The following is a 115,343-nucleotide window of genomic DNA, read 5'->3' as shown; positions in this document are numbered from 1 at the left end:
ATTGAACTACAAGAACTTTGATTTCAGTGCCTTTTTATTCTGGAATAAAGGAGGCCAGATCTTTAACTTAAGCCGTTTCAATGTTGATTTTAATACATTTATGTTCAACAGAAGTGAGCGTATGCTTTACGAATCATGGACTCCTGAATTAGGAAACAATGCAAAGTTACCTAAACTTAATGTTCTTGATTCCTATTCAAACAGTAACGTTACTGATTACTACCTGGAATCAGCTACCTACTTACGTTTGAAAACACTTCAACTGGGCTACACTATCCCAACGAACGTAATCAGCAAAGCGGGATTGGATAAGGTACGTGTATATGTTCAGGCACAAAATCTGTTTACTGCCAAAGGCACAAACACAACGGTATTAGATCCGGATGCTTCATTAAATGGGGGTGACACTTCAATGGGGGTAATCAATAATACTTTACCTACTCCTAAGCAAATACTATTTGGCATCAGCGTTGGGTTTTAATAATTAAGAAATAATATTTAACAACATAAATATGAAAAAGATTCATTCAGTAATATTTACATTGATTGTATGTGTTACGTTGTTTTCCTGTAAGGATGACTTCATAGAACAGCTTCCCATCGGTTCCTTTCCGCAGAGCATAATAACTACACCTGATGGGATTAAAAAGGCCTTAACAGGTGCTTACTCTTCTTTAAACGGCTCTGCAAATTTAGCAACCGGTCCAGGACAGTTCCTTTTTGGAAGTATCCGTGGTGGTGAAGCAAATAGAGGATCAGGTAATGGTGTTCAACCTCAAATGTCAGAAATTCAAAAATTCTCAGTAAATTCCAGTAACAGCTCGGTACTCTTATTCTTCACCCATTTTGGAGATGCCATTGCTCGTACTAATATGGTATTAAAAAACCTTCCATTGGTTGAGGGAATAACAGACGGGGATAAAATTGAGATCGAAGCAGAAGCCCGCTTCTTGCGTGCACATTATCACTTTATGCTAAAGCGTGTATTTAAAAATATTCCATGGTTAGATGAAGCAAGCATTGACGACCCTCGTGTTCCAAATACAGATGAGTCAGGCAATTTTATTGACGTTTGGCCAAATATTGCTGCTGATTTTAAATTCGCTGCTGAAAATCTTCCTCCAACACAACCAATTGCAGGAAGGCCTAATAAATGGGCTGCAAAAGCTTATTATGGCAAAATTTTATTATACATGGGTAATGAAGGTGATGATGCCAATTATACATTAGCTAAAACACAATTTGATGATGTAATTTCAAACGGCGTAACCTATAAAGGCGAAAAATATGCACTTGCTCCAAATTACCACGATAACTTTAATAGCCAAAAAGAAAATGGACCAGAGTCTGTATTCGCCGTTCAACACGAAGTAAATGATGGAAGTGAAAATAACCGGGCTAATGCAAGTCAGGACCTTTTATATATAGGCTCTCAATCACCAAGCGGACCTGCATTAGGAAGAGGATACGCCTACTTCAATCCATCACAATGGTTTGTTAATCATTTTCGCGTAGATGCCAATGGCCTTCCTATCTTTGATGATGAAGCTCGGAATGCATCATTTATTAAAAATGACGATGGAATCGAATCATCTGCTGCTTTTACTCCTGATGCTGGATTAATAGATCCAAGACTCGACTGGAGTGTTGGCCGTCGTGGTATTCCTTTTCTTGATTATGGAATTATGCCAGGCAAAGCCTGGGTTCGTGACCAAGCTTACGCGGGTCCATATGTTAGTAAAAAATTCTTTACACTTAAATCGAGAGATGGTATCGATACGGCTCCGGGAAGACCCGAAAACAATTTAAATATCGCCATTATCCGCTTTGCAGATGTTCTTTTAATGGCAGCCGAAGTAGATGCACGTCTAGGAAATACTGAACAGGCCAGGATATACGTAAACCAAATTCGTAACCGCATGGCTACAAACACAGCGAATCCTGAGAATTGGGTTCTAAATACTGATGGTACACCAGCCGCTAACTATAAAATAGCTCTATATCCTGTGGGATCACCACAATTTGCTAGTCTGGCAAAAGCGTTAGAAGCTATTTTCTTCGAACGTACTTTAGAACTTGGATTGGAAGGTCATCGTGCATACGATGCAATACGTTTCGGAGCTGAGGACGGCACAACTGACGAAAGGGAATTCAATGGTTACCTTACTTATGAATCAACTCTAAGAGGGTTCGTATCAGGGGCAGTTTACTCTCGCGACCCCGATGCAATTATACCTCTTTCACAAAAAGCAATTGAGAATAGTTTCAAAGATGGCAAACTAACATTAACACAAAGCCCTGGTTATTAAATATTTTCATTTTAGTGATAAGTTAGTAAAATATAAATACTAACTTATCATTAATAACCAATGAATAAATCACTTTCTAATTTCAATAACATTAATAACCAATGAAAATAAAACGTATTTACCCCTTTAAATTACTGCAGCAATTCTTACCTCTTATATTACTCATTGCCATCTCCTGCAATTCTCAACCAAGTGTTCAGGATTTTTCTGTATCTCCGGTAATCTCTCCGGAGGATGCTATAGAAAAAATGGAGGTTGAGAATGGTTTCAAAGTTGAACTGGTTGCATCCGAACCTTTATTAGATGCTCCGATAACTATGACTTTTGATGACAAAGGAAGAATTTGGGTGGTAGAAATGGAAAGCTTTATGTTGGACACAGCTGGTACCGGAGAAGATCAACCTACCGGAAAAGTATCTATTCTGGAAGATAAAGATGGTGATGGGCTGTATGAAGACAAAAAAGTATTTCTAGATTCTCTTGTATTACCACGTGCGATATCTTTATTTTCAGATGGAATTCTTGTTGCGGAACCGCCCTATCTATGGTTCGTACCAAACAACAACGACCAAGCCGGCGAAAAAATACTAGTAGATGCAGAATATGCAATAGGAGGAAATGCAGAGCATCAACCCAATACGCTATTGCGTGGACTTGACAATTGGATTTACAATGCAAAATCAGATAAACGCTATAAAAGAAAAGGCAATGAATGGATTGTTGAAAAAACACATTTCCGTGGTCAATGGGGAATTGCACAAGATAACTTTGGTCGTTTATATTATAATCACAATTCTGCAAACGTACTTGGAGAGTACTTTACTCCTGGTTTCGGGTCAGACAATGGCAATCAACGTAAGGTAGCTGGTTTTAATGAAGCCATCGTTCCAAACAACAGAGTATACCCTTTAAGACCTACTCCCGGAGTTAATCGTGGTTACATGGATGGTATATTAGACAGCAACAAACGGCTGGTTAACTTTACAGCAGCCTCGGCCTTAACAATTTACAGAGGTGATCTATTTGGAAAAGATTATATTTTCAATGCTTTTGTTCCAGAACCTGCTGCCAATCTTATTAAAAGAAATATTCTTAAAGAGGATGGGAACAAAGTTGAAGGAGAGCAAGCCTATGAAAACAAAGAATTCCTTAGAAGTGTGGATGAACGCTTCCGTCCTGTATTCCTTTCAAATGGTCCTGATGGCGCTTTATATGTTGTAGATATGTATCGCGGTATCATCCAGCACAAAACATATTTAACCCCCTACTTAAAAGGAGAAATAGAATCGAGAGATTTAGAACAACCTACTCAAGTTGGTCGTATCTATAGAATAGTTCCTGAGGATGGAAAAAGAGAACTTACAGTTTTCCCTCAAGATGCTCAAGGTCTTGTAAAACTCTTCAATAGTCCTAATGGATGGGTTCGGGATAAAGCACAGCAAATCCTTATTGACAGGAACATGACCGATGCTATTCCTGAACTTAGAAACTTTCTTAAAGACACAAGTAACCCACTCCCTCTTATTCACTCTTTGTGGACATTAGAAGGTTTAGGTGTTTTAACTACTGAAGATGTAACTGCACTGTTCAACCAGTCTGATTTCCATATCAAAATGCAAGCTTTTAGTGCCATGGCTAACATATTAAATAAGGATAACTATACTGATTTCGTTCCTTATCTAGAACAGATGATTGATCAGAAAGATGTGTCAATCGCACCTTATATAGCATTTGCAACTGAGAAAATAGAGCCTTTTAATGAATCACTATCCGGCCAATTATTAAACAAATTAGTGCAAGCTTTCCCGAACGATAAGTTAGTCGCTGACGCTGTAGTAAGCGGTCTTTATAACAAAGAAGCAGCTTTCTTAAAACAAGTAGAATCAAATGGCTTGGATACCAGTACGGCGATTAACAAAAGCTTAAATCAAACACTCAAAGATATTCTAAGAGCAAAAGATGATATAAACACGAAAGCTGCTGCTGAGAAATACCCTGACGGTGCAATGATGTTCTATTCAACATGTGCTACTTGTCATGGCAGAGACGGATATGGAATTGAGTCTCTTGCTCCGCCATTAAACAAATCTGATTGGGTGTTAGGAGAAAAAGACAAAGTAATTGCCACCGTTTTATTTGGATTGAGTGGGCCGATAGTAATCAATGGAGAAACGACACGCTTTGCAGGTGACATGCCCGGCATCGGTCAAAGTTCCGAATTTACAGATAAAAGCATTGCTCAAATAATAAGTTTCGTTCGAAATGCCTGGAGTAACAGTGCATCGAGTGTGAGTGAAGAAGATGTTGCTAAAATTCGTGAAAAATTTAAAGGCAGAGAAGGTTCATTCACTTTACAGGAAATGGATGCCATATGGAAAAGACCCTAGGTTCTAACCATTAATACAAGAACAGAAAAATATAAAACGAATGTCTTATCTAACAAAAACAGCTGTTGTACTTTCCATGCTCATCGCCTCTGGTTGTGCGGGCACTCAAAGCACAACTAAAGATTCAATGAAAGAAGTCAGATTAATTACCCTTGAACCAGGGCATTTCCATGCTGCTCTGGTTCAAAAATCAATGTATGCCGATGTAGATTCAACAGTTCATGTATATGCTCCTGAGGGAAATGAACTACAAAGTCACATGAACTTGATCAATCAATACAATACAGATTCAACAAAGCCAACTAACTGGAACGAAGTTGTTTATATCGGCCCTGATTTTTTTCAGAAAATGCTGGATGAAAAGGCCGGGAATGTAGTTGTATTAGCCGGGAACAATCTAAAAAAGACAAGTTATATAGACGAGTCTATTAATGCAGGATTCAATGTTTTGGCTGATAAGCCGATGGCTATTGATATAACTGGTTTTGAAGTATTAAAAAATACTTTTAAAACAGCTGCTGATAAGGATTTGCTTCTGTATGATATCATGACCGAGCGCAATGAAATAACTTCTATGCTTCAGAAAGAATTTTCTCTGATACCAGAAGTTTTTGGGACTTTAGAGAAAGGAACACCTGAAAATCCAGGAATAACAGAAGAAAGCACACATTTCTTTTACAAACAAGTATCAGGGAATGTACTGACACGACCTTCTTGGTTTTTCGATGTAAAGCAACAAGGTGAAGGAATTGTGGATGTAGGAACTCACCTGGTAGATTTAGTTCAATGGGTCGGTTTCCCTGAGCAGATAATTGATTACACAAAAGATATTCAATTAACTTCTGCAAAAAGATGGAGTACAGATCTGACCTTAAATCAATTCAATGCCATTACTAAGCTAAACGGGTTTCCGGATTTCCTTCAAAATAATATCGTACAAGATAGTTTGCTACAAGTGTATGCCAACGGGGAGATTAATTATAAATTAAAGGATGTAAATGCCAAAGTTGTTATAAAGTGGCTCTTCCAAGCACCTGAAGGTACAGGAGACACGCATTACTCTATTATGAGAGGTACAAAAGCGAACCTTATTATTCGCCAAGGCGCGGAGGAACAGTTTAAACCTGAATTATACATTGAACCTGTTAATGGAAAAGATAATGCATACACAGAGGCACTATCTTCTAAATTAAAAGAAGTTCAGTCAAAATACCCGGGGGTAGAATTACTAGAAACAGATAAAGGCTGGCAAGTGTCTATCCCCGCATCGTATAAAGTTGGCCATGAGGCACATTTCGGACAAGTAATGGAGCACTTCCTGGATTATATGAAAAATGGAAATATGCCTGAATGGGAAATTCCCAATATGATTGCTAAATATTACACGACTACAGCAGCACTTGAACTTGCAAAGAAAGAATAAACTTTTCTTTGTTTTGATTTTAACTTAACAACAATTAACCAAACAACAATAACCAGTGATTGAACAGAGGTTGAATAGTGGTATTACCACTGCTTGACCACTGTTCAACTCTTAATTGGCTACTGTTACACTGTTTGAGTAAAAGCATCTAGAACCTTCATCACCTCCATGCCTTCTGCAGCACTACAAGGATTCGAGCGCTTACCCTGAAAATATTCAACAACCGCCTGAATCATTGGCTCTTGGACGTGTGCAAGTTTTTCGAAAGAAAGGAGTTGCTTTCCCTCGCTGTTGATTAATTCAATCGGATCGTTACTAAACACAGAAAAAGTTATTTTGCCTTCTGATCCGATAATTTCACATCGATCGTTATTTTCTGATGCATTGAATAACCAGCTTCCATTAAACAAAACATCATTCTGAAACAATATCTGTCCGGTTACCACATCATCCGCCGGATATAATTGAGCTTGGTTAAAGGATATGCCATTAACCCGAGCTACGTTGCCAAAGAGATAATACATCAAATCTATTTGATGGGGTGCTATATCATGAAATAAGCCTCCGCCGGATATAGCTGGATCTAAACGCCATTGAGTTTTGGGTTTAGATAGAGCTTCTTTTGTTAAAGGTCGTCTCCAATATTGCAATGAAACCAATCTGGGAATTCCGATAGCATTTTCGTTTAAAAGGGCTTTGATCTTCTTAAAATATGGTTGCTCTCTGCGGTAATGAGCTACGGTAAGTTTACCTTCATAATATTTTACTGCTTTTACCATATGGTGGGCATGAATGCTGCTTAAAGTCATTGGTTTTTCAACGTACACCATCTTTCCCGCTTTCAGTGCACGCAGAGCATAGTCTTCATGCGAATCCGGAGGGGTGGCAATATAAATAGCATTCACTTCAGGGTCATCTATAAGTTCTTGTGCGTTGGTATACCATTTAACAATATGATGCCTTTCAGCATAATCTTTTACTTTTTCTTCATCCCTGCGCATCACAGCAATCAGCTTAGACCCTTTTACCTTTTGAAAGGCAGGCCCACTTTTTACTTCCGTAACATCTCCGGCACCAATCATCCCCCAGTGAATATCTTGCATATGATTCGGTTTAATTCGTTAAATTCAAATTTAATAAAAACATGAACCGATGTTGATCATTTCATAGGAAAGATGAAATAAAATTGAAGAATTTCGTATCTTGAGATATGAGCAATACCCTACCATCAAAATTAATGCAACGTTTAAAAGATGAATTTCTCTTTGAAGAAAAGTCTTATTTTGAAGGGCAATCAAATACTGCCCTGATAATCATCGATATCCAAAATGATTTCTTACCAGGAGGCTCTTTGGCAGTTCCAGATGGGGATGAAATCATTCCCATTATCAACAAACTTCAGAAACACTTTGATTTAATAGTTATTACACAGGATTGGCATCCGGTAAATCATAAAAGCTTTGCTTCATCCCATAAAAACAAAGAGCCATATGAAATAATTAAATTAAATGGCAGCGATCAAGTCCTTTGGCCAACCCATTGTGTGCAGAATTCAGAGGGTGCTTCAATTTCAGCCAGCTTGGAAACAAAAAGAGCCAGCTTAATTATACGGAAAGGAATGAATCCGGAAATTGATAGCTATAGTGGTTTCTTTGATAATGAGAAACGGAACTCGACAGGGTTAATGGGCTATTTGACTGAGAAAAACGTAAATAAGGTATCCATCTGTGGATTGGCAGGCGATTTCTGTGTTTACTACACCGCGATGGATGCACTGGATCTAGGATTTGATGTAGAAATTCTTGTAGACGCAACAAAGCCTATTAATGTGGATGAATTCAAAATCAAATTAGAAACCTTCAAAGAAAAAGGAGGAAAGGTAGTGGAGAGTAAAATGCTTTAAAAAAGAAAGGCTTCAGCCGGGGAGACTGAAGACCTTTACTAACCAATTATAAACCTAAATTATGAAAGAACAAATATAGTGTACTTTATACACTATATGCAAATTTTTTTTGTAATAATATTGTAATAATCATTAATCGAATTTATAAGTATTACAAGAACGCTTGCTTCAAATGTTACACAATAGATAAACGCTCCTTTTTACAAAATATTTTGTGTTCATTCATTTTATATTCCAGGTTAAATATCTTTTGAAACTATTCGACACCAAGAGAGTCAGTAAACATAGAACTGATGCGGCCTCCTGGTGTTTCAATCACATAGTTTAGCTTCAAAGGCTTTTGTCCGGCTCCTACAAAAGGCATTTCAAAAGTACCTCTATAAAGTGTCCCATTATTATCAGCCTTATGTCCATCTATAGTATAATAAACCGTGCTATTTGCAACGAATGGTGTTATAGTTACTGTTTTGCGTCCTGATACATTATTTACGCCAACTTCGACCTTCGCTTCCGGAATTCGATAATTAATATCGCTTTGTTCAAGGTCTACTAACCTTTTAGGCAAGCGCTGTGTTGTAAATTCATCATAATTCTGTCTTACACTGCCTGTCCATGCTACTTCAGAAAGTGCGAGCATACGTGGAAACAGCATATATTCTAACTTATTATTGGTCGGTATATACTCTGTCCATAAATTTGCCTGTACCCCTAATATGTGTTTTTGCTCTTCTTGGGTTAAAGTAGCAGGTCTTGGGTTATAGCTATAAACCTTATCCAAAGACACAAATCCGCCAATTGATAAAGGCTCGGAGGCAGCATCTTTAGATTGAAGGTAATCTATATATAAGTAGCTATTAGGAGTCATAATAACATCATGTCCTGACTGCGCCGCTGCTATACCACCTTTTTCTCCTCGCCAGCTCATCACTACAGCATCTTGTGCAAGTCCGCCACCTTCTAAAATTTCATCCCATCCTATAAGTCGCCGACCATGCTTCTTTAGAAACTCTCCAACCCGATTCGTAAAATAGCTCTGCAATTCATGCTCATCCTTTATTTTGTTTTTCTTAATGAAATTCTGGGCTATAGACGATTCTTTCCATTCATCTTTTGGAGCTTCATCTCCTCCTATATGAATATACTCACTTGGGAAAATATCCATTACTTCTGTTAACACATCTTCTATAAACTTGAAAGTTGCCTCATGAGGTCCAAAAATAGTTGGCATAACACCCCAATAGCCTAAAACATGATAAGGGCCTGTCGCATTTCCTAATTCAGGATATGCTGTTAATACGGCTGTACTATGGCCAGGAACTTCGATTTCCGGAATAACTGTAATTTTTCTATCAGCAGCATACTTTACAAACTCACGTGCTTCCTCTTGTGTATAATATCCTCCGTGTTTCTCTCCATCGTATACAAAAGGTTTAAAATCGGAATACCTTCCAATGATTGTAGAGTCTCTCCATGCTGATATTTCAGTAAGTTTTGGATACTTTTTAATTTCCAGTCTCCAACCCTGATCATCTGTAAGATGCCAATGAAGTCGGTTAAATTTAAAGTATGCCATTTGATCCACTATCTTCTTTAGTTGATCGAGGGTGAAAAAGTGCCTTGACACATCTAGCATCACTCCCCGATAACCAAACTCTGGTTTATCCGTAATGGCAACTCCAGGAACTGCTAGCTGTCCATCTACATTTTCAATAAGCTGAAGTAGGGTTTGCAATCCATAAAATATTCCCGCGTTTCCTCCCTTAATTACAATTTGATCCTGATTAACATCAAGTGCATATTCTTCTTGATTTGCAGGTGTTGTTTCTTCCAATATTATAGCATTCTTTGCAACATCGAACGGACTTACAGCTAATCGTATTTTATAACGATCCCAGACCAGATCATTGAACAAGGACACCATCTTACGAGTATCTTCACTTTTTACAACAATCTGCGTTTGGTTACTTAATTTAAAAGTAAGATCTTTAGCTTGTATAGAGACTGGCTTAGGGATAATGGAAAAGGATTCTGCCCGTTGTGCAAAACTAGAAGTAGCCCCTCCTACTATCAGCAAAAGAGCCATGAAGGACTTTAGCGTTTTTTTTAATTTCATAGCGTTTATATATAAGGTTCTTATTAAAATGATGATTAGAATGCAATCATTCTTCACGAATGATTAACGATTATAGAGTTTATAATTTCAAAAAACAAGGAACAAAGAAACACAATCGATTGCATAAAATTCGATATTTAATTTCGTTTATTCATCTTTAATTTCTTCATTTTTAATCGCTAACGATAAATAATACGCAGTATTCCAACGACATATTTTGAAAATACCGAGTTAAGACCGACAGAATAAAGGAATAGCTTAAATAATTAAGTAGTTTTGCTTTGAGAAATCCCTATATATTAAAGTATGATCAATATATTTAGAAGGTTCAACCCGCTCAATTTCCTGTATTTGATCCCTTTAGCCTTGCTATTATGTATAGGTGCATTTATTAATTTTCCGGAAAACTTACGACCCATATTTTTTGAACCTGCAATCTCCAATTTAACTGGAAATCTTATAGAAGAAATGGTAACACCAACAATAAGCGTTCTTGTTACTGTGATTTTAACCGTCATCCAGGGCCTCCTCCTTAATTTTATTGTAAATAAATATAACCTATTGGGCAAACCCAACTACCTGACAGCGTTGTTATATATTACGTTAGCAAGTATGCTAACACCTTTTCTTACTCTATCATCTACTCTAATCTGTAACTTCCTATTAATATGGATGTTGGATAAATTTTTATTCATTTATCGTCGGGCCGAAATTAAGGCGGTTATGTTCGACCTTGGGCTAATTGTGGCTGTAGGAACTTTGTTCTATTTCCCATTTATTGCTATGTTTCCGTTATTGTGGATTAATCTCATCTTGCTTCGTCCTTTTAATTGGAGAGAGTGGATGGCGGGTGTTCTTGGTTTCATAACGGTATACTTTATTTTATTTATTACCTATTTATGGCTAGACAAACTATTTCTTTTTAAAGGGATCTGGCTGCCCTTGATTCATCCTTTCCCTACCTCATTGAATATCGACATATATGATTATCTGGTACTTATAGCTCCCGCTTTAATACTTATACTATTCGTTATTTCTATTCGGCAAAACTTTTTCAAGAGTGTAATACATATACGGAAGGCATTTCAACTACTTTTTTTCTTGCTGATTCTAGGATTACTCTCATTTTACTTAAACTCAAATTTCGAAGATTATCATTTTCTTCTTTGCATTCCTTCCCTAACAATTTACATGGCTTATTACTTTACACATGCCAGAATACGCTGGTTATACGAAGGTGCATTTGCTTTATTAATTTTGGCTATTCTGTATTTCCAATGGTTTTAGGAAACTCTTTAACCTTTTTTAACAAAAATAGCATGCAAAGCATTTAAAATTTGAATAGATTTGCATGATAATACAGTTAATTTCTACTTTTTAAAATTACTGTATAAAAAACAATTGGCTGAAAAGGCCCTAATTAAGTCTATCAAAAATGAAATTTGGAGTTGTTGTTTTCCCTGGATCAAATTGTGATGAAGATATAATATATACATTACAGCATATTATGGGTCAGGATGTAGTTCGTCTTTGGCATAAAGATAAAGATTTGCAAGGAGCAGAATTTATTGTTTTACCAGGAGGTTTCTCTTTCGGTGATTACCTTCGTTCGGGAGCTATTGCTAAATTCTCACCAATTATGCAGGAAATTATTGCCTTCGCAAATAAAGGTGGAAATGTGTTGGGAATATGCAATGGCTTTCAAATACTAACAGAAGCCGGCTTACTTCCGGGAGCATTATTACAAAACAAGAATCAAAAATTTATTTGTGCTAATACTTATATTAAAGCAGAGACAAATAACTCATTGATAACATCACAAATAGAATTAAATAAAGCATTAAAGATTCCTATTGCTCATGGCGAAGGAAATTATTTTGCTGATTCAGATACATTAAAAAAGCTGGATGATAATGATCAAGTCTTGTTTCGTTATTGTGACTCAAGTGGAAGCGCCACTGCTGAAAGCAATCTGAATGGCTCGATAAATAACATTGCCGGTGTTTCTAATAAAAACAGAAACGTTTTCGGCCTGATGCCTCATCCAGAAAGAGCATCAGATAGTCTCTTGGCAAATGATGATGGTTTAATCATTTTTGAATCTATTTTATCAACAGTTTACTAATTTTCTTCAGAATAACCGCCTGAATGATTTACGATAAAAAATACATGATTAAATCAAAAATATCCATTTGCATATTCGCTTGTCTTACTTTACTCTTTACTGTTTCAGGGGCTTTAGCACAATCAAATACTAGTTCACCTTATTCAAAATACGGGCTGGGCGAATTACGAGGCGAACATCTTCCTCAGTTAAGAGCATTAGGCGGAATCTCAACAGGTATACGTGGCTTAGGTTCTTATTTTAATATTAACTCAAGTAACCCAGCTTCCTATTCAGGCATTCGCCTAATGACTATCGATGTCGGTGTATATGGGAATCTATCTTTTCAGGAACGTGATAATATTAAACAAAACACTTCTGATTTCTCTCTTGGATATTTAAGCTTTGCAGTTCCTGTAACTCCAAAATCTGCATTTAGTTTCGGACTTCTTCCCTATTCAGATTTAGGTTATCGTTATTCGAATCAATCGACATTAAATAATATTGAAGTCAATAATGTCTATGCGGGTGAAGGTGGTATCTCCAAAGCATATTTTGGATATGGCATTCAACTAGGAAAGAAATTTAGTATCGGTGCGAATGCAGGATATCTTTTTGGCAAACTGGATAATAGCCAGGAAGTGCAGTTTCCAATAAATACCGGTGCTTTAAACTCTAAAATCGAGAACAGCAGGGTTATAAATGGATTCTCATTTGACTATGGGCTCCAATATTCTACAGCTATTGGAGATGATTATGGACTTGTTATAGGCTACGCTGGAAATGCTGGAAAATCAATCAGGTCTAAAGAAACAGAAGTTGCTATTCGTACATTTGGAAATGCTTCAGCTACAGAAGAAAATATAGCATTAGACACCATTCTTCTAAGCCAAAATTACCCAAAGGATGTTATTATGCCAATGGAACATAAACTAGGTTTTAGTTTAAATAAACGGAATAAATGGTTAGTGGGAGCTGACTTCCATTATGGAAAGTGGTCGGACTTCAAAGAAGGAGACCTAAGCTCTAACCTAGAAGATAGCTATGGTGTTGCGATTGGTGCAAATATTACTCCAGACTACACTTCAAATAAATATATTAATCTGGTAGATTACCGTTTTGGATTTCGCTATGACAAGACAAATGTAAAAGTCAATGATCAGAATATCAACGATATGGCGATAACGCTCGGACTAGGTTTACCACTTGCTTCTAATCGTCAAACTACATTCTACAAGATTAATTTCTCTGCTGAATTAGGCCAACGAGGTTCTTTGGAAAACAGTTTAGTTAAAGAAAAATATGTAACCTTCCGATTAGGGTTTACTTTAAATGATCGTTGGTTTCAACGCTATCAATACGATTAGCAGTACTCATGAATGCTAATATAATACATAGAGTAAATTTACTTAGCATCACTAAAAGAGTTGTATTTTTCATTTTTATACTCTTATTCACTGCGTGTGAAAACGATTTAAAGGAAGTTGAACGTGTTTCCAATCAGAAGACGGAAGATCCTATCGATATTTCATATGGAGTTAAAGTTATCTACAGTGACTCGGCCATTGTGAAGGCACAGCTAACCACACCGAAAATGCTTCACTTCAACACTGATGATCCATACTATGAATTTCCTGAAGGGGGTTTATTAATTATGTATGATTCAACTCGTACAGAAACACAGCGTGTAAAATCAGATTATGCCATTCAGCGAGTTAATACCGGCATTACTGAGTTACGAAAAAATGTAGTTGCAACACGAGCTGACGGAATGACTTTAAAATCGGAAGAATTGATTTGGGATGAAAATGAAAAACGCTTTTATTCAAATTTACCTGTAACCATCATTATAAACAACCAAACTTCATATGGAACTTCGTTTTGGGCTAAGGAAGACTTCTCTTATTTTGAAATAACCTCTCAAACCGGAAACTTTGAATTTAATGGGCCGAAAAGGTTTTAGATAGTCGTTTAAGAGACAGCTATTTCAATGCTATCTTTTTAATTTTATCTTTTTTAATTTTTACTTTTAATTGTATCTTGCGCCCTCATTTGTAAAGAAAGAGTAATAAAACAATTGTAATTTAACGAAAAATAATATAAGATTATTATGGGAATAATGACTTTTTTGCGAAATCGTCTGGGATTATTGGTAGTATGGACAATCGGTATCGCACTTGCCGCATTTTTATTAGGTGAAATTATTCCACAGTTATTGGGAACCATGAATGCCAATCAGAATGAAGTTGGTGTAATCAATGGTGAGAAACTCGATTATGCAACCTTCAATGCTGAAGTAGAAGCTGGGTTGAATAATATGCGTCAACAAATGGGCGGAACGCTAAACGACCAAATGAATGCCTACGTTGTTGAGAATGTATGGAATCAGCATTTATCACAAGTTATCTTAGAAGAGGAAATAGATCGCATTGGATTAAGTGTTGGTTCAAGTGAATTAAATGATATGGTGTCAGGACAGAACCCTTCACCACAAATTATCCAATCATTTACTAATCCTCAAACCGGAGAATTTGATCGAAATCAATTAAGTATATTTCTAACCAATATAAGAAATGAACCTCCCAGCAGCATCCAGAAACAACAGTGGGAAGGCTTTCTGAGAAACATACGACAAGAGCGTTTACAACAGAAGTACAATCAATTAATACAAAACAGTGTATATGTAACCTCTCTGGAAGCAAATGAGGATTTTATTCAACGTAATAAGATTGCTAATTTCAGCTATGTCTTATTAGATTATTCTTCAATAAATAATACTGATATTAAACTTACCGAAGAGGATTACAAGGCTTATTACGACGATCATAAAGCTGCCTTTTTCAATCCAGTTGAAACTCGTAGTATTGAGTATGTAGTATTTGATGCCGAGCCGAGTGCTAGTGACACTTTAGCAGTACATAATAAAGCAATTGAACTTGCACAACAGTTAGCTACTGCAGAAAATGATTCATTATTTGCCTCCATTAACTCCGATACTAAATACCCAATAGCATATTATAAAAAGGGTGATCTATCACCAAATTTAGATTCAGCTTTATTCAATGGCTCTACAGGTTCTGTAGTAGGTCCATTCTTTTCTAACGGCACTTATGAACTGGCAAAGATATTAGACAGTCGTATGAGTCCGGATTCAGTAACTGCAAGTCATATTTTATTAAATCCTGCAGCAGAAGGTGGCAATGAACAAGCAAACGCAAAAGCTGATTCTATAAAAACATTAATCCAGAAAGGTGCCAACTTTGCTACACTTGCAGCAGAGTTCAGTACAGATGGTTCTAGAAATGATGGAGGAAAACTTGGCACATTCCCTCGGGGAGCAATGATACCAGCTTTTGAAAATGCAGTATTTAATGGTAAACCTGGAGATTTAATTGTGCTTACTACCCAATTTGGTGTTCATATTATAAAAATAGACGATCAAATCGGTTCTTCCAGAGTTGTTAAGGCTGCGATTATTGACAAGAGCATTCAAAGCAGTAAGGAAACCTTAAATGCAGCTTATAACAAAGCATCAAGCTTTTTTGGTAAAGTGACTAAAGATAATTTTAAAGAACTTGCTCAAACGGAAGGCTATGAAACACAGGTTGGTGCTCAAATTGCCCCTATGCAAAGCTCTATTCAAAATTTAATGAATCCTCGTGAATTAATTAGATGGATATACCAAGCTAAAGTGGGAGATGTAACTGATAAAGTTTATGAATTAGAAAATAAATATGTCGTTGCACGCTTAACTCAGATTCGAGAAAAAGGAATTCTTCCTTTTGAAACAGTAAAACAAGACATTGAACCAGCGGTAATTAATCAAGTTAAGGCAAATCAATTAATGAAGAAAGCTGATGAAGCATTAAATGAATCTTCAACCATTGAACAAGTTGCTCAGAAACTTGCGAGAACTCCGGTTGAAGTTCAAAATACAGTATTTGCCAACCCAATTCTTGCAGGTATTGGACAAGAGAATAGAGTTGTTGGTACAGTGTTTGGTTTACAGCCATCTACCATATCTAAAAGCATTGAGGGTAAACAAGGTGTTTATATAGTTTCAGTACGTGATTTTGTAAACCCTAATCAACCACTAAATCTCATATCAATTAAACAACAGAATCTTAACTCAATTAAACAAAGAGTTCCTGGAGCTGTTCTACAGGTCTTACACGATCGAGCAGAAATCACTGACAATCGGGTTCGATTCTATTAGATTAAAAATACTTAACTTTGCATCCGGATAAATGATAGATTTATCCGGATTTTTTTTGAAAGAAGTGAAAGGAAAGGACATGGATAATCAGGATACAATCATTAATAAAGTCGCGTTAAGCGGTTTAATCACCTTCGATTTAGCTACCCTAGCTCCACAGGGAGATCGTATATTATTCGACATAAAGGATCAACTCTTTCATGGTTTGATTCTTCGGGAAAAGGATTTCAGAGAATTTATAAAGACGAATGACTGGTCACAGTATCAAGATAAGAATATTGCAATCACCTGCTCTGCAGATGCAATTATTCCCACTTGGGCATATATGCTTCTAGCAAATAAATTAGAACCTTATGCTCGGGAAATCATTTTTGGAGACTTGGATGTACTAGAAACTTTCTTATATGAGAAGTCGTTAGAACAACTTGATATGAGTCAATTTGAAGGAGAAAGGATTATGGTAAAGGGATGTGGAGATATCAGGGTTCCCGAATCTGCTTTTATTACTTTTACCAGAAAACTGAGTAAGGTTGCCAAAAGTATTATGTATGGAGAAGCCTGTTCTTCGGTTCCCATTTTTAAACGAAAGACATAATGGGCATATTTTTTGCAACAAGCTTAAATATGAAGAAAAGCCTATCATTTTTACTCGTATTATTTTTCTCACTTGGTGCCTACGCACAAGACCTTCCTCATTTAAAAGAATCTGTTTTCAAACCCGGGGAAGTTTTGAAATATAAATTAAAATATGGTTTTATATCTGCAGCAGAAGGAACATTAAAAGTAGAATCAACTGATCTTAAGTTTAATCAAAAACCGACGATCCATCTTTCAGCCCAAGGTAAAACATCAAGTGCATTTAGCATTTTTTATAATGTGCTGAATCGTTACGATTCTTATATTGATCAAAAAACCTTTCTTCCTTATTTCTATACTGAAAGCATCAAGGAGGGCAAATATAGGAGAAATGATAAAGTAAGATTTGACCAAAGCAATAGAACTATTACAGGTAACAAAGGTACTTTTACCGGTAGCAATCAAACATTTGATCTACTATCCGCCTATTACTTTGCTAGAAACCTTGACCTTTCTAAGATGTCTATTGGCGAATCTTTTAAGTTAACTTATTTTCTAAATGATGAAGTTGCAACCTTAGGAATAACCTATTTGGGTAAAGAACGTATTAAAACATCTATTGGTACCTTTAATTGCCTTAAATTTAGTCCGGAGATTAAACCTGGAAGAATATTTAGAAAGGATAGTAAACTTTACCTTTGGGTAACTGATGATGGTAACCGTATTCCCGTAAAAGCAGAGGTAGAAATTCTTATTGGTTCAGTTACATTAGAACTTGTAGACGCATCTGGGTTGAAATATCCCCTAAATAAAAAATAGAATCATGATTGAGGTTGAGGGAGTTCTCGTAAGTGAAGAACTAATCAAAGAAGAATTTGTCTGCAATCTGTCTGCCTGTAAAGGAGCATGTTGTATTGAAGGCGACTCAGGTGCCCCATTGGAAGAGCACGAATTAGATATCCTAAAAGGCATCTATAGTAAGATAAAGCCTTATATGACTGCTAAAGGGATTCAGGCAGTTGAAGAACAAGGAACCCACGTAATTGATGAGGATGGAGATTTAACAACACCATGCGTTGATAAAAACAAAGAATGTGCTTATGTTACTTGGGAAAATAGTATTACCAAATGTGCCATAGAAAAAGCATATGAGGAAGGTGTTACTGACTGGCAGAAACCTATTTCTTGCCATCTTTATCCTATTCGTATTACTTCATATCCTGAATTCGACGTCTTGAATTATGATCGTTGGCATATCTGCCACGCTGCATGCTCTTTTGGTAAACAACTTAATGTACCAGTTTACAGCTTCTTGAAAACACCTCTCATTCGAAAATATGGAGAAGAATGGTATAAGGCTCTTGAGGAGTCAGTTAAATCAGGTGTTTTCTCTTAATTAACCTCGGTTGAATCAACTTTAGACTCCAAAGAAGTTGCTGGAATTTTTTTCGTTCTAAAATTAAATATCTTTCTAAAGAACTCGCCAAAAGTATCAAACTCTTGTCTATACACTAAACCCAAAGCACTAACGTATTCATCTTCGGGATTTAGAAAGTTTCTATTATTCAAGCGATTTGAGGCCCTAAGTAATAAATTTCCACTTTTTCGGAGCAGATAAAGTGCTTCTACATCACTGGCTACATCCTTTCCAAATACATTAAAATCATTTAATTGACCTCGTCTATCTGTTACGCCTCCAGTTAGGACCAACCTATCATTCAATAATCTAATGGATGCACTAGCCTCATTAAATGAACGAATATTGAAATCCACAAAATTAAGATTTAATGATTGTGAGATAATATTATTTAATTGATTGAATGCTAACTCAGTACCAGCACTAAACACCGTGGTGTTTAATTCACGTGTCAAATCGGTTCCTGTACCAGGAGCAAAACTCCGCCTTACAATTAGACTTAATGCCTGTTGATTAACATTATTAGCATCGCTTAAATAGCTCTGAAGCTCATCTTTTACGTATGAATCTGTTGGGAAATCTATACCAAAGGAAATATCCGGATGTAATAAATTTCCGTTCAATATCATTTCAGCCTGTGCTAATACACGTTGATCAGTACCATTTCTACCAGCTGCAATATAAAGAGGTCGTACACTTGTTCTTACCTGATAAATCGCAGTTAAATTTATTAGAGCTTCGGTAGGGTTTCCTGTCCATCTAATGGATCCTCCTTGATTAATTTCAAATATCTTATTAATAAAATCCTGTGCAGTAAACTCAAACTCTCCTTCTTGGATTGCATAATCACCAAACATCTCAAAATCACCCAGACTCGTTATATTCATAGATAAGAGCCCTTCACCCCTACCAGATAGTTTACCTAAATCAGTAAATATATTTATTTCAGCATCCGGGTCAACCGTAAGATCCATTGTCATTGTTAGGCCTTGAAAATAGTTTTTCCTGGGAACACCAAGTGACGAATCCTTCACTATGAAAGTTATAAAGTCCCTGTCTGTTATTGTTCCGGCGGCATTTAATGGAATATTAATCACGGTGCCTGAATTAGTTTGTGCATCAATTCTTATATTCATATTATTAGTTGGTCCCTGGAAGGAGAAACTTCCTGTTCCATAAGCCAATCCATAATACAAAGGATTATCCTTTGCAGTTGTATTTAAGACCATAAAGTTCTCAGCCGAAATTTCTATCTGAATCGTCGGATTTAGAGGTGTACTCATATCAACAGTCCCATTCGCAACTGCCTTATGATTATCCTTATCTACAATGGCTAGATTATTGATTACGATCTTACTGTTTTCTACTTGAACTTTATCATTTATAACGTAAGGGGTTTTAAGGTAATTAACCACCATTCCGGCATTTTTAAAGCTTGCTGTGCCATTTATTGACGGATTAAAAGGTGTTCCGACCACAGCTAGCTCTGCTGTAACTGATCCTGATAGGTCAGAAACCAGATTTCTTAAAAATGGGGTGAACAAGACTAGCTGGCTATCACTTAACTTCACTTTGAGGTCAAGCGAATTGTCCTCCTGAATAGCATTATAGGTGCCTTCGACAAATAATGACTGTATTCCTTCATTATTAATTTCAGCTTCTAAATTCACCAATTTACTACTCCGATCATAATCTGCGTTCAATACCAAATCTCCTATCATCACCTTATTATATTCGATTCTTTGAGCATTAATATCGCTCTGAATAAACGGATTCTTTAATAAAGATCTAATTTCAATATCTCCTTCCATTAACCCCTCTAGTTCAATTCCTACTGTCTTAGAAAGAGGATTTAATGTTTTGAGAGAGAAGTTTTGCAAGTTAATGGTTAATACTTCTTCAGTACTATCTGAGACCAATCCATCTATCCTTACCACTTGATTTCCCTGCGACAACTCCAGGCCATCTATCCGTGCCTTTCCATCTTCAAAATCAAACCGAACCTGATCTTGTATCCTCCACTCTTCATGATTTATAATCACATCAGATGGCAGTAAACTTAGACGAGGGGAAACATTATTACTGAACTCAATCAATCCATTTAAATCTAATTGGTTTGTCGCATCCGGATCTGACAGCTTAATATTAAAATTCAGACTATCATTACGAAGAACATTGGCGAAGTTGACATTGTTAATATATAGGCTATCAGTAATATCAATTCGATCAGAGGTTACAAATAAATTCAAATATTCATCATTTGTAGTTTGGTCAAAAATCAAGTTATTAACTTTGATATCCTTATATGTAATTAGAGGGATAAAGCCATTAAGAGAAGCTGTCTCATTTTCTGATGAAAATTGTCCGTTAACTATTACCTCTTCTGGTATAGTGACATCTGATGCAAAAACCAAAGCGAATGGAGAAAAATCCTTTAGCTTCATCTCCATATCAAACTCTTGAGCCCCACCCTCTATTATTTTTGTCTCCCAAGAAGGAATATAATGCTTTGCTACCGATTTAAAATAAGAAGGGAAGGTATTCAAATCAAATTCACCCTTTATGGTAACATCTAGGACATTTGACTGAATAGCCAAAACACGTTCCTTTCCACTCCCTTCAGCAAGTAATAAAAGTGAATCTACCTTTGCTGTTTGCTCTGATTTTTCAATGAGTAAATCGGAAATGGATAACTCTCCAATCATATCATTCAGACTCTTGCCAACAAAATTGCTATTAATAGTACCTGATAATACTAAACTATCTTGCGATAAATTTAAATTATTCAAATCCATTTTATCAACCTTTGCTGTAAAACCAAATTCAGGCAAATCATTATCTAAACTTAACTTACCACTGAAGTCAGCTGCCAGGTTCTCATCATCTACATTAATATTTCCAGCAAAAATCTGATTCTCAATAGCGCCATCAATTAGCATATCTTTATACCTATAATCCTTATAATCAATATATTGAATATTAGCCTCAATATTTTCATACAAATTCTCCAAAGAAAACCCTTCACCCTTGGCATTCGCTCTTAAAGCCACATATCCAAATTGTTCATTCTGTATTAAATCTCCGAGATTAAATTTATTAATTAATACTTCACCGCTATATTTCCCATCACCTTTCAATTTAAGATTGACATCAGCAATGATATCTCCAAGTTTCGTCTTAAAGATTCCTTTCGTTATAAAGTCATTATAAAAACCTGTAATCTGTCCTTGATAACTGAGCGTACCAAAGCGATCAAACAATACGGGTAATGCAAATAACTCCTTGCCACTTAAATCAGATACTAACGTTTCTAGATCTTTCCGATTAGTTATTAATTGAGAGAGATCCATATCAAAAAAAGTCTGCTCAATATTTGGCAGTCCTTTGATGGATACCTCTCCCTGCAACCATGTTTGCTTCCCGGTACGGATTTGCATTTCTTTTGCCTGGAGATTATCAACTTTACCTGAAAAATTTCCATTAATCAATACATCGAAATTGGTAACATTGACCTGGGGTGCGAATAAAGATATATCCTTAGATGTTATTCTGGAATCTCTTAGATTACCAGTTATAGAAACCTGATGAATAAAATCAGAAAAAGCAGCGAAATTAGCATATTCTAATAAAACATAGTCTCGTATATAGCTGGAATTCATTTCAAGATCTAATTGCGAGAACTCCATCCGATTAGAATCGATCGTTGCGGTAGTATTTAGTTTCTTAACAAAGACACCGCTCTTCTCTTTAAAAGTCAAATCTTGAACAGAAGCCCTAACAATATGATTTACATAATCAATATCATCAAACTTACCATTGAGGGAGTATACATGAAGATCTCCGAAATTTATCCCGTTAACCCCATGTTTAGAAGAGTAATTCTTATAGTAGAGTTCAATGTTCTTCAACGTAGCACTTGATAGAATTAAGTCTAATTTCTTAGATGGTTTTTCCTTTCTATCTGGTGAGAAATATTGCTGAATAAATGTAAAATTAGTGGTTGAATCAAGTTGTTTCTTAATTGAAATCTTTCCATCACTAATACTAATGTTATCAATTATCAATTCTGAGTTCCATATAGAGCTTAAATCTAGATCTGCTTGAAGTTCTCCAAAAAACAAAAGCGTATCCTTCTCCTGATCTTCTATATAAAAATTCTTGATTTGAATAGCATTAAAAGGTTTGAAATAAAGAGATTCTAATTTAATGGTGGTCTGAAGTTCATGGGAGAGATACTGTGAAGCCTTTTGAGTAACATAATTCTGTACAGACCTTAATTGAAGCGAAAGTGTTAAACTAACAAGTAATATTACTAAACCAAGTAATACACATAATGCTATTTTTACAACTTTTTTGATATTTTTGTATTTTCTAAAGAAACAAACTAAAAGCATTGGCAACCATACTTGGTATAGAATCAACCTGCGATGAAACATCGGCATCTATCTGCATAGACGGCATTATCCATTCAAATGTAATTGCGAATCAGACTGTTCACGAAAAATATGGAGGTGTTGTACCTGAACTAGCATCAAGGGCACATCAACAAAATATTATTCCAACAGTAGATCAATCTATTATAAACGCAAAAATACACAAAAATGACATAGATGCGGTAGCTTTTTCACGTGGACCCGGATTATTGGGATCCTTATTAGTAGGAACTTCTTTTGCAAAAGCATTTGCTTTAGCAAAGAACATTCCTCTTATTGAGATTAACCACATGCAAGCTCATATTTTAGCTCATTTCATTGAAGATCCTAAGCCTACATTCCCCTTTCTCTGTCTTACAGTATCAGGAGGACATACTCAAATAGTGAAGGTAAATGATTATTTCAGCATGCAGTTATTAGGACAAACTCTAGATGATGCAGCAGGAGAAGCCTTTGATAAAACCGCCAAGATATTAGGTCTTCCTTATCCGGGCGGACCTCTTATAGATCGCTACGCTAAAACAGGAGATCCTAATAAGTATTCATTTCCAGAACCAAAGATTCCAGATTTAAACTTCAGTTTCAGCGGATTAAAAACATCGATACTTTATTTCATACAAAAAAACTTAAAGGAGAATCCGTTATTTATTCAAGATAACTTAGCAGATATTTGCGCCTCTATACAAAGCAGAATTGTAAGTATCCTACTTAACAAATTGGAGGAAGCAGCACATAATACCGGCATTAATAATATCGCCATCGCAGGGGGGGTATCTGCCAATTCGGGGTTAAGAACGAGCTTGGAAAGTTTAGGGATAAAGAATTCATGGAATATATTTATTCCAAAGTTTGAATACTGCACTGATAATGCAGCAATGGTAAGCATCGCAGGATATTATAAATACTTAGAAAAGGATTTTATTACACAAGATATAACACCTTTAACACGTTGGGCACTGGATTAACTTTTTTATACCAAGATTAATAACGACTTTTGACATTTTAATATAATAAAAATGGATACACCCAGTCTCTTTTTCCTGATTGTTTTTGCCGTACCAATGGTGGTTCTTCTTTTCTGGATAATTAGAAAAGATAAAAAGAACCGGAAATGGGGTTATATTGTATTAACTGCCATAGTTATTGCCGCTTTATATGTTGCATTTTTTAAAGCCCCATCTTACCACGATATTTTCCCTAATATTTAGGTAGCTTATACCGTTTTAACAAAACGTTCATCATAATTTTCAATATCAATGATGTATTGGTTTCGAACTAAAAAATCGAAAAGTGGCCTCGCTTGCTCAGATACTGGCATATTGTGCGTTGTAACAATTATATTTTCCTTCTTATTAAGGTAAGGATAAGCATAAAGCTTAACATTCTTACTGAACATTCCACTTACATAAGCCAACAATTCATCTGTATAGTTCTCGCCATACAGTTTTGAATTAAAGATATTTTTAAGATTTGAAATATTACTTGAAATACCAACATTCTTTGGTTTAAATTGAGCTAGAAATTTAGCGAGGATATTATTTCTGGAAAAGTCAGATACAATAATATAGTTACCCGTTGCACACAAACTTTCAGCTCTTTCTGCAAAAGATCTTAAATCCTCATTACTTAACTCAGGATGATCTTCTAAAGCATTGGACATTAAAACTTCAATCATTACAACCAGGTTAGAATCATCTATCTTGCAATTACGCTTAAACTCATCTACCGCAAGATTAAATAAATCAAAATTCGGATTAGACTTTTGACGATATTTGGTTCTTAATATCATAACATCTTTTCTATACAAGAAATCCTTGGCTTGGAGAGCCTCTCCGTTTGGCGCAAAAATAGCCGCACTTGAAAAATCTTTTGCTACGAGATAAAGATTAATCAACCGTTCATTAACATTTTTAAAAGCCGGACCTTTTACACGAACTAAATCAATTTCAACTGAACCTGAAGTCAAATTGTCAACCAAGGATTCAATCATCGTCTGAATATCGTGAATATAATAATGAGATGCATATACCAAATTTACTCCCAAAATGCCCAACACAGTTTGTTGAAGACCTGCATCGCTATCTAACAAGCGAACATGAAATATAATGTCATTTGCATCTCCACCAGGTTCAACCTGAAAACGAAGACCTATCCAGCCGTGTGGATCATTGGACTTACTAAAATTCAAAGTAGTTACCGTATTGGCAAAAGCAAAAAGATGACGATTAGCATATTTGGGACCTACCAGCCTCTCAGTTAATAACCTATATTCATGATCCAGCATTTTCTCAAGCCTTGACTGACTAACATATCTTTTCGATTCTTCTACACCATAAATAGAATCGCTGAAGGCCATGTCATAAGCCGACATTGATTTGGCTATGGTTCCAGAAGCAGCTCCTGCAGTAAAAAAGTTGCGTGCGACTTCCTGTCCCGCACCAATTTCTGCGAATGTTCCATAAATCTCTCCATTTAGATTGATCGCTAAAGCTTTCCGCTTAGTTTCTAAGATTTCTCTTGCCATAGTATAAAATTAACGAATCGAATAGATGCCATTAAGAAAGCATTCCTAATTTTCGAAGTGCATAGAACAAAGCTGCAGAATGCAATGCCTGTCCAAACTTATTTTCAAATAATAATTCTTTTAACTCCTCGGGTGAAACCAATACTAATTGGATTTCTTCTTGCAAGTCGAGTTGCTGGTTTTGAAACTTAACTCCCCCCTTCGCTAAATAAGTTGTGGTTATATTATTACTCGTTGCTGGATTAGGGAACAACTCACAAATCTCGTCAAACGAATCAAAGCTATATCCAGTTTCTTCTAATAATTCTCGTTTAACTGCTTCCAATTTATTTTCTCCATCATCAATCACACCTCCAGGTATCTCTAAAACCGTAGAAGACGACCCATGTCGATACTGTCTTACTAATATAAATTGATTATCGGCTGTTAGAGCCACAGCATTTACCCAGTTGGGGTATTCCAACACATAATACTCTGGCACCACATAACCGGATGGCATTTGACAAACATCTTTTCTCAAGACTGCCCAAGGGGCTTTAACTAAATACGTGGAATCTAATATTTTCCAAGATAAATCGCTCATATATTTTTTATACAACGTTCTAAGCTATCGCTCCAGTGTGGAATAGCTATGCCAAAAGTTTGTTTAATTTTTGTTTTATCCATTATGGAGTAAGCCGGTCGAGTAGCTTTGGTCGGATATTGAAACGTATGTATTGGTTTCAATTGAATATTAATATTTGCGTACTTAAATATTGAATGAGCAAAATCATACCACGATGCTGTGCCCTCATTGCTATAATGATATAGCCCATAAGTGGGTTTATCCAGCTGGGCGATTTCAACAATAACGTTTGCTAGATCCATCGCATAGGTTGGTGTACCGACTTGATCGAATACGATTCCTATTTCATTCCTTTCTAAGCCTAAACGCAGCATTGTTTTCAGAAAATTATTGCCAAATTCAGAATATAACCAGCTCGTCCGAATAATAACATGGTTATCTAATGTTGATATAATTGCTTCTTCTCCTAATAATTTTGTCTTTCCATAGGTATTAATAGGATTAGGGAAATCCTCTTCTGTTAAAGGAGTTGCACTTTTACCATCAAAAACAAAGTCGGTTGAAATATGAATTAAGTCTGCATCATATTTCACACAAAGCTGCGCAATTAACTTCGGAGCTTGGGAGTTTATTGCTGCTGCCTTCAAAGGCTCATCCTCGGCCATATCAACTGCTGTATAAGCCGCACAATTGATCACAATTTCTGGCCTATAATTATCAAACACTTCATGCAAATGTCCCTCTTCTAAAATATTTGCTTCTTGAGAGTTAAGATACTTAATATCTAAACCTACGCTCTGAACATTTTGTATACATTGAGCTAATTGCCCGGTTCCGCCCAAAACAATTACCTTTTTCATAGTAAACTACTTTCATTAAAATGTGACAAATCCAAATCCTTTTTTGCTACAACTCTATCTTTTTCATTGATAATCCATTCTATATTCAACTTTGGATCTGCATAATAGACACCTCGTTCGGATACTTTATTATAGAAATTATCACACTTATAAAAGAATTCAGCCGTTTCACTTAGAACTGCGAAGCCATGATAAAAACCTCTCGGTATAAATAGTTGTAATTTATTCCCTGCACTTAGTCGTACAGAGTATGATTCTCCAAAACTTGAGCTACCCTTGCGTGCATCAACAATCACATCTAAAACCTCACCTTGTAGAACTCTTACTAATTTCGCTTGTGCAAATTCAGCAGCTTGCGCATGCAATCCTCTAATTACCCCATAAGAAGAATAAGATTGATTATCCTGAACAAAGCTTGTAGAAATACCTGTTGCATCTCTAAATTTCTGATCGTTGAAACTCTCGAAGAAATAGCCGCGTTCATCTTCTATAACAAATGGCCTTAAGAGAAAACAATCCTTAAAAGGTCGTTCAATAATTTCCATAAATCCTATTTAGATCTTTCTTTTAACTTTTTAATCAATAAAACTGTTTCCTTAGCTTCCTTAACATCATGAACACGCAATATCTTTGCACCATTCAACATTAACACTGAATTCAATACCGTTGTTCCATTTAAGGCATCTTGCGCGGTTAATCCTAACGTATTATATATCATTGACTTTCTAGAAACTGCTCCCAATAAAGGTAATCCAAAGACACCGAACTCTGAAAAGCGATTGATGACTTCAAAATTTTGTTCAAGTGTTTTTGCAAATCCAGGGCCTGGATCCAAGATAATATCCTTTACGCCAAAAAAACGCAACTTATTAATTCTATCAGCAAAATATGCACAGATATCAGATATGAGATCCTCATATTCAGTAAAGCTTTGCATACTCTTTGGTGTACCGCGCATATGCATTAATATATAAGGAACCTGTAATTTACCAATGGTTTCAAACATATTATTGTCCAAGCCACCACCAGAAATATCATTAATTATATGAGCTCCATGCTGAACTGCTATTTCTGCTACCTTCGATCGAAAGGTATCTATTGAAATGACACACCCAGAGTGTTGCTTTTTCAATAAATCAATGAAAGGAACCAAGCGGTTTATCTCTTCTTCCTCACTTATATGTGCAGCATTAGGTCTTGATGAATACGCTCCGATATCCAATATATCGGCACCTTCTTGTAAGAGCTTTTCTGCGTGTAGAAGAGCTCTATCGACTTGAGAATACCTTCCTCCATCAAAAAATGAATCAGGTGTAATATTAATAACTCCCATAACCAGTGGGTCAGCTAGATTCAGTAGCTTATGGCCCACATTTATAGTGGAGACTTCTGGACTAAACACAATAATAAAATTCAATATGTGTTCGCTAAATTAAGTATATTCCGGTAATTTTGTGAAGAAAGTGCCAAATGCTTCAAAAATATTATTGGATCAAGACTAAATATGAGAGATACTACTGCAGAATATAACCAAGCAATAAAACAATGTAAAGAATTGTTTTTAAAGAAAGCGAAAGATTATGGTACAGCCTGGCGTATTTTAAGACTATCTTCTATAACAGACCAATTATTTATTAAGGCACAAAGAATCCGTACATTAGAAGTAACAGGAGTCGCAAAAGTTGATGAAGGTATTCCTTCTGAATTTATTGCGATCGTTAATTATTGCGTCATTGCTCTTTTACAAATAGAATTAGGCGAAGGCAATAATGAAGAAATTAACCTGAAGCAATTGGAAGAAAGCTATGATAAAAAAGTCAGTGAGGCTTATAACCTGATGATGGCGAAGAACCATGATTACGGAGAAGCTTGGCGAGATATGAGGATTAGCTCTTTGACTGATCTAATTTTAATGAAAATATTAAGAGTAAAACAAATAGAAGATAATAAAGGAGAAACTTTAGCATCAGAAGGTACATATGCTAATTATCAAGACATGTTGAATTATGCCGTTTTTGCTCTCATTAGATTGCAACCAACTTCTCAAAGTTAAAAACAATGAAATCTACTTCTAAAAAAAGCTTCTATATAATATGGGGGATTCGTTTAATTGTATCCATACTATTCATTTTCTCCGGTCTTATAAAGGCGAATGACCCTATCGGATTCAGTTACAAATTAGTTGAATACTTCGACGTCTTTAAACTTAATTTCTTAAATGATTATTCAGTAGCTATAGCAATAGCCATATGTAGTCTAGAAATAATTCTAGGAGCCTTATTACTCTTTGGCTTTTGGAGTAAGAAGACAATTTGGGGGCTTCTGTTACTTATCATTTTCTTTACATTTTTAACTTTCTACTCAGCCTTTTTTGAGGTTGTTACATCTTGTGGATGCTTCGGAGATGCAATTCCATTAACTCCATGGCAATCTTTTACAAAAGATTGTATTTTATTAATTCTAATTGCCATCCTATTCTATTATAAAGAGCAGATTAAGCCCCTTATTAAAGATTTTTATACCCAATCTATTCTAACCACTTGTGTAATCGTCGTTTCTATCGGATTTGGAGTTTATACTTATAATTTTTTACCTATAATTGATTTTCTTCCCTATAAATCAGGAAACAATCTACCTTCATTAATGACAATCCCGGAGGGTGAATCAATCGATGAGTATGAAACTATATATGTCCTAAAAAACAAAGAGACCAATGAAACAAAGAAAGTTGGTGACAAGGAATATTTACAAGCTGAAATATGGAAAGATCAATCTTGGGAAATTGTTGGTGATCCAGAGACCAGGTTAATCAAAAAGGGTTATCAAGTACCAATCAGTGATCTTATCATTAGTGATATTAATGGAGTGGACCATACAAATGAGATCATTGAAAACCCTGAATATAATTTAATTATTGTAGCCTATGATATCAATAGTGCAAATCAAGATGGTTTAAAAAAGCTGAATAACCTTGCTCAATCTGCAGCCGAAGAGTATCGGATTCGTACCGTTATATTAACAGCCAGCACTATGCAAGCAGTAGAAAAAGCTACCAATGGTCTTGACCTATTTTCAGAAATCTTCTTTGTAGATGCAATTCCTCTAAAGAGTATGGTTCGTTCGAATCCTGGGTTAATGTTGTTAAAGAATGGCACAGTCATTAAAAAATGGCATTTTCATATTCTCCCATCAATACAGAAATTGGCAGATAAATACCTCATTGAAAATTGATCCCCATGTCACATACAGATAACAAATTAATTTGGGAATTAAATCGTCCTGTTTTTCTTATAGGATTTATGGGCTCTGGAAAAACAACAGTGGGGAAAAAGCTATCGAAAGCAAGTAAACTGAAGTTTATAGATTTAGATAAACAAATTGTGGAAAAATCTGGCATGAAGATATCCGATTATTTCTCACTTCATGGAGAAGACTCTTTTAGAACTCTTGAAACTAATATCTTGAAATCAATTCCACTAGATCAAGGAATAATTGTGTCAACCGGAGGTGGAAGTCCATGTTTCAATGATAATATGGAGTGGATGAATGAGAAAGGTATGACCGTTTATTTAGAGCTTTCTCCCAAGGCATTACTAAAACGTCTTTCTGGAAAAGAAATACAAAACAGACCATTACTCCAAGGTAAAAGTGAAGATGAAATACTAGATTTTATAATTATGAAATTAGCAGAGCGGGAGGGTTTCTATAAAGAGGCACAGTTAACTATAGATGCTCACAGCATTAGCCCCAAGCAGGTATTAGATTTAATCATTACAAAATTACAATCGAAGTAATAACTTCTTTACCGGCTCTATCATTCAACTTTTCAAGAATCTGACTTTTCATCATAATCAACTCATTTTTAATAACAGAAGATTCTATTCTTATAAACAGCTTCTTATCTGCAATGTAAATCTGTGTAGTTCGACTTGCAATTGCATTTCCCATGAGTTCAGGCCAAGCAGCAATAAGAGAGGTTTCATCGAATTTCTTTCGTAATCGATAAACATCAAGCATTTGCTCTATAGCTTCTTTCAACGTTTTATCATTATTTCTTTTAATCATAAGACATCAATGTTTCACTAACTGTTCCCATTGCAACATCAAAAGTACGTAAATCACAAGAAATGTTTTTAAAGACATCTCTGATTTTATCTAAGTTAGTATGAGTAATAAATATCTGACCAAAATCATCTTGAGACACCATTTCCATAAGTCGTTTGATTCGTTTATCATCTAACTTATCAAAGATATCATCTAACAGCAATAAGGGCTTGTAGCTCTTTTTCTCTGTTAGGTAATCATACTGCGCTAATTTTAATGCTATCAAAAAAGACTTCTGCTGACCCTGCGATCCAAACTTTTTCAAAGGCATATCATTAACTGTAAAGATCAAATCATCTTTATGTATCCCTGAAGTAGTACGCTCTAAAGCCTGATCTCTTTCAGCAGATTGTTCAAGCAAATTAAGAAAGGTATTCTTGTTCAATTGCGATTCATAAGAAAGTGTGACCGGTTCAGCATTGTCAGTTAAAAACGAATAGTGTTTATTAAACAGTTTCGTAAAAGACTCCATAAAAAGCTTACGCTGAATATATATTTGATTACCTGGCTCAACTAATTGCGCGTCATAAACTGATAGCAGATCTGAATCAAAAGATCTATGTTTAAATTGCTTTAATAAGCCATTTCTGTTTTGCAAAACACGGTTATAACTTATTAATAAATCTAAATAATGGCTGTCCGTTTGAGAAATTACATTATCCATGAATCTTCTCCTTTCCTCACTACCCTCTGTAATTATGATGGAATCATTCGGGGATATCATTACTAAGGGGAACAGCCCTATGTGATCTGCCAAGCGCGAATACTCTTTTTTATTCCGCTTAAATTTCTTTTTTTGATTTCTCTTTAAACTGCAGGAAACTATATCCTCTTCCTCATTTCTCTGAAAGATCCCTTGCAGCATAAAGAAGTCGTTACCATGCTTTATTTGTTGAGAGTCTATCGGGTTAAAGTAACTTTTACATAACGATAAATAATGAATCGCATCTAATAAGTTAGTCTTTCCAGCACCATTGTCACCAGAAAACGCATTTACTTCAGGAGAAAAATCAATTACGAACTCAGCATAGTTTTTAAAATTAAGAGCAGAAAGGTGTTTAATCCACATAAGAAACAAAGATAGTTTTTTTAATTAGTGAAATAATATATTCTATTTTGTGTACTTTTAAACATTTAATATTCAATATTTCTATTACAATAACATTAAAATCATCACTTTAGCACATAAACTTATACAACTTCCTTGTTTGTATGCAGTAAAAATGTATTTTTGCAATCCGAATTTATTTTAAGAAATGTCAACAAAACAAAAAAATAAAAATTTAACAGCTTCAACGATCAACCATGGTGGAGAAAGAAGCTTCATTAAGGAAAATGAAAAAAGTCTAGGTTTTATTGCTCTAGGTATTGTGGTATTAGTTTTACTATACTTCGGCTACCAAAAACTTTACTTAGCCCCTCGTGCTGAAAAGGCTAGCAATGAGATTTTTAAAGCTGAAAGTTACGCACAGATAGACTCTTTGCAAAAACTTGCTATCAATGGCGATGGCTCCTACCCTGGCTTTGAGCAAATAGCAGAAGAGTATTCAAATACTCCTTCAGCAAATATAGCGAACGCTTATCTTGGTGGTCTTTATTTACGTCAGGGACAATTTCAAGATGCCATAAACGCACTTGAAAATTACACTTCAACCGGAAGCCCTATCTTAGATCCGTTAGTAATCGGTTTACTAGGTGATGCTTACTCTGAGTCACAAGATTATAAGCAAGCCGCTGCACAATACAAAAAAGCTGCAGATATAAAATCAAATAATTTCACATCTCCCTTATTTCTAAAAAAGTTAGGGTTAGTGAGTGAAGCACAGAATGACTTTAAAGGAGCACTAGATGCTTATAATAAAATAAAAAAGGAGTATCCTCAAAGCCAAGAAGCTGCTATGGTGGATGCATACATTGCGCGCGCTGAAGCACACTTGTAATCTATAAAAATGGCGACTCATCTTAAAAGCCTTTCTGATTTCACACATTTAAGAACCTATTCTGCTGAAGCATTCACATTTGGAATTGTTGTTGCACAATGGAATGCTGTAATTACTGGTTCACTTTACGATGGAGCCTATCAACTCTTATTAGAAAAAGGAGCTAAACCAGATAATATCAAGACAATTCAGGTACCTGGAAGTTTTGAACTTACTTCTGGAGCAGATATGCTATTACAAGACAAATCCATTGATGCCGTTATTTGTTTAGGATGTGTAATACAAGGGGAAACCCGTCATTTTGATTTCATATGCAATGCAGTTGCGAATGGGGTTACCAATGTCTCATTAAAACACAATAAACCCGTGATTTTCGGCGTTCTAACAACAGACAATCAACAACAAGCCGAAGATCGTGCTGGTGGAAAGCATGGGAATAAAGGTGAAGAAGCTGCAATCACTGCCATTCAAATGGCAAAGATATCCTCTGATTTAATTAAATAATCTAACATTCCTTTTGTTAAAATTTACTCTATCTTTGATTAGATATAAGATTTCAGTTGTCTAGAAAATTAGATATCATGTCCAACAAAAGAATATCAATATTCCTAGTTTTCCTTCTTCTTTTCAATTTTCTCTCTTTCAAATCTCATGGCCAAAATCAGTCTACGGTAATAAATAAATTATTAGAAGGGATAGGAGGCGAAAAATCGTTAAAGGAGGCTCATTATATAATGTTTAGTTGTATCAATGAAGATCACACGGATATCCAGGAAGAGCATACTTATATATACGATAGGAGTACAAAAAACTGTAGATTCGAAGGAAAAACCAAGGAAGGAGACTCTCTAACAGTATTATTCAATACACAAAATAGCCTAGGGAAATTATATATAAATAATGAGAAAAAACAGAATCCCGAATTATTAAAAAGCATTATTCAACTTTTCAATGAAGATTCCTATCTGTTACTTACACCTATGCAACTAGCAAATAACAGACTTAATCTCACTATCCAGGCACCTGTTATTATTGATTTGAAAAAATATTTTATCTTAGAAGTAAATTCAGCTAATGGTCAAAATGAATCTGCAAAATTATATATCGATTCTCAAACAGGAATAATCCGTAAATGGGAAACCTTCAATAAAGATCAAGAGAAAATACATGAGTTCGTAACTTCAAGAATCAAAGACATTGGTGGAGGGCTAACCTTAGCTACGCAATTCACGGATAAAATTAGCGGTACAGTTTTTAAATATCCAATTGTTGCCGCCTTATTAAATATTGAAACTTCCAAATTTCAAAATCTATAAATATGAACTGGATACCATTAGACTCTATCAGTCAATTAGAGGACATTAAAAAACAATCTGAACCTGTGTTGATTTTTAAACACAGTACACGCTGTCCTGTGAGCAGCATGGCAAAAAGAAATCTAGAATTAGAAGCAATTTTATTGCCTGAAAATGTACAAACTTACTTTCTTGATCTGATAAAATTTCGTGACATCTCTAATCAGATTGCAGAGATATGGAAAATAAAGCACGAGTCTCCGCAAGCTTTATTAATATATAATAAGGAATGTATTTACAATAGTTCACACAATGAAATAAGTATAGCAGATATTGTTGTAAAAATTAAAGAGCTGGCTCACTAAGAATACCTTTCCTTTATAACTTTTTCTAAAGCGAACATTTCGTCCCTATATTTTGCAGCCTCTAAGAAATCCATTGATTTCGCTGCTTTCTGCATCTGTTTCTGAGCATTATCAAACGCTTTTTGCAACTGCGTTTGATCCATATACTGAATTACCGGATCAGCAGCCAAGCTCGCATCATCTGGCCCTGCATAAGCTTTTGCTACACCACCTTTAAAGTCGGCTACCGATGTCTGGCCGATGATTTCCTCGCGCGACTTCCCGACTGTTCGTGGAATAATGCCATGTAACTCATTATAGGCGATCTGTTTTTCACGACGACGATCTGTTTCTTCAATAGTAATCTGCATACTTTTCGTTATTTTATCAGCATACATAATTACCCTTCCGTTTTCATTCCTTGCGGCACGGCCAATCGTCTGAATCAACGATCGCTCAGAGCGTAGAAATCCTTCTTTATCAGCATCTAGAATCGCAACCAATGTAACCTCGGGCAAATCCAACCCCTCTCTCAACAAGTTAATTCCTACCAAAACATCAAATTCACCTAAGCGCAACCCTCGAAGGATTTCAACTCTCTCAAAAGTTTTTATCTCCGAATGTATATAGCGTACTTTTACACCTAAACGGGCCATATATTTAGTCAACTCTTCAGACATACGTTTTGTCAATGTTGTAACTAAAATTCTTCCGCCCTCCTTAACAGTCTTATCGATTTCATCTAATAAATCATCTACTTGATTAACGATTGGACGAATCTCAATTTGCGGATCAAGTAAGCCTGTTGGACGAATAACCTGCTCTACCACAACACCTTCAGTTTGTTGCAGCTCATAATCACCGGGGGTGGCACTTACATAAATGGTTTGAGGAGCCAAAGCTTCGAATTCAGGAAAATTTAGAGGTCGGTTATCTAATGCAGCAGGTAAACGAAATCCATATTCGACAAGGGATAACTTTCTTGATCGGTCTCCTCCATACATCGCCCGAATCTGAGGAACAGTTACATGACTCTCATCAATCACCATTAAATAATCATCTGGAAAATAATCCAGTAAACAGAAAGGTCGCATTCCTGGTTGTCTTCCATCAAAGAATCTAGAATAATTCTCTATTCCACTACAATATCCAAGCTCTCGCATCATCTCCAGATCGTAATTTACACGTTCCTCCAAACGTTTTGCTTCGAGCATTCTTCCATCACCAATAAGTTGCTCTTTACGTAAGACTAACTCTTCTTGAATATTCCAAATTGACTCTGTGAATCGTTCCCGTGGAGTAACAAATAAATTTGCAGGAAATAAAGCAAGATCAGTCATCTTCTCTAAAGTTTTTCCGCTATCTGGGTCAATTACAGCCAACTCTTCAATCTCATCTCCAAAGAAAGAAATACGATAAGCTTCATCCATATAAGCAGGATACACATCCACAATATCTCCCTTCACTCTAAATGTCCCACGTTTAAACTCTAAGGTTGTCCTTGTATATAATATTTCAACAAGTCTATGGAGAAAAGAATTTCTGGAAATAACTGTTCCAACAGCAAATCGAAAGACCATACGAGAGAAATCTTCTGGATTTCCCATACCGTAAATACACGAAACCGAAGAAACAACAATAAGATCACGCCTTCCGGACATTAACGAAGAAGTTGTCTTTAGCCGCAATTTTTCAATCTCATCGTTTATTGCAAGATCCTTTTCTATATATGTATTTGAGGTAGCAATATATGCCTCCGGTTGATAATAATCATAATAAGAAACAAAGTAATTAACAGAATTTTCAGGAAAGAACTGTTTAAACTCCCCGTAAAGTTGAGCAGCAAGCGTTTTATTATGGCTTAAAATAAGGGTAGGTTTCTGTGCCTGCTGAATTACATTTGCAATGGTAAAAGTTTTACCTGATCCTGTAACTCCTAACAAATTTTGATAATGATCGCCATTATTTACACCTTCAACTAATTGTCTGATAGCTTCAGGCTGATCACCTGTAGGTTGATATTCTGAAGTGATTTTGAATTCCATGTATGATCAAAACTTAAAGGAGAATAAATTGTTTTTACAAATTTAAAGATAATATAGTCAGCAATTAACCTATTTTTGCTATATGATCCATATCCTAACTGATACTAATAGTATTGCAAATCACTTTCTTGCAGAACTAAGGAATGTTGACATCCAAAATGATCAAATGCGCTTTCGAAGGAATCTGGAAAGAATAGGTGAAATATTTGCTTATGAAATCAGTAAAACTCTTTCTTATGAAAACAAGAAGGTCGTCACCCCATTAGGAGAGGCTCAAACCCAACTATTAATAGACCCCCCCATATTAGCAACTATTTTAAGAGCAGGATTACCATTGCACCAAGGTCTATTAAACATTTTTGATCAATCGAGCTGTGCTTTTATAGCTGCTTATCGTAAGACTAAAAAAAGCGGAGAATTCGAAATATATAAAGAGTATCAAGCTACGCCTGACCTTAATGGTCATACAGTTATTGTTTCAGATGTAATGTTGGCAACCGGTAAAAGTATGGTTCTTATATGTAAAGAATTACTTGCTGAATATAAAATTAAACATCTCCATATTGTTTCAGCAATTGCAAGTGAAGAAGGCTTAGAACATACTAAAGCTTTCCTACCGAATGCATCCTTCTGGATAGGGGCTGTTGATGCTGAATTAACTAGTAAAGCTTATATCGTTCCGGGATTAGGAGATGCGGGAGATCTTGCTTATGGAAGCAAAGGTACGAAATGATGGATTTAGCAACTTTCAAATCAAAAAAGCATCTATTCTTCGATCTTGATCATACTTTATGGGACTTTGATAAAAATGCTGAAGAAACACTTACTGAACTCTTTGAGATTTACGATTTTCGTAAATTAGGCATCGCCTCTTGTGATAACTTTATAGCAACCTATACAACAAACAACCACAAACTGTGGGCTCAGTATCATATAGGGGAGATTACAAAAGATAATCTGAGAGCTGCAAGATTCGTTAATACCTTTAAAGATCTCGGTATAGACCCCTCTTTATTCCCTTTACAATTCGAAGAGGATTATCTAACGTTATGTCCACAGAAAACAAATCTTTTTCCTCATGCAATTGAAGTATTAGAATATTTACAAAAAAGATATGTACTGCATTTAATTTCAAATGGGTTTAAAAATGCTTCTGAAACTAAAGTTACAAATACAGGAATAGGCAAGTACTTTTCCCAAATCATTATCTCCGAGAATATAGGTATACATAAACCTCATCCAGAGATTTTTAACTATGCACTTAAAGGTGCCTTAGCAGAAAAGAATGAAAGTATAATGATTGGCGACAGTATAGAGGCCGATATACGTGGAGCACAAAACTTCGGAATTGACGCAATTTTCTTTAATCCTAATAATATTAATAGGCCTAAAGATATTAAGTATCAAATCATCGAATTAAAAGAATTAATGGAGATATTCTAACTGTTAAAACTGGTTACTTGCTAATAAAACCAATGTACAGGCATTCGTTGCCTCGATACCATTCTCTTCAGCCAATTTGTACAACTCCGGATTTTCGGCACCTGGATTAAATATTAACCGTTTAGGTTTAGTCTTCAGGATATAATCGTAATATTCTTTTTGAATTTGCGATCCGATATAAAGTGTAATCGTGTGTATATCATTGTAAATCTTATCGGCTTTCTCTATTGTTTTTCCTGCCGCCTCACCTTTCTTAACTCCAATATTAACGATTTTATGCCCTGTATAAACTAATCTTGTGGCAGCCTTATTCGCATAACGATCTATGTTCGGCGTGGCACCTATTATCATGGTCTTTTTCATTGTTCTTTTCTTTTTCTTAGTAACACATAATATATCCTATAGTTTTGTAATTGCTTTTGCACAATTAATCCCATCAATAGCGGCAGAAACAATTCCGCCTGCATAACCAGCGCCCTCTGCACATGGGTAAAGCCCTTTTACTTGTGGGTGCTGAAGACTTTTTGAATCTCTTACTATTCGAATCGGTGAAGAAGTCCTCGACTCAACTCCTACCAAAATCGCTTCATTCGTAAAATATCCTTTCATCTTCTTGCCAAATCTAGGTAACGCCTGTTTCAAAGAATTGCCTATAAAATGAGGCAGAACATCATTTAGATCCACAGAGCGCGTTCCTGGTTTATAGGAATTTACAGGCAGATTAGTAGAAACTTTCCCTTCTACAAAGTCAATCATACGTTGAGCTGGAGCAATTTGGTTACCTCCCCCCAAAATAAATGCTTTTCTCTCTATTGATTGTTGAAACTCTAATAATGCAAGGGAATTACTCATTGAATTCGCGATATCGGATAAATTAACTTGAACCACAGTACCTGAATTAGCGAAAGGGTTATTACGTTTAGATGGCGACCAACCATTTACAACTATCTCACCTTCTGAAGTAGCACAAGGAGCTATTACTCCTCCCGGGCACATACAAAAAGAAAATACTCCTCTCTCATCGATTTGTTCCACCAAACTATAGTAAGCAGGAGGCAAATACTCACCTCTTACATCACAATGATACTGCACCTTATCAATTAATTTTTGAGGATGCTCAATACGAACGCCTAAAGCAAATGGTTTGGCCTCGAGCATCCAATTCTTGCGATAAAACAACTCATATATATCTCGGGCCGAATGACCCGTTGCTACAATAACAGAGTCTGCAAGAACGGTTTCTCCAGATTCAAATTTAAGTCCCCTAACCTCTCCAAATTGAGTCTCAATATCAACCACCTTCTTCTCAAAATGAATTTCACCTCCAGCAGAAATAATTGTATTACGAATGTCCTCTATAATATGAGGTAGTTTGTTAGTGCCTATATGTGGCCGCGCATCAATTAGTATATCCGGTGATGCCCCATGATATACAAAAAGCTCTAATACTTTTTGAACATCTCCACGCTTATTCGAACGCGTATATAATTTTCCATCTGAGTATGTACCTGCGCCCCCCTCCCCAAAGCAATAGTTAGATTCCCCATTCACAATCCCCATCTTATTTAAAGCCGCTAAATCACGACGTCTATTTTTCACATCTTTACCACGTTCAAATATGATAGGCTTCAATCCCTCTTCTATACATTGTAACGCAGCAAATAACCCAGCAGGCCCAGATCCAATGATCAAAACAGGTCTTGCACCTGACACATTTTCAGGATTAAATCCAAAAACAGGAGCAGATAATTCTTCATCAATATATACAATCAATTGTATTCTAAAAACGACTTTTCTTCCGCGCGCATCAATGGATCTCTTATTAACCTTAACCGCTTTAATGCGTTGAATTGAGACACTTAGCTTTTTCGAAGCTTGCTCTATAAGGTGGTTTTCATCAAAAATATTTTCTGGAATAACGGCTAATTCAATTACTTTTTGCATATTGTATGACCGAATTTTTCCTTCGGAAGAAACAAAGGTATAACTTTTGCATATTAAAAGTTAAATAGTATAAATCGACTAAAAAACTAATCCTTTAAAAAAGAAACAATGAGAAAATTATTAGTTGGATTAATTGGCTTTCTTGCCATAACATCATTAAGCTCCTGCGGTTATAACACAATGGTTCAACTTGACGAAAATGTGAAAGCGAAATGGGCACAAGTCGAAAACGCCTACCAAAGAAGAGCAGATTTAATACCAAATCTGGTTAATACAGTTAAAGGTGCCGCAAATTTTGAACAAGAAACTTTAACCCAAGTAGTTGAAGCACGAGCCAAAGCAACCTCTATCAATGTTGATGCAAATAACCTTACACCTGAAAATATTGCACAGTTCCAACAAGCACAAGGAGCTTTATCTCAATCCTTGGGTCGCTTATTAGCAACTGTAGAAGCTTATCCTGATATTAAGGCAAATCAAAACTTCCTTCAATTACAGGCTCAATTAGAAGGAACAGAGAATAGGATATCTGTAGAAAGACGTGCATTTATTGAAGCAACCCAACAATACAACTCTGAAATCCGTCAATTTCCAAATAATCTAATGGCGGGAATATTTGGTTTCAAGCAAAAAGGATCTTTTACAGCAGAAGCAGGTGCTAATGAGGCGCCGGATGTTCAATTTTAAAGAATGAAACTTTTTAATAATCAACAAGAGGAAAAAATCATGCATGCCATTAACATGGCCGAAAACCGAACTTCGGGCGAGATTAGGGTATGCATAGAGAAGAAATGTCCTCATGAAGCAATAGCACAGGCAGTCAGGCGATTTAGTGAGTTAGACATGCACAAAACAGCTCTCAAGAACGGTGTTCTAATCTATCTCGCTATAGAGGATCATAAGTTTGCTATTATCGGAGATGAAGGAATTAATAAAAAAGTTCCTGAAAATTTCTGGGAAGAAACAAAAAACATAATGGCTGACTTGTTCAAAAAGGAACAATTTGCGGAAGGCTTAATTGCTGGTATACATCGGGCCGGCAAGCAACTCAAAACTTTTTTCCCCCGTTCCGACGATGATATAAATGAATTACCAAACGAAGTTGTTTACTTCTAATTTTGAAGATTCCCGCTTTTACTAAGCTACTCATGAAAGTATTAAAATTCTTTAGCATTCTATTTTTAAATTTTCTTTTAATCAACTTTAGCTATGCGGATGATTTCCCCGAACGCTCTAATCGATTAGTGAATGACTATACAAATACTTTAAGTGCTGATCAAATTCAACAACTCGAAAGCAAGTTAGTAGCATTTGACGACTCCACAACCATTCAAATTGCAATTGTACTTATTCAATCTTTACAAGATTATGAAGTAGCAGATTATGCAGTTCGTTTAGCTCAAAAATGGGGAATAGGAGGAAAGGAAAACAATAGTGGTATTTTACTTTTGGCATCATTGGGTGACAGAAAAGTAACTATACAGACAGGTTATGGAGTAGAGGGTGCGGTACCAGATGCTATAGCATTCCAAATTATAAATAATGAAATAAAACCGGCATTTGCGCGTCAAGACTATTTTACTGGTTTAAATGATGCAACTAATGCTTTAATTTCCTATACAAAAGGTGAGTATAAAGCTAAACCCAAAGAAAGCAATAAGGGATTAAACGCAGGAACGATTATTTTTGTTGTGATCTTTTTTATAATCATAAGTATTATCTCTAAAGGAGGTAATAATGGCAGAGGTGGCGGTAAGGTTATAGGAAGTAGAGGAAGTTCCGACTTGCTATGGTGGACTCTTTTAGGAGGCTTAGGAAATCGCGGTGGCGGATTCGGCGGCGGCAGAGGAGGTGGATTTGGCGGTGGTGGTGGATTCGGCGGCGGCGGCGGTTTTGGTGGATTCGGTGGCGGCGGGTTCGGTGGTGGTGGAGCTAGTGGAGGCTGGTAATTAAATAATAGATGTTAAAGAGAGATTCCTTAGCTGCTCAAATGCAGCAATTAAGTCAGGTTTTAGCAAAAGTAAAGCGCCTGATTATTGAAGATGCGGAAGAAGAAGCAAAGAAAGTTAGCTATGCTATTTTCAAAGACTATTATCAGCTGAACGATGAAGACCTTATAACACTTTCAGAGAATCAATTTCTACAAAAGATAAAAAGCAAAAATCTCAAACCAGAGGAATTAAATATGCTTAGCTACTTTATCGATGAATATGCCGGGCTCCAGGACGAATTTGCATTACAGGTACATTTTTATAAAAGGTACCTGCTTTTAGTAAATTTATTAGAAAATGAGCATCACTTCGTATCCTTAGACCATATCTCTCGACGAGCAATTTTACAAGAACAAATAAGCAATCTATAATCAGCTTCTGATATCTCCTATAACAAATGGCATTTTGGCAATAAGCTGGGTAGCCGAAACAGAATACCTGCCCGAGTCAATCAATGAATCACCAGCTTTGCCATGTAAATAACATGACAATATACAAGCTTCTTTTGGTGTATATCCTTGGGCCAAAAAAGAAACAATAATTCCTGTAAGAACATCTCCCATTCCACCAGAAGCCATTCCAGGATTTCCAGTTGGGTTGATCATAACCCTACCATCTTCTAAAACAATAAAGGTATACCTGTTTTTTAAAACAATAATAACCTGATATTTTTTGGCCTGTTCAATAGCTAATAATAATCGAGACCACCAAGAGCTCGATTCTCCAAAGAGTCTATCAAACTCTTTCATATGCGGCGTTAAAATAGTCCCTTTCGGTAATCTACCTAACAATGATCGATTATGTGACAAGTAATTCAATCCGTCTGCATCTATTACCATGGGCACTTTTGTCTCATTAATAATCTGCTCTATTAAAAACGTATTATTTCCTAAACCAGGCCCAATTGCAATAGCAGAAAAGGAATCCCTATGTTCAACTTTCCAAGCCTCTTTAATATTCAGATACATAGCTTCAGGCAAACGTGTATGCAGTGCAACGCGATCTTCTTCCGGAATGCAAACACTCGTTAAACCAGCCCCGGAGTATATACAAGCTTCTGCAGAAAGTAAAGCTGCTCCACTTTTCCCTGCGCTACCTGCATAAATCAATGCGTGGCCATAAGTTCCTTTATGGCTGAAATTCTCACGAGGCCGATAAATCCCTGTAATATCTGAACTCTGAAGCAAGTAGTAATCCGAAGGACATGATTCGATAAACTCTTCACGCAACCCAATATCAACAACATGAAAAGTCTGTAGAAAAGCGGCAGACTCGGGAAAGAAAAAATTTAATCTTGGTCTTTGGAAACTGATTACATCTTTCACTATCAAAACACTTTCATTTGTAGGTAACTCACCATCGGATGGAAATCCTGTTGGACAGTCGACTGCAATCAAATGTTTGCCAGTTTTATTAATCATCCTAACCAATCTCAACAAGTCATTGTTAAGCGGCCTATTAATACCTGATCCCAAAATCGCATCAATAATAACATCTTCCGATATATTTTCTAAATCTTCACCATCCCAATAGCTAAACTCAATAGGTGTCTCTTCCAAACGCACAAGGTTATGTAGAAAATCAGCAGATTCTTTCCCACCCGTCCGAATGATCATTACTCGAATATTAGAATAACCACTACACTGCAATAATCGTGCAATCGCTAAGCCATCCCCCCCGTTATTACCCGTTCCACATAGGACCAAAATCGATTGATACTTTTCAGGTATTAACCCAGAAAACACTTTTAAAAAAGCAGAAGCAGCCCTTTCCATTAAACCGACAGAAGAAAGGTTCTTCGCTTTCAAACAATCAGCATCAGCCTCTCGCATTTGTGCAACCGTTATCAATTTACGCATTCCTGAAATTAAGAAAAAACCACCAATCTTTTTACAAATACTCAATTATGATGGTCGGCTTATTTTTTATACTTTTGGAATATATGATGAACCAAGCATTATAGTTTTCATATATAAATATTTATTAGAAAATAGATTATGTCAAATGTTAAAGAAACGGATCTAATTGGTATTGGAAAGAAGTATCAACTAGAAACGAGTTATGGCGATAATGTAGTGATTGTAATCCATGATGATGGAAGACGCGAACTTTACAATTATGACGAAACTGAGAATGAATCACGATGCGTCCTCACATTGAATGATGAAGAGTCACGTCAAGTCGCAGGAATTATCGGAGGATTATCATATAAGCCCAAAGCTCTAGAAACCATTGAAGTAGCATTAGACGACTTAATAATTGAATGGTATAAAGTTCCTGAAGAATCCAAAGCCATATCAAAATCAATTGGAGAGCTTGAAGTACGAAAGATGACAGGAGCTTCTATCATTGCTGCTATCACTCAAGACGAAACAATAATAAATCCGGGTCCTGATTTTAAAATATCTTCAGGAGTTACCCTCATTGTAGCTGGAAAACGGAATCACATAAAACTATTAAAGCAGATACTCCTTGATCAATAACCGTTAATCCTAAAGAACAAAATGAATACCTTAATACTAGAAATTGGAATTGCTGTTTGTTTGGTAGCCGCAGTTGGTTTAATATCAAATAAATTACGTGTATCCGTAATTCCTTTTTTTATTCTTATAGGTATGGTACTAGGTGAGCATGCTCCCGATCTTGGCATCATCGATCTTCAATTCAAAGAAAGCATGCCCTTTCTAGATTTTATGGGCAGACTTGGAGTATTATTTCTACTATTCTACCTTGGATTAGAATTCTCTGTCGGTCGTTTAATTAAATCAGGAAAGTCCATAGTTACAGGGGGAACTATCTATGTCTGTATCAACTTTATAACTGGCCTATTAGTAGGTTGGATGATGGGTATGCCATTTGCCGAAATTATGGTTATTTGTGGTATAATGACAAGCTCTTCTACTGTAATTGTAGCTAAAGTGTTAACCGATTTACGTAGAACAGCAAATCCTGAAACAGAAATCATCATGGGCATGATTATGTTTGATGATCTGTTCATTGCTATGCATATTTCTTTCTTATCGGGTCTTGTCTTAAGTGGAGGTGGTTCAGTATGGAGTGTAATAGGCACCTGCTTATTAGCTCTCGGCTTTATTCTTCTATTCCTGGTTCTCGGCAGAAAAATGGTTCCTGCCATCGACAAGTTACTCCAGGTAAAATCATCAGAAATATTTATACTTATTATTTTCGCACTTCTATTTATTACAGCAGGATTTTCTGAAACTATTCATGTGGCCGAAGCTATAGGTGCCCTAATGGCAGGACTTGTGTTAGCAGATTCGAAATACATTAAACGAATCGAGCATATGGTTCTCCCATACAAAGACTTCTTTGGAGCAATGTTTTTCTTTAGTTTCGGATTATCAATCGATCCCATGAGTTTAGGTGGAGCTGTCATGTGGGCATCTATTGCGGCTGCATTAACTATACTCGGCAACTTAGCATCAGGCTATTTTGCCACAAGAATCTCTTCCATGAAGAAGCATGCTATATTTGATATAGGGTTTACCTTATCCGCAAGGGGAGAGTTTTCAATAATAATGGCAAACATCGGTAAAGCAGGCGGATTAAATCCAATAATTCAATCCTTTGTAGTAGTATATGTACTGATATTAAGTATAGTAGCACCTTTATTAACAAAAGAATCAAGGAACTTCTGGAAACTCACTTTTGGAAGAAATGAAAAGGATAAAGGAAAACCAATATCCTTTCCTAAAAGATTAGACGATCTGGAAAAAAGGCTTGATTAATATCCTTTACATAAATCCAAGTTCAAGTCGCGCTTCATCACTCATAAAGCTCTTTTCCCAAGGTGGGTCAAAGCTTAATTCCACTAATGCATTCTTAACTCCTTCTACCGACTCAATTTTTTCTTGAACTTCATTAATAATCGAGTCAACAACCGGGCAATTTGGGGCTGTTAAAGTCATAATAACCTTAGCAGTTCCATCTTCTTTGGTGATTATCTCATAAACTAATCCCAATTCAATAATATTTACAGGAATTTCTGGATCAAACACAGTCTCCAATACTCCCTTAATTTGGTCTGCCACACCTAATTTATCCAATATAACGATTTCCATTTCTGTATTTTTATGTTAACAACAACTTAAGATACCACTTTATTACTGAAATTTAACTCTGTTTCAATAAACTTAGCTGTTCGGCTTATCTTATTCTGAGCTAAATCTTCGGGTGTACCTGAAAAAACAAGCTCTCCACCACCCCTACCACCCTCAGGTCCCATGTCAATTACCCAATCAGATACTTTAATGACTTCCATATTATGTTCAATTACCAAAACAGTATTACCACGCTGAACCAATCGATTCAAAACCCCCAATAATACATTCACATCTTCAAAATGTAAACCAGTTGTAGGCTCATCTAAAATATAAAAAGTTTTACCGGTATCCTTTTTAGACAGTTCAGTCGCAAGCTTCACACGCTGCGCCTCTCCACCCGACAATGTAACCGATGATTGTCCTAATGTTAAATAACCTAAGCCCACGTCGTTCAATGTTTTAATCTTACGATAGATTGAAGGAATTGGCTCAAAAAAAGCTACAGCCTCCTCAATACGCATATCTAAAACATCGCTAATAGACTTCCCTCGATAGCGCACTTCCAGTGTCTCACGATTATAGCGCTTCCCTTGACAGGTTTCGCAAGGCACCTGAACATCTGGAAGAAAGTTCATCTCTATAACTTTCATACCACCACCCTTACAGGTCTCACAACGCCCTCCTTTTACATTAAAAGAAAAACGACCAGGTTTATACCCACGAATTTTTGCTTCAGGTAGCTGAACAAACAAGTTTCTAATATCAGAGAATACACCCGTGTAGGTAGAAGGATTTGAACGAGGTGTTCTTCCTATAGGCGATTGATCTATCTCTATTACTTTATCAATATTCTCTAAACCAGTAATCTTCTTATAAGGTAAAGGAGTTTTTTTAGCCCTAAAAAAATGATGATTCAAGATAGGATACAATGTCTCTGTTATCAAACTTGATTTGCCACTACCCGATACACCTGTAACTGAAATAAAGCAACCTAAAGGAAAATCTACATTAACATCCTTCAGGTTATGCCCACTTGCCCCTTCTATACGCAAAGCTAGTCCATTACTTTGCCTTCTTGTTGGTGGAAGTAGGATCTCTTTTTCCTGATTCAAGTATGCCGCTGTTAAAGTATGGCTCTTCAAAATTTCTTCAGGTGTTCCCTGAGCAACAACATCTCCACCCTGTAAACCCGCCGCAGGTCCCATATCAATAACATAATCTGCAGCCAGAATCATATCTTTATCATGTTCTACCACCAAAACTGAATTTCCGATATCTCGCAAATTCTTTAAAGCATCGATCAACCTTTCATTATCACGCTGGTGCAATCCAATGCTCGGCTCATCCAATATATAAAGAACATTGACGAGTTGCGATCCAATTTGAGTAGCCAAACGGATACGTTGAGCCTCTCCACCAGAAAGCGTTTTTGCAGAACGATTCAAGCTTAAATAATTCAGGCCGACATCTAAAAGGAAACCTAGGCGTGAACGGATCTCTTTAAGAATTTCAGTAGCAATAATATTCTGACGGTCGCTTAATCTACTTTCTAAATTATCAAACCACGCAACCAATGTCGAAATGTCCAGATCAGCTAACTCCGAAATATTCTTATGATCAATCTTGAAATGTAAAGCCTCTTTCTTTAGTCTTGCTCCCTCACAAACCGTACAGGTCTTTAAAGATCTAAAGCTTTCTATATCACCATTTCCAGATTTCTGTTCGTACTGTTCTTCAAGTTGTTTAAAAAGACCCTCATATACGATTTGATAGGTCTTAACATTCCATTTATTATAAGAAACAGGAACACTTATAATATCGGGTGCACCATCAAAAATTAAGCTGAGGTGCTCCTCAGATAAATCTTTAATAGGGGTTGTCAGTGAAAAACCGTATTTCTTGGCCAAAGCTTTTAGCTGCTGGAATGTCCAATTATCCTTATACTCACCTAAAGGAGCTAGGCCTCCGCGCATAATGCTTAATTTCGCATCAGGGATAACACTTTCGCGATCAATTTGAAATACATAGCCTAAACCATCACAATTCTCACAAGCACCATAAGGCGAATTAAAGGAAAAAGTATTGGGTTGAGGCTCATCATAAGAAATACCGGACTCGGGATCCATTAAAAATCGACTAAAGAAGAACTCTTGATTAGCAGCATTACTAATCTTAATAACTCCCTTCGCCAACTTCATTGCTTGCTGAACAGAACTCTGCAATCTGTTTCTATCTTTTTCACTAATGATTAGTCGATCAATTACGACTTCAATATCATGCGTCTTATACCTATCAACTTGCATTTTCGGACTAAGATCCGCAAGTTCACCATCAATTCGAACCTTTACAAAGCCCTGCTTTCTTATTTGTTCAAACAATTCCCGATAATGACCCTTCCTGCCTTTTACTACTGGAGCAAGGACATTCACAGGTTCATTATTAAATTTCGACAATATGCGATCAATAATCTGGTTTTCAGAAAGACGCTCCATCTTTTGACCAGATACATAAGAGAATGCCTCTCCTGTACGGGCGTATAGAAGCCTTAAGAAATCATAGACTTCCGTAATTGTACCTACGGTAGAACGAGGGTTCTTATTGGTAGTTTTCTGCTCAATCGCGATTACCGGACTTAAACCTGATATTTTATCCACATCCGGCCGCTCCAAACCACCAAGAAACTGGCGACTATAAGCACTAAAAGTTTCTAAATATCTACGCTGTCCTTCTGCGTAAATCGTATCAAAAGCTAACGAAGATTTACCGCTCCCACTTAATCCAGTTATTACAACTAACTTATTTCGTGGAAAACTAACGTCAATATTCTTTAGATTATGAACCCGGGCTCCAAAAACCTCAACTTCATTCTGTTCTACTAAATCCGGAATAGTATTTTTATTCATGTAGGAATCTCCATGCAAAAGGGTCTTAATCGTATCCCATTTATGCAAAAATACAGATAATATTATGAAAAAATCTGAAGAAATGGTAAGGATTCTAAGCTTAGAAAATTAATTAGGGCATCAATTTTACAAGCGATTATTAAGTTCCCATTGATAAGATATATTCTCTGTAAGCATACCCTTTCCACTTGCAGGCAAATAACCATATATATCTGGGTTTTCTATAATCTCCTTCATGGAAATCAATCGATATACATAAGCAGAGGTTTCAGCATTTAAAGACAATAAGTAATAATTGTCCTTCCCTTGATTTCTCATCGATTTCAACAATCCTCCCTCTCCCATGTTATAGGCAGCGGCAACCAATGTCCAATTTCCAAAGATATCATGCAGAGCATTCAAATATTTAGCAGCAGCTTCAGTAGATTTCAATATATCTTGGCGCTCATCTACTTTTGAATTTACTTTAAGACCAAAAGCTCGAGCAGTTCCAGGCATAAATTGCCAATATCCCGATGCTCCCCGATGCGAAGTGCCAGAACGAAGTCCGCTTTCTACTAAAGGCATGTATTTGAAATCTTCAGGAATTCCGTGTTTCTTTAAAATCGGCACTATTTTCGGAAACCATTCTTTTGCTGTACGATGTAGCTTATGGGTTTGAAGATTACGATATGAAAACTTATTAAGATTTCTTTTCATCCTTCTGTCAACCGATTTAATACCTGCCGGTATCTCTTCGTTTGCAAAGTTTAGGGAAGAATAATATTTTTCTTTCTTTTCTACTTCAAGAGCTAAACGGTGCCTTTCAACAATCTTATCATCGTCTATCAGACTCCGTGTTTCCGCTTCACTTTTTACAGGAGTACTGTAAATAAACAACTTTGAACCTAGTAAAACTACTACTGCCAAAGCGCAAGTTAACAGGTGTTTTTTAATCATATTTGCCTCTCCTTTTGGTACTAGGAAAATGTGGGTGGCAAATGTACAAACTATATTGTTAACTACCAAATAGTTACGTAAAAAGCCTCTTTAAACCTCCCTATTGGCAATATTTTCAGATCAATATCCATCTTTCTAAAAAAAGATGTCTAATTGTAATTATTTAAAAAAATGATCTACCTTTGCAGATTCAAAATAAGGGTAAAATATATGCCATTCAATAATAAAAGGAACAGCCGTGACGGCAAATCCAACCATGGAGGTAAGCCCTCTTTCGGCAAAAAAGCAGAAGGAAGCACAAACCGAGACAACCGTTTCGATGATAGAAAACCTCACTCAAAACGTCCTGAACAAGCATCAGGGACTAGCTTTGATGCTAAGAAATCAGACGACAACAGGCAGAGACCCTATAAAAAAAACACAACATCTTCTACATCTAGATTCTCTAAAACCCAAGATCGACCCTTTAAAAAGGATGAAAATTTTAAAAGAGATGAAAAACCTTTCAAAAAGTCGATTGATAAAAAAGAAGATCGATTAAGAAAAGACAATCTTTATAAAAAAGAGAACCATTTTAAAAAAGAAGACAAACCATTCAGAAGGTCTGGTGAGTTTAAAAAGACCGAACGCCCAAGAAAAGACACACCTTTCAAAAAAGACGATAGTTTTAAAAGAGAGGATAAGCCATTCCGGAAATCTGGTGATTTTAAAAAAGGTGATCGCCCTCGTAGAGAGACTCCTTACCAAAAAGAAGAAAACCCTAAAGAGTCAAAATCACGTTCTTTTGGAGAACCTGAACTAATCCGCTTAAATAGATACATTGCCAATGCTGGTATTTGCTCAAGAAGAAAAGCAGATGAGCTAATCGAGGCTGGAGTAGTTAGTATCAATGGTGAAGTAGTAACATCCTTAGGTACTCGGGTAAATCCTGCTACTGACGAGGTTAAATATAATGGAGAGCGCCTAAAGCGCGAGAAAATGGTTTATATACTTTTAAATAAGCCAAAGGATTATATTACAACTACTGACGATCCTCAAGAACGTCGAACAGTTATGCATTTAGTTGAGAAAGCCACACGCGAACGAATTTATCCTGTAGGAAGACTTGACCGCAATACTACCGGACTATTATTAATGACTAATGATGGAGAATTGGCAGAAAAACTTTCTCATCCAAGAAATAGTATAACAAAGATCTACCAAGTTGAATTAAACAAAAACCTAAGTCAAGGTGATTTCAATAAAATTGAATACGGAATAGAATTAGAAGATGGTTTAATTAAGCCAGATGACGTTAGCTATGTTCAAGGAGCAAGCAAAAAGGAAGTTGGTATACAAATACACAGTGGAAAGAACCGTATAGTTAGACGGATATTCGAACATCTAGGTTATGACGTTATTAAACTGGATCGGGTAATCTATGCAAATCTTAATAAAAAAGATTTACCTCGTGGCCGCTGGAGACATCTGGAAGAAAAGGAAGTTATTCAGTTAAAACACTTTATTAAATAACTATATAAACTGTATTAAATAATGTAGAAGGCTCCGATATGGAGCCTTCTACATTTAAATATTAGTCAGATGAGCTAAATCTTCTCTTTTAACAACTCATTGATAGTAGCTTCAAATTTATTTGTGTAATCCACATACATCTGACCCGTAGCCGGACCTGTAAACCCTGAGTGAATCGTGCGAACTTTCCCCCTCCTATCAATTACTATTGTTGTAGGAAAAGCATTGAAATTTTCGAGTGCCGGAATACTTTTTAATACATCCTTATTGGTATATCCTGTTAATAAAACAGGATAGGTAATATTAAAACGGTCTATAAGATTTACAACTGCCTTCCTGGCCCGCTCAGGTTCAGCATAGCGTTCATATGCCAAACCTATAATTTCAACACCTTCATCTTTATATTTCTTATAAAAAGGACTTAAATAAGCTGTCTCATCCATACAATTTGGACACCATGATCCTAAAAATTGAACAACAACAACCTTATTCTTATAACGTTCATCCTTCAAAGAAACCATCTTCCCTTCTGTATCTTTAAAATTAAAGTTAATGGAACTGGAATCAGCTTTTAATCTGGTAAGTTGATAAGCATCAGCTAGCATTGCATTTTCGTCTCGTCTTGCCTCCCAGTCTCTATGATTGCTAGGTCCAGAATACATATCCCCAATAATGCCACCTTCTGAAATGGTAGCAACAAAAAGACTTGGACTCGATCCATCATAAGCTGATAAAGAAAGAATATCGCCGTCAATCTCACCTTGCAAGAAACGATAATCCCCATAATCAGTTAAAAATGTTCCACTTACATTATTACCGTCCTGAACAAATTCTCCTATAGCAGACGTAGTATCAGTACCGTTATCCTTTCTAAAAAGCACAGACCATTTATCACTAATATTTTCCTTTGCGGCTCTTGGATTCTTAATAAAGCGCCATGTTACATTTGGTTTGGCCTCGAAAGCCATATGTTGTACCTTATCAGGAAAATTACGAGTCCAGATACCAGTTAAGCCATCTCCAGTTAACTGAGCACGGATTTCTGTTTCATACAAAGGTGTCTTAATTATAACAGAGTCACCCACCAAACTAACCTCGCTGATATTCAATCGCTCTTTTGCATTCAAAAATGCAATCTGTTTAGTTCCTGCAGAATCATATATTTCAAAGTTAAAAGGAATCTCAATAGCAGAGTCGGTCTTAAACACTCCGCGCCATATCCCATTTTCCAGTTCAATCTTTGCAGGAGTACAAGCAACCAAATAGGTCAAACTGAAAATAAAGAAGGAATACAAGATCTTTTTCATACCATATTTTTTTTAAAGATACCTATTTCAATATTTCTCTGGCAATTACAAGCCGCTGAATTTCAGAAGTTCCCTCATAAATTTGTGTAACTTTTGCGTCACGCATTAATCGTTCAACATGATACTCTTTCACATATCCATAACCACCATGAATCTGAACAGCCTCTATTGTGGTTTTCATGGCAACTTCTGAAGCTTTTAACTTAGCCATTGATGCATATTTTGCATAAGGCAATTCTTGATCCTTCAACCAAGCAGCTTTCATAACTAACAAACGTGCTGCTTCAATATCAGTTGCCATATCTGCTAATTTAAAGCTGATAGCTTGCAATTCTGCAATTGGTTTACCAAAAGCCTTTCGCTCTTGCGCATAATTCAAAGCAAGCTCAAAGGCTCCTGATGCAATTCCAAGAGCCTGTGCAGCAATACCTATACGTCCTCCATCCAATGTTTGCATTGCAAACTTAAACCCAAAACCATCCTCACCAATACGATTTTGCTTTGGAACTTTCACATCATTAAAAAGAAGAGAATGTGTATCTGACCCACGAATACCCATCTTATTCTCTTTGGGTCCAACACTAAAACCTTCCATACCTTTTTCCAGGATAAGAACATTAATACCTCTACTTCCTTTTTCAGGATGAGTTTGAGCAATTACTAAATATACAGAAGCAGTATCCCCATTGGTAATCCAGTTCTTTGTTCCATTTAGCAAATAATAATCTCCTTTATCTTCTGCAATGGTTCTTTGCGAAGTTGCATCCGAACCCGCTTCAGGTTCAGAGAGACAAAAAGCGCCGATCATTTCACCTGCAGCAAGTGGCTTTAAATACTTTTCTTTCTGGTCTTCAGAACCATATTTCTCCAAACCAAAACAAACCAATGAGTTGTTTACTGAAACGACTACAGAGGCTGAAGCGTCTATTTTAGAAAATTCCTCCATGGCGAGAACGTAGGAAATAGAATCCAAGCCTGAACCATTGTATTTTGGATCAACCATCATACCTAAGAAACCCAGTTCTCCCAGTTTTCTTATTTGCTCGGCAGGAAATATTTGATTTTCATCACGTTCAATAACACCAGGCTTCAATTCGGTTTGAGCAAAATCACGAGCCGCGTCGCGAATCATTTTTTGCTCTTCACTTATTTCAAAAATCATAAGGTTGAAATTTCTTCATTATATAATTACTATGCAGGCATAGAAGTAGAATAGAAAAACTTATGATTAAGATACTAAATAGAATCTATTTTATCAATCGGTTATTAGAATCTGGAAACACAAGCAAGGGGTTATAGCTCTTTCCTTCTTCTATAGACATATAAGCATAAGAAATAATAATGATCACATCTCCTACCTGAGCCAAACGGGCTGCTGCACCATTTAAACAAACAATACCAGACCCTCGTTCACCTTTAATCACATAAGTTTCAAAACGTGCTCCATTGTTATTGTTTACAATCTGCACCTTTTCATTCGCTATAATATTGGCAGCGTCAATTAAATCTTCATCAATTGTAATACTCCCCACATAATTCAACTCCGCCTGCGTAACGCGCGCACGATGAATCTTTGATTTCATTACCTCAATAATCATGGTACAAATTTACTAAAATTAAAGAATATCATGGTAATACTTTAATTCTCAACATGGATTATCATATTATCAATCAGCCTTACACCATCTATCCAAACAGCAATCAATGCAATGACCGTCTCATTTGTTGCATTATCAGTCAAGGATTCCAAACTATTTAAATCACAAATCTCCACATACTCAAGCTTTAAATCAGGAACACTCTCCAGCATCTCAATAACCTTTATTTTACACCTTTCAAAATTCCCATGCTCAATATGTTGCTGAAAATAAATCAAGCCTTTATAAATAATCAAAGCTTGGGCACGTCCTTTTTCTGTTAAACGAACATTTCTTGAACTCATTGCCAAGCCATCGGTTTCACGGACAGTAGGACATAGTTTTAACTCAATTGGAATTTCCAACAATCGAGTCATTTTTTCAATTACCAAATATTGCTGATAATCCTTTTGACCAAAACAAGCAACATCCGGCTTTACAATATCAAAAAGCTTACTCACGATTTGAGTCACACCTTGAAAATGACCCGGTCTAAATGCACCTTCCAATATAGAATCTAATTCTCCTAATTCGATATACCATTCCTCATTTTCACCATACATCTCACTAACTTCCGGCATAAACAACAAGTCGCATCCAGCTTGCTTCAAATTATCTATATCTCTTTCTATCGGTCGAGGGTATTTCTCTAGATCTTCTGCATTGTTAAACTGTGTCGGATTTACAAAAATACTGCATAAACGCACATCGCAATATTCTTTAATGTACTCTAATAAAGTCAAATGCCCTACATGCAGCGCTCCCATCGTAGGTATTAGACCAATACGCTTTCCCTCTTTTCGAAGATGGAGGAGATGATTTTGTAAGTCTCTTTTTTTATAAAATATAAGCACTGCTAACTCATTAAAAAATACCGCCAAAAGTGGTAAATTCAATTGGTAATACAAAGCCTTTTTTGTAATTCATTGATAAGTTGGCAGATAATGCTTATCTTTGCACAACCAAGTCGAGTCAATATTCTACTAAAGAAACAAACACATATAAAATTATTGGAGATGGCAAAAACAAAGATATTGTTTATTACACATGAAATGTCTCCATTCCTTGAATTAAGCAAAATTTCAGAAATTGCACGTCAACTGCCTCAGGCAATGCAAGAAAAAGGATTTGAAATCCGAATTCTTATGCCAAGATTTGGCACAATTAACGAGCGTAGAAATAGGCTTCATGAAGTTATTCGCTTATCAGGAATGAACATTGTGGTTAATAACAATGACAATCCGTTGATTATCAAAGTGGCTTCTATACCAGCAGCTCGCATGCAAGTTTACTTCTTAGACAACGATGAATACTTTAACAGAAAATACATATTCAACGATAAAGGAGGTAAGTTTTATGCTGATAATGACGAACGAGCAATTTTCTTCTGCAAGGGAGCACTAGAAACTGTTAAGAAATTAGGTTGGTCACCAGATGTGGTTCACTGCCATGGATGGATGAGTTCACTGATCCCAGCTTACCTTAAAACTTCTTATAAGGACGATCCGACTTACAAAGACTCAAAAGTCATTTATTCACTATACAATGACTCTTTTAAAGAAAACCTTGGAAGCGATTTTGCTAAAAAAGCATTAACATCTTCTATGAAGGAAACGGATGTTTCACTTTATCAAGATGCAACTCATCTAAGTCTTTATCAAGGGGCTATCAACTATTCTGATGCACTTATATTAGCTGAGCAAAACATTCACGAGGATTTGTTAAAAATTGTTAAAAACGTAGAAATTCCTGTTATCGACGCCCAAAATGATACGGATTTCGAAAATTATTGCAACCTTTACGAACAATTTGCGAGTGAAGAACTCGAAACTGTATAATTGTCGTTCAGCTTTCAATATTAACATATGAAATATTATTTCCGAGACTTATTAACCTTGTTGATAAGTCTCTTTATTTTAAGTGGTTGTGAAAACCCATCAAAAGTAGGCTTAGACGTTAATCCAGATGATCAAATACAGGGAGCTCTAATTGATGATCTACCTATTTCTGCTGTTACAGTTAAAGAAAGCAGTACCTCTACAAAAGGCTCCTATCAGCATCCTCTAGGTTATTTAAAAGATCCTACTATCGGCGAAAGCAGTGCTAGCATTCAACTGGCCTTAAACGAAGTTGCTGCGAGTGATTCTCGTATACCTGCCAATGCAATCATTGATTCAGCTATTATGGTATTTGATTACGGGGTAGACTTTTTCGGGGACTCCTTAAATTCAACTACAACAGTCGAAGTAAAACAACTAAGTGCTCCTTTTGACTTTAATAAAGATTACCCAAGCGATGAAGCATGGGCAGTTGAAGCAGAGATATTCGGAAGCAAAACACTTAATAAATTTGCATATCGAGATAGTATTCGAATCCATACGATAATTAGTTCGAAAGATACTGTCATCAAAGTTGGCCCTCAATTACGCATACCATTGGATGCTAACAAAATTAAAAAACTGTTTGATGGAAATCTTGATTCAGCGACCTTTGCCAACAACACATTTTTTCAGAATCGGATAAAAGGCTTCCAGGTGAGTATTAATAAATCAGCACAAACCGGAATTGGCGGGATTGTCCATTTAGCAATCAATAGCAATCAAAACGGGCTTATGGTTTATTACAAATTACCTGGTTCTACAGACCAGAAAATCAAATCCTATTCCGTGAGTGCCCAAAATGCTGTTTCTTCTCTTTCTAACGAATATTCTACCGCAGTCACAGATCAGCTAGCTAATCCTGAGGGAAACTTTGAGACCGTTTATGTACAATCTCCGGCAGGTCTACGAACTAAACTATCTCTACCAACACTTTCTTCTTTAAAAGATCAAAATCTGATCATTAACAAAGCAGAATTAATAATCTATACCGATACAGATGCTACGGGGACAGCTTTCACTAAACAAGCACCTAGACTAACGCTATATCGGGAAGATATTGCGGGTCAACGTGTACCTTTGCCAGATGGGGATACTCGTACAGTTACCCTTTCTACAGGAGAGACACGTAACGTCCGCGATCCAAGAAGCTTTGGATTAGCTTTTGGTGGAGTGTATGATAAAGACAAAAAAAGTTACACGTTTATACTTACATCCTATATCCAGGATATCCTAAAAAGTAAAATCAACAATAGTACCTTTTATGTTGCCCCGGCATCAAATGTTGAGAAAACCATAGTCCCTTATGAACTCAATGTTTATTCAGGCTATCGAGCAATATTGGGTGGGAATAGTAACGAGGCCCATAAAATGAAACTGAATATCTATTACACAAAGGCGAAATAGATATTCATAAAACACATTCCATTTTTTTCAAAAAATCACATTAGAAGTCGGAGTTTTTTCCGACTTTTGTTTTTTTCATAACTAAAATATATGTGTGGTATTGTCGGTTACATCGGTCAGAAACAAGCTTGGCCAATCATAATAAAAGGATTAAAACGATTAGAATATAGAGGATATGACAGTGCCGGTATTGCACTTGTTAAACCAGATCAAATAAACACCTTTAAAAAGGCTGGAAAAGTATCCGTTCTAGAAACCTATGCAGCTGATAAAGATTTAAGCGGAACCGTTGGTATTGGTCACACAAGATGGGCTACGCATGGAGAACCATCTGACCGGAATGCACACCCCCATTCTTCTGGCAACAATCGATTAGCCATCGTTCATAACGGGATTATTGAGAATTATGCAATTCTAAAGGAAACTTTGATCAGCAACGGGCACGTTTTTGAAAGCGATACCGACACAGAAGTTCTTATCCACCTTATTGAAGATCTCCAGGTACAAGAACAATGTGATCTCACAGAAGCTGTTCGTTTAGCCTTAACGAAAGTAATTGGAGCCTATGCAATCGTGGTTGTAGATAAAGAACAACCTGATCAACTCGTAGCAGCTCGCAAGGGCAGTCCGTTAGTAATCGGCGTTGGTGAAGGTGAATACATTATTGGTTCAGATGCTTCCCCAATTATTGAGTACACACAAAACATCATTTATCTTAAGGATCTTGAAATTGCTACCATTACATGCAGTGGAATTGAAATTCGAACAGTACAAAATGAAATACAAACTCCTTCAATCCATAAATTAGAATTAAAGCTTGAAATGCTCGAAAAAGGTGGCTACGAACATTTCATGCTAAAAGAAATTCATGAACAAGCTATTACTGTACGCGATTGTATGCGTGGCAGAATTTATCCGAATGAAGGAAAAATACAATTAGGCGGGCTAAAAGATTTCGATGAAAAATTAAAAACCGCCAATCGCATTATCATCATCGCCTGTGGCACATCATGGCATGCAGGTCTGGTTGGTGAATATTTAATAGAAGAATACGCACGTATTCCTGTTGAGGTAGAATATGCCTCAGAATTCAGATATCGAAACCCTATCATTTCAGAGAATGATATCGTTATGGCTATCTCCCAGTCAGGAGAAACAGCCGACACATTAGCAGCATTAGAAATAGCCAAAGAACGTGGAGCAACCATTTTCGGAATTTGCAACGTAGCAGGCTCCTCAATAACCCGGTTCACAGACGCAGGAGTTTATACTCATGCAGGGCCTGAAATAGGTGTAGCTTCTACTAAAGCCTTTACCGCGCAGGTTACAGTTTTAACTTTAATTGCTTTCTACATTGCTCAATTAAAAGAAAAAATAAAGCCTTCTGCTCTTCAGGTTTTATTAACCGAGCTAGATAGCATTCCGGATTTAATCAAAGAATGTTTAGAAACAGAAGAAGCAACTAAATACATAGCCGAAGATATTAAAGATATAAGCAACAGTCTATATTTAGGTCGTGGAATCGGCTTTCCTATAGCCTTGGAAGGAGCTTTAAAACTCAAAGAAATATCATATATCCATGCAGAAGGATATCCGGCAGCCGAAATGAAACATGGTCCCATAGCCTTAATCGACGAAGGATTCCCGGTTGTAGTTATCGCTACAAAAAGCAGTTCATACGAAAAGGTTGTAAGTAATATTCAAGAGGTAAAGGCACGTAAAGGAAAAGTAATTGCCATTGTAACCAAAGGCGATGTTGACGTTCGTGAAAGTGCTGATTACGTAATTGAAATTCCAGATGCAAACGATGCTTTTCTTCCTTTGTTAGCTACCATACCTTTACAATTACTTGCTTATCATGTTGCTCTTTTACGAGGCTGTAACGTTGATCAACCACGCAACCTGGCAAAGTCGGTTACTGTTGAATAGCAAGAATCATGCTCATCAGTGCAATATTCTTGTTTCCTAAGATTCAATTATATATGTTTGATGCAATAAGTAAAAAACATGAAGATTAAAGTAGGATTCGGGTTTGATGTACACCAGTTAAAAGAAAATCATCCATTCATCATAGGAGGTGTTCAACTCGAACATCATTCAGGAGCATTCGGTCATTCCGACGCAGATGTTCTTGTTCATGCCATATGTGATGCTATTCTAGGCGCGGCGAATCTAGAGGATATCGGATATCACTTTCCAAATACAGATCCAAAATGGAAAGATATCCGCAGTACAATACTGTTAGAACACTGTGTAAATTTGTTAAAAGAAAAGGGATGGGGAATTGGGAACATCGATGCAATGCTTTGTATAGAAGCTCCTAAAATAAAACCTTACATTTCAGAGATGAAGAACAACATAAGTTTGGCTACAGGTCTTAGCACAGATGATATCTCAATTAAAGCAACGACAAATGAGACAATGGGATTTATTGGCCGAGAAGAGGGTTTGGTTGCTTACGCCGTTTGCTTAATTACAAAGTAATATCTACTTTTCCTTTATAGGCTCAGCAAAATCGCTGCAAGCATTACAAGTCTTACATGCCCCACCTTTCTTCGAAGGTTTAATATTTAGATAAACCGTCCGGATAAGGTACAATACTGCTATTCCAAACAGAGCTAATACGAGTATCAATTGGATGTCCATATTACAAACTTAGTGAATCAAAAGCATGCATTTGTCAGATTCATATAAAAAAAATAAAGGTACATCATAAAAAAAACAAGACCGCTAACAAATTTTTCCAATCCTAATAACTATCTTTGCGAAAAATTTCGAGTATCCTATTACCGATAAAATGCAGAAAATCAGAAATATAGCAATCATTGCCCACGTTGACCACGGAAAAACTACCCTTGTTGACAAAATCCTACACTCTACACATCTTTTTCGTGACAACGAACAAAGCGGTGTTTTAATTCTTGACAACAATGACCTTGAACGTGAACGAGGAATTACTATTGTTTCGAAAAACGTTTCTATTCAGTACAAAGACGTTAAGATCAATATCATTGATACTCCTGGTCACGCCGACTTTGGAGGAGAAGTTGAGCGTGTTTTAAAAATGGCAGATGGAGTAATCCTTCTCGTAGATGCTTTTGAAGGACCAATGCCTCAAACTCGTTTTGTAACTCAAAAAGCACTTGCACTAGGCCTAAAACCTATTGTTGTTGTAAATAAAGTTGATAAAGAGAACTGTCGTCCCGAAGAAGTTTATGAAGCAGTGTGGGAATTATTCTTCAGTTTAGATGCCAACGACGAACAATTAAACTTCCCGGTATTATACGGTTCATCCAAACAAGGATGGATGTCAACAGATTGGCAAAAACCAACCGAAGATTTCGTCCCTCTATTAGACGCAATTTTAGAATTCATCCCAGCCGCTCCAATAAACGAAGGTACTCTTCAAATGCAAATCACATCATTAGATTACTCATCTTTTGTTGGCCGTATTGCAGTTGGACGTGTTGCTAGAGGGGTTATAAAAGAGAACCAACCTGTTTCATTAATGAAGCGTGATGGAAAAATCATCAAATCCCGAGTTAAAGAACTTCACACATTTGTAGGTTTAGGAAAACTAAAAGTATCCGAAGTAAAAGCCGGTGATATTTGTGCAGTAGTAGGAATTGACGGTTTCGATATTGGCGATACCATTGCCGACTTTGAAAATCCAGAACAATTGGAGGTAATTCACATCGATGAGCCGACAATGAACATGCTATTCACCATCAACAACTCTCCTTTCTTTGGAAAGGAAGGTAAATTTGTAACATCGCGCCATTTGCACGATCGTTTATACAAAGAAATGGAAAAGAACCTGGCCTTAAAAGTTGTCCCAACAGACTCAGCTGATGCGTTCTTAGTATATGGTCGTGGTATTCTGCATCTTTCAGTTTTAATTGAAACCATGCGACGTGAAGGCTATGAGCTTCAAGTTGGCCAACCACAAGTAATTATCAAAGAAATTGATGGTAAGAAGTGTGAGCCTATTGAAGTATTAACTGTAGACGTTCCTGCAGAAGTTGCCGGTAAGGTTATCGAGTTAGTTACCCAACGTAAAGGAGAACTTCTTGTAATGGAAACCAAAGGAACCTTACAACATTTAGAATTTGAAATCCCTGCACGTGGAATCATTGGTTTACGTAATAACGTTTTAACCGCTACAGCAGGAGAAGCAGTAATGGCTCACCGTTTTAAAGATTACGAACCTTGGAAGGGAGTTATTCCAGGAAGATTAAGCGGTGTATTGATTTCAATGGAAAAAGGCACGACAACAGCTTACGCTATTGATAAATTACAAGATCGTGGTCGCTTCTTTATCGATCCAGGTGTTGATATTTATGAAGGTCAAATTGTTGGAGAACATATCCGTGATAATGATTTAACAATCAATATCACCAAAGGAAAACAATTAACCAACATGCGTGCTTCCGGAACAGACGATAATACCCGCATTGCTCCTGCTATTAAATTCTCATTAGAAGAATCAATGGAGTATATACAAGGTGACGAATATATTGAGGTTACACCAAAAAGTATCCGTATGCGTAAAATACATCTTCGCGAGGCAGACCGTAAAGTAAACTCTAAGAAGTACCAATAACAAGTTTTTTTTATATAAAAGCAAAGGCTGGATCAATGATCCAGCCTTTGCTTTTATATACCTTAATCTATTAAAATTTAAGTGGAACCTTAAGTCCCGGCTTACTTGTTATAAGAAGTATAGCCCACGTTAAGAACGCATTGATAACAATTAACTCGAAGCTCATTCCATAACCCACTGTACTCTCCAATAATAGCTTCAAACCATAAAGCAAAACAGGTGATAAAATACAGATGTATGGCACCAATGAATCTCTTACTGCCCGATTGGTAAACATTCCAAACACAAAAAGCCCCAGCAAAGGCCCATATGTATATCCTGCTGCAGTAAAAATTGCCGTTACAACAGAATCATCATTAATTACCCTAAATCCCAGAATCACCAATAGCATCAAGATCGAAAAACCTACGTGAACAGAAGTCCTTTGTCTAACCAGTTTTGGATCATTGGGGTTCTCCTTCTTATGAAAATTCAAAAAGTCAACACAGAACGATGTCGTTAGAGCCGTTAATGCAGAATCTGTTGTTGCAAATGTTGCAGCCGTAAGACCCATCATAAAAATGATACCCGGTAAAATAGGCAAGTAATTTAATGCGATTTCAGGAAATAGATGATCCGGAGTAGGCAGCGCTGCAACATCGATATTATTTTGAGCAGCATATAAATAAAGCATGGCACCAACCGACAAGAAAAATATATTAATAACCACAAAAACGAGTGTGAAAGAGAGCATATTCTTCTGTGCTTCACCAATCGTCTTCATACTGATATTCTTTTGCATCATATCCTGATCCAAGCCAAACATCGCTAAGGTTACAAACACTCCTCCCAGAAAAAGTTTAAAGAAATTCTTCGTATCCCCCATGAAGTTATCCCAGAAAAAGATCTTCGAATACGTACTTTCCTTTATAGCGTCAAAAGTTTCCACGAAGTTCATATTCAAACTTTGTGCAATAAAATAAATAGAAAGAACTACTGAAAACAACAAGAAAAATGTTTGCAAAAGGTCTGTTATAATAATCGTCTTCAATCCCCCCTTATGTGTATATATCCAAATCAATGTCAAACAAATTATTATAGTCACCGCAAAAGGCACATTCCATGCATCAAAAATAAAACGTTGAAGAATAATTGCCACTAAATACAAACGAAACGCAGAACCAATCGTTCTCGATATCAAGAAAATCATGGCACCGCTCTTATAGCTCATATGACCAAATCGTTGCTCCAAATACGTATAAATAGAGACAAGGTTCATCCGATAGTAAAGCGGCAATAAAACAAAAGCAACAATTACATAGCCAACAGCATTACCCAAAACAAATTGAAAATAGCTAAAACTACCTCCTCCTACAGCACCCGGAACTGAAATGAATGTTACTCCCGAGAGTGCTGTCCCAATCATCCCAAAGGCAACGATATACCATTTCGAATTTTTATTAGCAGAGAAAAAAGCAGAATTATCCGACTTCTTACGGGAGGTAAGATGTGCTACACCCACAAGAACGGTAAAATAAACGATCAGGAAGCTTAATAGTATAATTGGGGTCATACTTTAGAATTAATTATTTATAATTGGCAATAGCTGCACGGACACTCCCATACTTATTAAGTAAATCCGCAGCCACCTCATCGGTAGCGCCCGTTTCCTCTACAATCATTCTCACCCCTCTTGCCACTAACTTATTATTACTTAGCTGCATATCTACCATTTTGTTTCCCTTCACCCTTCCCAACTGAATCATGGTAGCGGTTGTTATCATATTCAATACCATCTTTTGTGCCGTTCCAGCCTTCATTCTGGTTGAACCGGTAACAAATTCCGGACCCACCACAATCTCTACCGCATAATCAACTTCAGCAGCTACTGGCGATCCAACATTACAGACAATACAACCAGTAGCCAAGCCCGCATTTTTAGCAGACCTTAATGCTCCAATCACATAAGGTGTTGTTCCGGAAGCAGCAATCCCTACCAATACATCCTTTTCATTAATAGAATACTCCAATAAGTCCTTCCATCCCTGTTCTGTATCATCTTCTGCAAACTCTACCGCTTTGCGGATTGCAGTATCACCACCGGCAATAAGACCAATTACCCAATCGAAGGGCACGCCAAAGGTTGGAGGACACTCAGAGGCATCTAAAATGCCTAAGCGGCCACTTGTACCTGCCCCAATGTAAAACAACCTACCCCCTTTCTTCATCCTGTCCACAATCACCGTCGTTAATGCTTCAATTTGAGAAATACTTCTTTGTACAGCCAGTGCCACAGTTTGATCCTCATTATTAATATTAACAAGAAGCTCCTGCACACTCATGTGTTCCAGTCCAGTATAATTTGATTCCTTTTCAGTCGTTAATTTCATTAATTAATTATTAAAGAAGTAAATTATTCAAAATCCGGATAAAGCAAGTATTTTTTCCGCATTATTTTATAGGCTGCTAAGTCTTCTTTCCAGGAATCCCGGATTTGCTTCTCGGTCATCCCGGCAATAATTTGCTTCCGTAACATATCAGTCCCTGCAAGCTTATCGAAGAAATCAGGCCTTGCGAAAAACTTATCCTTCATCTTAGATTTCTTATAAAAATCGATTAAATACTTCAATGTAAACTTTTCAGAAGCCGCTTCCACACCTCTCAAATCCAAACCATAGCACAGCTCTCCCTGCTGTTCCACATGCGCAGCCATCCCGGGTCTTACGCCCGGCGTAAAAGTAAAATCACCAAATACAGGGTTTGGATATCCTACTACCTGAAAAGGCCAATCCGTTCCTCTCCCTACACTAATATCAGTCCCTTCAAACAAACATAAAGACATATATAAACGTACTGAAGTATAATTAGGCAAACTCGGTGATGGTACTACCGGTAATTCATATTTCATAGTATGATCATAGTTCTTAACAGGAATAACCGTCAAATCACACTGAATACCATTCTCCAACCAACCCTCACCATTAATCATTTTTGCTAACTCTCCAACAGTTAAACCGTGAATCATTGCAACTTTATGATAGCTTACATTAGATTTAAACTTATCATCTTTTCTCACAGGTCCATCCACCTGATCACCATTCGGGTTCGGTCTATCCAACACAATAACCTTCTTTCCATTATCAGCACATAGCTGCATAATCTGATGCATAGAAACTACATAGGTATAAAAACGTGCACCCACATCTTGCAGATCAAAAATCATAACATCGATCGAATTGACAATCGAATCTGCTTTCTTATTCGTACCATAAAGCGAATGAAGCGTCAATCCTGTTTTTGCGTCCACATCATTACTCACACTTTCACCTCGCTCAATATCACCTCTAAAACCATGTTCCGGAGCAAACGCAAACCTAAGATCCACTTGGTTTTTCAATAATACATCCACCAAATGTTCATCTCCTGCTACCGATGTTTGATTTCCCATCAAACCCACTTTCTTACCTTTCAACAATGGAAGATATTCTTCAAGCCGATTTGCGCCCGGGATAATGATAGAATCAGAAACCATAGCTGGTACAGTCGTCAACATTGAAAAAACGAAAGAGATAGTAATCGATAAAACTGAAAGCATAATCAGAAAATAAGATAAGAAACAATTTCTTAAGCTAAGATATATTTTCTAAGCGACTTTTCTGGAATTGTCCTTTTAATTTAAGATTAATACAGGCTTAATATTAAGACAAACTTAAAGGCCTAGTTTTGTCTTAATTGAGCGGGTTGCTTAACATTAGTAATCATCAAATTGGAATCGTATTCAGACCAGCAGCTTTGGCGTTTATTGAAGAGCGGAGATAAGCAGGCTTTCGAGATTGTCTACCGTCGTTACGTACGCAGTCTCTATCGAGAAATTAGTAAACGTATTGATAGTCCGGATATAGCCGAAGACCTAACGCAGGATATCTTTCTGACACTTTGGGAAAAACGAGAATCCTATCAACCTAAAGGAGAAATTTTCCCATATCTGTATGGAATGACGATGAATCGCGTTCTAAACCATTATCGAAAAAATAAAATTCAACCTAAGTTTGTTGAGATATGGGAAAATTTATCCGATGAAATGTCTGATGCATCAGAACTGTCCGCTGCATTTCGACAGACCCAATCTGAAGAAATGGAAACACTGGTAGTCAATACAATTTCTTCCTTACCAGCGAGAATGTTGGAGGTTTACCAACTTCGCTATGAAAAAGAACTGTCGATTATAGAAATAGCAAAAACCTTATCTACATCTCCTAATACGGTTCACAACCAATTAAAAACCATCCGTAAACGTGTCTCAGAAGCCTTAAAGAACACCAGTTATATTCTATACCTGAGTTTTCTTATTCTATATTAACATTAAGCCAATGTTAACAAGATTACTAAATCATTAAATCGAGTTTTCGCAATAGCCGAAACTCCATTTTCTGTTCCTATATCAATAGCAGGCCGTTGAAAAAATTGCCGTATATGCTTATTAAATTATTATAGGTGAAAGAAAACATCCATCATTTATTAGAAAAATATAGTCGCAACGCCTGTACTAAAGAGGAGCTACACATCATTGAAGCTTGGTTTATTGAAACCGGAACGGAGAACGAAGGTGCCTTTTTAAGTGATGAACGCGTCGAGAGCATATTGAATAAACTGAAGAGTTCGCCTCAGTTTTCCGAGAAGTATATATCGGATGAAGCCACTCAAAAAAGAATCGTAACAATTAAATTCAGGAGACTGGCAAATCTACTATCCATTGCCGCTACTTTATTGATTTTTTGCGGTATCACATTCTATTTAATGAAAGAGAATACCTATCCAAAGGATGTGATTATGACTGATATCGCTCCGGGAGGAAATCAGGCTTATTTAACTCTTTCGGATGGAACGAAGATCGCTTTATCGGATACTACAAGTGGCAGGATTGCCGAACAACAGGGAGTTCAGATTACTAATGAAGGAACAGGCACATTAGTCTATTCAATGAATTTTAATGCAACAGACCCGAACACCCTATCTTTCCCGAGCAATGCTTACGACTATAATACCATAGAGACTCCACGAGGTGGTCAATATCAAATTATCTTACCAGATGGTTCTACAGCTTGGTTAAACGCTTCTTCTTCAATAACCTTTCCAGTGCAATTTTCATCATCCGAAAGAAAAGTAAAGGTGACTGGCGAGGTGTATTTTGATATCGCAACCCAGTATCAAAATACAGATCAAAAGAAGCGAACTCCCTTTCTGGTTGAAACCAGCAAGCAAACAATTGAAGTTCTGGGTACACAGTTCAATGTTAATGACTATCAGAACGATCAAATGGAGGTTACATTGGTAACCGGCCGAGTTAAACTAGTCTCCAAAGGCACAAATAAAGATGTATTCCTCTCTCCAGGCCAGCAAGCGCACGTTCGCAATCAGATCAATGTAATTCAGGCCGATATGGAAGAAGCACTTGCATGGAAAAACGGAGACTTCATTTTTAAAAATGAAAAATTAGAAACTATTCTAGAACAAGTGTCTCGTTGGTATGATATCGACATCAACTGTCCAGCACACTTGGCGTCATTGAAATTTAGTGGCATGGTATCGCGAAAGCGACCTTTATCTAGCATTCTAGCCATGCTTGAATCAACTGGTACAATAAAAGCAATTAGAGAAGGAAGGAGGTCCATTGTAATAGAATAACCAATTTAATTATCCCAGAACGATTAACTTAATAAAAAAACGGGGAGCGCTACTAACACCTCCCGCAGATTATAAGTTCATTCATTCCCTCATTTGAAAAAATAGAATAAAGAATTTACATCAACAAAAATATGAAATTTCAACCATTCATTCGTGTTATAAAAGCCACGATGATAATGCTTACCTGCTTTATAATGCAGGCATATGCAACATATGGTCAACGACTGACTATAAAAAAAGAGAACAGCAGTATTTCTGATGTTTTACGAGAAATTAGAAATCAAAGCGGATATGATTTCTTTTACGATGCGAATATTTTCAATAATGCTAAAAAGGTAAATATCGACGTTGAGGATGCCGATATCAAAGAAGTACTAGACAAATCTTTCGATAACAACTATACTTATACAATAGAAAATAAGATTGTCACCATCAGAAGAAACACTTCATCCAATGCCAATACTCCAACAAAAAAAGTACAACAAAACGGGCGTATTATTGGAAAGGTAACCAGTAGCTCTGCAATAGCTCTTGCAGGTGCAACTATTGAAGTTCCTGAACTGAACCGGAAAGTCATGACCGATGCTCAAGGTAATTTTACACTCGAAGTTCCTGCCGGCACTTATTCATTAAGAGCAACTTACTTAGGTCATGAAAATTTTGAAAAATCAGCAATCACAGTAGCAAACGGGTCAACCATAACGATAAATGCAGTGCTGATTGAGAGTAGTAATGCAATGCAAGAAGTAGTTGTAACAGCATTAGGTATTACTCGAGAAGAAAAAGAAATTGGTTATGCTCAACAAACAATTAATGCCGAACAATTATCAACTGCAGCTTCTACAAACTGGTCAGAAGGTTTAAAAGGCAAGGTTGCCGGTTTAAATATCATCAATGGCAATACAGGCCCCATTAACTCTCAAGCAATTCAATTGCGAGGTACAACCTCCTTGAGTGCCGGTGGCAATAACGCGTTAATCGTAATCGATGGTGTTCCGATGAATCAGGAAACAACTGCTTATGGTAATAACGTTGGTGCAGCTTATGGTACAGAAGCTCCGGTAGATTATGGAAATGCAATCTCTGAACTGAGACAAGATGACATTGAAAGTGTAAGTGTATTAAAAGGACCTTCCGCAGCGGCTCTTTATGGTTCCCGAGCTGCAAATGGTGCGGTCATTATCACTACAAAATCAGGCAAAAAGAACCAGAAACTGGGGATTGGCTTTAATTCAACAGCATTATTTGATCATATCATCAATTGGCCAAATTACCAATACGAATATGGTGGTGGGCGATTAAATGCCTTGGACGCAAATGGAGATCCTTATTATTCTTGGGGAGATTCAGAAGATGGGCCTCATACCAACACCCCAGCCGCTTGGGGTCCTAAATTCGAAGGCCAGCAGTTTTATCAATACGATCCTGCAACTCAAACTATGGGAACTGAACGTACAACATGGAAACCTTACAAAAATAACATGAAGGATTTTTACCGTACAGGTATGACCTTGGAAAACTCATTAACACTGCAAGGTGGTGACGATAAAGGGTCCATGCGTTTAAACCTGTCTCGTACTGATAATGAATACATTGCTCCAAACACAGGCTATAAACGTAACTCAGTTTCATTCAACGGAAGCTACGATATTACAAACCGTATCAAGTTATCATCTACAGTAAATTTCAATAATAGAACCAGCGACAATCTTCCCGGATTTGGTATGAGTAATGGTTCATTAGGTTATTTCATGATGTTTCTTTTACCAAACGTAGACATAAATTGGTATAAACCAATTTGGGAAAATGGCAAAGAAAACGTGAGTCAATCAAATCCTTTCTCCGCTTGGTCAAGTAACCCTTATTTCCTGATGTATGTTGATACAAACCCATTAAACAGTAATCAACTTGTAGGAAACGTTCGTGCAGATATCAAACTAACTAATAAGTTAGATTTGCTGGGTCGCGTATCGTATAACTCTCTTTCCCAATTACGTGAAACTCAACGTGGTTATTCAAGCAAAAAACATGCTCGCGGATATTATGGAAGACAAGATGTATCAAGTCAGGAAATTAACGCCGACTTCCTTTTAACTTATAAAGACCGAATTTCAGACGATTTCGATTATACAGTAGTTGGGGGTGCAAGTAAAATGACCTACGACCATCGCAATGTGATGTCATCCATCGACGCCTTAATCGTTCCCGGTGTATATACCCTGGCCAATGGAGTGAACAATCCACTTGTTAAAACTAATGACGCTAGAAAACATATCAATAGTCTTTATGGAATGTTTACACTGGGGTGGAGAAACAGTATTTACCTGGATATTACCGGGCGTAATGATTGGTCGAGCACCTTACCTAAAAATAACAATTCATATTTCTATCCTTCTGTTAGCTCCAGCTTTATCTTATCAGAGCTGATTAATTTACCAGAACCGATCAGCTTTTTGAAATACAGACTTTCTTATGCGAAAGTAGGTAGTGATGCAAATCCATATCAAACTTCAAAGTATTATTCTCAAAGTGGCTTTCCAAGTTCAGCGATTATGCCTTCATCGATGTTTAACGCAGATTTAAAACCAGAGGTAACATCAAGCTGGGAAACTGGCTTTGATCTTCGCTTACTGGACAATCGTTTGAGTTTAGATGCTACTTACTATATGTCAAGTACAGAAAACCAGATCCTTTCTTTACCGAATGATATTGTTACCGGATACAGCAGCCGAATTATTAACGCCGGAGAAGTTCAAAACAAGGGAGTAGAACTCGTTTTAAACGCTAAACCGATTCTTACTCCTGATTTTGACTGGAATGTGATGGTAAACTGGTCGACAAACGAAAACGAGATTATGGAATTAAACGATAATCTTGAAAAACAAACCTTATCATCAGTTTGGCAAGCATCATTGATCGGTACCGTGGGTGGACGTACCACAGATCTTTGGGGACCAAAGTTTCTCCGCGACGATGCTGGTAATCAGGTTTTCGAAAATGGTATTCCTGTAAGAACAAGCACCGCAGAATACATCGGAAACATTGCTCCCGATTGGAAAGCCGGTCTAACAAACACCTTTCGATATAAAGATTTTCGTTTAAGCTTCACCTTAGATGGACAGTATGGTGGTCTGATTTATTCAGGCACCTATAACCGTTCTTCCTGGGACGGATTTACAACAAATACCATTCCGGGTCGTGAAGAAGGATTTATCATAGGCGATGGAGTAATGAGAAATGCAGATGGTTCTTATTCACCGAATACTGTAAAAGCAGCAACAAACTCTTACTGGAGTCAATATCACCAAATCGCTGAAGCCGGTGTATTTGATGCTAGTTTTATTAAAGTTCGCGACGTATCGGTAACCTATAATCTACCGAAAAGATTTGCTAAATCTATCTATGCTAATAACTTATCCTTAACGGCATTCGGACGAAACCTTGCCGTTTTCGATAAATTCCCATTCTGGGATCCAGAAGGTGGTACCATGAATGGTACTGTTTTCGTACCAGGTCTGGAAATGGCTCCGATGCCGTATACAGCCACTTATGGTCTTACTTTAAAAGCTGACTTTTAATCTTATTTAGAATGAAAAAGATAAAAATATTTATAACGGCATGCTTGTTTTTAAGTTTCTCAAGCTGTACCGATAATTTCGAAGACATCAATACAAACCCAAACCTGATCGACCAGATCAGTCCCGGCACCTTATTAAATGAGGTAATTTATAACATGGCATCCAATAACTTGACAAACCACTATAATGTGAATGCACAGTTAATGCAAGTTCAGCTTTCTTATCCTCAATATTATGCTGGCATCCAACGTTATGAAATTTTGGAAACAACTGGTAACTCGCAATGGAATGCCGGATATAAGTGGGTTAAAAACCTACGCGAAATGCTTAAAACAGCCGAGGCAGAACAGGCAGCTAACTATACTGCAATTGGACTTACCTTAAACGCATGGATTTATTCAAATCTTACAGATACTTTTGGAGATATCCCTTTCTCCGAAGCATCGCAGGCAGAAGACGGTATCTTGCAACCAAAATATGATACCCAAGAGGATATCTATACGCAGATCTTAAAGGATTTAGCAACGGCAAATTCTCTTTATGATCATACACAGACCATGAACTATGGTACCGATATCCTCTTTGCGAATGATACCAGAAAATGGCAAAAATTCACCAATTCACTTCGCTTAAGATTATTACTACGTACATCAGATGTTCGCTCCACTTCATATTCAGAAATGAAAGCGATTCTTCAGGACCCAGTTGCCAATCCAATCATTAGCCAAGCTGGTGATGCTGCTATATTATTAATAACAGGTGTTACCCCAAACATCTCTCCTTGGTCTCGTGCCCTGGATTTTAGCAACCAACATGCTGTAGGAGAATTCTTTATGGGTGTATTGAATGACCTTGAAGATCCTCGTCGTCCTTTTATTGCAGGCCAGGCAGTTAAAAATACTGTACCAATTGGCTACAAAGGCATTCCAAGTGGTTATGACGAAACCAACTTTGATTATTCACCATCTTATATGAATAACCAGCAGGTGGTAGCACCTATGATTATCCCAATTTTAACCTTAGCAGAAGTTGAGTTTATTCAGGCAGAACTAGCCCAAAAAGGACATTGGAGCGATGCAGAAGGTCACTTTAAATCAGGAATACGTGCTGCAACTGAACTTTGGACAAAACAATCACTTCCCGATAGCTATTTCAATAACCCATTAGCTAATTATGATGGCACATTGGAGAGAATTATCCTACATAAGTATTTAGCAACATACTTCACAGATAACCAACAATGGTCAGATTATCGTCGTACCGGATTTCCAGAACTTCCAAGAACAAGCAGTATGCTGAACGATGCAGTTTTACCTTCACGTCTTTTATATCCGGATGTACAGAAAATATACAATCCTTCGAATTATGAGGCAGCTGCCCAAAAAATGGGTGGCGACGAAATAAATTCAAAAGTATGGTGGGATATTAATTAAACAGAAATGAAATCTAAAAAAACAATACTCGCTTATATAGCTTGCTTTTTCTTCATTTTCTTATTTCAATCAGCAAAACCGATTCCAGCAAGTTTCCGTGTAGCTGCATATAACATTCGCTACAACGCACAAATGGATGTTGAAAGTGGCAATGCCTGGGATACACGCAAGGCACCTTTGGCAAGACTAATCAGACAACATGCATTTGATATTGTAGGTACACAAGAAGGAGATGCAGGTCAAATAAATGACCTAAAAGAACTTCTTCCAGCCTTTGACGTTGTTGCTCATCCTTATGGAGGTACTGGAGATTCGCATAATGCAGCGATCTTATACAAAAGAAATCAGTTTACACTACTCGATTCTGGTGTATTCTGGTTAAGCGAGACACCGGAAATTCCAAGTATTGGTTGGGATGCCACTGATCGCCGAATCTGTAACTGGGGAAAGTTTAAAGAGAAACACTCCGGCAAGGAATTCTTTTTCTTCAATGTTCATTTCTATTGGCGTAAACAGATTGCGAAACAAGAATCAGGACCGCTAATCGCTAAAAAGATTAAAGAAATTGCAGGTGATACACCGACAATCATAACGGGCGACTTTAACTCAACTCCTCAAACTTCTCAGATTGCTGCTATAAAAGAAGTTTTAAACGATGCTTATGAAGTAACGAAAACTGAAAGACAAGGAGTAGAAGGAACCGGTTTTCCGGGAGGTGTGTTTCAAGGCAAACCAGGCGGTCGCATTGACTATGTATTCGTAAGTCCCCAAATTCAGGTTTACGATTATAAAGTGTTGTCAGATATCTATAATGACAATCGTTATCCTTCAGATCATTTACCGGTGACAAGTTTCATCGAGTTCTAATCTTTTCAAGGCATAACATTTAAAAACAAAGCCAATCCTGATAGCAGGATTGGCTTTGTTTTGTTATTTCTTCGAACCTTTCTTTTCCTTCAACCATCTGTAAAACCATTTAGAAGGTCTTTCATCAGCCGAGTCACCAATCAAATAACCGTAAGGCTTAAATTCATCCGTATGATCAAAAAGTATTTTGGCCATACTCAATAAAGGGACAAATAGAACCATTCCGGCAATCCCCCAAATATAGCCTCCACAGATTATTATAAGAATAGTAGCTAATGCACTCAGATTGACTTCTCCACCCATAAAAAAGGGTGTTACAAAGTAATTATCGATTCCTTGAATGATGCTGAAAGTGATTATAATCCAAAATACAGGTTCAAAGCTATCCTTAGTTACCAAAGCCATAATTACCGGAAATACCCCAGCCAATATCGGCCCTACATAAGGTATAATATTAACCACTGCAGCTACTGCGGCCAACAGCAATGCATTTTGCACTCCAATCACTAACAATACTATAAAGTATAAGATAAAAAGGATCACGATTGAGATCATTCTCCCAAATAAATACTGTTGTGAAACATTGGTAATCCTATTCAAGATTTCATGCTTCTCACCCTTTTCCTTTCCCTTTATAATCTGCATAAAGAATGAGCGATACCTTTCCTTATCAAATAGTAAAAGGAAAGTAACCACAAGCATTATAATTGTCTGTACTACTAAACCTGACACACCTTTTAAGAATGCACTAAGGTAAGAAGCCGATAATTCTCCCAGATTCTTAACTTGGTTTTGCAGATATTCCTTTTGTGAACTAATCGGATAATTAAATTTCATTTCAATATAGTCGTGAAATTGCAGAATTAGCTCATTAGCACGCTCCTCAATTCTTGGTAGCTCTTCACGTATATTTGTAACTTGTCCAACCAAAATTAATGCTGTAAGACCAATAATTGTCAATAAAATAATCAGGCAAACGATCGTTGAGAATACCCTTTTGAAACCTTTCTTATCAAGGTAATCTACCAAAGGAGACAGCAGCATAGAAAGTAAGGCAGCAAACGTAATTGGAATTAAGATAGGCCGGCCATATATTAACACAACAACCAACAGTATCCAAAACAGCAGAAATTGATTGATCTTTATATATGAGTTTTTCATAAAGAGTTATCTCAATTTTAACTTTTCAACAGCAGGTATAGCGAGATTGTTTTATAAGCCTGGCTTTTCATAAAAATGTAATAACAAAAAAAGAGGATGACACCAACGCCATCCTCTTTCAACTACTAGAAATATTTAAATTCTATAAATCAATATTAACGAGTACCACCCGCCCACCATACTGGCTCAGTGTATACATATTGGCCATCTCCATACGCTGCTTGAATTGCAGGATTGGTTGTAGTATCATCATTACCATAAGGTAAACGTAATGGGAATTTACCAGGGTTATCCAACTCTATAAAGTTCTCACCCAGGGCCATCATACGACGAATATCATTATAAGTCTCTGTCGATTCACCCGATGCACCAAAGAAAGCTATGTACTTTTGATTCATAATCTCTTTCAAAGGATTTGCGACGAACAATGGTTTAACATCCACGTCAAAATAAGTTGCAGCTTCTTCTGGTGTTACAGCGTCTGCAGTTTCTTCTAAACCACCATAACCACCAGGTGTTGGAGCAGTTAAGCCCGCTACCACATTTACTTCAGTATTTGCAATACCAGCAACTACAGCAGCTTTCAAAACAGGTTCAATCGCTGCAGCCCCACTACCCAATCTGGCCATTGCTTCGGCTTTCAAGAATAATAATTCATGGTAGCTTAACAATAAAGTAGGTGCAGTTTGTGAAAATACAAAAATTGAAGTATTGTAATAATATTGTACTTGTTCGTTCTCGCCGTTTGGAGCCATAAGTTCGTATGCCGCCTCAGAAGCTGGATTGTCAACTTGTACCCAATCAGCATCAACGAATACACGACGTAATCGTGGATCATTACGTTCAATTAATTTATCCGCCATACTACGGCTCGCTGCTAAACCATCACGACTCCATTGAAAATCAAATAAAGGATTCAAATTACTCTCATCGTAGATTGAAAATGCAGCTTGTTCTGATGCAGATGCAAATGATTTATCTACGTTATCAATAACAGCTTGCATATCAGCGTTCATATTTGTCGAACGATTCATCAAACGCATGGTATACCTTGCCTTTAAACCATAAGCAAATTTTAACCATTTACTAGCGTTCCCATTATATAGTAAATCATAAGCACCGGGACCTCCAGATGAATGACTATCCGTTTTTTGAAGATCTGTGATAGCATTATCAAGATAAGTCATGATATCACCATAGATTGCTTCCTGAGCATCGATCTTGGGAGTCAAACTTACCTTATAATCACCAGCTTCAGTCCATGGTGTATCACCATATAAGTCGGTAAGCAATGCCAAATTATAAGCAGCTAAGACTTCTGCCATTCCTTTTGTAACATCATTACCCTCTTGGGAACCACCTACAGAACATTTCTCAATGATAACCTTCGCATTCTTAAGAGTAGAATACAAAGAACCCCAAGTGTTGTTAAAAGTAGAAGCCGATGAAGGTTCACTTTGTCTCATTTCTGCATAATACAGCTGATTATGCGTTCCCACTTCTTGTTCAACATAGGCAGATGTATAAGTATTAATATCCCCTCCAGCATTCTGAAAAGCCGTACTTGTAATTACATCTGCTAATATGAACTTTGCCTGCGCATCGGTAGAATGGTTGTTATCTTTATTAATATCATCCATTATATCTTTAGAGCAGCTCGCTAGGACTAGTGGCATTGCGACTAGTACCCATGCATATTTTTTGATACTTGATATAAATTTCATTTTCAATGTCTTTTAGAATTTCAAATTTAACCCCAAACCGTAGCTAGAAGTTCCTGGCAAAGAAAAGCGCTCGAATGCTCCTCCCATATTAGTATTAGCTTGAGAAGCTTCGGGGTCTAAACCTTTCATCTCAGACCATAGCAATAAATTCCGAGCAAATAAATTAAGGTTTAATGTAACACCCTTTTTATCATAAACTGGGTAACCTAATGACACTTCTCTTAACTTAACAAACGAGTTGTCATAAATCATAGATTCAGAAATCGTATTTAAAACTGAGTAATAGTCTTGAGCATCCTCTCCTGGAATCATGATATCATTTTTTGCATAAGTAGGATTGCCCTCAGAATCTGTACCAGAAACTTTAACAGCATCTAAAGGAAATAAAAATGATGTTCCTGCCTCACGTGTATTAGCAGAGATTTGACTAACACCATAGAAATCCAATAGACCTAATGTACCACTGTACATTTGACCTCCTTGTTTCCAATCCAGAACTGCAGATATTCTGAACTTCTGAATCTCTAAAGAGGTATTAAATCCTAATTGAAAATCAGGAGATACGCGACCTATAACCTTCTCTTCACCAGATTGCGGATAACCGCTTTCATCTACAACAATTTGCCCTGCCTCATTTCTAGCATAGCTTATACCATAGATAGTAGGGAATTTTTCACCGATACTTGCTCTAACTTGTGGCTCAACGAATCCACCTAAGAAAATACTATTTACACCAGTAGCTAACTCATCAACATAGTTGTCGACCTTTGAAAAGTTAAATGCAAAGTTCCATCTCAGATTATCTCTGTTGATTGGTCTGAAACCTAGTGTTACTTCATGAGAGTTGGTATGAATAGACCCTCCGTTAGTTACGAAAGACTCAGAACCAGTAGAACCTGCTAAGGGCACCTCGAATATTTGGTCTTTCACATTTTGACGAGAAAATGTGTAATTCAAAGTTGCCAAACCATCAAGAAATGTTAAATCTGTTCCAAATTCATATGATCTTGTATTCTGTGGTTTTAAATTTGGATCATAAACAATATCGTAAGGAGTATAAGCAACTACACTACCGATTGGATATTGAATAGGGGTACCACTAGAGAAACCACCACCATATACCGGAGTTGAGTAATATGAATCATAATATTCACCGGCCTGACCAACTTCAGCATACGAAACTCGAATCTTACCAAAACTTAATGCACTGTCTTTCAAATCACCTAGTTCTGTGAACACCCATCCTAAAGATGCTGATGGGTAATAAAATGAGCGGTTATCTCTCGGCATGGTTGAAACAATATCGTTACGCCCTGTTAAATTTAAATATAACATACTCTTATATGCTAATGACAAATTAGCAAAAGTACCAACAGTGCGTTTCTTCAAACGTTCTTCAGATGCATTATATACAGACGCATTATCAATATGATTCCAGCCAGAGAAGTTAAAGTTAGACCCCTTAGCATAGTTATATTCACTATTTCTATCTACAAATTCATTACCAATTAAAGCATCAAACACCAAGTCATCATTGATATCCCAAGTATAGGTACCAGTTAATAAAGAGTTAAATTCATTTACAGTATAAGTTTGATTTGTAATCTCCCCTAATCCATTGGAATGTCCGTAACCAAATAAATCTACATAACCTGTTGTATAAGAATCAGCTCCTAATTGATATTTGATATTTATCTTCTGATTATCTGTGCCTAAATCACTGCTATACTGCACAAATCCATTTCCAAAAAAACGTTGGTTTCTTTCGTTAAACTTATTGTTTTTAATACCCCAGTAAGCTCCGTCAAAACCACCAGTTCCACGATAGGTATTTTGAGTATAGGGGTCACCTTCTATAAAAGGAGGAATCCCAGCTAAATCATAACTTGGTGGAGCTCCATATACAGTTGCAACAACACCATCATTAGCAGAAGATTGTTTTCTTATTTTAGAATTCACATAGTTTGCAAAGAAACCGGTAGACCAATGATCACTTAATTTCGCTTGACCCGATAATTTTACATTATAGCGATTTAATCCGGTTGAAGGAACAATACCGCTTGAATTTGTATTACCAAGACTAAATGCATAACTACCTTTTTCAAAACCTTGAACTACGTTAATGGAGTTACTAAAAGTAGAACCTGTTTGGAAAAACTCTTCAGCATTATGATAAACTTGAGGTGTAGTCCAAGGATCTAAGCCAGCTTTAGCTCTAGGTACTGAATAGTATTTCCCCTGAGATGAACTATTACCTTGAGAATAGGTATTATCTACATTACCACCATAAGTTGGATCATTAGGTAGTTCAGTAAGAAGAGGGCCCCAAGATGTAGATGCAGAAGGATTAAATCTTCCACCAGTTCCCTGTGCATATTTTGTTTGAAAATCTGGTAATACAGCGATTTCATCAAAAGATGCAGTAGAGTTAAATGTAATCACGGGTTTACCAATAGGTGCATTCTTCCCGCTCTTAGTTGTAATGATAATTACACCATTAGTAGCTCTCATACCATATAAAGCAGAAGCAGCCTGACCTTTTAAGATATTGATACTTTCAATATCATTAGGATCTAAATCCACACCTCTATTTGCAAAGTCAGTTCCGGTTACTGATTGACCAGTACTCATATCGATTGCAGAATTAATTGGCATCCCATCTACAACGTACAATGGAGTATTATCTCCTGTAAATGAACGCGATCCTCTGATTGTAATCTTTGATGACGCACCTGGCATACCAGAAGATGGTGCAATAGAAACACCCGAAACTTTACCCTGCATTGCTCCTGCTAAATCAGTGCTTGCACCATTTGACAATGCTTCAGCATCTAGATTTTGAGTTGCGTAACCTAATGCTCTTTTTTCCTTAGTAATACCTAAAGCCGTTACCACAACTTCTCCTAATTGAGTAGCATCTGAAGCCAAACTTACATTAACTGTGGTTTGATTTCCAATTGTAACGCTTTGTGCTACAAAGCCAATAAATGAAAAATTAATAGTAGTCGCTGTAGCTGGTACAGTTAAACTGTAACGCCCATTAACATCTGTTTGTGTTCCTACAGTGGTTCCGGGTACTTGTACTGTTACCCCAGGAAGAGATGAACCATCCTCCTGTGAAATTACAGTACCGCTTACAATCCGTTGTGCGAATGCTGATCCTATCAGCATTATTCCCACCATGAAGAAAGCTAGTAGTTTTTGTTTCATGTGTTTTTGTTTTTGTTAGAAATTTTACTCGATTTTTATTGTCTTCGATAGACAATAAGTCTTCAGGACTAAGAATTTGAGGTCGTCCCAATGCCCTAATTATATATTAAAATGTAGATTTTCTCACCTATATACCGTCCTCCTTTCATCTTTAGTAAAAAGAAATTGTCCAAAGATAAGTATACTATCTCTAAAAGCCCGCAAAGGTATTACTATTATTTAATAATAAAATTATATAAGACACTTTCTTAAATACCTCAAAAACAAGGATTTTATATTCAACGTCTAACAAAAACAAGGATATATTGTTTTACCCAATTAAAAAATTATCGTAAAATAAAAATGACACACCGTTCGGGTGTGCCATTTTTCTGTTGATTTTACTTATTATGTTGAAATATTTCTTCTAGTATTGCAATATTTCTAGTAAAGAAACTTCTTATTAATTACTATTGAGCTGGTGCTGTAACCGATGGAGCTTCTTCCGCTGGTGCTTGTGCTTCTGGGGCAGTTTGATCCATTGGAGTAGCTTGTTCAGCTGGTGCAGCTTCTACTGTGCTAGCTGCTTCACCTGCCTCATTCAAATTCACTACACGGTTCTCATCACCTTTTTGTAAGGAGATCTCATAGGTTGTAACCCCTCCAGCTTGAATTGAATAAGCTTCTTTAACAGTCCATTCAGAATAATCATCACCTGCTAAAGCTGTTTTCACTGCATCAGGTAAGTCTTGTGCGTCTACTGGAGTTTTATCTTGCAGATTTATTACAATCGCCGAAGCTACTGGAGTTTTAATTGTTTCTGCATTTACGGTTGTCATTCCGGCGAAAGCCAATACTGCGGCTGATAACATGATCTTTTTCATTTTTATACTTTTAAAATTTATTGTTCTGTTAATTGCTAAAGTATATGGAAAGACCATGCCAACTGCTTATAATTAGCTTTAAAGCAACAAGAAACCCATATTTTGAAAAAATTCCCTTAATAAATGGGTATTCAGTTCCACAATCTGAGGTAAAACTTACTTCGAAATTATTCACACACCACTAACTTACAATGCTTATAACTGATTTTACTCAAACAGGCACCAAACAGGGGTCAAACAGGGACCAAACAGGGGCAAAATTCGCATATTACCCCTGCTTGGTCCCCGTCTGGTTCTTGTTTAACCTATGTTAAACACATATTTTAATTATAAAAGGTAAGGAGATATTACTTTAGGGATATTTGCAGTTAAAACAAAAGGAGGTTATTTCTCAACAACCTCCTTTTCAGATACTAAAACAAACTATACTTAATAAAGATTTTTTAAGTGAATCTTCCTAACACGGTTACTGTGTTAAATGAAAAATCTATGCCACAAAAAATCATACCGCATATAAACCCACTAGATTCACTATTTGATTAAAAAGAGTATTTTTCCAGATCAATTGATGTGTACAATTTCCCCGTTTTGTCGCTTCAAACCACAATTCAAAATCAGTACCTTTGTAAAATGAATATAGCAACCGTAAACAAAAGGTGGCCCGAACTCCAATTAAAAATAGTGGAGGATTTCGACGTGGATACACCAGATATACAAAGTTTCCTGTTTCTAATTGGTATTCAGGAACTAGGACAGGGACCCAAAAAGTTCAGTAAGCGTGAAAAAGAGGAACTTATGCATATTGCTAACTGCAAACTTTTTAGTGCAATGGGATTCTATGAATTAGAAGGACTGGACCAAGATGGCTGGCCTCATTGGAAATTAACAAAAACGATTCCCAACTATACAATCTTAGAGCAGGAAATGATTATGAAATCGTTAATCATCAATTACTTTGATGAAATGGAACTTGATAACATATAATATGCTAAAAAGAATAAGTATCTTATTAATTCTAAGCCTGCTATCTATCTCATCTTGGGCTGCAAAACCAAGAAATGAGTACGTACGCATCCGTACAGATTATGGCGTATCCATCGTTAAACTATACAATGAAACACCTCTCCATCGCGATAATTTTGTAAAGCTGGTTAAAGAAGGTTTTTATAATGGTCTGCTGTTTCATCGGGTTATTAAAGACTTTATGGTTCAAGGTGGAGATCCAGATTCTAGGGATGCTGCAAAAGGAGTTGAATTAGGCGAGGGGGACTTAGACTATACCATTCCGGCAGAGTTTCGAGATAGTTTGTTCCATAAAAAAGGAGCGCTGGCAGCAGCTCGAGATGAAAATCCGGACAAAGCATCTAGCGCAGCGCAGTTCTATATTGTAGAAGGTAAAACATTTACAGATGGTGCTTTAGATAGTTTAGAAACTCTGCGTATGGACGGAAGAAAAATACCTAAATACCAACGAGAAGTTTATAAAACTATCGGAGGTGTTCCTTACCTCGATCAAAAGTATACCGTTTTTGGAGAAGTTATAGAAGGAATGGATATGTTTGACAAACTGGAGGATGTGCCTACCGACTCATTAGACAGGCCTCTTGCAGACCAGAAGATGGAAATCACAGTATTAAGACGAGGAGAAGTACGCCGTTTGGAAAAAGCGCTGGCAAAAGCAAAATCATCATGAAGATAGTTACCTATAATGTAAATGGAATTCGCGCAGCTATGCGAAAAGACTGGTTGTCTTGGGTAAAAGCAACTGATGCGGATATCATTTGTTTACAAGAAATTAAAGCATCTCCAGACCAATTAATGGATTTGCTTTTGATCGAGCAACTGGGTTATGAACATTATTGGTATCCAGCAGAGAAAAAGGGTTATAGCGGAACAGCTATTCTCACTAAAAAGAGCCCGAAACATGTTGAATATGGCTGTGGGGAAAGTGATTACGATAAAGAAGGCAGGATAATCAGAGCTGACTTTGATGAATTCTCTGTCATTAGTGCTTATTTCCCATCAGGCTCAAGCGGTGATTTACGCCAAGAATTTAAGTATCGATTTTTAGATGATTTCCAACAATATAGCAATAAGCTATTAACAGATATTCCAAACCTGATTGTTTCCGGAGACTATAATATCTGCCACCGAGCAATTGATATTCACAATCCAAAATCGAATGCAAAATCTTCAGGTTTCTTACCAGAAGAACGTGAATGGATGGAAGGTTTTATTGCTTCAGGTTATGTAGATTCCTTTCGCTTTCTAAATCCAGACCCTCATCATTATACATGGTGGAGTTACCGAGCTAATGCAAGAGCTAAGAATTTAGGCTGGCGAATTGATTATAATATGGTAAGTAAACAATTAAGTGATAAGATTAAACGTTCGGTAATTTTAAAAGATGCCTTGCACTCAGATCATTGTCCGGTACTTCTAGAAATGGCATTTTAATTCATTCGGAAAGGAGCAACCAAATCAAAGCGCGGGATGTTGACATCGAATATAATTCCGTCTATTTCACGAAGCATTTGGTAGCTCCCTTCCATATAACCCATTTCACTTTTTAAATTACATCCTGATACATAATCATACTGTTCGCCTGGTTGAATAACAGGTTGAAGACCCACTACCCCTTCACCATCAATTTCGCGCTTAGTTCCACTAGAGTCATAGATTAACCAGTGTCTGCGTAATAATTGTATGCTGTGAGGACCTAGATTTTCGATTGTAATGTGATAAGCAAACATGAAATGATCGTTCCCCGGATTTGAGTATTCCGATTGGTAAACTGTTTCTACAGTAACTTTAACGCCATCCGTAATCTGTGTAATCATTCATTGCAATTTTCACCAAGTTAATAAATGGCTTCCAAATTAGCAAAATTAGATTCGATCTCACTCAATACCTCTTCAATATCAGAAAGCTGATCAAGCTTAACTAGCTTCATACGGTACTCTTTAAAATGAGGAATTCCTTTAAAGTAATTGGCATAATGACGGCGCATTTCAAATATACCTGTTTTTGGACCTTTCCATTCAATGGATTTTTGGAGATGTATACGACAGGTTTCAACCCGCTCACGAATAGTTGGTTCTGCTAAGCGTTCGCCTGTATTAAAGAAATGCTTAATCTCACGAAATATCCATGGATAACCGATGGATGCACGTCCAATCATAATACCATCCACCTCATATTCCATTCGCCAGGCTGCAGCTTTTTCTATACTATCAATATCGCCATTACCAAAAATAGGTATTTTGATACGTGGATTGCGTTTAATATCGCGAATCATAGACCAATCGGCCTGTCCTTTATACATCTGTGCACGGGTACGACCATGAATACTTAATGCCTGAATACCAATATCTTGTAAACGTTCTGCAACTTCATCTACATTTTTAGTATGATCATCCCAGCCTAAACGGGTTTTAACAGTTACGGGCAAATGGGTTGATTCGATCACAGCTTTGGTCATTGCAACCATTTTATTAATGTCTTGCAAGAGGCTGGCACCTGCTCCGCGACAAGCTACTTGCTTTACCGGACAACCATAATTGATATCGATTAAATCGGGGCTGGCCAGACTGGCAATCGCGGTAGCTTCTCGCATAGTTTCGATTTCGCTTCCAAAGATCTGAATACCGATAGGACGCTCATATTCAAAGATATCTAACTTCTGACGACTCTTGGCAGCATCACGAATAAGTCCTTCAGAAGAGATAAATTCTGTATACATCATATCCACACCGTTTTGCTTGCAAACAAAACGAAAAGGAGGATCGCTTACATCTTCCATTGGAGCTAACAGCAATGGAAACTCTCCTAAATCTATATTTCCAATCTTAACAGACATTCCCTATCTTGACCAAGTTTTTTTATAATATCCAAAACAATGTCGCAAATTTACGAAAAATCAAAAGGCTTTACATACAAATATCCTGAAAATCACCCGATAGTATCTTTAATCTATCTATTGATGCTTATTGTTGCGTCCTCTTTGGTATTTACACTTCTTGCTTTTTTAATTGGATTTGGACTATATGGACCTGGATTATTAGGAAACCTGTCGAGCTTGATGACAGGCGACACGACTATGGGGTTAAAATTTCTTAAGCTATTTCAAACACTATCTAGCATCGGAACATTCGTTTTACCGGCTCTGCTTTTAAAATATATTGAGAGAAACCGAACACACTATTTAAATTTTTCGGCTCCTAATCCGAAACGGCTAATGATTATAGCTCTTCTGATTATGTTGGTATCCAGTCCTTTTCTTGAGCTTACTTCCCTCATAAACCAACAAATGCAATTACCGGACTTCCTATCAGATATGGAAAGCTGGATGAAAGCTAAAGAGATGGAGATGGCACAACTAACCGAGAAGCTTTTATATACTAGTACCATATCCGGCTTACTATTTAATCTGTTTATGATAGCTGTCCTTCCTGCCATAGGTGAGGAATTGGTATTTAGAGGTTGTTTGCAGCCTATATTTCACCGATGGACTAATAATATCCATGCAGGCATTTGGATTTCAGCCATTCTTTTTAGTGCCATCCATATTCAGTTTTATGGCTTTATACCACGCATGTTAATGGGGGCTGTATTTGGTTACATGCTTTATTGGGGCAAAAGTATCTGGCTTCCTATAATTGCTCACTTTATGAACAATGCCACCGCAGTTATTTATACCTTTGTATTATTGAAACAAGGTAAAAGCTTTGAAGAAATAAATAATGAAGGAGTACCTCATTGGAGCCTTTATATAGTTAGTGCTTTCTTCCTTGCTTTTTTTATCTACCGCTTCTGGAAGCTAAGTAAATCACAAAATATAGAAACGAACACAATTCAAAATCTATCCTAATGGAAAAAGACTGGAAAAAAATTTACGTAACAACTGATTTCTTTCGGATCGAGCTGATACGTCAGGCTTTAGATGAAAATAACATTGCTGCTGTCATTATGAATAAGCAAGATTCTTCCTATCGCTTTGGTCAAATTGAACTTTATACTCACGATAATGATGAGGAAGCGGCCCTGGCTATTATCGAGGAAATGTCAGAATCTGGAGCTGGAACAGCATGAAAACAAGAGCAATAACCGGAGTTTTATTTGTGGTTGTCATGGTGGCGTCTACTCTTTTGGGACCTTGGGTGTTTGCTGTTTTCTTTCTATTAATTAGTCTGTTTGCTTTAGATGAGTTTTATCGCATTATCAATACTTCCGGACACAACAGCCTAAAAGGAGATAAAACAGGTGCAGTGCATCCGAATCGTTGGGCAGGACTTACGTTAAGCATTGTATTGTTTGTAGCTTTAATTTTGGTTCAATTAAAGGGGGTCTCACTTTCAACATTCCTATACTGCATACCTTTTATAACACTTATATTCTGGCTGGAACTATACAGAAAACAAGAAAACCCATTTAGTAACATAGCATTCACATTTCTGGGGGTAATTTTCGCCGTATTACCTTTTTTATTCTTTTTTCAATTGGGTTTTATAGAAGGCTCTTATAACTTCCATTATCCGCTGGGGTTTTTAATACTATTATGGGCAAGTGATACAGGTGCCTATCTGGCAGGTAATGCATTGGGTAAAACTAAATTATTTGAACGCCATTCACCTAAAAAAACATGGGAAGGAGCCTTGGGTGGTTTAATTATTAGCGGAATTGCTTCCTTTATTCTTTCACGATTCTACGTTGGTATTGCTCCTTGGCAATGGCTGGTAAGTTCAATGATTATTGTGGTGTTTGGCACCTATGGCGATTTAATAGAGTCCATGTTAAAAAGAAGCTATAACATCAAAGATTCGGGAAATATTTTACCGGGGCACGGTGGTTTACTAGACCGCTTCGATGGTCTGCTTTTAGCTGCACCACTGATTTATCTATTTTTGGAGTTGAGTACTGGGTCATAGTGCAGTATCTAGAATTACAGCTACTTCATCACAAGTACACTCCCAAGTAAACACTCATACCATATGCGTATTGTTCTGAAATGGGATTAATCAAAAGGTTGCTTTGTATAATTCACTTTTATCAAACTAAAGCACTATAACTAAACCCTTTGCCTTTTTTAATGACTGAAAGGTCAGAAAAGAATCGAAATTCTTTATCGCGATAAAAAGGATTCTTATCACCTAAGCCCTGGCGTTTAGCTCTGAATAATGGCATTGAAAGAGGTTTATCACGAGGAGCCCATCTGATTACAGAATCTTCCCGAAAAGCCATACCTTCCTCTAAGTTAAATGCAAGCGCCTGCACTCCCTCGGGATCGTTAGCTGCTTCCAATACATAGGCAACTACATTGGATGGGCCAGATATTTTCAAACCATCATGTTCTCTTTTTACAGAACGAATTAATAAGCCACCATAAGCTTGGTGCTCGCCACTACCATATGTTAGATCAAGCCCCCTGCGTGTATGAGTATATTTTTCGATGCCAATAAAACGATGAAAGTACCAAGAACCAGTAACTGACATCTTAGCAACTACCCGATTGGGATATTGGAAAGCATGTGAGTATGGGTCGGGATGAATATTTTTCTGATAAAAATAAAATTCTAGTTCAAGAACTTCAAAATCAGTGTTTCCGGCAACAAGCTTATAATCTAAAAGAATTAACTTAGCAGCTTTAATGAATCCTTCTTCAACTTCAATTGCACTTGTTGAATCAATCGCTGTTGAAGAAAGCACGTGATGTAGGTGGTCCATAAATTAAACTTATACAAAAATGAACATTCCGTCAAGTACTTTTGATTTTTTAAACGCTTTAAAAGAAAATAATAATCGAGAATGGTTTCATGATAATAAAGAAACTCATGATAGAGTTCGACTAGACTTCATTGATTTTGCACAACTTATCTTAACCGGCTTATCCGAAATGGATAAACAGGTTCCGGCAGATATGCCTATTGCAAAATGTGTGTTCAGGATTTATAGAGATATTCGTTTTAGTAAAGACAAAACACCTTATAAAGGCTACATGTCCGCAGCTTATTCATCAAAGGGCAGAAGTACAGATTTACCGGGTTATTATGTTCATATTCAACCGGGCAAAAGTTTTATAACCGCTGGCTTATGGCATCCGGATAAAGAGAAACTAGCAGCAATCCGCCAGGAAATAGATTATAATAGTGAGAAGTTTCGTGCTATTGTGAATCAAGCGCCATTTAGAAACTCTGTGGTACTGGACCAAGATGATAAATTAAAGAAAGCACCCAGTGGATATTCTATTGATCATCCGGATATTGAATTCTTACGACTGAAAAGTTTTACGGCAAGCCGGTTCCTGGAAGATAGGGATTTGCTAAGCAACAACGCAGATAAAATAATTTTAGAAACCTTTTCTGCGTTACAGCCTTTTCAGGAATTTCTTTATGAAGCAATTGACCAAGAAGTTTAACGCTTTTTTAATGGGTCAAGCAAATACTCTAAGCCGTTAAGCTTAATCTCATACATCGTTCCTAATAATATACCGAGTTTTCCGGGAGGAAAACCTTGTGTGTGAAACCAGACAAGGTAAGATTCCGGCAAGTTGCAGATGTAGCGATCTTTATATTTACCAAAGGGCATCGTGGTTTTAACCAGTGCAAGAAGTATTTCCGGATTCATTAAATAGCAAGTTCTTTTAGTATATCAATGGCTTGTTTGATTGTATAAATGCGCTCAAAGCCAATACGCAAAGTACCCTTTACTTCTTTCAAATTACAGATAGAAGGATTATTTCTTACAAAATCTAATACCTTACCAAAGCGATCACTCTCAAAATAAGGAGATTGTTTGTCGTTTACGAAATACCCTCTTAATACATTCTTCTTATAGGATATCTTTTCAAAACCAATGGCTTTTCCATACCATTGTAGTCGCAAAGTATTAAAAAGCTCATTTACCTGTTCGGGTATTGGGCCAAAACGATCAAGAAGCTGTTGTTGAAAAGCAAGCAATTGTTCTTCATTCTCTAAGTTCGAAAGCTCTGAATACAAATTATAGCGTTCGGTTAAATTTGTTACATATTCGTTTGGAATATGTACTTCAAGATCGGTATCTACTTGTGTGAAATTAACAAAGGCTCGTGGCTTATCATCACTAAACAGGCCTTTAAATTCTTCATCCTTTAGTTCCTGGATGGCTTCATCCAGAATCTTGTGATACATTTCAAAGCCTATTTCTGCAATAAAACCACTTTGTTCAGCGCCTAGTAGATTACCACTTCCTCGAATATCCAAATCACGCATAGCAACATTAAAACCACTACCCAATTCAGAAAACTCTTCAATAGCACTCAACCGTTTACGTGCTTCACTAGTAAGGGTAGATAGCGGAGGGCTTAATAGATAACAAAATGCCTTTTTATTTGATCGGCCAACACGTCCGCGCATTTGGTGCATATCACTTAAACCAAACATATGTGCATGATTGATAATAATGGTATTTGCATTCGGAATATCAAGCCCTGCCTCAATGATGGTGGTAGCAACCAGCACATCAAAATCATGGTTGATAAACTTTAACATTACATCTTCCAATTTATCACCTTCTAATTGTCCATGAGCTACTCCGATACGGGCATGTGGAACCAATTTCCTTATCAAACCACCCAGTTGCTCCAAATCATTTACTCGATTATGAATAAAGAACACTTGTCCGGATCTCTCTAGCTCAAAAGTAACCGCCTCTTGGATTAGTGTTTCATTGAAAACATGAAGCTCTGTTTGTACCGCCTGCCGATTGGGTGGAGGAGTACTAATAATGCTTAAATCGCGTGCACCCATTAGTGAAAAATGCAGTGTGCGTGGAATAGGGGTTGCTGTTAACGTTAAGGTATCTACATTTGCACGCATTTGTTTCAATTTCTCCTTAACCGAAACTCCAAACTTTTGCTCTTCATCAATGATCAGCAATCCAAGGTCTTTGAACTTAACGTCTTTACTAACCAAACGGTGGGTACCGATAATGATATCAACTTTACCTTCAGCTAGTTTGCCTAAAGTCTCCTTTATTTGTTTTGAAGTTTTAAAACGATTGATGTAATCTACTGTAACAGGGAAATCTTTTAAACGATCAATAAATGTTCGATAATGCTGAGAGGCGAGAATGGTTGTTGGGACAAGAATGGCAACTTGCTTACTATCTGATACGGCTTTAAAAGCAGCACGAATAGCGACTTCTGTTTTTCCGAAACCCACATCTCCACAAACCAACCTATCCATTGGGTGGGGCGATTCCATATCTTTCTTTACATCAACAGTTGCTTTTTCCTGATCGGGTGTATCTTCATAAATAAAGGATGCCTCCAATTCATTCTGGAGATAGGTATCAGGCGGGAATGCATTTCCTGTTTCAGCTTTTCGCAATGCATAAAGCTTAATCAGGTCTCGCGCGATGTCCTTAACTTTTTTTTTAGTAGTTTTTTTTAATTTCTCCCAGGTATCTGTTCCTAATTTATTCATTTTAGGTACAGTACCCTCTTTGCCAGAGTATTTCGAGATCCGATTTAAGGAATTGATATTGACATAAAGCAAATCGTTGTCAGCATAGACTAATCGAATCATCTCCTGCGACTTTCCGTTGACTTCAATCTTTTCAAGTCCGGCATACTTACCTACGCCATGATCGATATGAGTAATGTAATCGCCTGATTTTAAATCACGTAAATCTTTTAGGGTAATAGCCTGCGAGCGGGTATAACCTTTCTTTAATTTGTATTTATAAAAGCGATCAAATATCTGATGATCGGTATAAGCTCTAATTTTTAAACTATCGTCAACAAACCCTTGCCGCAAAGCAATATTAATAGGTGTGAAAGTTACTGATTTATCAAGATCTTCTATGATGGAGAAAAGGCGCTCGACTTGCTTTACTGAATCACTGAATATATAATTTTTAAAAGAGGAATTTTCACTCTCTTTTAAATGATGAATCAGCAGATTAAAGTCCTTATTAAAAGAAGGCTGTGGTTTCTGTTCAAAATGGATGGTTTCATCAGCCGTATAAAAAAATTGCTTGCCAAATTCAATAATTGGGAACTCCTGAACCAGATCTGCAATCAATTTCTCAGTTGTAAAGTTAAACTTAGGATCAATCCACTCGGGGTTAAGCTCCCTTTCTTGAGCAGAGAGTGCCTGCCACAATGCTGTAGCCTTTTTATAACCTGCTTTTATAATGTCTAAGGTAAATTGCACATCCTTAAACCAAAGCACTGAGCCTTTTTCAATATATTCTAAAATAGAAATATTGCTCTCTGTTAAGAATTTAGCTTGAACATTGGGTAATATGGTTACCGTATGAATCTTACTTACCGAGAGCTGACTTTCTATATCAAACGTGCGGATACTTTCAATGGTGTCTCCAAAGAATTCAATTCGATAAGGCCGGTCATTTGAAAAAGAAAAAATATCAACAATACCTCCACGGATAGCAAATTGACCCGGTTCATAAACAAAATCTACACGCTCAAAATCATATTCAATCAGGAATTCATTAATGAATTCAATATTTACCTGAGTATCTTGTGTTATTTCTAAGGTATTTTTAACCAGCTCATTCCGGTTAATAACCTTTTCAGCCAATGCTTCAGGATAGGTAACTACTAATCTTGGAAGCTCACTGGCATGGTTTAATGAGTTTAGTGTTTCTGCGCGTTGCAAAACCTGCGCACTATCTACTTGTGTAAAATCAAATGCTTTGCGAAAAGATGATGGAAAGAATAGTAAGCTTTTATCCAGGATGTTCTCCATATCACTTAAAAAGAAGGATGCTTCTTCATGATCTGGAAGAATAAACAAATATGGCTTTTCCTGAAGCTGATAGGAACTAATTGCCACCATAGCGTCTGCCGAGCCAATCAACCCCTTCAATGCTATTTTAGGGTTCGGGGCTTGCAAAGCTTTTACCAGAGCTTCTGTACTGGCATTACTTTTAAACTGTTTTAAGATATTGGCTATATTCACGTATTGATGCAAAGATAGTTATCTTCCCAAGAAATAGGATATAGAAATAAATTATTAACGGATAAGATCAAACGCTATTGCGAACTTTAATAGTTCAGCAAAGGAATCAACATTAAGTTTATTTGTTATATTCTTACGATGAGTACTGACCGTATGCCTTGAGATAAATAGTGTATCAGCTATTTCCTGTGAAGATCTACCCTCGGTTAAGAGTGTTATTATTTCTTTTTCGCGTTTGGTTAGTAGCGCAAATTTTCTATAGTTTTTGACAACGAATTCATTGTCATCAAGAATTTTATTAACTTTTGTAACCAATGGGTCCATGCCTGACATTGGAATCGATAACAAGAAGAGCTTAGTTGGTTTTTCTTCCCTTCCATTCTCCAACAAAAGCTTACATATCGTATAGAACCAGTTATAATTAAACTTAGGGCATACTTTTACCTGTTGAAAAAAACTATACGTCTCTGTTTGATCAGCTCTATTAAAAAAACCCTTCATACTATTAAGCAGACTTTCAGCTTGCCCAGGAAAGAATTTTTCATAATAATCACTCCCCAATGCGTTAATCTCATCCATTGAATGATCCAAAACGTCACAACCCCAATCATTCATATAAGTTACCTTAGGTATCGTTAAATCCTGAACCATTACCGCAGAGGGAATAAATTCTCCGATCTCATTGAGATTATACTTTCCTGTAGACAGTTTATTTCCCAGAGTGAAGATTTGCGAAGTCGCTAAATCCTTAACTTCACTGGAATTTAACAGCTTTAAATTCATGCAATCGTATTAATAATTGGTTAGTAATATTAATTGAGAATTATATCACCATGGTTTACAATAACAAATATAACATTATTAACAACGAGTCAAAATAATTACTTAATTCTTATAGTAATAAAGATGTATATTATTTTTATCAAGGGCAAATTGCTACTTTTGTCCTATTATGAACGAAGAGAAATCACTCAATTTTATTGAGGAAATTATAGAGGAAGATTTAAGAAATAATAAACACGACGGCCGTGTTTTAACACGTTTCCCACCAGAGCCCAATGGTTATTTACACATTGGCCATGCAAAATCTATTTGCTTAAATTTTGGTCTTGCAAAAAAGTATAATGGCAAAACAAACTTACGTTTCGATGATACCAATCCAGTAACGGAAGACGTAGAGTATGTAGATAGCATTAAAAATGATATTAAATGGCTGGGCTTCGAATGGGATAAAGAACTATATACCTCTGATTATTTTCAAAAATTATATGATTTCGCAATCATTCTAATCAAGAAAGATTTAGCCTATGTAGATGAAAGCAGTGCTGAAGAAATTGCAATAGCAAAAGGGACTCCTACAGAGCCGGGTAAACCTACAAATGCTCGCAGCAGAAGCATCGAAGATAATTTACGTCTTTTTGAAGAAATGCGTGCAGGTAAATATGAAGATGGCGAAATGGTATTAAGAGCTAAAATTGACTTAGCAAATCCGAATATGCATCTTCGCGATCCTTTATTATATCGCATTAAACATGCTCATCATCATCGGACTGCGAATGATTGGTGCATTTATCCAATGTATGATTTTGCACACGGACAAAGTGACTCTATTGAAGAGATCACACATTCAATATGTACTTTGGAGTTTATTCCCCATCGTGATCTATATAATTGGTTGATAGAGAACATAGGAATCTATGAATCAAGACAATATGAATTTGCTCGTTTAAACATGACTTATACGGTTATGAGTAAGCGCCGTTTACTGCAATTGGTTAATGATAAATTGGTAGACGGATGGGACGATCCGCGTATGCCAACCATTAGTGGTTTAAGAAGAAGGGGCTATACTCCGGCAAGTATTCGTAATTTCTGTGAAAAGATTGGCGTAGCGAAGCGTGAAAACATGATCGATTTTGGCTTGCTAGAGTTTTGCATACGAGAAGACCTGAATAAGACTGCTTGGCGAAGAATGGCTGTTTTAGATCCTGTTAAATTGATCATTACAAATTATCCAGAGGGGAAAGAAGAGATTCTTTTAGGTGAAAATAATCCGGAAGTAGAAAATGGGGGAGGTGAACGAGAAATTCCTTTCAGCAGAGAATTATGGATTGAACGTGACGACTTCATGGAAGATGCACCTAAAAAATTCTTCCGTTTAGGCCCTGGTAAGCAAGTACGTTTAAAAAATGCTTACATCATTGAATGTGATGATTTTAAAAAGGATTCAAACGGTAATATAACTGAAATATATTGCAGCTATATACCAAACTCTAAAAGTGGAGAAGATACAAGCGGATTAAAAGTAAAGGGAACTATTCATTGGGTAAGTGCTCCTCATGCCAAGACTGCTGAAGTTCGATTATATGATCGTCTATTTCAAGTAGAGAACCCCGCCTTAGAAGAAGATTTTAAATCAACTTTAAATCCGGATAGCCTAACTATTATAAATGCTTATATCGAGCCTGACTTAGTAAATGCTGAGACTGGAAAAGGTTATCAATTTATTCGATTGGGTTATTTTACCTTAGACAAACTAACTAGTGCTGATAAGCTTGTATTTAACCGTACTGTAGGATTAAGAGATAACTGGAGCAAAGGAGCAAATAAGAGCTAATTCTGCTTTAAATAAATGTTATAGAGTATCTTAAGATCGGTTTCTGTAAATACAGGAGAAACATCGCTTTGAACATAATGACGCTTGAAGGCTGTAATGGCTGCAGGCATATTGCGCGTATCAAAGCCGATAATCTGTAAAGCAAGACTTGGATTAAAATCTACCGGAGGTACCGAAAGAAAATCATCATACCAGATTCCAAAGCCCTTCTCTGCTAATAGTTTCCAAGGGAAATAAACGCTCGGATCTTGCTTACGCGTTGGGGCAATATCTGAATGGCCAATAAAATTCTCTGTTGGGATACGGTAATGTGACTTTAATGTATCCAATAAACGAAGCAGGCTATTAATCTGCAAATTAGAAAAGGGTTCCTTGCCATTATTATCTAATTCAATACCAATGGATTGGGAATTCATATCGGTAATTTTACCCCATCTGGATAGTCCTGCATGCCAGGAACGAAGGTAATCGTTTAACATCTGCACAGTTTTCCCATCCCTGCCAATTACATAATGAGCACTTACTTGTGTGCTCTCAAGTGTAAAGGTGCGAATGGTTTGATCGAGGCTCTCTTGGGCTGTATGATGAATAATTACATAGCTGGGTCTGCGCATATCAAAGTTAACGGTACCAACCCAATCAAGATCGTCACGTTTTCCTTTTATATCTGCTACAAAAACCTCTGGCGAAGGTTGTGGAGGGGGTAATGGTTTCTGAATATCTTCAACTATTTCTTCAACATGCTGGGTATGGACTTTATTGGTTTCAACGTATTTATTTTTCTTGGCCGCACAGGAGGTAATCAACAACGTTAAGATACATCCAAAAATAAATACATTTAATCCTTTCATAATCCCATTCTTTAATATTTCACCTATTATCGAGGAAACTTATACATCACACCAAGTGCCAAAGATTGGCTGGTTTGCATTGATTTTGAAATATTCTTATCATACCATAGCACGCCACTTAAAGATACATTAATAACCCGACTTACGCGACTGGTGAAGGTTGCATCTAAACGATGACTGGCTTCACCCAATTCATTATAGTTTGCAAAAAAAGCATAGCGGCTCTTAATATTGAAATTTTCACTTAAATCACGATTTAAGTTTGCAACAAGCTGAAAAGCCAGTTCATTTCTAAAATTCTTTCCTGTGTCAACACCAAAGCTTTTTCTATCGTTAAAAACTAAACGGTCATCTAAAATAAAAGTTTGTCGGGCTGTTCCTGTACCGAAACGTAATGAGAAGGTTTTATCAGGAACAAATTCAATACCCACAGATTCTGTTATATAGCCAGGGGCAAAGAAGTTCGAAATTAATGCATCTCTCGTATCTTCCCCATCTACGTCTTTATAAGTATAACCGGCAACAAACTGAGTTTCAAGAGCAAGAGACGCGAAGAAAGACCATGATTTAGATAGTTTAACACCACCTTTATTATCCCAGAATATTCGATCACTGCTTTTTCTGGAAAGCTGGTCTTTATTTTTTAATGTTCCATATTGAAGCATTAATTCAGTATGGAAATTCTTATCATCCTTATTATATTCCGACTTATGATTGAATAGACCACCGATAGAGAAAGAGTTTACTCCCCCTCCATTCCAGTTATCGCTAAAGGAAGCCTGGTTGACATTGATTCCGAATGTTGTCCAATTTCTCCAATAGTTTATTTCTAGATCCAGATTGCTTTGTGGGACAGTTACCTCTTCTATATTCAACGATGGTGTTTTTACAGGTAAACTTTCCTTTGGAGGAGCCTGGCGCAAAGAATTCAGATCAGTATCTTGTTGTGCAAAAGCTGTGCACTGTAAGACCAAAAGAAATACGGTAGACAAGGTAGAAATATGCTTCATATCACAAAAATAAACAAAGTATCGAATTATCAGTATTTATCAAGGACTTTGTAAACCTTCTTCCAATGGAGGCAAGCGTCGGAGATAAGGATTTTTCCTGTAATCCTGATAAGATGAGCGAATATATAAGGCTAATGAATAATCATTGCTAGCTAAAATAAAATAATAAGAAGGGCGATATTGCATCATAAAATCATCCAGATCCTTATCCCTTAACCCTGTCAGTTTTGCTACAAGCTCAGGAGTAAAACGATAGTCAATGACATCATTCTGATAATCTCTTTCGATAATTTCCTGAAGATACCTTGCGTTTTTCCCCTCTTTACTAAGAAGCGAATACAAAGCTCCGATACTTAAGCCTGCACCACTGCTTCCAACCGAAAATAAAGAACCGGGATCACCTTTACTATAAGCAGTATTGTAATCTCTCTTTCTTTCTTCCAGGAGTTCTTCTGGGGATCGGCGAGCAACAATTGTAACTTCCCTTAAGAAGGTTGACGATCGTTCGAGATAAATCAGAATAGCTGCTTCGTCTTTAACAGTAAGTGTATCAGGAAAATAACCATCTACGGCAGCAACCAATACATCACCCGAAGAAACCTCTAAATGAAATTCGCCCCTAAGATTACTAAAAACGCCTGTATCGCTATTAGTGTTATAAATGTATACTTTTGCTATCCGCTGCTTGGTGCTTTGATCGTAAACGATTCCATCAGTTCCCTGCTGGGCAAATAGAAGCCCGGAACAGAATATACAGAATAGAATTAAGATTAGTTTCTTCACTAGTGTAAAACTAAGAAGATAATCGTGAAGCTTAAATGATTTCACAATTTTTAACAGATGTTACTTGGATACTAGTAGCAACTGTCCTACACTAACTCCTTCGCCATTCAAGTTATTTAAAATCTTAAGTTCGTCAACCGTAAGATTGTATTTTTGAGAGATACTAAAAAGTGTATCTCCCGGCCTTACCTCATGGATACTCATAGCTACTGCAGGTTGTGCTTGCTCTTTTTTAGCTTCTTGCGGTATATCATGCACTATTTCAGTCAGAACAACTTCTTCGCGTTGAACCTTCTCCCTCCTTGTTTCTGCTTTGTCATACTGGTGCAAATCATAGCGTTCTATTAAGCTGATCAACAATTCTGCATAACGTGGATTTGTTGCATAACCTGCGCTTTTTAACCCTCTTGCCCAACCTTTATAATCATCCTTATCTAATTTAAAAAGAGCGGCATAACGTGCCCTCAAAAGAAACTCTGAATGGTCTCTAAATGACTCTTCCGGATTATTATATACGCGGAAACAGTCGTTGATATGGTCATCTGATTGCAGAACAGTGCGCCCTTGCCAGCTGCTGGTACATTTGATTCCAAAATGATTATTGGAGTTGCGTGCCAACGATGAGTTTCCATTACCTGATTCAAGAAGTGCCTGTGCTAATTTAATGCTGGCGGGAATACCATATTCATCCATTTCTGAAATAGCAATATCCTTAAATCTGGCAATGTAAGCCTCGGCAGAAGTACTACGGGCTAAATTAGTGCTACTGCCCGGTTTGGGTGCAGAAACAGGTGAAGATTGTTGGGGAGCAGAATCACGCCGGTCTGGAATAGATTGACGGACAATTCCTTGCTTTGGCAGACAAGAAGAAAGAAATATGATAAATATAAATAATAAAGAAATCTTCCGCATATAAATTTATAGCATTAATTCTTGACCGATTTGAAGGTTGGATGAGGTGAGCTTATTTTTATCCTTGATATCACTAACGGTAGTCTGGAAACGTATCGCTAATTCTGATAAAGAATCGCCTTTTTTAACAGTATAGTTATTTTGAGAAACAGCTGGATGCGGATCAGGAGAAACCGGATTTACATCTAACTCGTAAAGTTTATACTTGTCTATAATTGCAATTACTTGCGATGCCCATTTATTACTTGCTGCATAACCCCCTTTGGCGATGCCCAACACCCATTTTTTATAATTTCCCGGGCCATATTTATCAATAAGTACGTTAAATTGTTTACGGCTTTCTATAAGATTGACAAAGTCGAAATAAGAATCCTCGACCGAATCATATCCTTTATAAGCAGACTTTATTTCAGTGCTGTTATTTTTTCCCTTTATTCCAAAATGGTTGTTGAGGTAGGTGGCAAGTTTACTATTTCCATGAGCACTTTCATGATAGGCAATTCCTAATATAATGCTGGCGGGAATACCATATTCCTTCATATATTTAATTGCTGCATCTTTATTTGCCTGGATATAGGACTGAGCGGTGTATTTTTGCTGGGCAAGCAACGGTTGAGGAATAAATAAAGCTAAACTGACAATAACGAATATCCAACTTAAATATTTCTTAACTTCCATATTCTATTTATTAGTTTATAACTTACGGATCAGGAATAATCCGTCACGTATGGGTAGAATTACCTTTTCTACACGCTTATCTGCTGTTATTTTTTCATTTAACTCTAAAATGATTTCAGTTTGTTTATCGGGCGCATCTTCCAATACTTTCCCTTTCCATAGCACATTGTCAATTAAGATAATACCACCTGATGGCATTTTCTCAAGAATCAATTGATAATAATTGAAATTATTCTTCTTGTCTGCATCAATAAATGCCAGATCAAATGAATCATGAAGTGTAGGAATAATATCAATAGCATCGCCTATATGATACTTTATTTGATCAGCATAGACAGAGTCATTAAAATAACCTTGAACCCTTTCCTCTAGCTCCTCATTTATATCAATGGTATGAATAATCCCGTCGGAACTTAAGCCCTCTGCCAGGCATAGAGTTGCATATCCTGTAAAGGTGCCTACTTCAATTATCCTTTTGGGAGACTTCATTTTACTTATCAAGCTCAACACACGACCTTGATAATGACCAGAAAGCATATGTGCTCTTGGTTCTTTCAGATGTGTTTCTCTGTTAATCTGCTTTAGAAGGTCATTTTCAAGACTAGAATGACTCTCTAAATAACTAGCTAAATTATCATCAAACAAATTCATATGACAAAAGTAATAATTAAAACCTATTCAAGGTACGAACTTTCCATATAGCTTTGCAAGATTATAACGGCAGAAATTTGATCAACTAAAGATTTTTGTTGTCTTTTAGCCTTTTTTAATCCGCTTTGAGCAATAACTGCCGATGCCATCTTCGATGTAAATCGTTCGTCAATTGTAACAACAGGAATATCAGGGAAGTGCTTTTTCAAACTTCGTACAAATCCTTTTACATGAGGAGCTGACTCAGATGGACTGCCATCCATTTGCAAAGGAGAACCGACAATAAACTTTTCAACAGCTTCAGTCTGGATATATTTCTTTATAAAAGTTAAAGATTCATTCGGAGAAATAGTAGTTAAAGCCGTGGCTATTATCTGAAGCGGATCAGTTACTGCAATGCCAATTCGCTTAGTTCCATAATCAAAAGCCATTATCCTCATTTTTATTACCTTTGTTAAGATGCAAAGATACGCCATAGAAACCAAAGACATTTTCACCTTGTATGCAATTTAAAGATATTTTCGGACAAGATCTGCTGAAGAAGAGGCTCATACAGTCTGTTCAGGATAACAGAGTAAGCCATGCACAACTATTTCTGGGTCCAACCGGAAGTGGAAGCTTAGCTCTCGCTGTAGCTTATGCGCAATATTTGAATTGTGAAAATAAACAAGCAGAAGATAGTTGCGGACTCTGCTCCTCATGTCGAAAATATACTAAACTTATCCATCCTGACCTGCATTTCTCCTATCCGTTCTTTGCGAAAAAGAAAGATGAAACAGCATCAAATTATATGGAGCAATGGCGATCTATTTTTCTTAAAAATCCTTATTTAAATTTAGATAACTGGCGCAATCATTTAGGAGAAGATAATAAACAAGCTAATATCAACATTGCGGAGTGTCACCAAATCATTAAAAAGTTAAGCCTCAAAAGCTATGAAGGTGCTTACAAAGTTCTGATTATGTGGCTGCCTGAATATCTGGATAAACAAGGAAATGCATTACTTAAGCTAATTGAAGAACCACCTGCCAACACACTGTTTTTATTAGTAGCCGAAAACCAAGATCAAATTCTAACAACTATTCTCTCTCGTACTCAATTAATAAAAGTTAATCGGCTAAAGGAGGAGGAAGTGATACAATATTTATTGGTAAATAAAGGATTGAACGAAAACAAGGCCAAACAAATTGCATACATTAGTGATGGGAATATTCAAAAAGCACAAAATCTAATTGGTGAAGAAGAGAATGATCACTTAGATTTGTTAAAAAATTGGATGAACTTTTGTGTAACAGATAGAGGTTCACTCATAATAGAATTTGTAGAAAACAGTTTGGCTAAATTAGGGAGAGAGGGTCAGAAAAGCTTCCTTTTATATGCCATTAATATGATGCGGGAAGTGCTCCTCCTAAAGGAAAACTTGGTTGAATTAGTGTTTCTGCCTGAAATAGAACAAGACTTTGCAGATAGATTTAGCCAACGCTTTGACTATGCACAAATAGAGGCAGTAGTAGCTGAGTTTGAGAAGGCAAGCTATCATATTGAACGAAATGCAAATCCAAAAATCTTATTTTTAGATGTATCTTTGCAGATCGTATTGTTTTTAAAGTACCAAACGCTCCCGAAAGGGACTCAATATATATAATAATTATGGGATGTAATAGTTGCTCATCCGGAGGTGGTTGTTCACCAAAGGGTTGCCAAAGTAATGGCACATGCACCACAAATGGTTGCAATAAATTAGATGTTTACGACTGGCTGTCTCACATGGATATGCCATCAAATTATAAGCCTTTTAACATCATTGAAGTACGTTTTAAGGGATCCAGAAAAGAGTTTTTTGTCAATGAAAATAACTTATACATGGAAATGGGTGAGATGATTGTTGTTGAATCATCTACTAATGGCTATGATATCGGGCATGTATCGCTTATGGGCGAACTAGTGCGATTACAGTTAAAGAAACAAAATACAAAAGAAGAATCCGTTTTAAAGAAGGTCTATCGTAAACCTACACCGTCGGATATTGAAAAATACGAAGCAGCAAAAGCTTTGGAATGGGAAACTATGCACAAAGCTCGTACCCTTGCCCTACAGCTGGGTTTATCTATGAAGATAAGCGATGTGGATTATCAAGGAGATAAGTCTAAAGCTACGTTTTATTATACTGCCGACGGCAGAGTAGACTTTAGGGAGCTTATTAAAAGCATGGCCGAAGCTTTTCGCATTAGAATAGAAATGCGGCAAATCGGTATGCGGCAAGAAGCCAGCCGCTTAGGTGGTATAGGATCTTGTGGACGTGAGCTATGCTGCTCTACTTGGCTAACAGACTTTAAAACTGTATCTACTTCTGCAGCCAGATATCAAAATCTTTCTTTAAATACATTAAAGCTTGCAGGCCAATGTGGTAAGCTTAAATGTTGTTTAAATTATGAGCTTGATACTTATATGGATGCATTAAAAGATATCCCAACAGATATCAATAAATTAGAAACTATAAAGGGTAACGCTTACTTGCAAAAGACGGATATCTTTAAACGATTAATGTGGTTTAGCTTTCAAGGGGATGACAGTTGGATTCCTCTACCGATTGACCGGGTAAAGGAGATTCAGCAGCAAAACCTTAAAGGAATAAAGCCGGAAGATATTAAAGATTTAACGGTTACAGCAATAGGAGTAAAAGAAAAAGAACGTACCTACGACTATGAGAATGTAGTAGGTCAGGATAGCTTAACTCGCTTAGATGATAATAAAAATAAAAAGCGAAATACTAGAAACAGATCAAAAAATAAAAACAGTCGTTTAGATAAAGCAACCGGCGAAAATAACCCTTTACCAAATAAAGCTCCTTCAAAAAAACCTATTGAGAGAAATTCTCCGGGAAACATCGCTGCTGGAGCAAAGGCTGAAATAAAAGATATTCAACCTAAGATCGAAGGTCAGCCGCGTAAAAAGAAACGATATTCTAAACGTCCTAAAAATCCTAATAAACCTGGCAATCCAAATGAAGGCTAAGCTATCCCTTTTGATAGTACTTTTTCTTGGTCTGGCAGCTTGTACAGACAACGCGATTATAGATCAGAATATCGCTATTAAAAATAAAGTTTGGTTATATGAACAGAAGCCTTTGTTCCCTGTTCATATAACCAATAAAAATATTCCTTATCATCTTTATTTAAACCTAAGGAATTCCATCGACTACCCTTTTTCCAATATATTTATTCTGGTCCATCAACAGAACCCAAACAAAACTAAGACAACCTACCGTGTAGAAGTTAAATTAGTAAACCCTGAAGGTCTTTGGAAAGGGAAAACTGCAGGAAGTATTTTTAGTCATCAGGTTCGCTTTTTAAAAAATTATCAATTCCCCGATACTGGAAAATACAGCTTCCAATTGGAGCAAAATATGCGAATAGATGGAATTAACGGCATCAGTGATGTAGGAATACGAGTAGAACCTGCAACACCTGACACGATCAATTAATCTTTTATTTGGAATTGGCAAACTTATTGCATTCTAACCAATAGTTTAAAACATAACTATTATATGAAAGTTAGAATCTATCAATCATTAGCACTTATCTCCCTTATTCTTTTATCTATTTTATCGTCTTGTAACCGCGAAACAACCGTAGGTCGAGTTTTATTTAAAGAAACAAAAAACAAGGTTTATAAAGACATTGACGAAGAAAAGTTATTTGCTTCTTTGCAATCAACTCTTGAGCAAGAAGAAAGCAATCTGAAAAACAAAACTTTTATTACAAACTATTATAAGCAAAATGGCTATCAGGCTATATTACTTAAAAGATTCATCCCCAATAGTCAATTAAATCTGCTTGCTGAAAAATTAGTTAATAGCAACGAACATGGAATAGGGTCCGATTATTTCAATGCAGAAAACTATCAGAAACTTTTAAATACCATAAGTTCCAAAGAAGAAATTACAACATTGGACGATGCCTATGAGAAACTTGCTAAGTTAGAATTAGCAACTGCAGATGCATTACTTAATTATAGTAGTGCACTTCAATACGGTATTATTAACCCTAATAAGGTTTTAAAATCCTATTATATAAAAACAGAACGCCCTGACTCAGTTTTTATGAAAGGTATTCTTACATCAAGTGATTTAGCATCCCTTCTGGATAGTATTCAACCTACATCAGCTCTTTATTTAGCTTTACAGAAAGAATTGCAATCATCCAAAACCATAGATAATAAGGGAAAGGAAACCATTATGGTTAATATGGAACGGTCGCGTTGGAAACAAAACTTTGATGCTTCTGATATGGTTTATGTTAATATTCCAGCATTCCATCTAGATGTCTTTAAGGATGGAAAATCTGTAATGAATATGAAAGTAGTGGTTGGATCCCTTGGACATGAAACTCCAGTTCTGGAAAGTAAAATTCACAGTGTACAGGTGAATCCGGTTTGGAATATTCCAAAAAGTATCGCCGGTAAAGAGATTTTAAAACATGTTCAGGCAGATCGTTTTTACCTGGTTAATAGTGGAATTGACGTATTAGAAGATGGTAAAGTCGTTGAAGACTCTGAGAATATAGATTGGTCGGCTTTTTCACAAGACAATTTACCCTATCGTTTTAGACAAAGGCCAGGGGATGAGAATGCTCTAGGAAAAATCAAATTTCTGTTCAAAAATAACAGTAGTGTATATTTACATGATACACCTTCGCAAGCTGCTTTTGGAAAAGAAAACAGAGCCTTAAGCCATGGCTGCGTTCGGGTTGCTGAACCCTTGAAATTAGCCCAGGCACTCTTTGGAAATGGAGATAAATTTAAAAAAATCAAAGATGAGATTCAATCAGACGAACAGTTAGAAGCGAATGATATTGCTTTATCTCCACAACTACAAGTTGTTTTAGACTATCGAACTATTGAAATGCGAAACAATACACTTCAATTCTATTCAGATATCTACGGAGAAGATGCAATTTTATATCCCTACCTGAAAAGTAGAATCTAAGTTTGTATAAGCTAATAAACGTTTACCTGCTTCTTCGTAATTAAGATATACAGAATGATACGCAGGCGAATCAGCATGAATATAAAGAACCGTTTTTTCTTTAATCAAATCAATAATCTCATTTGTAAGTTCAACAGGGACAGCAGGACAGCCATGGCTTAAACCTAAACGATTCAAACTTTTAATGGCCTGAGAACTTACATATGAGGCACCATGAAGAACGATTGCACGATTACGGGCGTTATCATTAAAACCATTATCCATACCATCCAATCGTAATGATCGTCCGTGTTTACCATTATATACTTCTCCAGTTACATAAAAGCCCAAACTACTTTGATAGGAATTACTTTGATTAGAAAATTTAGTCGCCATATCATTTCCACTACCACGACCATGAGACACCCAAGTATTTAATAGTAAGCTGTCCTTGTCTAAATCAACAATCCATAAACGTTTGGTTTTGCTGGATTGGTCAAAATCAGCAATGCTTAATATGGAAGCATCTTGATTTATTTTATTAGAGTTCTTCAAATTTAAGAAACCAATATATGCTTCCTCAAACACATTGAAAGAAAGACCAACATTCTCTAACTTGATATTCTTATATATTGCGGAAGCTTCATTCTTTAATAATTCCAATGGACTTAATACAGAATGTTCCTTATTCATTTCATACTTAACTTCACTTACCGGATTGACAGGCACCCAGCTTAAAGTAATGACAGCTATTAATAGCAGTACTATTCTAGGGGAGAAAACAATCTTCTTAATATCCATAAGCATATTCCAATTAATGGTTGCAAATATAATAGTTTAAATTTATTTTATGCTAAAAACTAACTATTAGGTAATTAAGTATAAATATACGAAAATTAATTTTTACATTGAAATTTGGATTGATTCAATAACCTAATTTATCCAAAAGTTTTTAACTTTAAACAAAAGAATATATGGTAACAACATTCAAGCGTCCTATTCGTGTTTTAGTTGCTAAAGTCGGGTTAGACGGACATGACCGAGGGGCTAAAGTAATCGCAACAACTTTACGGGATGCAGGAATGGAAGTTGTCTATACAGGGTTGCGCCAAAGCCCGGAAATGGTTGTTAATGCAGCTCTTCAAGAAGATGTTGATGCCATAGGAATCTCTATATTATCGGGTGCACACATGACTGTCTTCACCAAGATAATTAATTTGATGAAAGAGAAAGGGATTGAGAATGTCTTACTTACAGGAGGCGGAATTATTCCCGAAGACGATATGCAGGCTTTACATAAATTAGGTGTTGGCAAACTCTTTGCACCAGGTACATCAATGAACGATATTGTAGCATATATCGAACAGTGGACTTTCGAAAACAGGAATTACTAAACTCTATTGGCCTTCTATGAATACAGATTATCATAATATTATTGTTAATCAGGATACTTCAACCTGCATTATCTCAATTAACAGAGAAAAAAAATTAAATGCGCTCAATAGGGACACGTTAGATGAACTTCATCATGCAATCATCGATGCTTTAAAAGAAGAAAGCATCAGGGGAATTATACTAACCGGTGTGGGTGAAAAAGCTTTTGTTGCAGGAGCAGATATTGCTGAATTTCCTGCTTTTGACTCAATAGCGGGAGAGGAATTATCTCTTGAAGGGCAAAGCAAGGTATTTGATGTAATACACCAGGCGGGCAAGCCAATTATTGCTGCAATTAATGGCTTTGCACTTGGTGGAGGATTAGAATTGGCATTAGCCTGTCATGTACGTGTGGCTGCACAAAATGCTCAATTGGGACTCCCTGAAGTTTCATTGGGTCTAATACCCGGATACGGAGGAACACAACGTCTTACTCAGCTGGTAGGCAGAGGTTATGCATTGGAAATGATTTTAACAGGAGATAGGATTGATGCAGAAAAAGCATTATCTATTGGTCTTGTTAATTACGTAGTTCCATTATCTGAACTTTTAATTAAATCTAAAAACCTACTGAGTAAAATTTCTAAAAATTCTCCTCGTGCGGTCTCAGCTGCTATACGTGCTGTGAATGCCTCTCAAACTACCGAGGGCTACGAAGTAGAGATGAATGAGTTTGCCAACCTATTCGGCACTGAAGAATTCAAAGAAGGAGTCCATGCTTTCTTAGAAAAAAGAAAGCCAAATTTCTGATTAATTTTTAAATCAAAGAAGAATGGCCACTCCACTTTATAATAACAAAGAACGAAACCGCGTCACTTTCGTTCTATTAATTATATTAGGCGGCTTTATTCTTTATTCCGTACGAGGCATCTTTGGAGCCATATTGGGTACTATCGTTATGTACACAATTTTCCGCCCGATGTTTCTATACCTAATCGATAAATGGAAACTGAAAAAGAACCTTGCTGCAATATTCATTATACTATTCTCATTTCTAGTAATCATACTTCCTACTTTAGGGGTAGGTTCCATGGTAATTTCAAAGATTGCAGAAATACAGGAGAATCCGGAATGGATACAACAAGTCATAAAAAAAGTAAATGATTTTGCCGGCGACAAATTACATCAGCCCGACCTTATTGAAAATGTTCTTAAAAATATTTTATCTTCAGCCGGTAACATTTTTACTTCCTTACTAAGCGGAGCTGCTAATTTAGTTCTGAGCATCTCCGTTATGTATTTCCTTTTATACTTTGTTCTGGTAGATTATAAACAATTTGAAGCCGGGCTATTCAGGTTCGCACCTTTCAGACAAGAAAATGCACTACGATTTGGTCGCGAACTTAGAAACATAACCTATTCTAATGTATTAGGTCAAGGATTAATTGCCGCAATCCAAGGATCTTTGGTAACCTTAGGTTATTGGTATTTCAATTTTAGTGATCCTATATTTTGGGGAGTAATATCAGCTATTTTATCTTTTATACCCGTAGTAGGAGCACCCATGATATTTGTTCCGGCAAGTATATGGGTAATCATAGAGGGCGATAATTTTAACGGAGTAGGTATGCTGCTTTTCGGATTGATATTTATTAGCAATATCGACAATGTTCTTCGTCTAATTATAGCCAAGCGCGTAGGAAACATCCATCCCATTATTACTATTATTGGAGTAATTATAGGAATTCCCTTTTTCGGGCTAATGGGATTGGTGTATGGGCCATTACTACTTTCATACTTCTTAATAACGGTAAGAATCTATGAAACTAACAAGCTTGCAGAAAAAAGATTGGAAAGATTAAGGCGTGAAAATATCTCTTTTACTCAAAAAGATGAGGATTTAGATCCTCATCTTTAAATGTATGTTAAAAATCAAGCTAGCTTAGCCTAAAAAAGACGATAGCCAATACTTACTGTCCATAGTTTTAAACGGCCGTTGTTATCTCCTTCGCTATTATCATATACATCGCTTAAACCCTGCTCATAACGTAGATCGGCTCTAAGATTGCTTATATCAACTCCGATACCTCCCGTTAAACCAAAAGTTTGTTTCTTATATTCATCAAACTGAGTTACCTGTCCCACATTTTCAACGAACGAATGCTCTTCATCCATAACAAATGACACAACTGGTCCAATCTGAAAACGTGCAGCAACCGGTCCAACACCAATACGGGTACCTAATAATAAAGGCAAATCCATGGTAGTAAATTTAGAAGAACCGTCACTTCCTTCCGAACCCTTGGAAGTAAAATATAATTCTGGCTGAAAGTGAATCCCTGCACCCCCAACACGTGCCCATATACCTCCAAGAACGCCTGTTCTGGTTTCGGAATTCACAGAAATATCTTTTAAATTAGAAAAGTTAGCACCTGCCTTCAATCCAAACTGAAAAGAAGGAAGTATTTGTGCTGATGCTGCAAGCGTCGTACCAGCAATTAATAGCAGACTAAGAAAGATTTTTTTCATGGTTAATAATTATATAGTTTAACTTTTTAAATTACAAGCAAATTTCGAGCCTAAACCATCCCAAATTGTTTGACTTACATCTTCATTTTAATTACTTTTGTGAAAAGATAAAAAAATGGCCGATCTAATTATCAGTGCAGAACAATGGGAAGTATTAAAATTAAAACTCCTGCGCAAATATATACATTTAAGTGCCGAAGATTTGGCATATGAACCGGGGCAAGAAGCTGAATTAGTAAACCGTTTGGCCAAACGAGTAAAACGTGATGAAAACTACATTCTCTTCACCCTAAAAAAAGGTTTAGCTGATCTTAAAAGTAATCGTCTATAATCAAATAGTCTTATTAATATCGTTTAAAAAATCTCCCACCACACTCTTAGCAGTAAGAAATCTGTGATCTCCTATTCCTGAGATCACCTTATAATTTGCAGATAGAGCTTTCAATTCTTGATGCCATACTTGCATAAAATGCTCTCTTAAGGTTGGAAAATCACGCAATTCATCCTCTTGCCAGGGTAAGTCAATATCCATCAATAAATATAAATCATAAGATTGTTCTGCGATTCCCTTTAAAACTTCCTTCGGAGTAAAACCAAAAAGATGATCACACCATATCTTTACAGTCAGTACCATCGTATCACAAAAGATCAAATTCTTCTGTGCTAATTCAACAATTTTCTTCTCCAAATCGATTTGACCGTGGAAGATATTAATCTCATCCTCTAAAGTATAATTACGCTGAAGACCCTGACAATATTCTCTGGCAAATTCAGGAACAAGCAGCGTATCAAACTCGTCTGCTAACTGTTTTGTTAAAGAAGACTTACCAGTTGATTCTGGCCCTACGATTGCAATTTTAATAACTTTATTTACACCCATATTTACTCGCAATTTACAATTAGAAAAGGAATTTACAGGATGAAGCAAATTAATTTAAGAAAAAACAAGCGCTTTTACCATAAACATAATAGAAATTTTCTATCTTTGCACTCCGACAAAGCAGTCGGAATTTCCTTCCTATAACGGACAAATCTCGACCTGTAATAGTTCCGTTCATTTATACTTTAAATAAAAAATGCCTAAAAACACTTCCATTCGTTCCGTATTGATTATTGGTTCAGGACCGATAATTATCGGCCAAGCCTGTGAATTCGATTATGCTGGATCTCAAGCAGCCCTTTCTTTAAAAGAAGAAGGTATCGAAGTTTCAATCATAAACTCAAATCCAGCAACCATCATGACCGACAAGGTTATTGCGGATCATGTTTATTTGCTTCCGCTAACATGCGAGAGTATTGAGGAAATTTTATCAGAGAGGAACATTGATGCCGTCCTGCCTACAATGGGAGGGCAAACAGCTCTTAACTTATGTATTGAGGCTGACGAGAGGGGTATCTGGAAGAAATATAATGTTGATATTATAGGTGTTGATATTGCCGCAATTGAAACAACTGAAAACCGCGAGGCATTCAGACAATTAATGGTTGATATCGGTATCGGAGTAGCGCGTTCTAAAATTGCAAACTCCTTTTTAGAAGGTAAAGAAGCTGCTCAGGAAATAGGCTATCCATTAGTAATCCGCCCATCTTATACACTTGGTGGGACAGGAGGAGGATTCGTTCATAAGAAAGAAGAGTTTGAATTGGCTCTAAGCAGAGGTCTGCAGGCTTCTCCAACTCACGAAGTATTAGTTGAACAGGCTGTATTGGGATGGAAAGAGTTTGAGCTCGAACTTCTACGCGACAGCAATGATAATGTAATCATCATTTGTGCAATCGAGAATTTTGATCCTATGGGTATCCATACGGGTGATTCAATTACCGTTGCACCTACCATGACCTTAAGCGATCGTTGCTACCAAGAGATGCGTAATCAAGCTATTAAGATGATGCGAGCTATCGGTAACTTCGCTGGAGGTTGTAATGTTCAGTTCTCTGTTAATCCCGATAACGAAGAGATTATCGCCATTGAAATCAATCCACGCGTATCACGTTCATCAGCCCTTGCATCCAAAGCGACTGGTTATCCAATTGCAAAAATTGCTTCTAAACTGGCAATAGGCTACAACTTGGATGAAATTGAAAATCAAATTACAAAAAACACATCAGCATATTTCGAGCCTAGCTTAGACTATGTAATCGTAAAAATACCACGCTGGAACTTTGATAAATTTAAAGGTGCAAATACCGAATTAGGTTTACAGATGAAATCAGTGGGTGAGGTGATGGCAATCGGCCGTACCTTCATCGAAGCCCTCCAAAAAGGATGTCAAAGTTTAGAAACCAATCGCCTTGGACTAGGTGCAGATGGTCGTCAAAACAGAAACTTGGAAGAAATCATGTACAGCCTGGAGCATCCAAGTGCTGATCGTTTATTCCATATCAAGGATGCCTTTGAAATGGGTGTACCATTAGAATCCATTCGTAAGATTACGTTAATCGATAAATGGTTCTTAATTCAAATACAAGAACTGGTTCTTTTGGAAACAGAACTTAAGAGATACCAACTCTATAATATTCCAAAAGAATTCTTCATGACCTTAAAGCAAAAAGGCTACTCAGATGGTCAAATTGCCTGGATATTAGGAAATGTTTCTGAAGAAGAGGTATACACACGTAGAAAATCATTAGGAATCAATCGTGTATTTAAAATGGTTGATACCTGTGCAGCTGAATTCCCTGCATTAACACCTTACTACTACTCAACCTTTGAAGATGAAAACGAATCAATAGTTACCGATAAGAAAAAAATCATTGTACTAGGTTCTGGCCCAAATCGTATCGGACAAGGTATTGAGTTTGATTATTCATGTGTACACGGGTTAATAGCGGCTAAAGAAGCAGGTTATGAAGCCATCATGATTAACTGTAATCCAGAAACAGTTTCTACTGACTTCAACATGGCAGATAAGCTATACTTCGAACCGGTATTCTGGGAACACGTTCGTGAGATTATCGAACATGAGAAACCAGAAGGAGTAATTGTTCAGTTAGGTGGCCAGACTGCATTAAAAATGGCAGAAAAGCTAAAAGAGCATGGCATTAAAATCATAGGAACTTCTTTCGAAGATATGGATCTTGCCGAAGACCGTGGAAGCTTCTCTGACTTGTTAAAAGATCTTGATATACCTTATCCTAAATATGGTGTAGCAGAAAGTGCTGAGGAAGCTTTACTTGTTGCTAAAGAAGTGGGTTATCCGGTACTTGTTCGTCCTAGTTATGTTCTTGGAGGACAAGGGATGAGCATTGTGATCAACGATGAGGATCTAGAGAAAGCCGTGGTTAAACTTCTACGCAATTTACCAGGAAACCGGGTTTTAATTGACCATTTCTTAGACCGTGCAGAAGAAAGTGAATCGGATTCAATCAGCGACGGAGAAGATGTTCATATTATCGGCTTAATGGAGCATATTGAACCTGCAGGTATCCACTCCGGCGATTCACATGCTGTATTACCTCCTTATAGTCTATCGGATAACGTAATCCGCCAAATGGAAGAATACTCTATTAAATTAGCAAAGGCATTAAATATAATCGGTTTATTAAACATACAATTTGCGATAAAGGACGAAAAGGTATATGTAATCGAAGCCAATCCAAGAGCTTCCAGAACTGTTCCTTTTATTGCAAAAGCGTATGACGTGCCTTACGTAAATATCGCAACCAAAGTTATGCTGGGTGCCAATAAATTAAAAGACTTTAAGATCGAGCGTAAATTAAAAGGATATGCTATTAAAGAACCGGTATTCTCTTTCAATAAATTCCCTGAAGTGGATAAGCAATTAGGCCCGGAAATGAAATCTACAGGAGAATCTATCCTCTTCATTAAAGATTTGGAACATCCAAGATTCAGAGAGCTTAGTGCAAAGAAATCAATGTACTTAAGTAAATAAGCTTAAAACTTACCCAAATAATTGTTGAAATAGTTCCTCTACTTTAGAAAGAGGAACTATTTCTATTTTATAACGACTGATATCCAAGCCCTTCGAATTATATTTCGATATATAAATCTTCTCAAACCCAAGCTTTTCAGCTTCAGCAATGCGTTGATCAACCCTATTAATTGCTCTGATTTCTCCTGATAAACCAACCTCTCCTGCAAAAACAACACCGGATGGTATCGGAATATCTTGCTGTGAAGAAATAATAGCCATAATCACAGCCAAATCAATTGCCGGGTCCTCCACACGTAAACCACCTGCAATATTTAAAAATACATCTTGTATAGAAAGACGGAAACCAAAGCGCTTCTCCAATACTGCTAATAGCATATTCATTCTCTTTCCATCAAATCCTGTTGCTGATCTCTGAGGCGTCCCATAAGCAGAAGTACTCACCAAGGCCTGAACCTCAATCAACATAGGTCGCGCTCCCTCCAGCATAGAAGCAATTGAAATACCCGTAAGTGTAGTAGACTCCCGATGAGATAACAAGATCTCGGAAGGATTTGAAACCTCTCGAAGGCCAGCACCCTGCATTTCATAAATACCAAGTTCAGAAGATGATCCAAACCGATTCTTAACCGCCCGAAGAATTCGATATACATGATGCCTATCGCCTTCAAATTGCAAAACAGTATCTACCATATGCTCCAGAACTTTCGGACCGGCGATGGATCCCTCTTTGGTTATATGTCCTATGATAAACACCGGCGTTCCGGATTCTTTTGCAAAACGCAACAGTTCAGCCGTACATTCCCGTACTTGTGAAACACTGCCGGGTGATGAATCAATATGAGCCGAATGAAGTGTTTGGATAGAGTCAATGATTACCAACTCCGGCTCAACCTGTTCAATTTGTTTAAATATATTCTGAGTAGCAGTTTCAGTTAATATATAGCATGACGCTTGAGAAGATTGTTTAATACGCTCTGCGCGCATTTTTAATTGTTGTTCACTTTCTTCACCAGATACATACAAAATCTTAAGCTTAGGCATGGTTAGGGCCAGCTGCAACATCAATGTAGACTTTCCAATACCAGGTTCTCCGCCAATTAATGTCAAAGAACCTGGTACAATGCCACCACCAAGAACACGATTAAGCTCCTTATCCGGAGTTTGCAGCCTGGCCTCCTCTCTATATACTATTGAATGGATAGCCGCTGCCTTAGATGCTCTGTTAGAAGATTTCTCAGTACGCCAATCAGGAACCTTGCTTGCTGTCTTTTCAACTATTTCTTCAACGAAAGTATTCCATTGGTCGCAGGAAGGACACTTCCCCAACCATTTGGCACTTTCGAAGCCGCAATTCTGACAGAAATAAGTGCTCCTTGCTTTTGCCATATCTCTTAAAGTTTAATCTCTTCTTCCTTCTTATTCTGGAAATGAAACTCTGTCAAATTATAAGAAGCAACACTTTTTACTTTGATCCACTTTCCGTATTTGAAAAGCCATTTCATTCTTTGCGATATCAATCCTTTTTTGATATAAGCATCAATATATGGATGAACGTTTAAAGTGATATCTTTCTCGTTTTGTTCATTTAAGATATAGTTTAAATTACTTTCTATATCATCCATTAAAACAATACTTGCACGTATTTCTCCCGTTCCATCACATGTTGGACATTTCTCGCTGGTAATGATATTCATCTCGGGACGCACACGCTGACGAGTAATCTGAACAAGTCCAAATTTACTTGGAGGCAAAATAGTATGCTTAGCACGATCATCTTTCATGCACTCCTTAAGAAACTCAAACAGCTCCTTACGATTTGGAGCCTTATGCATATCTATAAAGTCAATTACAACAATACCTCCCATATCACGTAAACGTAACTGACGAGCTATTTCTTTTGCAGCCTCTTTATTAACTAAAAACGCATTCTCTTCTTGGTTCTCCTTGTTGGCTGTCCGGTTACCGCTATTTACATCAATAACATGAAGAGCTTCCGTATGCTCAATAACCAGATAAGCACCTCCAGGCAAATTAACAGTCTTTCCAAATGCAGATTTTATCTGCTTCTCAACACCAAAATGCTCAAAAATAGGTTCTTTATGCTTATAAAACTTTACGATTTTCTCTAAATCAGGAGAAATTCCTTGAATATAAGAACGTGTCTCCTCAAAAATCAGAGAATCATTAATATGGATATGAGAGAACTCATCGGTTAAAATATCACGTAAAATGGTCGATGTACGATCCATCTCTCCCAGCACTTTATTGCGAGGTTCCGCAACTTGAAGTCGCTTTGTGAATTTTTCCCACTTATCAACAAGATCTAAAATATCCTTCTCTAATTCAGCAACGCCCTTACCTTCAGAGACAGTACGAATAATCACACCAAAATTAGGTGGTTTAATTCCCTCAACGATTCTCTTCAGTCGATTACGCTCTGTATTAGACTTTATTTTCTTTGAGATTGATACAACCTCTGAAAAGGGAACCAACACGACAAAACGGCCGGCAATCGATAGATCTGCACTTAAACGAGGACCCTTTGTAGAAATGGGCTCCTTTGCAATTTGAACAGGTAATAGCATATTCCGAGACAAAATCTCAGATATCTTCCCTGATTTATTTATATCCTTTTCAAGATTAATGGTTGATAGCAGTTTATCTTTGAAACTACCATTCTTCACCATCTTTGTTAACTTGATGAGTGTTTCTACCTGTGGACCCAGATCTAAATAATGCAAAAATGCATCTTTAGAATAGCCAACATCCACAAAAGCGGCATTCAGCCCAGGCATAATCTTCTTTATCCTGCCCAGATAGATATCGCCTACAGCGTAATTATTATTTACTTGTTCGGTATTAAGCTCAACAAGCTGTTTGTCTTGAAGCAAGGCGATTGTAACTCCCGAATCAGGAGTTGAATCGATAATTAATTCCTTTACCAACAGCTAGTGTATTAGAAAGTTGCAAATACTAATACATAATTATACTAATACAATAAATAGCATATGGCAACTTTCAATGAAACCATAAGACTTTATAAACGAACACATTCTAAGAGAACAAACTCTTAGAAACAAATAAATAGTTCTGAAATATGACAGCCTGTAACCATTTTCCGGTTACAGGCAGCCCTTATTCAATCTAAAAATCTATTTTTTCTTGTGTCTGTTTTTTCTTAAACGTTTCTTGCGTTTGTGAGTTGACATTTTATGTCTCTTTCTTTTTTTTCCGCTTGGCATAATAGTTTTTTTAAATGTTTTTTAATTTTTATTAATTACTTGCTCAACTCTTCAACCTTACGGTCAATAAATTGAGTTAGGCTTGGGTCTGCAGCAAGCTCTTTGCTCTTCTGGAAAGCTTTTATTGCATCTGCTTTCAAGCCAATATTTTCATAACTTGTGGCCAAATAGAACCAAACTTCAGCATT

The 115,343-nt window shown here is 36.7% G+C and carries 105 protein-coding genes (2 of these 105 cut by a window edge); 58 read left to right on the top strand and 47 right to left on the bottom strand.

Going from position 1 to position 115,343, the window contains the following annotated elements; all coding sequences use genetic code 11:
• The 4 genes from VL047_RS13170 to VL047_RS13155 form a co-directional block, all read left to right on the top strand.
• On the top strand, positions 1-481 hold part of the coding region annotated (locus tag VL047_RS13170) for a SusC/RagA family TonB-linked outer membrane protein (protein ID WP_325361272.1) (this coding region is incomplete at its 5' end). 2,573 nt of the annotated region lie to the left of the window's left edge; 481 of 3,054 annotated nt are visible.
• 31 nt (positions 482-512) lie between these two features.
• Positions 513-2,309, top strand: coding sequence for a RagB/SusD family nutrient uptake outer membrane protein (locus VL047_RS13165; RefSeq protein ID WP_325361271.1), 1,797 nt, complete (start codon positions 513-515; stop codon positions 2,307-2,309).
• Positions 2,310-2,410: 101 nt separating this feature from the next.
• On the top strand, positions 2,411-4,696 hold the full coding sequence (locus tag VL047_RS13160) for a DUF7133 domain-containing protein (protein ID WP_325361269.1): 2,286 nt from the start codon (positions 2,411-2,413) through the stop codon (positions 4,694-4,696).
• Between the two features lie 40 nt (positions 4,697-4,736).
• On the top strand, positions 4,737-6,119 hold the full coding sequence (locus VL047_RS13155) for a putative oxidoreductase C-terminal domain-containing protein (protein WP_325361267.1): 1,383 nt from the start codon (positions 4,737-4,739) through the stop codon (positions 6,117-6,119).
• A gap of 125 nt (positions 6,120-6,244) precedes the next feature.
• Here the strand turns inward: VL047_RS13155 and VL047_RS13150 are convergent, their stop codons facing one another.
• Positions 6,245-7,222: a Gfo/Idh/MocA family oxidoreductase gene (locus VL047_RS13150; RefSeq protein ID WP_325361266.1), complete on the bottom strand. Its 978-nt coding sequence runs from the start codon at positions 7,220-7,222 to the stop codon at positions 6,245-6,247.
• Positions 7,223-7,329: 107 nt separating this feature from the next.
• Between VL047_RS13150 and pncA the strand changes: the two genes are divergently transcribed.
• The gene (gene pncA, locus VL047_RS13145) at positions 7,330-8,022 is read left to right on the top strand and encodes a bifunctional nicotinamidase/pyrazinamidase (RefSeq protein ID WP_325361264.1); all 693 of its coding nucleotides are present in this window, start codon (positions 7,330-7,332) and stop codon (positions 8,020-8,022) included.
• A 256-nt stretch (positions 8,023-8,278) separates the two neighbouring features.
• Here the strand turns inward: pncA and VL047_RS13140 are convergent, their stop codons facing one another.
• Positions 8,279-10,135, bottom strand: coding sequence for a beta-N-acetylhexosaminidase (locus tag VL047_RS13140; RefSeq protein ID WP_325361262.1), 1,857 nt, complete (start codon positions 10,133-10,135; stop codon positions 8,279-8,281).
• A gap of 306 nt (positions 10,136-10,441) precedes the next feature.
• On the opposite strand from VL047_RS13140, the gene VL047_RS13135 reads away from it, so the two are divergent.
• From VL047_RS13135 to VL047_RS13100, 8 genes are all read left to right on the top strand, one after another.
• Complete coding sequence (locus tag VL047_RS13135; protein ID WP_325361260.1) at positions 10,442-11,422, top strand: DUF6427 family protein; 981 nt, start codon at positions 10,442-10,444, stop codon at positions 11,420-11,422.
• 148 nt (positions 11,423-11,570) lie between these two features.
• Positions 11,571-12,260: a phosphoribosylformylglycinamidine synthase subunit PurQ gene (gene purQ / locus VL047_RS13130; RefSeq protein WP_325361258.1), complete on the top strand. Its 690-nt coding sequence runs from the start codon at positions 11,571-11,573 to the stop codon at positions 12,258-12,260.
• A gap of 44 nt (positions 12,261-12,304) precedes the next feature.
• On the top strand, positions 12,305-13,606 hold the full coding sequence (locus VL047_RS13125; protein ID WP_325361256.1) for a hypothetical protein: 1,302 nt from the start codon (positions 12,305-12,307) through the stop codon (positions 13,604-13,606).
• An 8-nt stretch (positions 13,607-13,614) separates the two neighbouring features.
• Positions 13,615-14,202 (top strand): LPS export ABC transporter periplasmic protein LptC, encoded by a 588-nt coding sequence (lptC, locus tag VL047_RS13120; protein ID WP_325361254.1) that lies wholly within the window; start codon positions 13,615-13,617, stop codon positions 14,200-14,202.
• 147 nt (positions 14,203-14,349) lie between these two features.
• Positions 14,350-16,455: a peptidylprolyl isomerase gene (locus VL047_RS13115; protein ID WP_325361252.1), complete on the top strand. Its 2,106-nt coding sequence runs from the start codon at positions 14,350-14,352 to the stop codon at positions 16,453-16,455.
• A 79-nt stretch (positions 16,456-16,534) separates the two neighbouring features.
• Positions 16,535-17,050, top strand: a complete 516-nt coding sequence (locus VL047_RS13110) for a DUF2480 family protein (protein ID WP_325361285.1) — start codon at positions 16,535-16,537, stop codon at positions 17,048-17,050.
• Between the two features lie 29 nt (positions 17,051-17,079).
• Positions 17,080-17,850, top strand: a complete 771-nt coding sequence (locus VL047_RS13105; RefSeq protein WP_325361250.1) for a DUF3108 domain-containing protein — start codon at positions 17,080-17,082, stop codon at positions 17,848-17,850.
• Positions 17,851-17,854: 4 nt separating this feature from the next.
• A complete protein-coding gene (locus VL047_RS13100) occupies positions 17,855-18,427 on the top strand; it encodes a DUF3109 family protein (protein ID WP_325361248.1) in 573 nt (190 codons plus the stop codon).
• Here VL047_RS13100 and VL047_RS13095 read toward each other — a convergent pair.
• Entirely contained in the window at positions 18,424-22,842 is a 4,419-nt protein-coding gene (locus VL047_RS13095) for a translocation/assembly module TamB domain-containing protein (RefSeq protein WP_325361246.1), read from the bottom strand. The genes VL047_RS13100 and VL047_RS13095 overlap by 4 nt on opposite strands.
• Here VL047_RS13095 and tsaD point away from each other — a divergent pair.
• The gene (gene tsaD, locus VL047_RS13090; RefSeq protein WP_325361244.1) at positions 22,842-23,846 is read left to right on the top strand and encodes a tRNA (adenosine(37)-N6)-threonylcarbamoyltransferase complex transferase subunit TsaD; all 1,005 of its coding nucleotides are present in this window, start codon (positions 22,842-22,844) and stop codon (positions 23,844-23,846) included. The two genes, VL047_RS13095 and tsaD, sit on opposite strands and share 1 nt — an antisense overlap.
• A gap of 51 nt (positions 23,847-23,897) precedes the next feature.
• Entirely contained in the window at positions 23,898-24,089 is a 192-nt protein-coding gene (locus VL047_RS13085; RefSeq protein ID WP_325361242.1) for a hypothetical protein, read from the top strand.
• Positions 24,090-24,094: 5 nt separating this feature from the next.
• On the opposite strand, the gene VL047_RS13080 is transcribed toward VL047_RS13085, so the two are convergent.
• From VL047_RS13080 to folP, 5 genes are read right to left on the bottom strand one after another with little or no spacing between them, the layout of a single operon-like run.
• The gene (locus tag VL047_RS13080) at positions 24,095-25,405 is read right to left on the bottom strand and encodes a nicotinamide mononucleotide adenylyltransferase (RefSeq protein ID WP_325361240.1); all 1,311 of its coding nucleotides are present in this window, start codon (positions 25,403-25,405) and stop codon (positions 24,095-24,097) included.
• A gap of 31 nt (positions 25,406-25,436) precedes the next feature.
• Entirely contained in the window at positions 25,437-25,988 is a 552-nt protein-coding gene (locus VL047_RS13075; RefSeq protein WP_325361238.1) for an NUDIX hydrolase, read from the bottom strand.
• On the bottom strand, positions 25,985-26,830 hold the full coding sequence (rfbD, locus tag VL047_RS13070; protein WP_325361236.1) for a dTDP-4-dehydrorhamnose reductase: 846 nt from the start codon (positions 26,828-26,830) through the stop codon (positions 25,985-25,987). Before rfbD ends, VL047_RS13075 begins: the two co-directional genes overlap by 4 nt.
• Positions 26,827-27,375: a dTDP-4-dehydrorhamnose 3,5-epimerase gene (gene rfbC / locus VL047_RS13065; protein WP_325361234.1), complete on the bottom strand. Its 549-nt coding sequence runs from the start codon at positions 27,373-27,375 to the stop codon at positions 26,827-26,829. Before rfbC ends, rfbD begins: the two co-directional genes overlap by 4 nt.
• A gap of 5 nt (positions 27,376-27,380) precedes the next feature.
• Complete coding sequence (gene folP / locus VL047_RS13060) at positions 27,381-28,202, bottom strand: dihydropteroate synthase (protein ID WP_325361232.1); 822 nt, start codon at positions 28,200-28,202, stop codon at positions 27,381-27,383.
• A 132-nt stretch (positions 28,203-28,334) separates the two neighbouring features.
• Between folP and VL047_RS13055 the strand changes: the two genes are divergently transcribed.
• The 3 genes from VL047_RS13055 to VL047_RS13045 are packed head-to-tail and all read left to right on the top strand — an operon-like array spanning position 28,335 to position 30,624.
• Positions 28,335-28,883, top strand: a complete 549-nt coding sequence (locus VL047_RS13055; protein ID WP_325361230.1) for a DUF1599 domain-containing protein — start codon at positions 28,335-28,337, stop codon at positions 28,881-28,883.
• A 5-nt stretch (positions 28,884-28,888) separates the two neighbouring features.
• On the top strand, positions 28,889-30,061 hold the full coding sequence (locus tag VL047_RS13050; RefSeq protein WP_325361228.1) for a BT_3928 family protein: 1,173 nt from the start codon (positions 28,889-28,891) through the stop codon (positions 30,059-30,061).
• A 5-nt stretch (positions 30,062-30,066) separates the two neighbouring features.
• Complete coding sequence (locus tag VL047_RS13045; protein WP_325361226.1) at positions 30,067-30,624, top strand: shikimate kinase; 558 nt, start codon at positions 30,067-30,069, stop codon at positions 30,622-30,624.
• Here VL047_RS13045 and VL047_RS13040 read toward each other — a convergent pair.
• Together VL047_RS13040 and recF are read right to left on the bottom strand one after the other, a co-directional pair.
• Positions 30,602-30,895, bottom strand: a complete 294-nt coding sequence (locus VL047_RS13040; RefSeq protein WP_414635312.1) for a DUF721 domain-containing protein — start codon at positions 30,893-30,895, stop codon at positions 30,602-30,604. The genes VL047_RS13045 and VL047_RS13040 overlap by 23 nt on opposite strands.
• Complete coding sequence (recF, locus tag VL047_RS13035; RefSeq protein ID WP_325361224.1) at positions 30,888-32,003, bottom strand: DNA replication/repair protein RecF; 1,116 nt, start codon at positions 32,001-32,003, stop codon at positions 30,888-30,890. The genes VL047_RS13040 and recF overlap by 8 nt, the downstream gene beginning before the upstream one ends.
• Positions 32,004-32,190: 187 nt before the next feature.
• On the opposite strand from recF, the gene VL047_RS13030 reads away from it, so the two are divergent.
• The 4 genes from VL047_RS13030 (at position 32,191) to ytxJ (ending at position 34,534) form a co-directional block, all read left to right on the top strand.
• Positions 32,191-32,874 carry a tetratricopeptide repeat protein gene (locus VL047_RS13030; protein WP_325361223.1) on the top strand — a complete coding sequence of 228 codons (684 nt, stop codon included), beginning with the start codon at positions 32,191-32,193 and terminating at the stop codon, positions 32,872-32,874.
• Between the two features lie 9 nt (positions 32,875-32,883).
• Positions 32,884-33,378: a 6,7-dimethyl-8-ribityllumazine synthase gene (ribH, locus tag VL047_RS13025; protein ID WP_325361221.1), complete on the top strand. Its 495-nt coding sequence runs from the start codon at positions 32,884-32,886 to the stop codon at positions 33,376-33,378.
• Positions 33,379-33,455: 77 nt separating this feature from the next.
• A complete protein-coding gene (locus VL047_RS13020; RefSeq protein ID WP_325361220.1) occupies positions 33,456-34,190 on the top strand; it encodes a hypothetical protein in 735 nt (244 codons plus the stop codon).
• A gap of 2 nt (positions 34,191-34,192) precedes the next feature.
• Positions 34,193-34,534, top strand: a complete 342-nt coding sequence (gene ytxJ / locus VL047_RS13015; protein WP_325361219.1) for a bacillithiol system redox-active protein YtxJ — start codon at positions 34,193-34,195, stop codon at positions 34,532-34,534.
• Here the strand turns inward: ytxJ and uvrB are convergent.
• Positions 34,531-36,558, bottom strand: coding sequence for an excinuclease ABC subunit UvrB (gene uvrB / locus VL047_RS13010; protein WP_325361218.1), 2,028 nt, complete (start codon positions 36,556-36,558; stop codon positions 34,531-34,533). The two genes, ytxJ and uvrB, sit on opposite strands and share 4 nt — an antisense overlap.
• A gap of 82 nt (positions 36,559-36,640) precedes the next feature.
• Between uvrB and upp the strand changes: the two genes are divergently transcribed.
• On the top strand, positions 36,641-37,291 hold the full coding sequence (gene upp / locus VL047_RS13005; protein ID WP_325361216.1) for a uracil phosphoribosyltransferase: 651 nt from the start codon (positions 36,641-36,643) through the stop codon (positions 37,289-37,291).
• Positions 37,291-38,001 (top strand): YjjG family noncanonical pyrimidine nucleotidase, encoded by a 711-nt coding sequence (locus tag VL047_RS13000; protein WP_414635314.1) that lies wholly within the window; start codon positions 37,291-37,293, stop codon positions 37,999-38,001. Before upp ends, VL047_RS13000 begins: the two co-directional genes overlap by 1 nt.
• 3 nt (positions 38,002-38,004) lie before the next feature.
• On the opposite strand, the gene VL047_RS12995 is transcribed toward VL047_RS13000, so the two are convergent.
• Complete coding sequence (locus VL047_RS12995; protein ID WP_325361212.1) at positions 38,005-38,364, bottom strand: CoA-binding protein; 360 nt, start codon at positions 38,362-38,364, stop codon at positions 38,005-38,007.
• A gap of 36 nt (positions 38,365-38,400) precedes the next feature.
• Positions 38,401-39,945, bottom strand: a complete 1,545-nt coding sequence (locus tag VL047_RS12990) for an NAD(P)/FAD-dependent oxidoreductase (RefSeq protein ID WP_325361210.1) — start codon at positions 39,943-39,945, stop codon at positions 38,401-38,403.
• A 108-nt stretch (positions 39,946-40,053) separates the two neighbouring features.
• Here VL047_RS12990 and VL047_RS12985 point away from each other — a divergent pair, with 108 nt between their 5' ends.
• From VL047_RS12985 to VL047_RS12970, 4 genes are read left to right on the top strand one after another with little or no spacing between them, the layout of a single operon-like run.
• Positions 40,054-40,632, top strand: a complete 579-nt coding sequence (locus tag VL047_RS12985) for a LemA family protein (protein ID WP_325361208.1) — start codon at positions 40,054-40,056, stop codon at positions 40,630-40,632.
• Between the two features lie 3 nt (positions 40,633-40,635).
• A complete protein-coding gene (locus tag VL047_RS12980; protein ID WP_325361206.1) occupies positions 40,636-41,061 on the top strand; it encodes a TPM domain-containing protein in 426 nt (141 codons plus the stop codon).
• A gap of 32 nt (positions 41,062-41,093) precedes the next feature.
• Positions 41,094-41,894 carry a TPM domain-containing protein gene (locus VL047_RS12975; RefSeq protein ID WP_325361204.1) on the top strand — a complete coding sequence of 267 codons (801 nt, stop codon included), beginning with the start codon at positions 41,094-41,096 and terminating at the stop codon, positions 41,892-41,894.
• A gap of 11 nt (positions 41,895-41,905) precedes the next feature.
• A complete protein-coding gene (locus tag VL047_RS12970; RefSeq protein WP_325361202.1) occupies positions 41,906-42,307 on the top strand; it encodes a hypothetical protein in 402 nt (133 codons plus the stop codon).
• Here VL047_RS12970 and VL047_RS12965 read toward each other — a convergent pair whose 3' ends face one another.
• On the bottom strand, positions 42,308-43,840 hold the full coding sequence (locus tag VL047_RS12965) for an NAD(P)H-hydrate dehydratase (RefSeq protein ID WP_325361200.1): 1,533 nt from the start codon (positions 43,838-43,840) through the stop codon (positions 42,308-42,310).
• A gap of 93 nt (positions 43,841-43,933) precedes the next feature.
• Here VL047_RS12965 and VL047_RS12960 point away from each other — a divergent pair, with 93 nt between their 5' ends.
• Both VL047_RS12960 and VL047_RS12955 read left to right on the top strand, forming a co-directional pair.
• Positions 43,934-44,419: a cation:proton antiporter regulatory subunit gene (locus VL047_RS12960; RefSeq protein WP_325361198.1), complete on the top strand. Its 486-nt coding sequence runs from the start codon at positions 43,934-43,936 to the stop codon at positions 44,417-44,419.
• Positions 44,420-44,440: 21 nt separating this feature from the next.
• Entirely contained in the window at positions 44,441-45,685 is a 1,245-nt protein-coding gene (locus tag VL047_RS12955) for a cation:proton antiporter (RefSeq protein ID WP_325361196.1), read from the top strand.
• 6 nt (positions 45,686-45,691) lie between these two features.
• Here VL047_RS12955 and VL047_RS12950 read toward each other — a convergent pair whose 3' ends face one another.
• The 3 genes from VL047_RS12950 to VL047_RS12940 all read right to left on the bottom strand — a co-directional run bounded on the left by VL047_RS12950 (position 45,692) and on the right by VL047_RS12940 (position 49,842).
• Positions 45,692-46,003, bottom strand: a complete 312-nt coding sequence (locus VL047_RS12950) for an iron-sulfur cluster assembly protein (RefSeq protein WP_414635313.1) — start codon at positions 46,001-46,003, stop codon at positions 45,692-45,694.
• Between the two features lie 41 nt (positions 46,004-46,044).
• Complete coding sequence (gene uvrA, locus VL047_RS12945; RefSeq protein WP_325361192.1) at positions 46,045-48,903, bottom strand: excinuclease ABC subunit UvrA; 2,859 nt, start codon at positions 48,901-48,903, stop codon at positions 46,045-46,047.
• A 126-nt stretch (positions 48,904-49,029) separates the two neighbouring features.
• Positions 49,030-49,842 (bottom strand): lytic transglycosylase domain-containing protein, encoded by an 813-nt coding sequence (locus VL047_RS12940; protein ID WP_325361190.1) that lies wholly within the window; start codon positions 49,840-49,842, stop codon positions 49,030-49,032.
• Between the two features lie 171 nt (positions 49,843-50,013).
• On the opposite strand from VL047_RS12940, the gene VL047_RS12935 reads away from it, so the two are divergent.
• Entirely contained in the window at positions 50,014-51,354 is a 1,341-nt protein-coding gene (locus tag VL047_RS12935; RefSeq protein ID WP_414635311.1) for a pseudouridine synthase, read from the top strand.
• Positions 51,355-51,428: 74 nt separating this feature from the next.
• On the opposite strand, the gene VL047_RS12930 is transcribed toward VL047_RS12935, so the two are convergent.
• From VL047_RS12930 to panC, 4 genes are all read right to left on the bottom strand, one after another.
• Positions 51,429-52,661 carry a TlpA disulfide reductase family protein gene (locus tag VL047_RS12930; RefSeq protein WP_325361189.1) on the bottom strand — a complete coding sequence of 411 codons (1,233 nt, stop codon included), beginning with the start codon at positions 52,659-52,661 and terminating at the stop codon, positions 51,429-51,431.
• A 22-nt stretch (positions 52,662-52,683) separates the two neighbouring features.
• Positions 52,684-53,823 (bottom strand): acyl-CoA dehydrogenase, encoded by a 1,140-nt coding sequence (locus tag VL047_RS12925; RefSeq protein WP_325361187.1) that lies wholly within the window; start codon positions 53,821-53,823, stop codon positions 52,684-52,686.
• An 85-nt stretch (positions 53,824-53,908) separates the two neighbouring features.
• Positions 53,909-54,259 (bottom strand): aspartate 1-decarboxylase, encoded by a 351-nt coding sequence (gene panD / locus VL047_RS12920; RefSeq protein ID WP_325361185.1) that lies wholly within the window; start codon positions 54,257-54,259, stop codon positions 53,909-53,911.
• A 41-nt stretch (positions 54,260-54,300) separates the two neighbouring features.
• Positions 54,301-55,179 carry a pantoate--beta-alanine ligase gene (panC, locus tag VL047_RS12915; RefSeq protein ID WP_325361184.1) on the bottom strand — a complete coding sequence of 293 codons (879 nt, stop codon included), beginning with the start codon at positions 55,177-55,179 and terminating at the stop codon, positions 54,301-54,303.
• 135 nt (positions 55,180-55,314) lie between these two features.
• On the opposite strand from panC, the gene VL047_RS12910 reads away from it, so the two are divergent.
• The 5 genes from VL047_RS12910 (at position 55,315) to typA (ending at position 62,185) form a co-directional block, all read left to right on the top strand.
• Positions 55,315-56,136 (top strand): glycogen/starch synthase, encoded by an 822-nt coding sequence (locus VL047_RS12910; RefSeq protein WP_325361182.1) that lies wholly within the window; start codon positions 55,315-55,317, stop codon positions 56,134-56,136.
• Between the two features lie 27 nt (positions 56,137-56,163).
• On the top strand, positions 56,164-57,582 hold the full coding sequence (locus VL047_RS12905) for a DUF4270 family protein (protein WP_325361181.1): 1,419 nt from the start codon (positions 56,164-56,166) through the stop codon (positions 57,580-57,582).
• Positions 57,583-57,672: 90 nt separating this feature from the next.
• Entirely contained in the window at positions 57,673-59,511 is a 1,839-nt protein-coding gene (gene glmS, locus VL047_RS12900; protein ID WP_325361179.1) for a glutamine--fructose-6-phosphate transaminase (isomerizing), read from the top strand.
• 78 nt (positions 59,512-59,589) lie between these two features.
• Positions 59,590-60,066 (top strand): 2-C-methyl-D-erythritol 2,4-cyclodiphosphate synthase, encoded by a 477-nt coding sequence (ispF, locus tag VL047_RS12895; protein WP_325361178.1) that lies wholly within the window; start codon positions 59,590-59,592, stop codon positions 60,064-60,066.
• A 313-nt stretch (positions 60,067-60,379) separates the two neighbouring features.
• Positions 60,380-62,185 (top strand): translational GTPase TypA, encoded by a 1,806-nt coding sequence (typA, locus tag VL047_RS12890; protein WP_325361176.1) that lies wholly within the window; start codon positions 60,380-60,382, stop codon positions 62,183-62,185.
• Between the two features lie 70 nt (positions 62,186-62,255).
• On the opposite strand, the gene VL047_RS12885 is transcribed toward typA, so the two are convergent.
• From VL047_RS12885 to VL047_RS12875, 3 genes are read right to left on the bottom strand one after another with little or no spacing between them, the layout of a single operon-like run.
• Complete coding sequence (locus tag VL047_RS12885) at positions 62,256-63,737, bottom strand: sodium:solute symporter (RefSeq protein ID WP_325361175.1); 1,482 nt, start codon at positions 63,735-63,737, stop codon at positions 62,256-62,258.
• Positions 63,738-63,750: 13 nt separating this feature from the next.
• Entirely contained in the window at positions 63,751-64,554 is an 804-nt protein-coding gene (murQ, locus tag VL047_RS12880) for an N-acetylmuramic acid 6-phosphate etherase (RefSeq protein ID WP_325361173.1), read from the bottom strand.
• A 23-nt stretch (positions 64,555-64,577) separates the two neighbouring features.
• A complete protein-coding gene (locus tag VL047_RS12875; protein ID WP_325361172.1) occupies positions 64,578-65,759 on the bottom strand; it encodes a DUF1343 domain-containing protein in 1,182 nt (393 codons plus the stop codon).
• Between the two features lie 171 nt (positions 65,760-65,930).
• Here VL047_RS12875 and VL047_RS12870 point away from each other — a divergent pair, with 171 nt between their 5' ends.
• The 5 genes from VL047_RS12870 (at position 65,931) to VL047_RS12850 (ending at position 73,727) form a co-directional block, all read left to right on the top strand.
• Positions 65,931-66,524 (top strand): sigma-70 family RNA polymerase sigma factor, encoded by a 594-nt coding sequence (locus VL047_RS12870; RefSeq protein WP_325361171.1) that lies wholly within the window; start codon positions 65,931-65,933, stop codon positions 66,522-66,524.
• Between the two features lie 134 nt (positions 66,525-66,658).
• Positions 66,659-67,849: a FecR family protein gene (locus VL047_RS12865; protein WP_325361169.1), complete on the top strand. Its 1,191-nt coding sequence runs from the start codon at positions 66,659-66,661 to the stop codon at positions 67,847-67,849.
• 131 nt (positions 67,850-67,980) lie between these two features.
• Positions 67,981-71,427: a SusC/RagA family TonB-linked outer membrane protein gene (locus VL047_RS12860; protein WP_325361168.1), complete on the top strand. Its 3,447-nt coding sequence runs from the start codon at positions 67,981-67,983 to the stop codon at positions 71,425-71,427.
• Positions 71,428-71,438: 11 nt separating this feature from the next.
• Positions 71,439-72,860, top strand: coding sequence for a SusD/RagB family nutrient-binding outer membrane lipoprotein (locus VL047_RS12855; RefSeq protein ID WP_325361166.1), 1,422 nt, complete (start codon positions 71,439-71,441; stop codon positions 72,858-72,860).
• 6 nt (positions 72,861-72,866) lie between these two features.
• Complete coding sequence (locus VL047_RS12850; RefSeq protein WP_325361164.1) at positions 72,867-73,727, top strand: endonuclease/exonuclease/phosphatase family protein; 861 nt, start codon at positions 72,867-72,869, stop codon at positions 73,725-73,727.
• Between the two features lie 63 nt (positions 73,728-73,790).
• Here the strand turns inward: VL047_RS12850 and VL047_RS12845 are convergent, their stop codons facing one another.
• From VL047_RS12845 to VL047_RS12830, 4 genes are all read right to left on the bottom strand, one after another.
• Positions 73,791-74,888, bottom strand: a complete 1,098-nt coding sequence (locus VL047_RS12845) for an AI-2E family transporter (protein WP_325361162.1) — start codon at positions 74,886-74,888, stop codon at positions 73,791-73,793.
• Positions 74,889-75,043: 155 nt separating this feature from the next.
• Positions 75,044-76,612 carry a SusD/RagB family nutrient-binding outer membrane lipoprotein gene (locus VL047_RS12840; protein WP_325361160.1) on the bottom strand — a complete coding sequence of 523 codons (1,569 nt, stop codon included), beginning with the start codon at positions 76,610-76,612 and terminating at the stop codon, positions 75,044-75,046.
• A 12-nt stretch (positions 76,613-76,624) separates the two neighbouring features.
• Positions 76,625-79,822, bottom strand: a complete 3,198-nt coding sequence (locus VL047_RS12835) for a SusC/RagA family TonB-linked outer membrane protein (protein ID WP_325361159.1) — start codon at positions 79,820-79,822, stop codon at positions 76,625-76,627.
• 449 nt (positions 79,823-80,271) lie between these two features.
• Entirely contained in the window at positions 80,272-80,685 is a 414-nt protein-coding gene (locus VL047_RS12830) for a hypothetical protein (protein WP_325361157.1), read from the bottom strand.
• Between the two features lie 630 nt (positions 80,686-81,315).
• Here VL047_RS12830 and VL047_RS12825 point away from each other — a divergent pair.
• From VL047_RS12825 to VL047_RS12815, 3 genes are read left to right on the top strand one after another with little or no spacing between them, the layout of a single operon-like run.
• Positions 81,316-81,669, top strand: a complete 354-nt coding sequence (locus VL047_RS12825; protein WP_325361155.1) for a hypothetical protein — start codon at positions 81,316-81,318, stop codon at positions 81,667-81,669.
• Position 81,670: 1 nt separating this feature from the next.
• Complete coding sequence (locus VL047_RS12820; protein ID WP_325361153.1) at positions 81,671-82,378, top strand: peptidylprolyl isomerase; 708 nt, start codon at positions 81,671-81,673, stop codon at positions 82,376-82,378.
• The gene (locus tag VL047_RS12815) at positions 82,375-83,142 is read left to right on the top strand and encodes an exodeoxyribonuclease III (protein ID WP_325361152.1); all 768 of its coding nucleotides are present in this window, start codon (positions 82,375-82,377) and stop codon (positions 83,140-83,142) included. The genes VL047_RS12820 and VL047_RS12815 overlap by 4 nt, the downstream gene beginning before the upstream one ends.
• Here VL047_RS12815 and apaG read toward each other — a convergent pair.
• Both apaG and dusB read right to left on the bottom strand, forming a co-directional pair.
• On the bottom strand, positions 83,139-83,525 hold the full coding sequence (apaG, locus tag VL047_RS12810; RefSeq protein ID WP_325361150.1) for a Co2+/Mg2+ efflux protein ApaG: 387 nt from the start codon (positions 83,523-83,525) through the stop codon (positions 83,139-83,141). The two genes, VL047_RS12815 and apaG, sit on opposite strands and share 4 nt — an antisense overlap.
• 20 nt (positions 83,526-83,545) lie before the next feature.
• Entirely contained in the window at positions 83,546-84,544 is a 999-nt protein-coding gene (gene dusB, locus VL047_RS12805; RefSeq protein WP_325361148.1) for a tRNA dihydrouridine synthase DusB, read from the bottom strand.
• A gap of 39 nt (positions 84,545-84,583) precedes the next feature.
• Here dusB and VL047_RS12800 point away from each other — a divergent pair, with 39 nt between their 5' ends.
• Genes VL047_RS12800 through VL047_RS12790 form a run of 3 tightly spaced genes read left to right on the top strand, consistent with a single transcriptional unit; the run spans position 84,584 to position 86,612 of the window.
• On the top strand, positions 84,584-85,555 hold the full coding sequence (locus tag VL047_RS12800; RefSeq protein ID WP_325361147.1) for a CPBP family intramembrane glutamic endopeptidase: 972 nt from the start codon (positions 84,584-84,586) through the stop codon (positions 85,553-85,555).
• Positions 85,555-85,776, top strand: coding sequence for a DUF2007 domain-containing protein (locus VL047_RS12795; RefSeq protein WP_325361145.1), 222 nt, complete (start codon positions 85,555-85,557; stop codon positions 85,774-85,776). The genes VL047_RS12800 and VL047_RS12795 overlap by 1 nt, the downstream gene beginning before the upstream one ends.
• Positions 85,773-86,612 carry a phosphatidate cytidylyltransferase gene (locus tag VL047_RS12790; protein ID WP_325361144.1) on the top strand — a complete coding sequence of 280 codons (840 nt, stop codon included), beginning with the start codon at positions 85,773-85,775 and terminating at the stop codon, positions 86,610-86,612. Before VL047_RS12795 ends, VL047_RS12790 begins: the two co-directional genes overlap by 4 nt.
• A gap of 121 nt (positions 86,613-86,733) precedes the next feature.
• Here VL047_RS12790 and VL047_RS12785 read toward each other — a convergent pair whose 3' ends face one another.
• Positions 86,734-87,408: a hypothetical protein gene (locus VL047_RS12785; protein ID WP_325361142.1), complete on the bottom strand. Its 675-nt coding sequence runs from the start codon at positions 87,406-87,408 to the stop codon at positions 86,734-86,736.
• 19 nt (positions 87,409-87,427) lie between these two features.
• On the opposite strand from VL047_RS12785, the gene VL047_RS12780 reads away from it, so the two are divergent.
• Positions 87,428-88,099, top strand: coding sequence for a DUF2461 domain-containing protein (locus VL047_RS12780; protein ID WP_325361141.1), 672 nt, complete (start codon positions 87,428-87,430; stop codon positions 88,097-88,099).
• Here the strand turns inward: VL047_RS12780 and VL047_RS12775 are convergent.
• From VL047_RS12775 to VL047_RS12765, 3 genes are read right to left on the bottom strand one after another with little or no spacing between them, the layout of a single operon-like run.
• The gene (locus VL047_RS12775) at positions 88,096-88,308 is read right to left on the bottom strand and encodes a DUF3820 family protein (protein WP_325361139.1); all 213 of its coding nucleotides are present in this window, start codon (positions 88,306-88,308) and stop codon (positions 88,096-88,098) included. The two genes, VL047_RS12780 and VL047_RS12775, sit on opposite strands and share 4 nt — an antisense overlap.
• Positions 88,308-91,646, bottom strand: coding sequence for a transcription-repair coupling factor (gene mfd, locus VL047_RS12770; RefSeq protein WP_325361137.1), 3,339 nt, complete (start codon positions 91,644-91,646; stop codon positions 88,308-88,310). The genes VL047_RS12775 and mfd overlap by 1 nt, the downstream gene beginning before the upstream one ends.
• A 54-nt stretch (positions 91,647-91,700) precedes the next feature.
• Entirely contained in the window at positions 91,701-92,429 is a 729-nt protein-coding gene (locus VL047_RS12765; protein WP_325361135.1) for a helix-turn-helix transcriptional regulator, read from the bottom strand.
• Between the two features lie 169 nt (positions 92,430-92,598).
• Here VL047_RS12765 and VL047_RS12760 point away from each other — a divergent pair, with 169 nt between their 5' ends.
• Entirely contained in the window at positions 92,599-94,263 is a 1,665-nt protein-coding gene (locus VL047_RS12760) for a glutamine--tRNA ligase/YqeY domain fusion protein (RefSeq protein WP_325361133.1), read from the top strand.
• On the opposite strand, the gene VL047_RS12755 is transcribed toward VL047_RS12760, so the two are convergent.
• From VL047_RS12755 to ruvX, 7 genes are read right to left on the bottom strand one after another with little or no spacing between them, the layout of a single operon-like run.
• Entirely contained in the window at positions 94,260-95,114 is an 855-nt protein-coding gene (locus VL047_RS12755) for an N-acetylmuramoyl-L-alanine amidase (RefSeq protein WP_325361131.1), read from the bottom strand. The genes VL047_RS12760 and VL047_RS12755 overlap by 4 nt on opposite strands.
• Positions 95,115-95,140: 26 nt before the next feature.
• The gene (locus VL047_RS12750) at positions 95,141-96,124 is read right to left on the bottom strand and encodes a DUF3078 domain-containing protein (RefSeq protein WP_325361129.1); all 984 of its coding nucleotides are present in this window, start codon (positions 96,122-96,124) and stop codon (positions 95,141-95,143) included.
• A 39-nt stretch (positions 96,125-96,163) separates the two neighbouring features.
• Positions 96,164-96,907, bottom strand: coding sequence for a hypothetical protein (locus VL047_RS12745; protein WP_325361127.1), 744 nt, complete (start codon positions 96,905-96,907; stop codon positions 96,164-96,166).
• 60 nt (positions 96,908-96,967) lie between these two features.
• Positions 96,968-97,819, bottom strand: coding sequence for a glucosaminidase domain-containing protein (locus tag VL047_RS12740; protein ID WP_325361126.1), 852 nt, complete (start codon positions 97,817-97,819; stop codon positions 96,968-96,970).
• Between the two features lie 6 nt (positions 97,820-97,825).
• Positions 97,826-98,497, bottom strand: coding sequence for a glucosaminidase domain-containing protein (locus VL047_RS12735; RefSeq protein WP_325361124.1), 672 nt, complete (start codon positions 98,495-98,497; stop codon positions 97,826-97,828).
• Between the two features lie 15 nt (positions 98,498-98,512).
• Positions 98,513-99,148 (bottom strand): O-methyltransferase, encoded by a 636-nt coding sequence (locus tag VL047_RS12730; protein ID WP_325361122.1) that lies wholly within the window; start codon positions 99,146-99,148, stop codon positions 98,513-98,515.
• Positions 99,149-99,171: 23 nt separating this feature from the next.
• Positions 99,172-99,588, bottom strand: a complete 417-nt coding sequence (gene ruvX / locus VL047_RS12725; protein ID WP_325361120.1) for a Holliday junction resolvase RuvX — start codon at positions 99,586-99,588, stop codon at positions 99,172-99,174.
• Between the two features lie 62 nt (positions 99,589-99,650).
• On the opposite strand from ruvX, the gene VL047_RS12720 reads away from it, so the two are divergent.
• The 4 genes from VL047_RS12720 (at position 99,651) to VL047_RS12705 (ending at position 104,135) form a co-directional block, all read left to right on the top strand.
• The gene (locus VL047_RS12720) at positions 99,651-100,793 is read left to right on the top strand and encodes a hypothetical protein (RefSeq protein WP_325361119.1); all 1,143 of its coding nucleotides are present in this window, start codon (positions 99,651-99,653) and stop codon (positions 100,791-100,793) included.
• A gap of 5 nt (positions 100,794-100,798) precedes the next feature.
• Complete coding sequence (locus VL047_RS12715) at positions 100,799-102,163, top strand: regulatory iron-sulfur-containing complex subunit RicT (protein WP_325361117.1); 1,365 nt, start codon at positions 100,799-100,801, stop codon at positions 102,161-102,163.
• On the top strand, positions 102,153-102,632 hold the full coding sequence (locus tag VL047_RS12710) for a gliding motility lipoprotein GldH (protein WP_325361115.1): 480 nt from the start codon (positions 102,153-102,155) through the stop codon (positions 102,630-102,632). The genes VL047_RS12715 and VL047_RS12710 overlap by 11 nt, the downstream gene beginning before the upstream one ends.
• A 63-nt stretch (positions 102,633-102,695) precedes the next feature.
• Positions 102,696-104,135, top strand: coding sequence for a L,D-transpeptidase family protein (locus VL047_RS12705; protein WP_325361114.1), 1,440 nt, complete (start codon positions 102,696-102,698; stop codon positions 104,133-104,135).
• Here VL047_RS12705 and VL047_RS12700 read toward each other — a convergent pair.
• A complete protein-coding gene (locus tag VL047_RS12700) occupies positions 104,106-104,915 on the bottom strand; it encodes a murein L,D-transpeptidase catalytic domain family protein (RefSeq protein ID WP_325361113.1) in 810 nt (269 codons plus the stop codon). The two genes, VL047_RS12705 and VL047_RS12700, sit on opposite strands and share 30 nt — an antisense overlap.
• Before the next feature lie 173 nt (positions 104,916-105,088).
• On the opposite strand from VL047_RS12700, the gene VL047_RS12695 reads away from it, so the two are divergent.
• The 3 genes from VL047_RS12695 to VL047_RS12685 are packed head-to-tail and all read left to right on the top strand — an operon-like array spanning position 105,089 to position 107,406.
• On the top strand, positions 105,089-105,508 hold the full coding sequence (locus VL047_RS12695; RefSeq protein WP_325361112.1) for a cobalamin B12-binding domain-containing protein: 420 nt from the start codon (positions 105,089-105,091) through the stop codon (positions 105,506-105,508).
• Positions 105,509-105,524: 16 nt separating this feature from the next.
• Entirely contained in the window at positions 105,525-106,298 is a 774-nt protein-coding gene (locus tag VL047_RS12690; protein WP_325361110.1) for an enoyl-CoA hydratase/isomerase family protein, read from the top strand.
• A 22-nt stretch (positions 106,299-106,320) separates the two neighbouring features.
• A complete protein-coding gene (locus VL047_RS12685) occupies positions 106,321-107,406 on the top strand; it encodes an AI-2E family transporter (protein ID WP_325361108.1) in 1,086 nt (361 codons plus the stop codon).
• Positions 107,407-107,435: 29 nt separating this feature from the next.
• On the opposite strand, the gene VL047_RS12680 is transcribed toward VL047_RS12685, so the two are convergent.
• Positions 107,436-108,017: a porin family protein gene (locus VL047_RS12680; RefSeq protein WP_325361106.1), complete on the bottom strand. Its 582-nt coding sequence runs from the start codon at positions 108,015-108,017 to the stop codon at positions 107,436-107,438.
• A 115-nt stretch (positions 108,018-108,132) separates the two neighbouring features.
• Between VL047_RS12680 and VL047_RS12675 the strand changes: the two genes are divergently transcribed.
• Positions 108,133-108,348: a hypothetical protein gene (locus VL047_RS12675; RefSeq protein WP_325361104.1), complete on the top strand. Its 216-nt coding sequence runs from the start codon at positions 108,133-108,135 to the stop codon at positions 108,346-108,348.
• Here VL047_RS12675 and VL047_RS12670 read toward each other — a convergent pair whose 3' ends face one another.
• Positions 108,349-108,897 carry an ATP-binding protein gene (locus VL047_RS12670; RefSeq protein ID WP_325361102.1) on the bottom strand — a complete coding sequence of 183 codons (549 nt, stop codon included), beginning with the start codon at positions 108,895-108,897 and terminating at the stop codon, positions 108,349-108,351.
• 196 nt (positions 108,898-109,093) lie between these two features.
• Here VL047_RS12670 and carB point away from each other — a divergent pair, with 196 nt between their 5' ends.
• Complete coding sequence (carB, locus tag VL047_RS12665; protein WP_325361100.1) at positions 109,094-111,910, top strand: carbamoyl-phosphate synthase large subunit; 2,817 nt, start codon at positions 109,094-109,096, stop codon at positions 111,908-111,910.
• Between the two features lie 9 nt (positions 111,911-111,919).
• Here carB and radA read toward each other — a convergent pair whose 3' ends face one another.
• The 3 genes from radA to VL047_RS12650 form a co-directional block, all read right to left on the bottom strand.
• Complete coding sequence (gene radA, locus VL047_RS12660; RefSeq protein WP_325361098.1) at positions 111,920-113,299, bottom strand: DNA repair protein RadA; 1,380 nt, start codon at positions 113,297-113,299, stop codon at positions 111,920-111,922.
• Positions 113,300-113,304: 5 nt separating this feature from the next.
• A complete protein-coding gene (locus VL047_RS12655) occupies positions 113,305-114,858 on the bottom strand; it encodes an Rne/Rng family ribonuclease (protein WP_325361096.1) in 1,554 nt (517 codons plus the stop codon).
• Positions 114,859-115,190: 332 nt separating this feature from the next.
• Positions 115,191-115,343: the end of a tetratricopeptide repeat protein gene (locus tag VL047_RS12650; RefSeq protein WP_325361094.1), read on the bottom strand. 687 nt of this gene lie beyond the right edge of the window; 153 of the gene's 840 nt are visible here — the last part of the coding sequence; the start codon falls outside the window, past its right edge — the gene reads right to left on this strand; it ends in the stop codon at positions 115,191-115,193.

Source organism: Albibacterium sp., from assembly GCF_035514885.1.
Classification (GTDB): domain Bacteria; phylum Bacteroidota; class Bacteroidia; order Sphingobacteriales; family Sphingobacteriaceae; genus Albibacterium.
Note: the sequence above shows the minus strand (reverse complement) of the source record. Positions and strands in the feature narration are given on the sequence as shown.

Excerpts from the sequence above, each read along its gene's own strand:
- VL047_RS13165 (WP_325361271.1), top strand. The coding sequence starts at position 513 with ATGAAAAAGATTCATTCAGTAATATTTACATTGATTGTATGTGTTACG.
- VL047_RS13160 (WP_325361269.1), top strand. The coding sequence starts at position 2,411 with ATGAAAATAAAACGTATTTACCCCTTTAAATTACTGCAGCAATTCTTA.
- VL047_RS13155 (WP_325361267.1), top strand. The coding sequence starts at position 4,737 with ATGTCTTATCTAACAAAAACAGCTGTTGTACTTTCCATGCTCATCGCC.
- VL047_RS13150 (WP_325361266.1), bottom strand. The coding sequence starts at position 7,222 with ATGCAAGATATTCACTGGGGGATGATTGGTGCCGGAGATGTTACGGAA.
- pncA (WP_325361264.1), top strand. The coding sequence starts at position 7,330 with ATGAGCAATACCCTACCATCAAAATTAATGCAACGTTTAAAAGATGAA.
- VL047_RS13140 (WP_325361262.1), bottom strand. The coding sequence starts at position 10,135 with ATGAAATTAAAAAAAACGCTAAAGTCCTTCATGGCTCTTTTGCTGATA.
- VL047_RS13135 (WP_325361260.1), top strand. The coding sequence starts at position 10,442 with ATGATCAATATATTTAGAAGGTTCAACCCGCTCAATTTCCTGTATTTG.
- purQ (WP_325361258.1), top strand. The coding sequence starts at position 11,571 with ATGAAATTTGGAGTTGTTGTTTTCCCTGGATCAAATTGTGATGAAGAT.
- VL047_RS13125 (WP_325361256.1), top strand. The coding sequence starts at position 12,305 with ATGATTAAATCAAAAATATCCATTTGCATATTCGCTTGTCTTACTTTA.
- lptC (WP_325361254.1), top strand. The coding sequence starts at position 13,615 with ATGAATGCTAATATAATACATAGAGTAAATTTACTTAGCATCACTAAA.
- VL047_RS13115 (WP_325361252.1), top strand. The coding sequence starts at position 14,350 with ATGGGAATAATGACTTTTTTGCGAAATCGTCTGGGATTATTGGTAGTA.
- VL047_RS13110 (WP_325361285.1), top strand. The coding sequence starts at position 16,535 with ATGGATAATCAGGATACAATCATTAATAAAGTCGCGTTAAGCGGTTTA.
- VL047_RS13105 (WP_325361250.1), top strand. The coding sequence starts at position 17,080 with ATGAAGAAAAGCCTATCATTTTTACTCGTATTATTTTTCTCACTTGGT.
- VL047_RS13100 (WP_325361248.1), top strand. The coding sequence starts at position 17,855 with ATGATTGAGGTTGAGGGAGTTCTCGTAAGTGAAGAACTAATCAAAGAA.
- VL047_RS13095 (WP_325361246.1), bottom strand. The coding sequence starts at position 22,842 with ATGCTTTTAGTTTGTTTCTTTAGAAAATACAAAAATATCAAAAAAGTT.
- VL047_RS13085 (WP_325361242.1), top strand. The coding sequence starts at position 23,898 with ATGGATACACCCAGTCTCTTTTTCCTGATTGTTTTTGCCGTACCAATG.
- VL047_RS13080 (WP_325361240.1), bottom strand. The coding sequence starts at position 25,405 with ATGGCAAGAGAAATCTTAGAAACTAAGCGGAAAGCTTTAGCGATCAAT.
- VL047_RS13075 (WP_325361238.1), bottom strand. The coding sequence starts at position 25,988 with ATGAGCGATTTATCTTGGAAAATATTAGATTCCACGTATTTAGTTAAA.
- rfbD (WP_325361236.1), bottom strand. The coding sequence starts at position 26,830 with ATGAAAAAGGTAATTGTTTTGGGCGGAACCGGGCAATTAGCTCAATGT.
- rfbC (WP_325361234.1), bottom strand. The coding sequence starts at position 27,375 with ATGGAAATTATTGAACGACCTTTTAAGGATTGTTTTCTCTTAAGGCCA.
- VL047_RS13055 (WP_325361230.1), top strand. The coding sequence starts at position 28,335 with ATGAGAGATACTACTGCAGAATATAACCAAGCAATAAAACAATGTAAA.
- VL047_RS13050 (WP_325361228.1), top strand. The coding sequence starts at position 28,889 with ATGAAATCTACTTCTAAAAAAAGCTTCTATATAATATGGGGGATTCGT.
- VL047_RS13045 (WP_325361226.1), top strand. The coding sequence starts at position 30,067 with ATGTCACATACAGATAACAAATTAATTTGGGAATTAAATCGTCCTGTT.
- VL047_RS13040 (WP_414635312.1), bottom strand. The coding sequence starts at position 30,895 with ATGATTAAAAGAAATAATGATAAAACGTTGAAAGAAGCTATAGAGCAA.
- recF (WP_325361224.1), bottom strand. The coding sequence starts at position 32,003 with ATGTGGATTAAACACCTTTCTGCTCTTAATTTTAAAAACTATGCTGAG.
- VL047_RS13030 (WP_325361223.1), top strand. The coding sequence starts at position 32,191 with ATGTCAACAAAACAAAAAAATAAAAATTTAACAGCTTCAACGATCAAC.
- ribH (WP_325361221.1), top strand. The coding sequence starts at position 32,884 with ATGGCGACTCATCTTAAAAGCCTTTCTGATTTCACACATTTAAGAACC.
- VL047_RS13020 (WP_325361220.1), top strand. The coding sequence starts at position 33,456 with ATGTCCAACAAAAGAATATCAATATTCCTAGTTTTCCTTCTTCTTTTC.
- ytxJ (WP_325361219.1), top strand. The coding sequence starts at position 34,193 with ATGAACTGGATACCATTAGACTCTATCAGTCAATTAGAGGACATTAAA.
- uvrB (WP_325361218.1), bottom strand. The coding sequence starts at position 36,558 with ATGGAATTCAAAATCACTTCAGAATATCAACCTACAGGTGATCAGCCT.
- upp (WP_325361216.1), top strand. The coding sequence starts at position 36,641 with ATGATCCATATCCTAACTGATACTAATAGTATTGCAAATCACTTTCTT.
- VL047_RS13000 (WP_414635314.1), top strand. The coding sequence starts at position 37,291 with ATGGATTTAGCAACTTTCAAATCAAAAAAGCATCTATTCTTCGATCTT.
- VL047_RS12995 (WP_325361212.1), bottom strand. The coding sequence starts at position 38,364 with ATGAAAAAGACCATGATAATAGGTGCCACGCCGAACATAGATCGTTAT.
- VL047_RS12990 (WP_325361210.1), bottom strand. The coding sequence starts at position 39,945 with ATGCAAAAAGTAATTGAATTAGCCGTTATTCCAGAAAATATTTTTGAT.
- VL047_RS12985 (WP_325361208.1), top strand. The coding sequence starts at position 40,054 with ATGAGAAAATTATTAGTTGGATTAATTGGCTTTCTTGCCATAACATCA.
- VL047_RS12980 (WP_325361206.1), top strand. The coding sequence starts at position 40,636 with ATGAAACTTTTTAATAATCAACAAGAGGAAAAAATCATGCATGCCATT.
- VL047_RS12975 (WP_325361204.1), top strand. The coding sequence starts at position 41,094 with ATGAAAGTATTAAAATTCTTTAGCATTCTATTTTTAAATTTTCTTTTA.
- VL047_RS12970 (WP_325361202.1), top strand. The coding sequence starts at position 41,906 with ATGTTAAAGAGAGATTCCTTAGCTGCTCAAATGCAGCAATTAAGTCAG.
- VL047_RS12960 (WP_325361198.1), top strand. The coding sequence starts at position 43,934 with ATGTCAAATGTTAAAGAAACGGATCTAATTGGTATTGGAAAGAAGTAT.
- VL047_RS12955 (WP_325361196.1), top strand. The coding sequence starts at position 44,441 with ATGAATACCTTAATACTAGAAATTGGAATTGCTGTTTGTTTGGTAGCC.
- uvrA (WP_325361192.1), bottom strand. The coding sequence starts at position 48,903 with ATGAATAAAAATACTATTCCGGATTTAGTAGAACAGAATGAAGTTGAG.
- VL047_RS12940 (WP_325361190.1), bottom strand. The coding sequence starts at position 49,842 with ATGATTAAAAAACACCTGTTAACTTGCGCTTTGGCAGTAGTAGTTTTA.
- VL047_RS12935 (WP_414635311.1), top strand. The coding sequence starts at position 50,014 with ATGATCTACCTTTGCAGATTCAAAATAAGGGTAAAATATATGCCATTC.
- VL047_RS12930 (WP_325361189.1), bottom strand. The coding sequence starts at position 52,661 with ATGAAAAAGATCTTGTATTCCTTCTTTATTTTCAGTTTGACCTATTTG.
- VL047_RS12925 (WP_325361187.1), bottom strand. The coding sequence starts at position 53,823 with ATGATTTTTGAAATAAGTGAAGAGCAAAAAATGATTCGCGACGCGGCT.
- panD (WP_325361185.1), bottom strand. The coding sequence starts at position 54,259 with ATGATTATTGAGGTAATGAAATCAAAGATTCATCGTGCGCGCGTTACG.
- VL047_RS12910 (WP_325361182.1), top strand. The coding sequence starts at position 55,315 with ATGGCAAAAACAAAGATATTGTTTATTACACATGAAATGTCTCCATTC.
- VL047_RS12905 (WP_325361181.1), top strand. The coding sequence starts at position 56,164 with ATGAAATATTATTTCCGAGACTTATTAACCTTGTTGATAAGTCTCTTT.
- glmS (WP_325361179.1), top strand. The coding sequence starts at position 57,673 with ATGTGTGGTATTGTCGGTTACATCGGTCAGAAACAAGCTTGGCCAATC.
- ispF (WP_325361178.1), top strand. The coding sequence starts at position 59,590 with ATGAAGATTAAAGTAGGATTCGGGTTTGATGTACACCAGTTAAAAGAA.
- typA (WP_325361176.1), top strand. The coding sequence starts at position 60,380 with ATGCAGAAAATCAGAAATATAGCAATCATTGCCCACGTTGACCACGGA.
- VL047_RS12885 (WP_325361175.1), bottom strand. The coding sequence starts at position 63,737 with ATGACCCCAATTATACTATTAAGCTTCCTGATCGTTTATTTTACCGTT.
- murQ (WP_325361173.1), bottom strand. The coding sequence starts at position 64,554 with ATGAAATTAACGACTGAAAAGGAATCAAATTATACTGGACTGGAACAC.
- VL047_RS12875 (WP_325361172.1), bottom strand. The coding sequence starts at position 65,759 with ATGCTTTCAGTTTTATCGATTACTATCTCTTTCGTTTTTTCAATGTTG.
- VL047_RS12860 (WP_325361168.1), top strand. The coding sequence starts at position 67,981 with ATGAAATTTCAACCATTCATTCGTGTTATAAAAGCCACGATGATAATG.
- VL047_RS12855 (WP_325361166.1), top strand. The coding sequence starts at position 71,439 with ATGAAAAAGATAAAAATATTTATAACGGCATGCTTGTTTTTAAGTTTC.
- VL047_RS12850 (WP_325361164.1), top strand. The coding sequence starts at position 72,867 with ATGAAATCTAAAAAAACAATACTCGCTTATATAGCTTGCTTTTTCTTC.
- VL047_RS12845 (WP_325361162.1), bottom strand. The coding sequence starts at position 74,888 with ATGAAAAACTCATATATAAAGATCAATCAATTTCTGCTGTTTTGGATA.
- VL047_RS12840 (WP_325361160.1), bottom strand. The coding sequence starts at position 76,612 with ATGAAATTTATATCAAGTATCAAAAAATATGCATGGGTACTAGTCGCA.
- VL047_RS12835 (WP_325361159.1), bottom strand. The coding sequence starts at position 79,822 with ATGAAACAAAAACTACTAGCTTTCTTCATGGTGGGAATAATGCTGATA.
- VL047_RS12830 (WP_325361157.1), bottom strand. The coding sequence starts at position 80,685 with ATGAAAAAGATCATGTTATCAGCCGCAGTATTGGCTTTCGCCGGAATG.
- VL047_RS12825 (WP_325361155.1), top strand. The coding sequence starts at position 81,316 with ATGAATATAGCAACCGTAAACAAAAGGTGGCCCGAACTCCAATTAAAA.
- VL047_RS12820 (WP_325361153.1), top strand. The coding sequence starts at position 81,671 with ATGCTAAAAAGAATAAGTATCTTATTAATTCTAAGCCTGCTATCTATC.
- VL047_RS12815 (WP_325361152.1), top strand. The coding sequence starts at position 82,375 with ATGAAGATAGTTACCTATAATGTAAATGGAATTCGCGCAGCTATGCGA.
- apaG (WP_325361150.1), bottom strand. The coding sequence starts at position 83,525 with ATGATTACACAGATTACGGATGGCGTTAAAGTTACTGTAGAAACAGTT.
- dusB (WP_325361148.1), bottom strand. The coding sequence starts at position 84,544 with ATGTCTGTTAAGATTGGAAATATAGATTTAGGAGAGTTTCCATTGCTG.
- VL047_RS12800 (WP_325361147.1), top strand. The coding sequence starts at position 84,584 with ATGTCGCAAATTTACGAAAAATCAAAAGGCTTTACATACAAATATCCT.
- VL047_RS12795 (WP_325361145.1), top strand. The coding sequence starts at position 85,555 with ATGGAAAAAGACTGGAAAAAAATTTACGTAACAACTGATTTCTTTCGG.
- VL047_RS12790 (WP_325361144.1), top strand. The coding sequence starts at position 85,773 with ATGAAAACAAGAGCAATAACCGGAGTTTTATTTGTGGTTGTCATGGTG.
- VL047_RS12785 (WP_325361142.1), bottom strand. The coding sequence starts at position 87,408 with ATGGACCACCTACATCACGTGCTTTCTTCAACAGCGATTGATTCAACA.
- VL047_RS12780 (WP_325361141.1), top strand. The coding sequence starts at position 87,428 with ATGAACATTCCGTCAAGTACTTTTGATTTTTTAAACGCTTTAAAAGAA.
- VL047_RS12775 (WP_325361139.1), bottom strand. The coding sequence starts at position 88,308 with ATGAATCCGGAAATACTTCTTGCACTGGTTAAAACCACGATGCCCTTT.
- VL047_RS12765 (WP_325361135.1), bottom strand. The coding sequence starts at position 92,429 with ATGAATTTAAAGCTGTTAAATTCCAGTGAAGTTAAGGATTTAGCGACT.
- VL047_RS12760 (WP_325361133.1), top strand. The coding sequence starts at position 92,599 with ATGAACGAAGAGAAATCACTCAATTTTATTGAGGAAATTATAGAGGAA.
- VL047_RS12755 (WP_325361131.1), bottom strand. The coding sequence starts at position 95,114 with ATGAAAGGATTAAATGTATTTATTTTTGGATGTATCTTAACGTTGTTG.
- VL047_RS12750 (WP_325361129.1), bottom strand. The coding sequence starts at position 96,124 with ATGAAGCATATTTCTACCTTGTCTACCGTATTTCTTTTGGTCTTACAG.
- VL047_RS12740 (WP_325361126.1), bottom strand. The coding sequence starts at position 97,819 with ATGCGGAAGATTTCTTTATTATTTATATTTATCATATTTCTTTCTTCT.
- VL047_RS12735 (WP_325361124.1), bottom strand. The coding sequence starts at position 98,497 with ATGGAAGTTAAGAAATATTTAAGTTGGATATTCGTTATTGTCAGTTTA.
- VL047_RS12730 (WP_325361122.1), bottom strand. The coding sequence starts at position 99,148 with ATGAATTTGTTTGATGATAATTTAGCTAGTTATTTAGAGAGTCATTCT.
- ruvX (WP_325361120.1), bottom strand. The coding sequence starts at position 99,588 with ATGAGGATAATGGCTTTTGATTATGGAACTAAGCGAATTGGCATTGCA.
- VL047_RS12720 (WP_325361119.1), top strand. The coding sequence starts at position 99,651 with ATGCAATTTAAAGATATTTTCGGACAAGATCTGCTGAAGAAGAGGCTC.
- VL047_RS12715 (WP_325361117.1), top strand. The coding sequence starts at position 100,799 with ATGGGATGTAATAGTTGCTCATCCGGAGGTGGTTGTTCACCAAAGGGT.
- VL047_RS12710 (WP_325361115.1), top strand. The coding sequence starts at position 102,153 with ATGAAGGCTAAGCTATCCCTTTTGATAGTACTTTTTCTTGGTCTGGCA.
- VL047_RS12705 (WP_325361114.1), top strand. The coding sequence starts at position 102,696 with ATGAAAGTTAGAATCTATCAATCATTAGCACTTATCTCCCTTATTCTT.
- VL047_RS12700 (WP_325361113.1), bottom strand. The coding sequence starts at position 104,915 with ATGGATATTAAGAAGATTGTTTTCTCCCCTAGAATAGTACTGCTATTA.
- VL047_RS12695 (WP_325361112.1), top strand. The coding sequence starts at position 105,089 with ATGGTAACAACATTCAAGCGTCCTATTCGTGTTTTAGTTGCTAAAGTC.
- VL047_RS12690 (WP_325361110.1), top strand. The coding sequence starts at position 105,525 with ATGAATACAGATTATCATAATATTATTGTTAATCAGGATACTTCAACC.
- VL047_RS12685 (WP_325361108.1), top strand. The coding sequence starts at position 106,321 with ATGGCCACTCCACTTTATAATAACAAAGAACGAAACCGCGTCACTTTC.
- VL047_RS12680 (WP_325361106.1), bottom strand. The coding sequence starts at position 108,017 with ATGAAAAAAATCTTTCTTAGTCTGCTATTAATTGCTGGTACGACGCTT.
- VL047_RS12675 (WP_325361104.1), top strand. The coding sequence starts at position 108,133 with ATGGCCGATCTAATTATCAGTGCAGAACAATGGGAAGTATTAAAATTA.
- VL047_RS12670 (WP_325361102.1), bottom strand. The coding sequence starts at position 108,897 with ATGGGTGTAAATAAAGTTATTAAAATTGCAATCGTAGGGCCAGAATCA.
- carB (WP_325361100.1), top strand. The coding sequence starts at position 109,094 with ATGCCTAAAAACACTTCCATTCGTTCCGTATTGATTATTGGTTCAGGA.
- radA (WP_325361098.1), bottom strand. The coding sequence starts at position 113,299 with ATGGCAAAAGCAAGGAGCACTTATTTCTGTCAGAATTGCGGCTTCGAA.